General features: G+C 68.4%; 94 protein-coding genes. 50 read left to right on the top strand and 44 right to left on the bottom strand.

From position 1 onward, the window contains the following. Positions 1-28: 28 nt before the first annotated feature. The 8 genes from RT323_RS00470 to RT323_RS00435 form a co-directional block, all read right to left on the bottom strand. Positions 29-625, bottom strand: a complete 597-nt coding sequence (locus tag RT323_RS00470) for an NlpC/P60 family protein (RefSeq protein WP_313404060.1) — start codon at positions 623-625, stop codon at positions 29-31. Positions 626-955: 330 nt separating this feature from the next. Then, positions 956-1,927, bottom strand: coding sequence for a DUF1731 domain-containing protein (locus tag RT323_RS00465; RefSeq protein ID WP_313404058.1), 972 nt, complete (start codon positions 1,925-1,927; stop codon positions 956-958). 10 nt (positions 1,928-1,937) lie between these two features. After that, positions 1,938-2,471 carry a metallophosphoesterase gene (locus RT323_RS00460; protein WP_313404056.1) on the bottom strand — a complete coding sequence of 178 codons (534 nt, stop codon included), beginning with the start codon at positions 2,469-2,471 and terminating at the stop codon, positions 1,938-1,940. A gap of 1 nt (position 2,472) precedes the next feature. Beyond that, on the bottom strand, positions 2,473-2,991 hold the full coding sequence (locus RT323_RS00455; protein ID WP_313404054.1) for a macro domain-containing protein: 519 nt from the start codon (positions 2,989-2,991) through the stop codon (positions 2,473-2,475). A 131-nt stretch (positions 2,992-3,122) separates the two neighbouring features. Next, a complete protein-coding gene (locus RT323_RS00450; RefSeq protein ID WP_313404052.1) occupies positions 3,123-3,341 on the bottom strand; it encodes a DUF6458 family protein in 219 nt (72 codons plus the stop codon). Positions 3,342-3,431: 90 nt separating this feature from the next. Beyond that, positions 3,432-3,935, bottom strand: a complete 504-nt coding sequence (locus RT323_RS00445) for a hypothetical protein (RefSeq protein ID WP_313404051.1) — start codon at positions 3,933-3,935, stop codon at positions 3,432-3,434. Between the two features lie 13 nt (positions 3,936-3,948). After that, positions 3,949-5,346 (bottom strand): VWA domain-containing protein, encoded by a 1,398-nt coding sequence (locus tag RT323_RS00440; protein ID WP_313404049.1) that lies wholly within the window; start codon positions 5,344-5,346, stop codon positions 3,949-3,951. Beyond that, positions 5,343-6,227, bottom strand: a complete 885-nt coding sequence (locus tag RT323_RS00435; protein WP_313404047.1) for a MoxR family ATPase — start codon at positions 6,225-6,227, stop codon at positions 5,343-5,345. The genes RT323_RS00440 and RT323_RS00435 overlap by 4 nt, the downstream gene beginning before the upstream one ends. Before the next feature lie 22 nt (positions 6,228-6,249). On the opposite strand from RT323_RS00435, the gene RT323_RS00430 reads away from it, so the two are divergent. From RT323_RS00430 to RT323_RS00405, 6 genes are all read left to right on the top strand, one after another. Further along, the gene (locus tag RT323_RS00430) at positions 6,250-6,639 is read left to right on the top strand and encodes an SRPBCC family protein (RefSeq protein WP_313404045.1); all 390 of its coding nucleotides are present in this window, start codon (positions 6,250-6,252) and stop codon (positions 6,637-6,639) included. A gap of 13 nt (positions 6,640-6,652) precedes the next feature. After that, complete coding sequence (locus tag RT323_RS00425; RefSeq protein WP_313404043.1) at positions 6,653-7,942, top strand: M20/M25/M40 family metallo-hydrolase; 1,290 nt, start codon at positions 6,653-6,655, stop codon at positions 7,940-7,942. A gap of 67 nt (positions 7,943-8,009) precedes the next feature. Further along, positions 8,010-8,354, top strand: a complete 345-nt coding sequence (locus RT323_RS00420) for a hypothetical protein (RefSeq protein WP_313404042.1) — start codon at positions 8,010-8,012, stop codon at positions 8,352-8,354. Beyond that, positions 8,351-8,752 (top strand): phage holin family protein, encoded by a 402-nt coding sequence (locus tag RT323_RS00415; RefSeq protein ID WP_313404041.1) that lies wholly within the window; start codon positions 8,351-8,353, stop codon positions 8,750-8,752. Before RT323_RS00420 ends, RT323_RS00415 begins: the two co-directional genes overlap by 4 nt. 12 nt (positions 8,753-8,764) lie before the next feature. After that, entirely contained in the window at positions 8,765-9,067 is a 303-nt protein-coding gene (locus RT323_RS00410) for a DUF3618 domain-containing protein (RefSeq protein ID WP_313404040.1), read from the top strand. Next, a complete protein-coding gene (locus RT323_RS00405) occupies positions 9,067-10,107 on the top strand; it encodes a YihY/virulence factor BrkB family protein (protein WP_313404039.1) in 1,041 nt (346 codons plus the stop codon). The genes RT323_RS00410 and RT323_RS00405 overlap by 1 nt, the downstream gene beginning before the upstream one ends. A 1-nt stretch (position 10,108) precedes the next feature. Here the strand turns inward: RT323_RS00405 and RT323_RS00400 are convergent, their stop codons facing one another. Continuing rightward, complete coding sequence (locus RT323_RS00400) at positions 10,109-10,294, bottom strand: DUF5703 family protein (RefSeq protein WP_313404038.1); 186 nt, start codon at positions 10,292-10,294, stop codon at positions 10,109-10,111. Continuing rightward, a complete protein-coding gene (locus RT323_RS00395; RefSeq protein WP_313404036.1) occupies positions 10,291-11,244 on the bottom strand; it encodes an aldo/keto reductase in 954 nt (317 codons plus the stop codon). The genes RT323_RS00400 and RT323_RS00395 overlap by 4 nt, the downstream gene beginning before the upstream one ends. Positions 11,245-11,292: 48 nt before the next feature. Here RT323_RS00395 and RT323_RS00390 point away from each other — a divergent pair, with 48 nt between their 5' ends. Beyond that, positions 11,293-12,126, top strand: coding sequence for an undecaprenyl-diphosphate phosphatase (locus RT323_RS00390; RefSeq protein WP_313404034.1), 834 nt, complete (start codon positions 11,293-11,295; stop codon positions 12,124-12,126). A 67-nt stretch (positions 12,127-12,193) separates the two neighbouring features. Here the strand turns inward: RT323_RS00390 and corA are convergent, their stop codons facing one another. Continuing rightward, entirely contained in the window at positions 12,194-13,150 is a 957-nt protein-coding gene (corA, locus tag RT323_RS00385) for a magnesium/cobalt transporter CorA (RefSeq protein ID WP_313404130.1), read from the bottom strand. A 44-nt stretch (positions 13,151-13,194) separates the two neighbouring features. Here corA and mshC point away from each other — a divergent pair, with 44 nt between their 5' ends. Further along, positions 13,195-14,418 carry a cysteine--1-D-myo-inosityl 2-amino-2-deoxy-alpha-D-glucopyranoside ligase gene (gene mshC / locus RT323_RS00380; protein WP_313404032.1) on the top strand — a complete coding sequence of 408 codons (1,224 nt, stop codon included), beginning with the start codon at positions 13,195-13,197 and terminating at the stop codon, positions 14,416-14,418. Positions 14,419-14,458: 40 nt separating this feature from the next. Here the strand turns inward: mshC and RT323_RS00375 are convergent, their stop codons facing one another. The 3 genes from RT323_RS00375 to RT323_RS00365 form a co-directional block, all read right to left on the bottom strand. Further along, positions 14,459-15,304, bottom strand: a complete 846-nt coding sequence (locus RT323_RS00375) for a PAC2 family protein (protein ID WP_313404031.1) — start codon at positions 15,302-15,304, stop codon at positions 14,459-14,461. A 9-nt stretch (positions 15,305-15,313) separates the two neighbouring features. Next, complete coding sequence (gene metH, locus RT323_RS00370) at positions 15,314-19,042, bottom strand: methionine synthase (RefSeq protein ID WP_313404030.1); 3,729 nt, start codon at positions 19,040-19,042, stop codon at positions 15,314-15,316. Between the two features lie 207 nt (positions 19,043-19,249). Beyond that, positions 19,250-20,728, bottom strand: coding sequence for an MDR family MFS transporter (locus RT323_RS00365; RefSeq protein WP_313404029.1), 1,479 nt, complete (start codon positions 20,726-20,728; stop codon positions 19,250-19,252). Positions 20,729-20,808: 80 nt separating this feature from the next. Between RT323_RS00365 and RT323_RS00360 the strand changes: the two genes are divergently transcribed. Beyond that, positions 20,809-21,546: a CoA pyrophosphatase gene (locus RT323_RS00360; RefSeq protein ID WP_313404027.1), complete on the top strand. Its 738-nt coding sequence runs from the start codon at positions 20,809-20,811 to the stop codon at positions 21,544-21,546. Positions 21,547-21,562: 16 nt separating this feature from the next. Here the strand turns inward: RT323_RS00360 and RT323_RS00355 are convergent, their stop codons facing one another. The 3 genes from RT323_RS00355 to RT323_RS00345 all read right to left on the bottom strand — a co-directional run bounded on the left by RT323_RS00355 (position 21,563) and on the right by RT323_RS00345 (position 25,895). Continuing rightward, positions 21,563-22,450: a sulfite exporter TauE/SafE family protein gene (locus tag RT323_RS00355; RefSeq protein ID WP_313404026.1), complete on the bottom strand. Its 888-nt coding sequence runs from the start codon at positions 22,448-22,450 to the stop codon at positions 21,563-21,565. A 153-nt stretch (positions 22,451-22,603) separates the two neighbouring features. Then, positions 22,604-24,022, bottom strand: a complete 1,419-nt coding sequence (locus RT323_RS00350) for an NAD-dependent malic enzyme (RefSeq protein ID WP_313404025.1) — start codon at positions 24,020-24,022, stop codon at positions 22,604-22,606. 481 nt (positions 24,023-24,503) lie between these two features. After that, entirely contained in the window at positions 24,504-25,895 is a 1,392-nt protein-coding gene (locus tag RT323_RS00345; protein WP_313404024.1) for an APC family permease, read from the bottom strand. Positions 25,896-26,101: 206 nt separating this feature from the next. Between RT323_RS00345 and RT323_RS00340 the strand changes: the two genes are divergently transcribed. From RT323_RS00340 to RT323_RS00310, 7 genes are read left to right on the top strand one after another with little or no spacing between them, the layout of a single operon-like run. Next, on the top strand, positions 26,102-28,873 hold the full coding sequence (locus tag RT323_RS00340) for an HAD-IC family P-type ATPase (protein WP_313404023.1): 2,772 nt from the start codon (positions 26,102-26,104) through the stop codon (positions 28,871-28,873). Between the two features lie 13 nt (positions 28,874-28,886). Further along, complete coding sequence (gene argF, locus RT323_RS00335; protein WP_313404022.1) at positions 28,887-29,888, top strand: ornithine carbamoyltransferase; 1,002 nt, start codon at positions 28,887-28,889, stop codon at positions 29,886-29,888. 11 nt (positions 29,889-29,899) lie between these two features. Beyond that, positions 29,900-30,814, top strand: coding sequence for a carbamate kinase (arcC, locus tag RT323_RS00330; protein WP_313404020.1), 915 nt, complete (start codon positions 29,900-29,902; stop codon positions 30,812-30,814). 26 nt (positions 30,815-30,840) lie between these two features. Then, entirely contained in the window at positions 30,841-32,103 is a 1,263-nt protein-coding gene (locus RT323_RS00325; RefSeq protein ID WP_313404019.1) for an arginine deiminase, read from the top strand. 9 nt (positions 32,104-32,112) lie between these two features. After that, positions 32,113-32,256: a hypothetical protein gene (locus RT323_RS00320; RefSeq protein ID WP_313404017.1), complete on the top strand. Its 144-nt coding sequence runs from the start codon at positions 32,113-32,115 to the stop codon at positions 32,254-32,256. A 1-nt stretch (position 32,257) separates the two neighbouring features. After that, positions 32,258-33,772 carry a Na+/H+ antiporter NhaC gene (gene nhaC / locus RT323_RS00315; RefSeq protein ID WP_313404015.1) on the top strand — a complete coding sequence of 505 codons (1,515 nt, stop codon included), beginning with the start codon at positions 32,258-32,260 and terminating at the stop codon, positions 33,770-33,772. 15 nt (positions 33,773-33,787) lie between these two features. After that, positions 33,788-35,281 (top strand): YfcC family protein, encoded by a 1,494-nt coding sequence (locus tag RT323_RS00310; protein WP_313404014.1) that lies wholly within the window; start codon positions 33,788-33,790, stop codon positions 35,279-35,281. A gap of 309 nt (positions 35,282-35,590) precedes the next feature. Here the strand turns inward: RT323_RS00310 and RT323_RS00305 are convergent, their stop codons facing one another. Further along, positions 35,591-35,956, bottom strand: a complete 366-nt coding sequence (locus RT323_RS00305) for a hypothetical protein (RefSeq protein WP_313404012.1) — start codon at positions 35,954-35,956, stop codon at positions 35,591-35,593. Between the two features lie 175 nt (positions 35,957-36,131). Here RT323_RS00305 and RT323_RS00300 point away from each other — a divergent pair, with 175 nt between their 5' ends. After that, positions 36,132-36,698, top strand: coding sequence for a DUF1269 domain-containing protein (locus tag RT323_RS00300; RefSeq protein ID WP_313404011.1), 567 nt, complete (start codon positions 36,132-36,134; stop codon positions 36,696-36,698). 227 nt (positions 36,699-36,925) lie between these two features. Here the strand turns inward: RT323_RS00300 and RT323_RS00295 are convergent, their stop codons facing one another. Next, positions 36,926-38,311, bottom strand: a complete 1,386-nt coding sequence (locus tag RT323_RS00295) for a hypothetical protein (protein WP_313404010.1) — start codon at positions 38,309-38,311, stop codon at positions 36,926-36,928. A 110-nt stretch (positions 38,312-38,421) separates the two neighbouring features. Between RT323_RS00295 and RT323_RS00290 the strand changes: the two genes are divergently transcribed. Beyond that, positions 38,422-38,691: a CRISPR-associated protein Cas2 gene (locus RT323_RS00290; protein WP_313404008.1), complete on the top strand. Its 270-nt coding sequence runs from the start codon at positions 38,422-38,424 to the stop codon at positions 38,689-38,691. Positions 38,692-39,223: 532 nt separating this feature from the next. Here the strand turns inward: RT323_RS00290 and RT323_RS00285 are convergent. After that, on the bottom strand, positions 39,224-39,985 hold the full coding sequence (locus RT323_RS00285) for a hypothetical protein (protein ID WP_313404007.1): 762 nt from the start codon (positions 39,983-39,985) through the stop codon (positions 39,224-39,226). A gap of 173 nt (positions 39,986-40,158) precedes the next feature. On the opposite strand from RT323_RS00285, the gene RT323_RS00280 reads away from it, so the two are divergent. The 5 genes from RT323_RS00280 (at position 40,159) to RT323_RS00260 (ending at position 43,651) form a co-directional block, all read left to right on the top strand. Beyond that, the gene (locus tag RT323_RS00280; protein WP_313404006.1) at positions 40,159-40,575 is read left to right on the top strand and encodes a single-stranded DNA-binding protein; all 417 of its coding nucleotides are present in this window, start codon (positions 40,159-40,161) and stop codon (positions 40,573-40,575) included. A gap of 14 nt (positions 40,576-40,589) precedes the next feature. Then, positions 40,590-41,144 carry a hypothetical protein gene (locus tag RT323_RS00275; protein ID WP_313404004.1) on the top strand — a complete coding sequence of 185 codons (555 nt, stop codon included), beginning with the start codon at positions 40,590-40,592 and terminating at the stop codon, positions 41,142-41,144. A gap of 108 nt (positions 41,145-41,252) precedes the next feature. Next, a complete protein-coding gene (locus RT323_RS00270; protein WP_313404003.1) occupies positions 41,253-41,549 on the top strand; it encodes a hypothetical protein in 297 nt (98 codons plus the stop codon). Positions 41,550-41,641: 92 nt separating this feature from the next. After that, a complete protein-coding gene (locus RT323_RS00265; protein ID WP_313404001.1) occupies positions 41,642-42,853 on the top strand; it encodes a hypothetical protein in 1,212 nt (403 codons plus the stop codon). Between the two features lie 123 nt (positions 42,854-42,976). Then, on the top strand, positions 42,977-43,651 hold the full coding sequence (locus RT323_RS00260; protein ID WP_313403999.1) for a hypothetical protein: 675 nt from the start codon (positions 42,977-42,979) through the stop codon (positions 43,649-43,651). Positions 43,652-43,928: 277 nt separating this feature from the next. Here the strand turns inward: RT323_RS00260 and RT323_RS00255 are convergent, their stop codons facing one another. The 3 genes from RT323_RS00255 to RT323_RS00245 all read right to left on the bottom strand — a co-directional run bounded on the left by RT323_RS00255 (position 43,929) and on the right by RT323_RS00245 (position 47,070). Further along, positions 43,929-44,666, bottom strand: coding sequence for a hypothetical protein (locus tag RT323_RS00255; RefSeq protein ID WP_313403997.1), 738 nt, complete (start codon positions 44,664-44,666; stop codon positions 43,929-43,931). A 346-nt stretch (positions 44,667-45,012) separates the two neighbouring features. After that, a complete protein-coding gene (locus tag RT323_RS00250; RefSeq protein ID WP_313403995.1) occupies positions 45,013-45,237 on the bottom strand; it encodes a hypothetical protein in 225 nt (74 codons plus the stop codon). A gap of 828 nt (positions 45,238-46,065) precedes the next feature. After that, positions 46,066-47,070 (bottom strand): DUF4192 domain-containing protein, encoded by a 1,005-nt coding sequence (locus RT323_RS00245; protein WP_313403993.1) that lies wholly within the window; start codon positions 47,068-47,070, stop codon positions 46,066-46,068. 199 nt (positions 47,071-47,269) lie between these two features. On the opposite strand from RT323_RS00245, the gene RT323_RS00240 reads away from it, so the two are divergent. After that, positions 47,270-47,470 (top strand): helix-turn-helix domain-containing protein, encoded by a 201-nt coding sequence (locus tag RT323_RS00240; protein ID WP_313403991.1) that lies wholly within the window; start codon positions 47,270-47,272, stop codon positions 47,468-47,470. A gap of 168 nt (positions 47,471-47,638) precedes the next feature. On the opposite strand, the gene RT323_RS00235 is transcribed toward RT323_RS00240, so the two are convergent. From RT323_RS00235 to RT323_RS00210, 6 genes are all read right to left on the bottom strand, one after another. Then, a complete protein-coding gene (locus RT323_RS00235) occupies positions 47,639-48,148 on the bottom strand; it encodes a hypothetical protein (protein ID WP_313403989.1) in 510 nt (169 codons plus the stop codon). Positions 48,149-48,238: 90 nt separating this feature from the next. Continuing rightward, positions 48,239-48,742, bottom strand: coding sequence for a hypothetical protein (locus RT323_RS00230; protein ID WP_313403987.1), 504 nt, complete (start codon positions 48,740-48,742; stop codon positions 48,239-48,241). Positions 48,743-48,973: 231 nt separating this feature from the next. Continuing rightward, on the bottom strand, positions 48,974-49,201 hold the full coding sequence (locus tag RT323_RS00225; protein WP_313403986.1) for a hypothetical protein: 228 nt from the start codon (positions 49,199-49,201) through the stop codon (positions 48,974-48,976). A 76-nt stretch (positions 49,202-49,277) separates the two neighbouring features. Further along, complete coding sequence (locus RT323_RS00220) at positions 49,278-49,544, bottom strand: hypothetical protein (protein ID WP_313403985.1); 267 nt, start codon at positions 49,542-49,544, stop codon at positions 49,278-49,280. 67 nt (positions 49,545-49,611) lie between these two features. Further along, entirely contained in the window at positions 49,612-50,079 is a 468-nt protein-coding gene (locus RT323_RS00215; RefSeq protein ID WP_313404129.1) for a tyrosine-type recombinase/integrase, read from the bottom strand. A gap of 843 nt (positions 50,080-50,922) precedes the next feature. Continuing rightward, positions 50,923-51,171, bottom strand: a complete 249-nt coding sequence (locus RT323_RS00210) for a helix-turn-helix domain-containing protein (protein ID WP_313403983.1) — start codon at positions 51,169-51,171, stop codon at positions 50,923-50,925. Between the two features lie 187 nt (positions 51,172-51,358). On the opposite strand from RT323_RS00210, the gene RT323_RS00205 reads away from it, so the two are divergent. Then, positions 51,359-52,024 (top strand): HAD family phosphatase, encoded by a 666-nt coding sequence (locus RT323_RS00205; protein WP_313403982.1) that lies wholly within the window; start codon positions 51,359-51,361, stop codon positions 52,022-52,024. A 3-nt stretch (positions 52,025-52,027) separates the two neighbouring features. On the opposite strand, the gene RT323_RS00200 is transcribed toward RT323_RS00205, so the two are convergent. Further along, positions 52,028-52,519, bottom strand: a complete 492-nt coding sequence (locus RT323_RS00200) for a hypothetical protein (RefSeq protein ID WP_313403981.1) — start codon at positions 52,517-52,519, stop codon at positions 52,028-52,030. 43 nt (positions 52,520-52,562) lie between these two features. Between RT323_RS00200 and RT323_RS00195 the strand changes: the two genes are divergently transcribed. Together RT323_RS00195 and RT323_RS00190 are read left to right on the top strand one after the other, a co-directional pair. Next, positions 52,563-53,477, top strand: coding sequence for a M50 family metallopeptidase (locus RT323_RS00195; protein WP_313403980.1), 915 nt, complete (start codon positions 52,563-52,565; stop codon positions 53,475-53,477). Beyond that, entirely contained in the window at positions 53,474-54,358 is an 885-nt protein-coding gene (locus RT323_RS00190) for a tRNA (adenine-N1)-methyltransferase (protein WP_313403978.1), read from the top strand. Before RT323_RS00195 ends, RT323_RS00190 begins: the two co-directional genes overlap by 4 nt. Here RT323_RS00190 and RT323_RS00185 read toward each other — a convergent pair whose 3' ends face one another. Both RT323_RS00185 and RT323_RS00180 read right to left on the bottom strand, forming a co-directional pair. Beyond that, positions 54,359-55,240 (bottom strand): hypothetical protein, encoded by an 882-nt coding sequence (locus RT323_RS00185; protein ID WP_313403976.1) that lies wholly within the window; start codon positions 55,238-55,240, stop codon positions 54,359-54,361. It lies immediately after the preceding gene. Continuing rightward, positions 55,237-55,776 (bottom strand): hypothetical protein, encoded by a 540-nt coding sequence (locus RT323_RS00180; RefSeq protein WP_313403974.1) that lies wholly within the window; start codon positions 55,774-55,776, stop codon positions 55,237-55,239. The genes RT323_RS00185 and RT323_RS00180 overlap by 4 nt, the downstream gene beginning before the upstream one ends. Positions 55,777-55,914: 138 nt before the next feature. On the opposite strand from RT323_RS00180, the gene arc reads away from it, so the two are divergent. From arc to prcA, 7 genes are read left to right on the top strand one after another with little or no spacing between them, the layout of a single operon-like run. Beyond that, positions 55,915-57,564, top strand: coding sequence for a proteasome ATPase (gene arc, locus RT323_RS00175; protein ID WP_313403972.1), 1,650 nt, complete (start codon positions 55,915-55,917; stop codon positions 57,562-57,564). Positions 57,565-57,578: 14 nt separating this feature from the next. Continuing rightward, entirely contained in the window at positions 57,579-58,031 is a 453-nt protein-coding gene (locus RT323_RS00170; RefSeq protein ID WP_313403970.1) for a GNAT family N-acetyltransferase, read from the top strand. 57 nt (positions 58,032-58,088) lie between these two features. Beyond that, complete coding sequence (locus RT323_RS00165; protein WP_313403968.1) at positions 58,089-58,508, top strand: VOC family protein; 420 nt, start codon at positions 58,089-58,091, stop codon at positions 58,506-58,508. Positions 58,509-58,546: 38 nt separating this feature from the next. Next, positions 58,547-60,049, top strand: coding sequence for a depupylase/deamidase Dop (dop, locus tag RT323_RS00160; RefSeq protein ID WP_313403966.1), 1,503 nt, complete (start codon positions 58,547-58,549; stop codon positions 60,047-60,049). A gap of 17 nt (positions 60,050-60,066) precedes the next feature. Further along, entirely contained in the window at positions 60,067-60,261 is a 195-nt protein-coding gene (locus RT323_RS00155; protein WP_313403964.1) for a ubiquitin-like protein Pup, read from the top strand. After that, positions 60,261-61,073 carry a proteasome subunit beta gene (gene prcB, locus RT323_RS00150; protein WP_313404128.1) on the top strand — a complete coding sequence of 271 codons (813 nt, stop codon included), beginning with the start codon at positions 60,261-60,263 and terminating at the stop codon, positions 61,071-61,073. The genes RT323_RS00155 and prcB overlap by 1 nt, the downstream gene beginning before the upstream one ends. A gap of 7 nt (positions 61,074-61,080) precedes the next feature. After that, entirely contained in the window at positions 61,081-61,773 is a 693-nt protein-coding gene (prcA, locus tag RT323_RS00145; RefSeq protein ID WP_313403963.1) for a proteasome subunit alpha, read from the top strand. On the opposite strand, the gene RT323_RS00140 is transcribed toward prcA, so the two are convergent. Next, complete coding sequence (locus RT323_RS00140; RefSeq protein ID WP_313403961.1) at positions 61,758-64,622, bottom strand: immune inhibitor A domain-containing protein; 2,865 nt, start codon at positions 64,620-64,622, stop codon at positions 61,758-61,760. The two genes, prcA and RT323_RS00140, sit on opposite strands and share 16 nt — an antisense overlap. A gap of 316 nt (positions 64,623-64,938) precedes the next feature. Between RT323_RS00140 and pafA the strand changes: the two genes are divergently transcribed. From pafA to RT323_RS00105, 7 genes are all read left to right on the top strand, one after another. Beyond that, positions 64,939-66,300, top strand: a complete 1,362-nt coding sequence (gene pafA / locus RT323_RS00135; protein WP_313403960.1) for a Pup--protein ligase — start codon at positions 64,939-64,941, stop codon at positions 66,298-66,300. A gap of 69 nt (positions 66,301-66,369) precedes the next feature. Continuing rightward, positions 66,370-67,278, top strand: a complete 909-nt coding sequence (locus tag RT323_RS00130; RefSeq protein ID WP_313403959.1) for an FKBP-type peptidyl-prolyl cis-trans isomerase — start codon at positions 66,370-66,372, stop codon at positions 67,276-67,278. Between the two features lie 10 nt (positions 67,279-67,288). After that, on the top strand, positions 67,289-68,245 hold the full coding sequence (locus RT323_RS00125) for a WYL domain-containing protein (RefSeq protein ID WP_313403957.1): 957 nt from the start codon (positions 67,289-67,291) through the stop codon (positions 68,243-68,245). Next, entirely contained in the window at positions 68,242-69,213 is a 972-nt protein-coding gene (locus tag RT323_RS00120; protein ID WP_313403955.1) for a WYL domain-containing protein, read from the top strand. The genes RT323_RS00125 and RT323_RS00120 overlap by 4 nt, the downstream gene beginning before the upstream one ends. A gap of 1 nt (position 69,214) precedes the next feature. Beyond that, positions 69,215-69,439: a twin-arginine translocase TatA/TatE family subunit gene (gene tatA / locus RT323_RS00115; protein WP_313403953.1), complete on the top strand. Its 225-nt coding sequence runs from the start codon at positions 69,215-69,217 to the stop codon at positions 69,437-69,439. Between the two features lie 5 nt (positions 69,440-69,444). After that, entirely contained in the window at positions 69,445-70,284 is an 840-nt protein-coding gene (gene tatC / locus RT323_RS00110) for a twin-arginine translocase subunit TatC (protein ID WP_313403951.1), read from the top strand. A 19-nt stretch (positions 70,285-70,303) separates the two neighbouring features. Further along, positions 70,304-73,024: a DEAD/DEAH box helicase gene (locus tag RT323_RS00105; RefSeq protein WP_313403950.1), complete on the top strand. Its 2,721-nt coding sequence runs from the start codon at positions 70,304-70,306 to the stop codon at positions 73,022-73,024. Here the strand turns inward: RT323_RS00105 and RT323_RS00100 are convergent. Both RT323_RS00100 and RT323_RS00095 read right to left on the bottom strand, forming a co-directional pair. After that, positions 73,014-73,913, bottom strand: coding sequence for a 5'-3' exonuclease (locus RT323_RS00100; protein ID WP_313403948.1), 900 nt, complete (start codon positions 73,911-73,913; stop codon positions 73,014-73,016). The genes RT323_RS00105 and RT323_RS00100 overlap by 11 nt on opposite strands. Before the next feature lie 87 nt (positions 73,914-74,000). Beyond that, on the bottom strand, positions 74,001-75,572 hold the full coding sequence (locus tag RT323_RS00095; RefSeq protein WP_313403947.1) for a M28 family metallopeptidase: 1,572 nt from the start codon (positions 75,570-75,572) through the stop codon (positions 74,001-74,003). 98 nt (positions 75,573-75,670) lie between these two features. Here RT323_RS00095 and RT323_RS00090 point away from each other — a divergent pair, with 98 nt between their 5' ends. Genes RT323_RS00090 through RT323_RS00080 form a run of 3 tightly spaced genes read left to right on the top strand, consistent with a single transcriptional unit; the run spans position 75,671 to position 78,920 of the window. Next, positions 75,671-76,750: a Xaa-Pro peptidase family protein gene (locus RT323_RS00090; protein ID WP_313403945.1), complete on the top strand. Its 1,080-nt coding sequence runs from the start codon at positions 75,671-75,673 to the stop codon at positions 76,748-76,750. Further along, entirely contained in the window at positions 76,747-78,204 is a 1,458-nt protein-coding gene (gene lnt, locus RT323_RS00085; RefSeq protein WP_313403943.1) for an apolipoprotein N-acyltransferase, read from the top strand. The genes RT323_RS00090 and lnt overlap by 4 nt, the downstream gene beginning before the upstream one ends. Further along, positions 78,201-78,920: a polyprenol monophosphomannose synthase gene (locus RT323_RS00080; RefSeq protein ID WP_313403941.1), complete on the top strand. Its 720-nt coding sequence runs from the start codon at positions 78,201-78,203 to the stop codon at positions 78,918-78,920. The genes lnt and RT323_RS00080 overlap by 4 nt, the downstream gene beginning before the upstream one ends. Here RT323_RS00080 and RT323_RS00075 read toward each other — a convergent pair. The 5 genes from RT323_RS00075 to RT323_RS00055 form a co-directional block, all read right to left on the bottom strand. Continuing rightward, the gene (locus RT323_RS00075; protein WP_313403940.1) at positions 78,910-79,299 is read right to left on the bottom strand and encodes an RNA polymerase-binding protein RbpA; all 390 of its coding nucleotides are present in this window, start codon (positions 79,297-79,299) and stop codon (positions 78,910-78,912) included. The genes RT323_RS00080 and RT323_RS00075 overlap by 11 nt on opposite strands. A gap of 83 nt (positions 79,300-79,382) precedes the next feature. After that, positions 79,383-80,729, bottom strand: a complete 1,347-nt coding sequence (locus RT323_RS00070; protein ID WP_313403938.1) for an MFS transporter — start codon at positions 80,727-80,729, stop codon at positions 79,383-79,385. Then, positions 80,726-81,487 (bottom strand): glycerophosphodiester phosphodiesterase family protein, encoded by a 762-nt coding sequence (locus tag RT323_RS00065; RefSeq protein ID WP_313403936.1) that lies wholly within the window; start codon positions 81,485-81,487, stop codon positions 80,726-80,728. Before RT323_RS00065 ends, RT323_RS00070 begins: the two co-directional genes overlap by 4 nt. Positions 81,488-81,530: 43 nt before the next feature. Next, the gene (locus RT323_RS00060; RefSeq protein ID WP_313403935.1) at positions 81,531-83,069 is read right to left on the bottom strand and encodes a UDP-N-acetylglucosamine 1-carboxyvinyltransferase; all 1,539 of its coding nucleotides are present in this window, start codon (positions 83,067-83,069) and stop codon (positions 81,531-81,533) included. Positions 83,070-83,109: 40 nt separating this feature from the next. Then, positions 83,110-83,751, bottom strand: a complete 642-nt coding sequence (locus RT323_RS00055; RefSeq protein ID WP_313403933.1) for an MBL fold metallo-hydrolase — start codon at positions 83,749-83,751, stop codon at positions 83,110-83,112. Positions 83,752-83,827: 76 nt separating this feature from the next. Here RT323_RS00055 and RT323_RS00050 point away from each other — a divergent pair, with 76 nt between their 5' ends. Together RT323_RS00050 and RT323_RS00045 are read left to right on the top strand one after the other, a co-directional pair. Then, complete coding sequence (locus tag RT323_RS00050; protein ID WP_313403932.1) at positions 83,828-84,973, top strand: serine hydrolase domain-containing protein; 1,146 nt, start codon at positions 83,828-83,830, stop codon at positions 84,971-84,973. A 54-nt stretch (positions 84,974-85,027) separates the two neighbouring features. After that, entirely contained in the window at positions 85,028-85,648 is a 621-nt protein-coding gene (locus RT323_RS00045) for an alpha-ketoglutarate-dependent dioxygenase AlkB (protein WP_313403930.1), read from the top strand. Here RT323_RS00045 and RT323_RS00040 read toward each other — a convergent pair. Then, on the bottom strand, positions 85,614-86,024 hold the full coding sequence (locus tag RT323_RS00040; protein ID WP_313403928.1) for a MauE/DoxX family redox-associated membrane protein: 411 nt from the start codon (positions 86,022-86,024) through the stop codon (positions 85,614-85,616). The genes RT323_RS00045 and RT323_RS00040 overlap by 35 nt on opposite strands. A 15-nt stretch (positions 86,025-86,039) precedes the next feature. Next, positions 86,040-86,558 (bottom strand): GNAT family protein, encoded by a 519-nt coding sequence (locus tag RT323_RS00035; RefSeq protein WP_313403926.1) that lies wholly within the window; start codon positions 86,556-86,558, stop codon positions 86,040-86,042. 103 nt (positions 86,559-86,661) lie between these two features. Here RT323_RS00035 and RT323_RS00030 point away from each other — a divergent pair, with 103 nt between their 5' ends. From RT323_RS00030 to RT323_RS00020, 3 genes are read left to right on the top strand one after another with little or no spacing between them, the layout of a single operon-like run. After that, positions 86,662-87,270, top strand: coding sequence for a DUF2975 domain-containing protein (locus RT323_RS00030; protein WP_313403924.1), 609 nt, complete (start codon positions 86,662-86,664; stop codon positions 87,268-87,270). Further along, a complete protein-coding gene (locus RT323_RS00025; protein ID WP_313403923.1) occupies positions 87,270-87,494 on the top strand; it encodes a helix-turn-helix transcriptional regulator in 225 nt (74 codons plus the stop codon). The genes RT323_RS00030 and RT323_RS00025 overlap by 1 nt, the downstream gene beginning before the upstream one ends. Before the next feature lie 27 nt (positions 87,495-87,521). Then, positions 87,522-88,541 carry an LLM class flavin-dependent oxidoreductase gene (locus tag RT323_RS00020; RefSeq protein ID WP_313403921.1) on the top strand — a complete coding sequence of 340 codons (1,020 nt, stop codon included), beginning with the start codon at positions 87,522-87,524 and terminating at the stop codon, positions 88,539-88,541. Here the strand turns inward: RT323_RS00020 and RT323_RS00015 are convergent. Beyond that, positions 88,538-89,098 carry a dihydrofolate reductase family protein gene (locus RT323_RS00015; RefSeq protein ID WP_313403919.1) on the bottom strand — a complete coding sequence of 187 codons (561 nt, stop codon included), beginning with the start codon at positions 89,096-89,098 and terminating at the stop codon, positions 88,538-88,540. The two genes, RT323_RS00020 and RT323_RS00015, sit on opposite strands and share 4 nt — an antisense overlap. 102 nt (positions 89,099-89,200) lie before the next feature. Between RT323_RS00015 and RT323_RS00010 the strand changes: the two genes are divergently transcribed. Further along, a complete protein-coding gene (locus RT323_RS00010; RefSeq protein WP_313403917.1) occupies positions 89,201-89,854 on the top strand; it encodes a 4a-hydroxytetrahydrobiopterin dehydratase in 654 nt (217 codons plus the stop codon). A gap of 6 nt (positions 89,855-89,860) precedes the next feature. On the opposite strand, the gene RT323_RS00005 is transcribed toward RT323_RS00010, so the two are convergent. After that, the coding region (locus tag RT323_RS00005; protein ID WP_313403915.1) for a DUF6596 domain-containing protein at positions 89,861-90,439 on the bottom strand (579 nt) is incomplete at its 5' end.

Below are 90,439 nucleotides of genomic sequence, written 5' to 3'. Positions count from 1 at the left end.
TGACTCGCCCCTCGTGCGTGGTCGAGGCTCAGACCCGGCGCACCTTGTAGGAGCCCGTCCAGATCTTGACCTTCTCGACGGACCTGCCCGGACGCGGCGCGTGCCAGATCTTGCCGTTCCCGGCGTAGATGGCGATGTGGTAGTAACCCGAGCCGTTGCTGAAGCCGATCAGGTCGCCCTTCTTCTTCTTGCTCTTGGAGACCGACTTGCCCTTCTTCATCTGGTCGCCGGCGATGCGGGGCATCTTCTTCTTGACGGACTTCTTCAGGACGTACTGGACGTAGCCCGAGCAGTCGAAGCCGGACGGGCTGCTGCCGCCCCAGCTGTACCGCGTGCCCTTGTACTTCGCGGCGACGCGGACGATCTTCTTGCCACGAACGGCGGCACGCTTCTTCGCGAGGCGCTTCTTCTTCGCGATCAGCGCGCGCTTCTTCGCGAGGGCGGCGCGCTTCTTGGCGAGGCGCTCCTGGCGCGTCTGCTGAGGGGTCTGGACCGCCGGGTCGGACGAGGCCGCGGCCGCGGCCGGGCTCGGATTGGCCACGGGCGCGGCCTGGGCGGCCGGAGCGCTGACGGACAGGACGGACACTGCCACGGAGGCAGCGAGCATGCTTGCGACGTGTCGCATGGGTTCTCCTTCGGCGCCTACGAAGAGTTACCTGTCGGGCTGGCACTGAAGGTGTGCCCCACGCATGGTGGTGAGCCCCGGAGTCGCAGTGAAGCGACGGACTGCCTGGTGTCCCCGGCTCGCCGATGAAGTGATCTTGACTGTCCCGTGAACCTCGGCGAGTTGAGCGGGCTCACGACCCGGCCCGTTGATGGGCCCCAAGGACGATAGGCAGACGATCGAGGCGAAGACGAACCCGGCGCATGGACGATCCCGGACCGTCATGGTCGTTCTGCGCTGGAATCCCGGCGAGAAGGCTCGCTCACCCGCGAAGGGCGGGCGTGAGGCAAATCACGTCCCCACGGTGTCCCGAAGCGCAGGACGGATGTCGGGCCACGCGAACTCGAAGCCGGCGGACTCCAGCCGCTCCGGCAGCACCCAGCGGCTCTTGAGCAGCAGCTCGGACTCGTTGCGCAGGACCCACATGGCCGGCTCGAGCATCCAGCGCGTCGCCGGCAGGCCCACCGGCATGCCGACGACCCGGCGCAGCTCGGCCATCAGCGTCCGGTCGTCACTCGGGTTCGGCGCGGACAGGTTCACCGCCCCCTCCAGCTCGGGATGCTCCTGGATGAAGCGCATCGAGGAGAGGACGTCGTCGATGTGGATCCACGAAAACCGCTGGCGTCCATGCGAGTGGTGGATCGGCACCGGTCCGCCTGTCGGGTGCGCGCCGATGCCGCGGTATCGACGGTGCTGGAACCACCAGCCGTCGCGGTGGGAGCCGCCCAGGCCGAGTCGCGCGACGCGGGCGAGCAGGTCGGACGCGGGACCGCCGAGCACGATGGCCATGCGCAGCGCCACGCGTCGCGTCCCGGGAAGGTCGCCGGCGAAGAGCTCGTCCTCCCACGACCGGGCGACATCGACGGAGAAGCCCTCGCCCAGCTCGCCGTCGGACTCGGTCTGCGGCCGGTCCAGGGCGTAGCGGTAGATCGTGGCGGTGCTGGCGTTCATCCACAGTGGTGGCGGGGCCGTGGCCGCGGCGATCGCCTCGCGCAGCTGACGGGTCGTGTCGACCCGCGAGCGCAGGATCTCGTCGCGGTTCCGATCGGTGTACCGGCAGCCGACGCTCTTCCCGGCCAGGTTGACGACGAGGTCGGCGCCATCGACGAGGCGCATGATCGAGGCGGGATCGGACCACGTGCCGTCGGGTCCGGTGCGCCCGACCCGCGCGACGTCGTACCCGCGAGCGGTCAGGTCCTCGACCAGTCGGTGGCCGATGAAGCCGTTCCAGCCCGCGATGACGGCACGCCTTCGTTCGGTCATGGGCGAAACCCTAGCGCGAGCGTGCGCTGCGGTCCGGGGTTCGCGGCGGCAGCCGGTGCAGCGTCACGTCGCGCAGCTCTCCGGTGTCGGCCACGGCCGTCATGTAGGTGCAGTACGGCTGGCGACGCCGATCGGTGGGGGAGCCGGGGTTCAACAGTCGCAGGCCGGTCTCGGCCGTCGTGTCCCACGGGATGTGGCTGTGCCCGAAGACCAGGACGTCGGCATCGTCGTACTCGGCGGCACAGCGTTCCTCGCGGCCCTTGGCAGCACCCGTCTCGTGGACCACGGCGAACCGGACGCCTTCGATCTCGGCGCGCGCCACGAGTGGCAGCCGCTCGCGGAGCTCACCGTGGTCGTTGTTGCCGAACACCGCCACCAGTCGTCTCGACCGCGCTTCAAGGTCGTCCAGGTGGTCGACCGAGACCCAGTCGCCCGCATGGAACACGACGTCCGCGGCGTCCACCTCGTCCCAGACCTGGGCAGGCAGGACCTTGGCCCGCTTGGGCAGGTGGGTGTCCGCGATCAGGAGGAGCTTTGTCGACAAGTCAATCCCCGGAGAGGTCGGCCTCGACCAGGGCGGCCTCGATCTGCTCGTGGGTCGGCACGTCGTAGCCGACGAGGGTGACCGTCTCGACGCGGCTGGCCGTCGACTGGACCGCTTCCAGCGCCGACGCGATCGAGTCGGCCTTGGACCATCCGTAGATGCCCGCACCGACCAACGGGAACGCGATCGTCCGGACACCGAGCTCGTCGGCGACCTCGAGCGACCTCCGGTAGCAGGACACGAGCAGCGCACGATCGGTCTGCCCGGCCCGCCTGTTCGGCCCCACCGTGTGGATGATCCATTGCGCCGGCAGCCGGCCCGCCGTGGTCCATCCGGCGTCGCCGGTGGGGAGTCCGTCGGGGAATCGCGCGATGCAGTCCTGCAGCACCTCCGGACCCGCGGCCGCATGGATCCGGCCGTCGACCCCGCCACCTCCGCGCATCGCGCTGTTCGCGGCATTCACGATGGCGTCGACCCGCAGGGTCGTGATGTCGGCGTAGACCGCACGGAGACGTGGCACCTCGTGATCGTATGCCCAATGGAGTGCATCTGCTCGGCGCCGGAACGACGAATCGCCGGCCCCAGGGGGCCGGCGATCGGTGTGCGGTGTTCCAGGTGCGCCGGGCCGAGCCCGAGGACACCGTCAGTCGCTCAACGCGGGGGAACGTCACCTCGGTAGTCGCCACGCACGTCGTCGCGGGCCGTTCGGGCACGGGCCGTCATCAGCAGGGACAGCACGATGCCCAGGACGCCGACCGCCATCAGGATGTAGCCGGTCGTGACCAGGTCCACTCCGTTGAATGAGTCCTGGACGGCGAAGGACAGGATCGCGCCGAGGGCCAGCAGGAACAGTGATCCGCCGATGTACATGGAGCCTCCTTGGTTGGGACAACTCGTCGTTGCCCTCTTTCGACGGTGGCACAGCCACGGCGCGCTCGCATGTCGAGCGCAGGAGGATCCTCAGTCGCGGGGCTCGACCCACGCCTGGGCGCCGGGCTCGACGGTGTCGATCCGGACGGTGCCCAGATCGCCCAGGACGAACGTCACCGGCTTGCTGAGATCGACGCCGCTGGGCAGGAAGAAGGCGGAGGTCGTCGGGACGAAGTCCATCGTGGCGGGACGGTCGGGGACGTCGCTGACGTCGACCGTGATGTCCTGGCCGTCGGCGATCGCGCCACGGACGATCGCCGGGTTCGAGCTGCTGCCGTAGGTCACGATATGGATGAGCCCGTCCTCGCCGACGACCACGCCGGCGGGGGACTCGAAACCCTCCCCGGCCCCGTCGGGCAGCCCACGGAACGGCTCGGGCGTCTCGACGGGCTCGGGAGCGGTGGCGTCCTCGGAGCTGCTCTCGGAGACGGGTGCGCCGGGAGCCGTGGTGGGCTCGTCGTCGGGCGAGGCGCACGCGCCCAGCACCACGAGCGCCATGAAGGGCGCCAGGACGAGGCGGGGAAGGACGCGCACGATGACTCCTTGGTCAGACTGGCAGCAATCGTGTCACGAAATGGGTCAGCTGATCCACGTTGGCGCACTCGTACATCGGCACGATGTCGGAGTAGGCCATCGCCTCGGAGTCGCCCAGCCCCCAGCGCGTGTGGTGCTCGGGGTTGAGCCAGTACGTCCGGCGCGAGCGCATCGCGATCTCGTGCAGCGCGTCGAACCGCGGATTCTGGTTGTTGTTGCGCGCATCGCCCAGGATCAGCACCGCCGTGCGCGGTCCCACCGCGTCGAGGAAGAACTCGCGGAAGTCCAGGAACGCCTCGCCGTAGTCGCTGCTGGTGTGCCACTTCGTGATGCGGGCCTCCTCGCGGATCCGCGGCTCGATGTCGCCGCCACCGCCGACCGCGCCGTCCTTCACGATGTCAGTCACCTCCGCCATCGCATTGACGAACGCGAACACCCGCACCTTGCTGAACTGGGCGCTCAGCGCCTGCACGAGCAGCATCGTGAAGTTCGAGAACCCCGCGACCGACCCGGACACGTCGCAGATCAGCACGAGCTCGGGACGGTTGGGCCGCGGCTTCTCGTAGACGGGGCGCATGGGCACGCCGCCGGTCCCCATCGCGCGACGCAGGGTGCGACGCATGTCGATCTTGCCGCGTCGGCGACGACGTCGACGGGCGGACAGCCGGGTCGCCAGCACACGGGCGAGCGGCTTGACGGAGCGGCGCAGCTCCTCGAGCTGCTGGCGGTTCGCGCTCAGGAAGTCGACGCGGTCACGGGAGGACCGCACCGCATGTTTGGCAACCAGCTCGCGGCCCCTGAGCTCGGACGAGCGACGACGCGCCTCGCCCTGCACCATCTCGCGAAACGCCTCGACGCCCTGGCGGACCTCGTCGCGGGCGAGCCGGTCGGTGAACTGCGTGCCGAGGCCCTGACCGCCCTGGCCCGAGCCGCCGCCGGGGCGCATCGCCATCGCCGCGGCGATGAGCGTCTGCGGCTGGAGGCGGTCGATCGTCTGGTAGGCCGACCAGCCGGCGGTGTCCGTACCGGGCTGACCGACCTCGCCGAGCGTGTCGACGGCGATCTCGGCGATCTGGGCCAGCGTGCGGGGATCCCGCTCGAGCAGTGCCATCAGCAGCAGCTCGCGGATCTGCTGGACGTCCATGTCCTCGGCGGCGTCGCGAGCCGCCTCGGGACGGCCCACCCCGACGGGGAAGTAGAGGTCGAAGGTCTGGTCGAAGACGTCGCGCTGGCCGCCGCGGCGCACGAGGGACGCGGCCAGCCCCTCACGCAACAGCTCGCGGTTCTCCATGCCGAGCACGCGCATGACGTCGGCCGCGTCGATCGACTCGCTCGGTCCCGCGTTGACGCCCTTGGCGCGCAGCGCCTCGACGAACTCGACCAGTCGCGTCGCGACCTGGGGCTCGGTCATGACAGGACGGAGTCGAGGTCCAGCTTGGTGCGCGCCTTGCCGATGTCGTCCTGGTGCTTGAGCACGACGCCGAGGCTCTCCGAGACGATCTCGTCGGTCAGCGAGTCGGCACCGAGCGCGACCAGGGTGCGCGCCCAGTCGAGCGTCTCGGACACCGACGGCGCCTTGCGCAACGGCATCGCCCGCAAGGCGTTGACGACGCGCACGAGGGAGTCGGCCAGCGCGGCATCCAGTCCGGGCACCTTGAGGTGGACGATGTCGCGCTCGAGCTCGGCGTCGGGGAACTCGATGTGCAGGAAGAGGCAGCGGCGGCGCAGTGCCTCGGACAGCTCGCGGGTGGCGTTCGAGGTCAGCACGACGAACGGCCGCTGCGTCGCGTGGACCGTGCCCAGCTCGGGGATCGTGATCTGGAAGTCGCCCAGCACCTCGAGCAGCAGGCCCTCGATCTCGACGTCGGCCTTGTCGGTCTCGTCGATCAGCAGCACCGTGGGACCGTCGTTGCGGATCGCGGTCAGCAGCGGGCGGGGGAGCAGGAACTCCTCGGAGAAGATGTCCGACTTCGCCTCGCTCCACGTCTCGTCGTGGCCGGCGGAGATGCGCAGCAGCTGCTTCGCGTGGTTCCACTCGTAGATCGCGCGCGACTCGTCGACGCCCTCGTAGCACTGCAGGCGCACCAGCTCGGCGCCGCAGGACTGGGCGATGGCCCGCGAGAGCTCGGTCTTGCCGACGCCGGCGGGACCCTCGACGAGCAGCGGCTTGCCCAGCTCGCTGGCGAGGTAGACGGTCGTCGCGACGGCGTCCGAGGCCAGGTAGCCGGCGGTCGCCAGCCGCGCCTTGACGTCGTCGACGGAGGAGAACGGCATCGTGCCGGAACTGAACATGGATTCAATCTACTCTGTGGACATGGCCATGAGTCGTGTGACCCACCTGACACCCCTGTCCCCGTCCGCGGCGTTCGACACGGTGACGGACTGGCGACGGCACCGGGTGCCGTTCACGCGGATCGTCGTGACGCCGAACGGATTCACCGCGAGGACCGGGTTCGGGCCGCTCGGTTTCGACGATCCGATGGAGGTCACGCTGTGGGACCCACCGCGTCGCGTGGTGCTGCGCAAGCTGGGCCGGGTCGTGCGCGGAGACGCCACCATCACCGTCACGCAGACCCCCTCGGGCAGTGCCGTGACATGGGACGAGGACGTCAGTGTCATCGGCGTCCCCCGTGTGTTCGACCCGGTCCTGCGGCGGGCCCTGGGCGCGATGATCTCGCTGGTCCTGCGTCGTCTGCTGCCCTGACTAGGGTGGGCACATGACCGCCGCCGAGTCCGAGGTCGTCGACCTCTGCCGTGACCTGATCCGCATCGACACGTCCAACTTCGGCGACTCGTCCGGTCCGGGCGAGCGCGCCGCGGCGGAGTACGTGGCCGCCAGCCTGGCCGAGGTCGGGATCGAGTCCACGATCCTCGAGTCCGAGTCGGGTCGCGCCAGTGTGCTGGCCCGTTGGGGCAACCAGGACTCGTCCCGGCCCGGTCTCGTCGTCCACGGTCACCTCGACGTCGTCCCCGCACAGGCCTCGGACTGGTCCGTCGACCCGTTCGCGGCCGAGATCGTCGACGATTACGTCGTGGGTCGCGGGGCGGTCGACATGAAGGACTTCGACGCGATCATGCTGGCCGTCGTTCGCGACCGCCAGCGGTCCGGCCGGATCCCCGACCGGCCGATCCTGCTCGTGTTCACTGCCGACGAGGAGGCCGGCGGCCAGCTGGGCGCCCACTGGCTCGTCGAGCACCACCGCGAGTGGTTCGAGGGATGCACCGAGGCGGTCGGCGAGGTCGGCGGGTTCTCGACCCAGGTCGCGGGCCAGCGCCTCTACCTCATCGAGTCGGGCGAGAAGGGCATCGCGTGGCTGCGGCTCACCGCCAAGGGCACGGCCGGCCACGGCTCGATGCGCAACCACGACAACGCCGTCACCCACCTCGCGCGCGCCCTGGTCAGGCTCGGCGAGCACGAGTGGCCGGCCGAGCCGGGCCCCTCCATGCAGAGGCTGCTCGAGAAGGTCCGCCAGCTGAGCGGCACCGACGGGACGCCCGACGAGCTGTTCGAGCAGTTCGGTCCGGCGGCCCGGATGATCGGCTCGGGCCTGCGCAACTCGACGAACGCGACCATGGCGCAGGCTGGGTACAAGCACAACGTCGTCCCCGGCGAGGCCGTGGCCTATGTCGACGGCCGTCCCCTGCCCGGGCACCACGACGACTTCGTCGAGCGAGTCCAGCAGATCGCCGGCGACACGGTGCGCGTCGAGTCGTACCACCGCGACATCCCGCTGGAGTACGCGTTCGAGGGCGATCTCGTGGACGCGATGACGGTGTCGCTGCTCAAGCACGACCCCGAGGCGCACGTAGCGCCCTTCCTGATGTCGGCCGGGACCGACGCGAAGGCCTGGCACAAGCTCGGCATGACCTCGTACGGGTTCGTCCCGTTGCGGCTTCCGGCCGACCTCGACTTCACCGCTCTGTTCCACGGCGTCGACGAGCGGGTGCCGATCGATGCCCTTCAGTTCGGCACGCGGGTGTTCGACGAGTTCCTCGATCTGGCGTAGCGACGCATGGTCCCCCGGGGCGTGGGTACGCCAGCGTCACAGTCGTCTAGTGATGGGGGTGGCCACCATGGCCGGAAAGCTCAAGTTCATCATCGGTCTCGGCGCCGGGTACGTGCTCGGCACGCGCCAGGGTCGCGAGCAGTACGACAAGATCGTCGACAAGGCCCAGACCCTGTGGCGCAACCCGAAGGTCCAGGACGCCGCTGACAAGGTCCAGCACGTCGCCGAGGAGAAGGTCGGCGGCTCCAGCGGCAGCGGCGGCTCCAGCAGTGGCGGCTCGAGCAGCACCGCGAGCGCCGGCAGCAGTGACTTCGGGAGCTCCGGCTCGGGCGGCTCCAGCGGCAGCGGTTCCAGTGGCAGCAGCGACTTCGGCTCGAGCACGGGAGGCTCCACGACGGGCGGCCCCGCATGAGCCAGACGTCGAGCGGTGAGCCCAGCACGGGCGAGCTGATCTCCCGGCTCTCCACCGACCTGTCCACACTCGTCCGTGACGAGCTGCGGCTCGCCACGGTCGAGATGTCGGGCAAGGCCAAGAAGGCCGGCATGGGTGCTGGGATGTTCGGCGCCGCCGGCGTGCTGGCCCTGTACGGCGGTGGCGTCCTGCTGGCCGCGATCGTCGCGGCGCTCGACCTCGCCATGCCGCTGTGGCTCGCCGCGCTGATCGTCGCCGTCGTGCTGTTCATCGCCGCCGGCATCGCCGCACTGATGGGCAAGAACAAGGTGAGCGAAGTCGGCAGCCCGATGCCCGAGAAGACGGTCGAGAGCGTGAAGGCCGACGTCGACGCCGTCAAGCACGCTCGCGACCACTGACCAGGAGGACCGATGAGCAACACCGAGAACCCGAGCCCGGAGCAACTGCGCGAGGAGGTCGAGCGCACGCGTGAGGATCTCGCCGACACAGTCGACGAGCTCGCGGCACGACTCGACGTGAAGTCGCGCGTGCGCGAGTCAGTTCACGACACCACCGAGCGCGTCCGCGAGTCCGCCACGGATGCCGGGTACCGCGTCCGTGAGGCCGTGACCGAGCCCGACGGGTCGCCCCGTCCCGCAGCACTGGCCGTGGTCGGTGCCGTGGCGGCGTTCATCGTCGCGGCACTCGTCGTCAAGCACTGGCGGAGTCGCTGATGGGCGCGCCCGCCGAGAAGAGCGGTCCTGACGGGCCGACCGACCTCACGAAGCCGTCGTGGACCAACGTGCTTCGCAGGACGGTTCGCGAGTTCTCGGCCGACCAGTGCACGGACCTCGCCGCCGCGCTCACGTACTACGCCGTGCTGGCGCTGTTCCCGGCCGCGGTCGCGGTGCTGTCACTGGTCGGTCTCGTCGGGCAGGGTGACGAGATCATCGACCAGCTGCTGTCGATCCTGCGTGACGTCGGCGCCGGGAACGCCGCCGAGACGCTCGAGCCGACGCTGCGTCAGCTGGCCGACAGCCAGAGCTCGGGCTTCGCGCTCGTCTTCGGTCTGCTGGCGGCGCTGTGGTCCGCGTCGGCCTACGTCAACGGCTTCAGCCGCGGCATGAACCGGATCTACGAGATCGAGGAGGGGCGCCCGATCTGGAAGCTGCGCCCCATCATGCTGGCGCTGACGGTCGTGACGGTGGTCCTGGCCGCGCTGGTCGGCGTGGCGCTCGTCCTCACCGGGCCGGCGGCGGAGGCCGTCGGCAACGCCATCGGGCTCGGGAGCACGGCGACGACCGTCTGGTCGATCGCCAAGTGGCCGGTCCTGCTGTTCGTGGTGATCCTGATCGTCGCCCTGCTGTACTACGTGACGCCGAACGTGAAGCAGCCGAAGTTCCGCTGGATCAGCATCGGCGCGGTCGTGGCGATCCTCGCCTGGATCCTGGCCTCGGCCGGGTTCGGGCTCTACGTCGCGAACTTCTCGAACTACAACAAGACGTACGGGTCGCTGGCCGGCGTCATCGTGTTCCTGCTCTGGCTGTGGATCACCAACCTGGCGCTGCTGTTCGGTGCCGAGCTGGATGCCGAGCTCGAGCGAGGGCGTGAGCTGCAGGCCGGCCTGCCGGCCGAGGAGGAGATCCAGCTGCCCGCGCGCGACACCACGAAGATCGAGAAGGACCGCAAGAAGTATGAGAAGGACGTCCGCCGAGGTCGTCAGCTGCGCAAGACGCGCGGCGACGCCGGTGCGGACCCCGCGAAGGACGAGTGAGTCAGACCGTCGCGCGCATGCGGATGATCTTGCGGCGCAGGCGGACGGTCCGGTGACCCGTCGGGTCGCGATGCAGGCGGTCGAGTTCCCATCCCTGGAACTCGGCCGCCTGCGTCAACCACTGGCAGACGGCGTTGCGCGACTTCGTGCGCGAGATGGAGACGTCCCAGAACTCGTACTCGATCATCGGACTCCTTCGGACACATCGCTGAGTGCGGCAGTGATCTCGGTCGGGAGCTCCAGCTCCTCCGACCCGAGTGATTCCAGCAACTGGGCCGTCGTGCGGGCTCCGACGATCGCGGAGGCCACGGCGGGCTGGTCGCGCAACCAGGCCAGGGCCACGTGCGAGATCGAGGCGCCGAGTCCTTCCGCGGCGGCCGCGAGGGCGTCGACGACGCGGATCTTCGACGGGGTCAGGTGCGGCGTCACGAACGCCTCCCAGCGTGCATCGGCAGCCCGTGAGTCGGCCGGCACCCCGCCGCGGTACTTGCCGGTGAGCACGCCTCGACCCAGCGGCGACCACGCGAGGATGCCCAGGCCGGCGTGCCGCGCGGCCGGGAGCACCTCGATCTCGGGGGAGCGGTGGATGAGCGAGTACTCGATCTGCGTGCTGACGAGCGGCACGCCGCCACCGAGCCGCGAGAACGCGTGCTGGGCGGCGACGGTCTGCCAGCCCGCGAAGTTGCTGATGCCCGCGTAGCGGACCTTGCCCGAGCGGACGGCCTGGTCGAGCGCGGCCATCGTCTCGTCGACCGGGACGGTGTCGTCCCACCGGTGGACCTGCCACAGGTCGAGGTGGTCGGTGCCGAGGTCGGCCAGGGAGCGGTCGAGCTGCTGCAGCAGTGAGCGCAGCGAGCCGTCGGTGACGACGCGGCCGTTGCGGCGCACGACGCCGGCCTTGCCGGCCAGGACGATCCGGTCGCGGACCCCATGCTTGGCCACGAGCGAGCCGATCACCTGCTCGCAGGCGCCGTCCCCGTAGATCGGGGCCGTGTCGAGCAGCGTGCCGCCCGCGTCGAGGAAGGCCTTGAGTTGTTCGTCGGCCACGTACTCGTCGACGGCCGCACCCCAGGACATCGTCCCGAGCGCGAGTCGCGACACCTCGAGTCCCGAACCACCGAGCCGGCTCAGTTGCATGGCACGAGATTAGTGGGTGCGCCCAGAGGCGGTGTGTAGGCTCGCACGGTGGATCTGCTGCGTTCCGTGCTGCTGGGCATCGTCCAGGGCCTCACCGAGTTCCTGCCCATCTCCAGCAGTGCGCACCTCGCGATCGTGCCCCAGCTGCTCGGGTGGGAGGATCCCGGCTCCGCCTACACCGCCGTCGTCCAGATCGGCACCGAGCTGGCCGTGGTGCTCTACTTCTGGCGCGACATCTGGACAATCGGATCTGGTTGGGTCCGCGGCGTCTTCAGCGCGCAGGCCCGCCAGGCGCCCGAGTGGCGCATGGGCTGGTTCATCATCGTCGGCTCGCTGCCGATCGTCCTGCTCGGACTGCTGCTCGAGGACCTGATCGATCGCGAGTTCCGCAACCTGTGGTTCATCGGCGCGACGCTGATCGGGTTCGGCCTCGTGCTGGGTCTGGCGGAGCGATTCGGCCGCAAGTCCAAGCCCATCGCGGAACTCTCGGCACGCGACGCCATCCTGCTCGGCTTCGCGCAGGCGTGTGCCCTCGTGCCGGGCGTCTCCCGCTCGGGCGCGACGATCTCGATGGGACTGTTCCTGGGCTACGAGCGCCAGGCCGCCACCCGCTACGCCTTCCTGCTGGCGATCCCCGCCGTGGTCGGGGCGGGCGTCTACAAGCTCAAGGACATCCCCGGCGGCGAGAACGCCTACGGCACGGTGCCGACGATCGTCGGCACCGCCGTTGCGTTCGTCGTCGGCCTCGCCGTCATCCACTGGCTGCTGCAGTACGTCAGCAAGCACTCGTACGCGCCGTTCGTGATCTACCGCGTCGTCCTGGGATCCCTCGTGCTGTGCCTGCTGTGGGCCGGCGTCCTGACGGGCGCCGTCGCGGCCTGAGCGCTGTCGGTCCCGATCTTGTGCTGGGTGAGCCCGTATAGGGGCTCAATCGGTACAAGTTCGCGAGTCAGAGCCAGCCGGAGCGCTTGAAGCGTCGGTAGATCAGGACGCAGGCCACGCCCATGGCGGCCAGGCACGCGGGGTAGCCGTAGGTCCAGGTCAGCTCGGGCATGTGCTCGAAGTTCATGCCGTAGATGCCGGCGACCGCCGTCGGGACGGCGAACAGCGTGGCGCCCGCGGCGAGCTTGCGCATGTCCTCGTTCTGCTGGACGCTCAGCTGCGCCAGGTGGGCGTTGAGGGCGTTCGACAGCAGCGAGTCGATCGAGTCGATCGCGTCCACGGCGCGCTGCAGGTGGTCGGCGATGTCGCGGAAGTACGGGCGCAGCTCGCTGGGCTCGGCCACCTGCGCGAAGCGTCCGATCGGGTCGCGCAGGGGAGCGACGGCGTGCCGGAACTCGAGCGTCTCGCGCTTGAGCCGGTAGATGCGGTGTGAGTCCTCGGTGCGGTCGGGGGAGAAGACCGAGGCCTCGACCTCGCCGACATCGGTCTCCAGCTCGGCGGCCACGTCCTCGTAATGGTCCACGAGCGAGTCGACCACGGCGTGCAGGGCGGCGATCGGCCCCTGGCGCAACCGGTCCGTCGCCATCTCGGCACGATGACGGGCGTCGACGAGGGACGGGCCGCCGTGCCGGACCGTCAGCAGGTAGTTGGCCCCGAGGCACAGGTTGACCTCGTTGGTGGTGATGTCGTCGTCGTCGTACGAGACGCTGCGCATCGAGATGAAGACGTGGTCGCTGTAGCGCTCGACCTTGGCGCGCTGGTGCGCGCCGATCGTGTCCTCGACCGCGAGCGGGTGCATCCCCAGCGCCGCGCCGATGTGCTCCATCTCCTCGTGCGCCGGGTCGTTGACGCCGACCCACAGGAAGTCGTTGCCGGTCAGTGAGGCGAGGGTCGTGTCCAGCGTGTCAGGGTCGTGGTCGGTGTCGCGACGCACGCCGTCGACATAGACCGCGCAGTCGATCATCACCTGCTCATTGTGGCCTTCGCCCTCCCGATAGGCTCGACGACATGCAGAGTTGGCCCCGCCCGTCGATCCCTCGCCTCGTGGACGCCGGCCTCGGCACCGGACCTGTCGTCCGGGTGCACGACACCGCCCGCGGCGAGGTCGTCCCCACCGACCCACAGGGCGCGGCCCGCCTCTACGTCTGTGGCATCACGCCGTACGACGCGACGCACCTGGGACACGCCAACACGTACCTGACGTTCGACCTGCTGCAGCGCGCGTGGCTCGACCACGGGGTCGACGTCCACTACACGCAGAACGTCACCGACGTCGACGACCCGCTGCTGGAGCGGGCCACCGCCACCGGCATGGACTGGGTCGAGCTGGCCGAGCGCGAGACCCAGCTGTTCCGCGAGGACATGACCGCGCTGCGCATCCTGCCGCCCGAGGACTACATCGGCGCGGTCGAGTCGATTCCGCTGGTGGTCGACCTGATCGGCAGGCTTGAGTCGACCGGGGCCGTCTACCGCGTCGACGACGACCTCTACTTCGAGGTCCGCTCCGCCGAGCGCTTCGGCCAGGTCTCGGGCTGGGACGACGAGACGATGTCGCGGATCTTCGGCGAGCGCGGCGGAGACCCCGAGCGCGCGGGCAAGCGCGATCCCCTCGACTGTCTGCTGTGGCAGGCCGAGCGTCCCGGTGAGCCCGCGTGGGACACCGAGCTCGGCCGTGGCCGCCCGGGCTGGCACATCGAGTGTGCTGCCATCGCGCTGCACCATCTCGGCACGGCCTTCGACGTCCAGGGTGGCGGCTCCGACCTCGTCTTCCCGCACCACGAGATGTCGGCTGCCGAGGCCGAGCGCGCCACCGGCGAGGCCTTCGCCCGCTCCTACGTCCACGCCGGCATGGTCGGCTACGAGGGCGAGAAGATGAGCAAGTCCAAGGGGAACCTCGTCCTCGTGTCGCGGCTGCGCGCCGAGGGCCGCGATCCCATGGCGATCCGGCTCGCCCTGCTGGCCCACCACTACCGCGAGGACTGGGAGTGGTTCGGCGACGAGATCGAGGCGGCGCAGGAGCGACTCGCCCGCTGGCGCTCCGCGTTCGCGCGCCCGTCGGCGTCGCCCGCGAAGGCCGTCATCGACCGCCTGCGCGGCGCGTTGGCGAACGACCTCGATGCCCCGGCCGCACTGGCCGCCGTCGACGAGTGGTGTGCCGCCGAGGGCGACGATGTCGACGCCCCGGGTCAGGTCGCCCTGGCCGTCGACGCCCTGATCGGCGTCACCGCCTGAGTCCCGCCGCCGGCGGGGCCGGATCCCGGACCCGCCCGGGTCAGCTCTCCTCGGTGGGGCGGCGGCGCAGGTAGCGCTCGAACTCGCGCGCGATCGCGTCGCCGGACGCCTCGGGGAGGTCGCCTGCGTCGCGCTCGGTCTCGAGCGAGTGGATGTACTCCGCCAGGTCCTCGTCCTGCTCCATGAGGTCGTCGGCGCCACGCTGCCAGGCCTCGGACATCTCGCGCAGGACCCCTTGCGGCAGGGGCACCCCGATCGCGTCCTCGATCGCGCCGAGGAGCGCGAGGGTGGCCTTGTAGCAGGGAGGCTCCGCGGCGTAGTGCGGCACGGCCGCCCAGATGCTGGCGGTGGCGAGGCCCTCGCGGGCCGCCACATCGCTGAGCACCGAGGTGATGCCGATCGGGCCGGTGTAGCGCGCCTGCTCGAGCGAGAGCCGCTCCATCAGGACCGGGTCGTTCGTCGTCCCCGAGACGGGCACGGGACGCGTGTGCGGCGAGTCGGCCAGCAGCGCGCCGAGGGTGATGAGCTCGTGGACGCCGGCGGCCCGGGCGACCTCGATGACGGACGCGCAGAACGTCTGCCAGCGGTAGCTCGGCTCGACCGCGCGCAGCAGCAGCACGTCACGATCCTGGTTCGGTGGGTGCGCGACGTAGAGCGTGGGCGTCGGCCACACGATCTCACGGACACCGGACTCGGACTGCGTGAGCACGGGGCGCACGGCCTGGAAGTCGTAGAACTCCTCGGGATCGAGCTCGGCGAACATCTCGGCGTCCCACTGCTCCAGCAGGTGGTCAACGGTGCTGGTGGCCGCGTCGGCCGCATCGTTCCACCCCTCGAAGGCGGCGATCATCCACGGGTCACGCAGGCTCAGGAGGGGCTCGGTCACCCCGCCAGCCTACTCATCCTCGGTTCGATAGCCGAGGTTCGGCGACAGCCACCGCTCGGCCTCGTCGATCGACCAGCCCTTGCGCTCGGCGTAGTCCTGGACCTGGTCGCGCCCGATGCGCCCCAGCACGAAGTACTGGGACTGCGGATGCGAGAGGTACAGGCCGCTGACGGAGGCGCCGGGCCACATCGCCATGCTCTCGGTCAGCTCGATCCCGGTGCGCGCGTGGACGTCCAGCAGGTTCCAGATCGTCTGCTTCTCGGTGTGCTCGGGGCACGCCGGGTAGCCCGGGGCGGGGCGGATCCCGTCGTACTTCTCCTTGATCAGCTCGGAGTTGCTGAGCTTCTCGTCGGGGGAGTAGCCCCACAGCTCGGTCCGGACACGCTCGTGCAGGCGCTCGGCGAACGCCTCGGCGAGCCGGTCCGCCAGGGCCTCGACCATGATCGCGGAGTAGTCGTCCAGGGCCTCCTTGAAGGCCATGACGCGCTCGGTGCTGCCCAGGCCGGCGGTGACGGCGAACGCCCCCACGTAGTCCGGGCGACCCGAGTCCAGTGGGGCCACGAAGTCGGCGAGCGAGCGGTGCGGGACACCGGGGCGGTGCTCGGTCTGCTGGCGCAGGTGGTGGAACCGGGTCAGCTCGGTCGTGCGCGACTCGTCGGCGTAGACGATCGTGCTGTCGCCGTCGCGCGCCGCGGGGAACAGCCCGGCGACGCCGCGCGCCGTGAGCCAGTCCTCGGCGATGATGCGGTCGAGCATCTCGTTGGCCTCGTCGTACAGCTTGCGCGCGGTCTCACCCGTCGTGGGGGAGTTGAGGATGTCCGGGAACGAGCCCTTCATCTCCCACGCGTTGAAGAACGGCTGCCAGTCGATGTACTCGCGCAGTTCGCCGAGCGCGTACGGGCCGAACTCGTGGATGCCGAGCTTCGCCGGGACCGGAGGCGTGTAGTCGGACCAGTCGATCGCGGTCTGACCGGCACGGGCCGCCTCGAGCGGCAGGATCGTGCGGGCGTCGCCACGGGAGGCGTGCCGCTCGCGCAGCGCGTCGTAGTCGGCCTTGACGTCGGCCATGAGCGCGGGACGGCGCTCGGGGGACAGCAGGTTGGCGACCACCGGGACGGAGCGGGAGGCGTCCTTGACCCACACGACCGGGCCGTCGTACTTGCGGTCGACCTTCACCGCCGTGTGTGCGCGAGATGTCGTGGCGCCACCGATCAGCAGCGGGATCTCGAGCCCCTGGCGCTGCATCTCGGCCGCGAAGTTCACCATCTCGTCGAGTGACGGCGTGATGAGGCCGGACAGGCCGATCACGTCGGCGTCGTGCTCACGCGCCGCGTCGAGGATCTTCTGCGCGGGCACCATGACACCGAGGTCGATCACGTCGTAGTTGTTGCACTGCAGCACGACGCCGACGATGTTCTTGCCGATGTCGTGCACGTCGCCCTTGACCGTGGCCATGACGACGGTGCCGTTGCTGGTCTCGGCGTCGCCGGGCTGCTTCTCGGCCTCGATGAAGGGGATCAGGTAGGCGACGGCCTTCTTCATGACGCGCGCCGACTTCACGACCTGGGGCAGGAACATCTTGCCGGCGCCGAACAGGTCGCCGACGACGTTCATGCCGTCCATCAGCGGACCCTCGATGACCTCGATGGGACGACCACCGCGCCCGGAGATCTGCAGGCGCAGCTCCTCGGTGTCGGACTCGACGTGCGCGTCGATGCCCTTCACCAGGGCGTGCGTGATGCGCTCGCCGACGGGCAGGTCACGCCATTCCTCGGTCGCCGCCTCGGCCTTCTCGGTGCTGCCGGCGTACTCGGAGGCGATCTCGAGCAGCCGCTCGGCCGCGTCGTCACGGCGATTGAGGATGACGTCCTCGATGCGTTCGCGCAGCTCGGCCGGCACGGTGTCGTAGGGGACCAGGGCGCCCGCGTTGACGATGCCCATGTCCATGCCGGCCTCGATGGCGTGGAAGAGGAAGACGGCGTGGATCGCCTCGCGCACCGTGTTGTTGCCGCGGAACGAGAACGAGACGTTCGAGACGCCGCCGGAGACGAGCGCGCTCGGCAGGTTCTGCTTGATCCAGCGCGTGGCCTCGATGAAGTCCAGGCCGTAGGCCGCGTGCTCCTCGATGCCCGTGGCGACGGCGAAGACGTTGGGGTCGAAGATGATGTCCTCGGCCGGGAAGCCGACCTCCTCGGTCAGGATCCGGTACGCGCGCTGGCTGATCTCCTTGCGGCGCTCGAGGTTGTCGGCCTGGCCCTCCTCGTCGAAGCCCATCACGACGATCGCCGCACCGTACTTGCGGCACAGGCGGGCGTGCTCGACGAACTTCTCCTCGCCCTCCTTCATGGAGATCGAGTTGACGATGCACTTGCCCTGGATCGCCTTGAGGCCCATCTCGATGACCTCGAACTTCGAGGAGTCGACCATCACGGGGACCCGGCTGATGTCTGGCTCGCCGGCGATCAGCTTGCAGAAGCGATCCATGGCGGCGACGCCGTCGATCATGCCCTCGTCCATGTTGATGTCGATGACCTGCGCGCCGTTCTCGACCTGCTGCAGCGCGACGGCGAGGGCGGCGGGATAGTCCTCGGCCTTGATGAGGTTCCGGAAGCGTGCCGAGCCGGTGATGTTGGTGCGCTCGCCGACGTTGACGAACAGGGAGTCCTCGGTGACCGTCAGCGGCTCGAGGCCCGAGAGGCGCAACGCGGGCGCGATCTCCGGGACCGTCCGCGGGGCCAGGTCCTCGACCGCCCCGGCGATGTGAGCGATGTGCGCCGGCGTGGTGCCGCAGCAGCCGCCGACGACGTTGATGAAGCCGGTCTCGGCGAACTCGCGCAGGATGGCCGCCGTCTGGTCGGGCGCCTCGTCGTACTCGCCGAAGGCGTTCGGCAGGCCCGCGTTCGGGTAACAGGAGATGTGGCAGTCGGCCAGTCGCGAGAGCTCGGCGAGGTACGGCCGCATGTCATCGGCGCCCAGCGCGCAGTTGAGGCCCACCAGCAGGGGCTTCACGTGGCGGATCGAGTGCCAGAACGCCTCGACGGTCTGGCCCGAGAGCGTGCGCCCGGAGGCGTCCGTGATCGTGCCCGAGATGACGACCGGCCAGCGGCGACCGGTCTGCTCGAAGAGCGTCTCGACGGCGAAGATGGCCGCCTTGGCGTTGAGGGTGTCGAAGATCGTCTCGATCATCAGCAGGTCGGCGCCGCCGTCGACGAGGCCGCGTGCGGCCGTGAGGTAGGCGTCGACCAGCTCGTCCCAGGTGACGTTGCGGGCACCCGGGTCGTTGACGTCGGGGGAGATGGAGGCGGTGCGCGTCGTCGGGCCGAGGGCGCCGGCGACGTAACGGGGGCGGTCCGCGGTGCCGACGGCGTCCGCCGCCTCACGCGCGAGCTGCGCGGCGGCGTAGTTCAGCTCGTACGCGAGGTCGGCCATCTCGTAGTCGCGCAGCGAGATCGCGTTCGCGTTGAACGTGTTGGTCTCGATGATGTCCGCGCCGGACTCGAGGTACTCGCGATGGATGCCCTCGATGATCTCGGGCTGCGTCAGCGTCAGCAGGTCGTTGTTGCCCTGGACGTCGCACGTCCATTGGGCGAACCGCTCACCGCGGTACCCCGCCTCGTCCGGTCGGTCCCGCTGGATCGCGGTGCCCATCGCCCCGTCGAGCACGAGGATCCGCCGCGACATCGCCTCGGTGAGGGCGTCGGTCGCGTCGGGACGGAAATGGGATTCGAACTCGGTCATGGGTGGAAATCTCCAGCGGTACATCGTCGGGGTGCTGGGATCTTCCAGCCGCGCGGCGGGCTCGCCTGGGCCTCGGGAAGTATCCGAACGGTCGTGTCGAGCATACGACAGCGACGATGTCCTGACCGGTGACCGCCGGAGCGTGGGACGCGTGGGTCAGGCGAGATGCCCACGACAAGCGGCGAGTCGCCTGCCCGACCGAAGAACTCAGTGCGAGGCGGGAACCGCCACCTGCACCGCGTCCGCGGAGTCCGCCGCGTCCGCGGCCGTCGGGCGCCGGACGAACAGCGCGACCACGACCGCGATCGCCGAGATCACGCCGCCGTAGAAGAGGGCGGCGTGCACACCGGCGGCGGTCGCGTCGACCACCGTCGCCCCCGCCTCGATGTCGGCGACGGAACGGCGCGTCATCACGGTGACGAACAGCGCGGTGCCGGCTGCGCCGGCGACCTGCTGCAGCGTGGAGACGGTCGCGCTGCCGTGCGAGTACAGGTGATGCGGCAGCGAACCCAGCGCCGAGGTCAGCAGCGGCGTGAACATCAGCGCCAGGCCGATGCTCATCACGACGTGGACCGCGACCACCAGGCCCTGGCCGGTGTCGGTGTCGAACATCGACATGGACCACAGGGCGACCGACGTGACGGCGGCGCCGGGCGCGACGAGCGGTCGCGGGCCGTACTGGTCGAACAGGCGGCCCACGAACGGCGCGAGCAGGCCCATGGTCAGTCCGCCCGGCAACAGGACCAGGCCGGTGTCGAGCGTGCTCAGTCCGAGCACCGTCTGCAGGTAGATCGGCAGCAGGATCAGCGTGCCGAACAGCGCCATCATGCTGACCGCGACGAGGCCGGCGGCGATCGTGAAGGTCCGGTGCGCGAACGTGCGCAGGTCCAGCAGTGCTCGCTCCCGCAGCGACAGCTGACGCGCGACGAACACCGCCAGCGCGATCGCACCCACGAGGATCGGGATCCACGGCTGGACCGCGACCTCGCCGGCCGCCGCCTCGCCGATGCTGCTCAGGCCGTAGATCAGGCCGCCGAACGCCAGCGCCGACAGGACGACGGACGCGACGTCGATCGGCACGTCGACGGGTTCGGTCACGTTGCGGACCCACGCGGCGCCCAGGCCCAGCGAGAGCAGGGCGATCGGCAGCACGAGCCAGAACATCCAGCGCCAGTCGAGCTGGTCGAGGATGATGCCCGAGATCGTCGGGCCGATCGCCGGCGCGACCGAGATGACGATCGAGACGGTGCCCATCATCCGACCCCGACGATCAGCCGGGACGAGGTTCAGGATCGTCGTGATCAGCAGCGGCATCATCAGGGCCGTGCCGACGGCCTGGACGGCGCGCGCACCGACCAGCACCGCGAAGCTGGGCGCGATCGCGGCTAGCAGGGTGCCCGCGGTGAACGAGATCATCGCGGCCATGAAGACCCGGCGCAGCGGGAAGCGTGTCAGCAGGAAGCCGGTGATCGGGATGACCACCGCCATCGTCAGGAGGAACGCGGTCGTGAGCCACTGTGCCGTGGACGCGGGGACGTCGAACTCACGCATCAGCTCGGGCAGCGCGACGCTCATGATCGTCTCGTTGAGGATCACGACGAAGGCGGAGCCCACCAGGAGCGCGATCAACCGGCCGGCGCGGTCGGTGGTCGGGTGGGATGGTGCCGATGAGGCGGTAGTGGTCACGGGAGGGTGCAACGCCGCGGTCCGGACCGTTTGTTCCCCTGCGGGACGTACGTGATGACGGTCACGCCACAATGAGTGGCATGAGTCCCGCGGTCCCGGCGCCCCTGACCTACGACTCGGCCCTGCGGCAGCGGATCAGCGAGAACCTGGCCCAGCACGAGCGCCGGGTCGTGGACACCGAGGGCAGGCGGCACGCGGCCGTCGCAGTCGTCCTCGTCGACTCGGAGGCGGGGGAGGGCCGCATCGATCCCGACCCGGCCACGCCGGGCGAGCCGCTCTCCGCGGACGCTCACGAGCTCGAGGGCCGCATGGTCGACGTCTCGGGCGGCGCGGCCTTCCTGCTCAGCCGCCGTTCGGGCAGGCTCCGCGCCCACTCCGGTCAGTGGGCACTGCCGGGCGGACGGATCGACGAGGGCGAGGACGCGATCACCGCAGCGATCCGCGAGACGGACGAGGAGCTCGGCGTGCGGCTGGACCCCGAGGACGTGATCGGGCTCCTGGACGACTACCCGACCCGGTCCGGCTACGTGATCACGCCGGTCGTGCTCTGGGGCGGGGGACCACTGGAGCTGCGGCCGTCGCCGGACGAGGTCCTGGCTGCGTACCGCGTCGGGCTGCACCAGTTGCTGCGCTCGGACTCGCCACGGTTCCTGGACATCCCCGAGAGCGACCGGCCGGTCGTCCAGATCCCCCTCGGCGACACGGATCGCGTGCATGCGCCGACGGGCGCCGTCCTGCTCCAGCTCCGGCGGCTCGGCCTCGAGGGCGACTCGACCCGGGTGGACGACCTCGAGCAGCCGACCTTCGCCTGGCGTTGAGGTCGCGCTGGTCGTCCTAGGCGGACACCACCAGCGCGGCTGCGCGCTCGTCCCTCTCGCGGCGCCAGGCCCGGCCGGCGACGACGCCGGTGACCGCGACCGCGAGCACGATCAACACGACGTCGAGCCAGCTCGGCAGTCCGCCGAGTGCGGCGACGATCGTGACGCCGTTGACGAGGACCACCAGGCCGCCGACCATCGTGCCCATCGGTGCATGGGGGAGCCGGCCGGCCAGTCGTGCCGCGATCGGGGCCATGATGGCGCCACCGAGGGCGAGCCCGATGACAGGCAGCCACGGGATCCCGTGTTGCGCGGCACCGGTGAGGAAGCCGGAGGAGACGGACACGGCGACCAGGAACTCAGCGGCGTTCACGGTGCCCACGACCTTGCGCGGCTCGTGGCGGGTGACGGTCATCAGGCTGGGCGTGACGACCGGGCCCCAGCCGCCTCCGCCGGTGGCGTCGACGAAGCCGCCGAGCAGGCCGATCGGGGAGAGCCACCGCGACGTGTGGCCGTTCTTGGGGGTCGGGATCAGCTTCGTTCCGAGGCCGAACCGAGCGAAGATCACCAGGCCGAAGAAGACCAGCAGGCCCGACATCCAGCCCTTCGCCGAGGCGAGGCTGATGTTGGTGAGCACGACGGCGCCCAGGAAGCCGCCCACGGCCCCGGGCAGCGCGACGCGGACCAGTACTCCGCGGTCGATGTTGCCCTCACGCCAGTGTGACAACCCGCTGATCAGGGTCGTCGGCAGCTTCGCCGCGTGGGTGGCGGCGCTCGCCGTGACCGGCGCGATGCCCATGAACAGGAGCACGGTGGCCGAGGTGACACCGAAGCCCATGCCCAAGGTGCCGTCGACGAGCTGGGCGAGTCCCCCCGCCAGCGCGAAGGCTCCAATGATCCACATGACGACCGCCTCGGTGTGTCCGATAGTGATTGAACACTAGTAGATTACTCGACTTAGACACCAATCTTCACACGACGAGCCCCGGCGCGGCGTGCACCCGGTTCGACTGGTGGCCGTGACGTCGAGTTCGCGCGGCTCACAGCGGGGCGCTGGTCACCAGCTGTCGCCGAACTCCGTGAAGGTGAACGTCGAGTCGGCAGCATCCTGGACGGCCTTGGCGACCGCATGGTGCACGCCAGGGTGGAACACGTTCGGGATGATGTAGTTCGCGTTGAGCTCGCCGGGCGTGACGGCATCGGCGATCGCCTCGGCGGCGGCCACGAGTGCACCAGCCGGGATGTCGCGACTCTGGGCGTCGAGCAGGCCACGGAACGTGCCCGGGAAGGCAAGGACGTTGTTGATCTGGTTCGGGTAGTCCGAGCGGCCGGTGGCGACCACGCGGGCGGTCCGCCGGGCGATGGCCGGGTCGATCTCCGGCGTCGGGTTCGCCAGGGCGAAGACGATCGCATCCTCGCCCATGGCCGCGACGTCGTCGCCGTCGAGGATGTTCGGGGCGCTCACCCCGATGAACACGTCGGCGCCCGGCAGGGCCCCCGTGAGCGTCCCGGTCATGCTGTCGGGATTCGTGTTCTCGGCGATCCACCGCAGCGACTCGTGATCGCCGTCCCGGCCGCGATGCACCACGCCGTCGATGTCGCAGACCACCACGTTGCGCGCGCCGGCAGTCAGCAGCAGCTTGAGGATCGCCGTTCCTGCGGCGCCCGCTCCCGAGAGCACGATGCGCACGTCGGAGAGCGACTTGTCGACCACTCGCAGGGCGTTCGTGAGGGCTGCAAGGACCACGATCGCGGTGCCGTGCTGATCGTCGTGGAAGACCGGGATGTCCAGCCGCTCGCGCAGGAGCCGCTCGACCTCGAAGCATCGCGGCGCGGAGATGTCCTCGAGGTTGATGCCGGCGAAGCCCGGCGCGATCGCGGCGACCGTCTCGACGATCTGGTCGACGTCCTGCGTGTCCAGCACGATCGGCCACGCGTCGATGCCGGCGAACGACTTGAACAGCGCCGCCTTGCCCTCCATGACGGGCAGGGCCGCCAGCGGGCCGATGTTGCCCAGGCCGAGGACCGCGGACCCGTCGCTGACCACGGCGACGCTGTTGCGCTTCACCGTGAGCCGGCGCGCGTCCTCCGGGTCGGCCGCGATCGCGTTGCAGATCCGGGCCACTCCAGGGGTGTAGACCATCGAGAGGTCGTCACGGTTGCGCAGGGGGTGCTTGGAGGCCGTCTCGATGACGCCGCCCAGGTGCATGAGGAAGGTCCGGTCAGAGACCTTGAGGATCTCGACGTCTTCGAGGTCGCGCAGCGCCGCGACGACCCGGTCCGCGGCTCCGTCTCCCTCGGAGGCGGCGCAGGTGAGGTCGATCTGCAGCACGTCGACGCCTGAGCCGGTGACGTCGAGGGCGGTGACGAGTCCGCCGGCTGCCTCGACCGAGGCGCTCAGGGCACTGACGCCTGACCCGCCCGCTGGGACGGTGAGACGGACGGTGATCGAGTTGGACACTCCGGGCGAGTTCACGACAGCGTTTTTACCTCCAACGATCGGTTACTCGCGAGTCGGCCGACGGGTTCGGACCCATGCGATCGCTGCGAGAAGCCGCCCGGTCCGTCCGCTCGTGCAGCCTGAGCGCGCCGACTCATGCTCGTGGACGGAGGGCGTGCCCGATCGACCCGCGAGCACGTGAGCGCGCCCAGTCCGGGATAGTTGCTGAGGTGGTCACGTCGAACGCACACCTGCCCGCCGCGGTCCTGTGGGACATGGACGACCAGCGCGTCTTGAACTGAGCCATCCGAGTACTTCCAGATCCACGTTAGCGCAGGTCAGAGTCGGTGTGGCCGCGCACTGTGACCTTGAAGCGGCATAGGGAACCATCACGGTTCGTGGCGGTGCGCTGCGGATAGTCGCAGCGATAGTCGCATGGACTCCTAGTGAGCTTGAGGGCAGCGAGGAAGGCGGCGGCTGCCGCTGCCATCGGTCACCAGATCGTTCTGAGTCGCGCTCACGGATTCACAGGCCCGGACGTCGTGGGGTTGGTCGATCCTTGTCGACGCTTCCAGACCAGATCCAGAACGACGCTCAACAGGACGATCACCACCAGTGCGACCGCGGTGCCTGGCTCCGCGATCAGGGTCGTGGCGGCGAACGCCACCAGCACGACGATCGTCGTGAGATCAGCGACGATCAGGAGCCACGCCTGGGCGCCTGTCTCGTGTCGGATGCGGAAGTGGCCGAAGGTCACCAGCGTGAACACCACCAGCGCCACAGCGCTACCGATGGATGCGATCGCATTCAGGTCGAAGAAGAGCGCCAGGATGATTGCCGCTGCCGCTGTCACGACGATGCCCATCGGGGCTCGCCCTCCGAGCCGGCTCTTCATCATGGGCGGGAATTGGCCCGCTCTGGCCATCTCGTCCCCGAGCCCGGCAGCCGGGTAGAGGCCTGAGTTGGTCGCACCAGCGGTGGCGAAGAGCGCGGTCACCGTCATCAGCCAGTAGCCGGCGGAGCCAAGGACTGGCTCAGCGGCGACGGCCAGCGCGGTGCCGCCGGAGTCGATGACCTCCTCGACCGTCAGGGTGCCGAACACCCCGAGAGCCACCGCGACATAGACCACCGTGGCGATGCCCAGGGCGAGGTAGACAGCCCGAGGAAGCTGACGGCGGGGGTCGCGAAGGTCCTTGGCAGTGAACGTGATGACGCCGAAGCCGAGGAACGCGAAGAAGGTCAGGGCCACACTGGAGACGATTTCCCGCAACGACGGATAGCCGGAGAAGACCAGCAGGTCAGGGTCGATGTTGGACAGGGTCGCGACGGAGAAGACCGTCAGGATTCCGACGACGACAACGACGACGAGTGTCTGGGCCTTGGCGACGGCGTTCGAGCCAAGGACGTTCAGCGCGGCCATGACCAGCAGGATGAGGACGGCGAACGGAGCGACCCAGTCGGCGTTGTCGGCGACCGCTGAGCTGGCGTAGCTCCCGAACGAGACCGCGACCATCGCTGTGATGATCGCGTTCACGGCAAGCAGCATCCAGGCGATCACTCCCGTGAAGTGCCCTTGTCCCCACCCGCGGATGACGTATTCGAGGAACCCGCCGCTCGAGGGGTACCGGGCGCCCAACTTGGCGAAGGAGTATCCCTGCAGCGCCGCGACTCCCGCCGCCAGGAGGAAGGAGACCCAGACTGCTGAGCCGGCCACTTCGCCCGCCGCGCCCAGCAGCGCGAAGATCCCGGCACCGACCATCGAACCGACTCCGATGAATGCCGCTTGGCGCACCGTCAGCGTTCGTCCTGTCTGAGCGCTGGCCTGCGGCTCCGGTGTCTCCCCGTCAATCGTCATCTGGGGCCCTCGATCCTCCGGCCAGGTTGCGCCTTGTCGCCGCACATCGATCATGGCGCCGGCCCGGGGGCACACGGCTCATCCGGAACGGATGATGGCACCGCGCGTCACCGTGGTCGCGGATCGTTTCAGGCTGGCTTGTACGAGAATCGAGTTGCTCCGCGTGCCGGACTTCGTTGGTCGACTACCCCAGCGGGGATGACGCGCCTCCACCCGCGCGATGAACACACTGAGACTCCTGACCACTGGGGAGGAACTCGATGACCAGTGTGGACGTCTCCCGCGACGAGGAACGCAGCATGTCGGATCCCGTGTCCGCGACTGTCGAGCAAGTTGCGCGCGACCTCGGTGTCCAGCCTGACCAAGGCTTGGCGGCCGCGGAAGCACGGTCGAGGCTGGAAATCTACGGCGCGAACAAATTGGTCGGCGGGAAGAAGGAGTCGCCTCTGCGCGCCTTCCTGCGTCAGTACGAGGACTTCATGCAGATCGTGCTGCTGGTCGCGGCGGTGGTGAACCTCTTCGCGACCCAAGATGTCGGCACGTCGCTGGTCCTGGCCGGGCTCACCGTGTTCAACGCAGTGATCGGACTGCGTCAGGAGTCGAAGGCAGAGGAGAGCGTCAAGGCCCTCGCTCAGATGATGAAGACCGTGGCACGTGTCCGCCGGGACGGGCAGGCGCTCGAGGTGGACGCGGCCGAACTCGTGCCGGGCGACGTGGTGCTGGTCGAGGCGGGCAACCTCGTTCCCGCCGACGCCCGTGTCTGTCTGGCCGCGACCCTCGAGATCGAGGAGGCCGCGCTGACTGGCGAGAGCCTTCCGGTCGGCAAGTCGACGGCACCGGTGAAGGGTGAGAACGTCCCGCTGGGTGACCGCGTGTGCATGGCCTACATGAACACTTCGGTCACACGAGGCCGCGGCGAGCTGATCGTCACTGCGACGGGAATGCAGACGGAGATCGGCCACATCGCCGACATGCTCTCCAACACCGAGACGGACAAGACGCCGTTGCAGAAGCAACTCGACGGCCTGTCCAAGGTGATCGCGACGATCGCCGGCATCGCCCTCGTGCTGGTGGTCGTCTTCGGGCTGCTCCGCGGTGAGTCCTTCAACACCCTGTTCATCACCGGCATCGCGCTCGCGGTCGCCGCCATCCCGACAGGTCTGCCGGCCGTGGTGACAGCGCTGTTGTCGATGGGCACCCGGGAAATCGCTCAGCGCAACGCGATCGTCAAGAGGTTGCCAGCGGTGGAGACCCTGGGCTCGACCTCGGCGATCTGTTCGGACAAGACCGGCACGCTGACGTTGAACAAGATGACCGCGCGCGAGCTGGTGATCCCCGGGCAGAACCGGTACTCGGTCTCCGGGGAGGGCTACGGCCTCGTCGGTGAGATCAAGCACGCGGGTGGGGCCAACATCGACCTCGCCCCGTACCTACTGCCGATGGTGCTGTGTGCCGACGCGGTCCTGGACGGTGAAGGCCTGATCGGCGATCCCACCGAGGGTGCTCTGATCGTGCTCGGGGGGAAGGGCGGCCTGGACATCGACGCGACGCGGGCCACCTACCCCCGTGTCGCGGAGGTGCCGTTCGACTCCGAGTACAAGTTCATGGCGACCTTCCACGAGATGGTCGGCTCCAGCGGGGCGCCGGTCGTTCGCTGCTATGTCAAGGGGGCACCGGACGTCCTCGTCTCTCGCGGCGCCGCCTACCGAGCGCCGGACGGCGCACGCGTCCCGATCAGCGATGACAACCGGCACCTGGCTCTCGAGGCCAACGACCGGATGGCGGAGTCGGGCGAGCGGGTGATGGTGGTGGCCGAGCGAGACTTCGACCCGTCGGAGTTCCGGGCCACGCTGGCGGCTGGCGGTGACTTGATCGAGTTGGTGGACGACCTCACCCTGCTCGCCATGGTCGGCATCGTGGACCCGCCCCGGGCGGAGGCCAGGGCCGCGATCGCTGAGTGCCACGCCGCCGGGATCCAGGTGCGGATGATCACCGGCGACCACGCCACGACAGCAGGCGCCATCGCCCGAGAGCTCGGGATCGAGGGCCGCGCGATCACCGGCGCCACCTTCGCGGCGATGACTGATGACGAGCTGCTCGAGCAGTTGCCGGAGATCGGCGTCGTCGCTCGTGTAGCGCCTGAGGACAAGATCCGCCTCGTCCAGATGTTGAAGCGGATGGGCCACGTGGTGTCGATGACGGGCGATGGTGTCAACGATGCGCCCGCGCTGAAGGCGGCGGACATCGGTGTCGCTATGGGGATCACCGGTACCGAAGTCTCGAAAGAGGCCGCGGTCATGATCTTGACCGACGACAACTTCGCGACGATCGTCAGCGCCGTCGCCTACGGTCGCACCCTCTACGACAACCTGGTCAAGTACCTGCGCTTCCAGATGTCGACCCTGGTCGCGTACATCGCGATCTTCCTCGCTGCCGGTGCGCTCGACATCGCCGGGGGAGTGCCTCTGAACCCCCTGCAGATCCTGTGGCTGAACATGGTCATCGACATCCCGATCGCGATCGCGCTCGGTTTCGACCAGCCGACCAAGGGTCTGATGGCGCGGGCGCCCCGCCCTGCAGGTGCCCCTGTCCTGGCGCGCAGCGATTGGGTGCGGCTCTGCATCCAGGGCGCCGTGATGACGGTCGGCGCCCTGGTCGCCTTCCAGATCGGCGACGATCTCGGCGGTGATCTCGTCGGCGCCACCATGTTGCTGACGACCCTGTCGCTGTTCCACGTCGTTGCGGGTTTCCTGTCCCGCGACCAGCGCAACACCATCTTCGACAGGGACGCCATCCCCGGGGTCGCGCAACTGCGTCGTTACGGCGTCTCGCTCGTGGCCATCGTGGCGATCACGGGACTCGACTTCCTCAACCGCATTTTCGACACCTCCGGGCTCTCGTTCAACCAGTGGCTGATCTGCATCGGCCTCGCGCTGTCCCTGCTCGTCGTCGAGGAACTGGTCAAGGCCGTTCTTCGTCGACGTGAACATTCGACGCCTGCGGTTTCAGGCGCTCGGCCCATGGCCAACTAAGGAGAAGACCGTCATGTCGTTCAACCTGCGCAACCGCAGCTTCCTCAAGGAACTCGACTTCACCCCTGCCGAACTCAAGTACATGCTGAGGCTTGCAGCCGACCTGAAGGCCGCCAAATACGGCGGCTACGAACGGCCTCACCTGACCGGCAAGAACATTGCGCTGATCTTCGAGAAGTCGTCGACGCGGACGCGCACCGCCTTCGAGGTGGCGGCCAAGGACCAGGGGGCCCACGTCACGTACCTCGAGCCCAGCGGTTCGCAGATCGGACACAAGGAGTCGATGAAAGACACGGCGCGTGTCCTGGGACGCACCTTCGACGCCATCGAGTACCGCGGCTCCGGCCAGGAGAATGTGCAGATCCTCGCCGAATTCGCCGGGGTACCGGTGTGGAACGGGCTCACCGACGAGTTCCATCCCACGCAGATTCTGGCCGACATGCTCACCATGACCGAGTCGAGTGAGAAGCACCTGTCCGACATCTCCTACTGCTACGTGGGTGACGCACGCAACAACATGGGCAACTCGCTGATGGTGGGTGGCTGCAAGTTGGGGATGGACGTCCGGTTGTGTGCGCCCGCGAGCCTGTGGCCGTCGGACGACCTGGTGAAGACCTGTCGCGAGATCGCGGAGCAGACCGGAGCCCGACTGACGTTGACCGAGGACGTGGGCGAGGGTGTCGACGGGGTGGATTTCCTCTACACGGACGTGTGGGTCTCGATGGGGGAGGAGAAAGCCGTCTGGCAGGAGCGCATCGATCTGCTCAAGCCCTATCAGGTGAACATGGACCTCGTCCGTCGTACGGGCAATCCCCAGGTGCGCTTCCTGCACTGCCTGCCGGCTTTCCACAACCGGTCCACCACCGTGGGGGAGGAGATCTTCCAGACCTATGGTCTTGACGGGCTGGAGGTCACCGACGAGGTATTCGAGTCGAAGTACTCCATTGTCTTCGACCAGGCCGAGAACCGGTTGCACACCATCAAGGCGGTCATGGTCGCCACGCTCGGCAGTTGAGAGGACCGATCATGCGTGCTGTCGTGGCTCTGGGTGGGAATGCGCTGCTCAAGCGAGGCGAACCGATGACCGCTGACCGCCAGCGCGCCAACGTGCGCCTCGCGGCGCCGGCGCTTGCCGATCTGGCCCGTTCCCATGAGCTCGTGCTCGCCCATGGCAACGGCCCCCAGGTCGGCCTGCTCGCGCTGCAGGCAGCGGCGTACACCGAGGTCGAGCCCTACCCTCTCGACCTCCTGGGAGCCCAGACCCAAGGAATGATCGGGTATCTGCTGGAGCAGGAACTCGGCAACCTTCTCGATGCGGATCAGCCGCTGGCAACCCTTCTGACGATGATCGAGGTGGACCCCGATGACCCCGCGTTCCAGAACCCGAAGAAGTTCGTGGGTCCGGTGTACACGCAGGCGGAGGCCGACAAGCTGGCAGGCGAGAAACCTTGGGCGTTCAAGCAGGACGGCGAGTACTGGCGCAGGGTGGTTCCCTCGCCCGAGCCCGTCAGGATCTTCGAGATCCTGTCCATCAAGGGGCTGCTGAACCACGGTGTCCTCGTGATCTGCGCCGGCGGCGGAGGAGTGCCGGTCATGTTCGACCCGCAGTCCGAGCACACGCTCGTCGGTGTCGAGGCGGTGATCGACAAGGACCTGGCCAGCGAGTTGCTCGCCACCAACGTGGACGCCGACCTCTTGGTCCTGGCCACCGACGTCGACGCTGTGTACCGCGGGTGGGGAACGCCGCAGCAGGCGCGCATCGACCGCATCACGGTGAACGAGCTGCGTGAGCTCGACTTCGCCGCAGGGTCGATGGGGCCCAAGGTCGAGGCCGCGGCGCGGTTCGTCGAGGCCACCGGCAAACGCGCCGCCATCGGTGCCCTCGACCACATCGGCGCCATCGTCGACGGAACGTCCGGAACACACGTGGTGGTGGGCTGACGCCCCTGCCGAAGGAGGGAATGATCATGGTCGAATTCGGGGTTCACTCGGAGGTCGGGAAGCTGCGCAAGGTGATGGTCCACAGGCCGGAACTGAGCCTCAAGCGCCTGACCCCGACCACTCACGACGGCCTGCTCTTCGACGACGTGCTGTGGGTCGAGCGGGCGCAATACGAGCACGATCAGTTCGTGGCGAGGCTGCGCGAGCGAGGGGTCGAGGTCCACCTGCTCCAGGACCTCCTCACGGAGGCGCTGGCGGCGAGTGACAAAGGCAGGGAACGGCTGATCGAGGTGGCCGTTTCGGAGTGGACCGTCGGTCTCTCGCTCGTCGACGATGTGCGAGCCGCGCTGGGGGACATGACGCCGGACCAGCTCGCCACCCATCTCATCGGCGGTCTGACCGTGGCGGAGTCGGGGCTCGACCTCGGACGGCTTCGCTCCACCTCCCTGCCTGGCGCCGCCATCGACGACACCAACATGTTCGTGCTCCCTCCGCTGCCGAACACCCTGTTCACGCGCGACTCCTCGTGCTGGATCTTCGGGGGAGTGTCCATCAACCCGATGTACTGGCCGGCCAGACGGTTGGAGGCCTACAACGTCGCCGCGATCTACCGCTACCACCCGATGTTCGTCGAGGCGGACTTCGAGTACTGGTACCCACCGATGGGAGATGACGGGCGGTTCAACGCCCTGGACTTCGGCAAGTCCTCCCTCGAGGGCGGCGACGTGCAACCCATCGGCAACGGCACGGTGCTGATCGGGATGAGTGAGCGCTCCCAGGCACGGATGATCGAGCAGATCGCACACCAGTTGTTCAACTCGGGCGGGGCGGAACGGGTCATCGCCGTCGTGATGACGAAGGACCGCGCCCACATGCACCTGGACACCGTGTTCACGATGCTCGACCGCGACAAGGTCACCCTCTACCCCAAGGTCGTCGACAACGTGCGCGCCATCAGCCTGCGCCCCGGGACGTCAGGCGCGAAGTTCCACGTCACCGAGGAGAAGGACTTCCTCGCGGCGGTCGCCGACGCCATGGGCGTGGACAAGATGACGGTGGTCGAGACCGGTGGAGACGCCTACCAGCAGGAGCGCGAACAGTGGGACGACGGCAACAACGTCGTGGCCGTCGAGCCCGGTGTCGTCGTGGCCTACGAACGCAACACCCACACCATCGAGAAGATGCGGGCGGCGGGAGTCGAGGTGATCACGATCGAGGGCTTCGAACTCGGCAAAGGCCGTGGTGGTGGTCACTGCATGACCTGCCCGATCGTGCGCGACCCGATCTAGGGAGGCGACATGAGCGACATGCGTGCGTGGATCGTGGTCCCGATCGTCGTGGTGCTGCTCGTCGTGCTGCTCGCGTACGCACGTGGGCCCGAGCACCACCGGGGCAATGAAGTCGGCGCTCACTCGTCCGTAGATGTGACGATCGGGCAGTGATATGGCCACCGCGACGGAGTCACCGCCGGAGTCCGTTCCTCGCCGGCCGACGCTTCTGGATGCACTGCTGCCGATCGTCGTCCTGATCGGACTGCTCGCGCTGACCATCGTGCTGTTCGGGGTGAGCGCGACCGACGGGCCGCTCCAGGTGGCGCTCCTGCTGAGTGCGGCGTTCGCCAGCCTGATCGCCTTCAAGAACGGCTTCACCGTCGCGACGGTGGCCGAGGCGGCCGTCGGCGGCGTGACAGCCGCGATGAGCGCCGTGTTCATCCTGCTGGCCGTCGGCGCTCTCATCGGTACCTGGAACATGGCCGGCACCATTCCCACCGTCGTCGACTACGGGATCCGATTGGTGAGTCCCCAGTGGTTCTACGTCACCGCCGCCATCGTGTGCGCACTCGTCGGCATGGTGACAGGTAGTTCGTGGACGACGGCCGGCACGCTCGGTGTCGCCTTCGTCGGGATGAGCTCCGTGCTCGGACTCGACCAGGGCATCGCTGCGGGCGCCGTGATCTGCGGCGCCTACTTCGGCGACAAGATGACGCCGCTCTCGGAGACCACCGTCCTCGTGCCCAAGCTCGTAGGGGGCGGACTCACTGTCGCGCAGCACGTCCGGAACATGATCTGGACCGCCGGTCCGGCCCTGGGCATCAGCTTGGTGTTGTTCTTCTTCCTCGGGCGCGCCGCCGACCCGGACGCGGCGGTCAGCACCGACAAGGCCCGGGACGCACTGGCGAACGCCTTCAGCATCAGCGCCTGGAACCTTCTGCCCTTGTTGTTGCTGATCGTCTTCGCCGTGCTCAAGATGCCGCCGTTCCTCTCCATCCTCGGCTCCGCGTTGTTCGCGGCGATCCTGGCCCCGTTCCTGCAATGGGACGCGGTCGTCCAGTTCGTGGATGACCCCGAGATCGGCAAGGTTGCCACGGGAATCGAGGCTGGGTACGCCGCCATGGCCACCGGGTTCGTGAGCAACTCGGGTGTCGAGCAGATCGATGACCTGTTCTCCCGCGGGGGCATGGCGAGCATGCTCACGACAATCTGGCTGGTCCTCGGCGCACTGTCCTTCGCGGCCGTCATGGAGCGCGCCGGCTTCCTCGAGCGGCTGCTCGAACCCATCGTCCGGCGGGCCCGGAGTCGCGGGACGCTCATCACGTCCGTCATCGGCAGCGGCGTCGGTCTCAACATCATCGCCGGGGACCAGTACGTGGCGGACGTCCTGCCGGCACGCATGTTCCGTGGGGAGTTCGCTCGGCGTGGACTGGCGCCCCAGGTCCTGTCGAGGTCGGTGGAGGACTCCGGCACGGTGACCTCGGTGCTGGTGCCCTGGAACACCTGCGGTGCCTACATCTCGGGCGTACTGGGGGTCTCGACCGCGGCCTACTTCCCGTTCTGCTTCTTCAACCTGCTCAGCCCCCTGCTCGACATCCTGTACGGCTACATCGGCTTCAAGGTCCCCGAGGCCACCGAGGACTGGCAGGACGATCCCGCCACGCCCGTGCCATCACCACCGCCGTGACCCGAGGAGACGCTCATGCCCGAAAACGAAGCCACGGCCCAGGTCGAGGAGCAACGCCACTTCACGCTGCCGTCCGCGTACACGATCCTCTTCGGTCTCATCGTCGTGATGGCGGTGGCGACATGGCTCATCCCGGCTGGCGTCTACGAGCTGGACGAGGAAGGTGCGCCCGTCCCCGGTACGTACCACTCCGTCGAGTCACACCCGGCGAAGATCGTGACCGACTCGCTGACCGCGCCCATCAACGGGCTCTACGGCATCGAGGACGACCAGGGGAACATCAGCTACTACAACAGCGGTGCCCTCTTCGGCGCCATCGACGTGGCGTTGTTCATCATCGTCATCGGCGGGTTCCTCGGAGTCACCATGCGGACCGGCGCGATCCAGGCCGGCATCGGCCGTCTGGTCAGTCGTCTCAAGGGACGCGAGCGGTGGATGATCCCCATCCTGATGTCGGTCTTCGCCCTCGGCGGTTCCACCTACGGCATGGCGGAGGAGAGCCTCGCGTTCTACGCCCTGGTCATCGCCGTGATGATCGCCGCCGGCTACGACGCCCTCACCGGGGCCGCCGTGGTGATGCTCGGGTGCGGGTTGGGCACATACGGGTCGACGATCAACCCGTTCGCGACCGGGATCGCGTCGGGCTTCGCGGGCACGTCGATCAGCGAGGGCCTGGTACTGCGACTGGTCATGCTGGTTGTCGCACTCGTCATCGGCATCTTCTTCGTCCTGCGGTACGCCGACCGGGTGAAGAAGGATCCGAGCCGATCGGTCGTGTTCGACATGCGCGAGGACAACGAGGCCCACTTCAGCGTCGGCGGCGATGGTGGCGGCGCCGTCATGACCGGTCGCCACAAGGCCATCCTCGCCGTGTTCGGGCTTGCCTTCGCGGTGATGATGTACGGCGTCATCCCGTGGGAGGACCTCGGTCTGGGCGTGCCGACGCTGTGGTGGTGGTTCCCCGAGATGACGGCGTCATTCATCCTGTTCAGCATCATCATCGGCGTGATCGGGCGGATGCGCGAGGTCGAGCTGACGAACGCATTCGTCGATGGCGCACGTGACCTGCTGGGTGTCGCCCTGATCATCGGTATCGCGCGTGGCATCACCGTGGTGATGAACAACGGTCAGATCACCGACACGGTCCTGAACTGGGCGGAGCAGGCACTCGGTGACGTCGGAGCCGCTGGATTCGCGATCGTCATGTTCGGGCTCTTCCTCCCGCTCTCGTTCCTGATCCCGTCCTCCTCGGGCCTGGCGACGGTTGCGATGCCCATCATGAGTCCGCTTGCGGCGTTCGCGAACGTTCCCGCCGACCTCGTGGTCACCGCGTACCAGAGCGCCTCGGGGATCATGAACCTGTTCATTCCAACGTCTGCAGTGGTCATGGGTGGGCTCGCGATCGCCCGGGTGCCCTATGGCACCTACTTGAAATGGGTGTGGCCGCTGCTCGCCATGCTGGTGGTGCTGAGCGTGCTGGCCTTGGGGGCGGGGGCGTTGCTCGAGTGAGCCGTCCGGCCTAGGTGGTCCTGCGCCTGCCGACCGGACCGCACCCGGAAGAAGAGGGTCCCGTTCGGGTCGTCGGCGACGAGCAGATCACCGTCGTCGATGGTCACGCGCCCTTGGGCCGGCTCCAGATGCGTTGCGGATCCAGGCGAAACCGGTCAGGAGTTTTCATGCCCGTGGCCCGTCCGTTGCCCCTGAGACACCTACGACCTTGCGTCCCGTCCGATGCTGCCCCGGCATGAGCACCGTGCCCCTCGGTGGAGCTTCTCTGGGTGACCATGTCGGTGGGTCCGTACGTCATGTCGTGGATGCCTAACAGGTGCCGCGGACCGTATCGTCGAGAGCCTCGACCGCGGCCCCCAGAGCCTGGATCGCCTGGCCCACGTCGGCGACGCCGGCAGCTGACGGCGCGGCGACGGCGGTCTCGACACTCGTGGCCACCGATGACGCAGCTTGTGCGACGGCGTCGAACTCGGTGGCGTACTCGTTCTGGGCCTCACCGCTCACCGCCTTCACGTTCGTCCGCACTTCGCTGAGGTCGTCCCGCAGGGTGGTCAGTGAGTCGATGTCGAAGTCGCGGTCGGTCAGCGCATCTACCGACACCTTGAGCGTGTCGACGTCCGAACAGATGGCCGGGCTCTTCTCGGCACCGCACCCTGTCAGCGCGACCGCGAGCACGAGGGATCCGAAAGGGAGGCATCGGAGTAGTGAGTTGCACGTCATCGGCCCACAGTGCGCCGAACGTCCATGGCACGGGCTCACGCACAGCGGGTGATTCGCAGGACGACATGTTCTGGCACGTTCGGATGACGAGAGGCCCGACCGGCGCCGATCGGACGAGCAAGGAGTGACAATGTCGGAGAACGTGATTCCCACCGGCCCGGCCGACGACGCGATCGTCGGCGCCGTGACGGACGGTGCGTACACCCTCGTCGTCGCAGACTTCGCGGACACGGAGGCCGCGTGGGCGGCCTACAAGACCTTGACCTCCCTGGAGGACGGGCTCACGGTCGACATCGAGGGTGTCGTGGTGGTCAAGAGGGGAGACGACGGCAAGGTCGAGGTGCAGGAGGTCACCGACCACAGCACACGTTCGGGGTTGAAGTGGGGTGTCGTCGGAGGGATCGCCTTGGGAGTGCTCTTCCCGCCTTCCCTCTTGGGGAGCACAGCAGTCCTGGGAGCCGCCGGGGCTGGTATCGGGAGGTTGCGCGAGCGGCATCATCGCCAGGATATCGCCACTGAGTTGGAGAGTTCGATCGCGGTCGGGCACTCGGGCATCGTCGCGCTGGTCTCCGACCCCCGTGAGGTAAAGATCGCCAAGGCCCTGGCCGCAGCCAACTTCATTGTCCAACGTGCCGTCGAGGATGCCGTGGCAGCTGACATCAAGGCCGCGGCGAAGGACTCGCCAAGCAGCGATTGAATCAGGCGGGGCCGGGCTTCGCACGTGACGTGACAACGAGCCTTCCGGCGCGCGTACGGCGTGGAGGTGTCGTGGCCGACGGACTGCCTGCGCGAAGGTTGGCACCTCATCATGGAGCAAGTCCGGCCCGATTTCAGAGATTCGAGTCCGTTTGCGAACTTGACTCGCTGCGACCTATTCGCGTCGAGCCTGGGATCACGGCGGTGACGTTTCCGGCGGAACCCGGTCTAATCGAGTTTCATGCGATGATGAGCGCGAGTTCCGAGGAATTGCTGCAGGTTGGCCTCAGAGGACTGTGGCGGAGCAGGCATGGTCGGTGGCTCGTGTAACGGATTGGCCACAGCTAGGTGCGACTGTAACCACGTGAGCCACTCCAGTGCTTCGGGCTCGGGGTTGCTCTCTTGCCCAATTCGGGTCTCAACGGCTCTTGCGTAGTCCTGAAGTCGTGTGTACTCCGCCCATTCCTCAGCCCGGGCGTGTAGCTGAGTGACTCTGTCAGCTTGAACCATCCTCTTCTCGGCTGCGGCTACCGTGCGTTCGTGTTCTTGAAAGCGTGCTTCCGCAGCTCGCTCCCGGTCCTTGACAACTTGGTCCTGTTCAAGCGCGCGGACCTCGAGTTCCCAGAACAGGTCACCGATCTGACTATCAAGGGTCGCACGCGTTCCATCAGCAAACTTCTCCCTGCGCCCGGTCCGAGATGACCAGTCGACGATCGCGATGCTGAGCTTGCCGGTCGATACGAAGACCGTGTTTCGAGGCTCGTGCCAACGCGCCTTCGACCGGGCCTCAAGGAAATTCGCTCTCTGTCCACCACCAGCAGAAAGCTCGGTCAAGCGGAGTGAGAACAGATGGCCGTCTACATCTAGGACGAACTGGCCAGCGGAGAGACTTGATCGAAACGCGTTGTAATCGCGCCCAGGGCTGGCCGTGAACGAAAGCGAGTGCCCGCGCCGCTCTGCCTCGACAGCGATGGCGTGCACGATACGACAGGCCCTCGAGAGATGGGACTTCGTGACTTCATGGCGGTCGGGGTCCTCGCGGTAGGCAGCAGCCGCGGGATGAAGCCGGGTGATTCGAGCAGGCACATGGACGTCTGTCCGCTCTACGTCGTCCGCTGGATCGTGCTCGAATCGAGCGACATATCGGCGGTCCGCCCAAGTGCCGGTAGCCGTGAGCACGAGTTTCTTGCCGGCCGGGCGCCACGGCGAGCGGACTGCGGCCTTCTCGACCTCGCTGGGATTGAAGAATGAGCTGGCGTGAGTGAACTCGAACGACGTGCCATCGCAAGCCTCCAATTCAAGCAAGATCGCGGAGGCGTATTCGGCTGCCGAGACCGCAAGGTGACTGCCCGTCCGGGGTGCCAGAGCACGCGCTTGGAGTTCCTCCAAGGAGGAGCCCGGGTAGCGCCCGTGTTCGAGGTAGTAGGAACCGGCGTCGGTCAGTTCGGCGCTCCAGGATGTGGGCCGACGGTCGACCTCGGCGAGGCCGCGGTCGGCGAGCGCGTAGCAAGTGGTCTTGTAGCCGAAGTCGTGCCAATACCCCGGCGGGCATCCGTCGCCGATCCAGTTGAGGGCCTGGAGCTGGCGATCATTAAGCGGGCGTCGTGAGGTCACCCTGTTGATTCTCCCTCCGCCTATTCGCAGACCAGGAGAAAGCTCTCGAATGTCGGTGGACTCCATCAGGATGGGTTGAGCGGACGATGACAAGTTTGGAGACCGTAGTGATGAAAACGCTGATGGTCGGATACGACCTAAACAAATCCGGGCAGAACTACGACCAATTAATCGAGGCGCTGAGGGCCTACGGGACCTACTGGCACCACCTCGACTCAACGTGGTTGATCAGGACCTCGAAGACGTGCGTGCAGGTACGCGACGAGCTGGTGAAACTCATCGACAACAATGACGAATTGCTGGTTGCCGAACTCACTGGGGTTGCGGCTTGGTACGGCATCAACGAGCGAGGTTCGAAGTGGCTGAAAGAGCACCTCTAACCTCGACTTCCTCTGGCGCAGTCTCCGTAGGTGCCCGTGCTTGCCTCGGAAAACACCGTTGACGACTCGAAGCCGGGGCTGGGTAGTCGGACCGCGCGGGGTTCGTGGAAGTGACGACTGTTGGAGGCAGTCGCCGTCCGCTGCACCGAGACGCTCGCTATTGAGTCGCTCGTGACCGCACGAAGACGAAGGCTCCGCTCGCCAGCTGTCGAAGTACGGCCATTAGGCCCGCAGCGCTGAGTCTGATCGCGTTCCAACAGAAGAGCAGTACGAGGAGGTGCATCCATCCGGGGCCGCCGCCCTGGACGATTTCGGCACTTGCGTAGGACGCAAACAAGTAGCCGAGGCCGGCGACCAACGTGGCGGTTGGCATCCACTGTGGCCGGGAAGATCCTCGCACGGCGTGCAAGAGCTTGTTGGCAGGCGCGTGGCGTTGAAGCACCGTGTGGGCCGCGAGGACGAGTCCGAAGCAGAGGTGGATCATGAGGAACTCCTTCGCCGTTTGACAACTGGTACGTGGCCGCTCCCCGGATCACCAGTGAGTCGCCGAAACTGTGGATATGTCGGCCAGAACGTCTGACGCTGGGGATCTACGAGAAAGCCGTGACCCGGACGCGGGAGTGCTTTCGGCTATTGGTCTTGCAGTGTCTGCGACGGCACGGGCTTGACGTATCGCTTGAGACGCGCGGGCCGTTTCGAGCCGCTGAAGGTCGCTGCCCGCCCGACCGGTCACCATGGAGCCGTCGACATGCCACCGGTCCCGGTATGCGGCGACGGTCGCGGCAGCGGTGAGCCACTTCGTGCGTTCCGGCGGTCCTTCGGGTGGGCTCCCGAGCTTCGTCAGCCACGGTTCGCGGGCTTCCATGGCGGATTGGACCAAGGCGCGAGACCGGGCCGCGATGAGGTGTGCGCGATCGTCCAAAGCTTCGCGCATGTCGGCGTCCATCGGGCCACGTGCGGCCGGGATCAACCCGGCGACCAAGTCGGGTGCCGCGCGGTGGCCGGAACTGTCGGTGACGGTATGGCGGAGCCGGCTGACGAGGACAGCTCCGACGTCGGCGGCGTCGCCGAGCGTACGGCAGCGAATGAGCCGGGGCAGGAGGACTTCGACGTCGAAGTGATGCGCATCTGCGCGTCGCAGCTCGGCGGTCAACGGGCCGAAGGACTCTGACCGGATCACGGTCTGTGCCTGGGCTTCGGTGAGACCGCTGCGAAGGGTCAGGTTGATCCACCGGTCCCGCTGGGCGGCGGCGGCGATGGTCGGGACCAGATGCCGGTGGCGGCGCACCAGCACCAACCGGACGGACCGATACGGCGGCCACCTGTCCCGCCGTCCTGGATTCGCGCCCACATGCCCAGCGTAAGCCGGTCTCGAACATGTGTTCCCATCGGTCTGGGCGGTGTGCCGTCGACACCTGAGCAGTAGATGCGAGTCCGCCCAGGTCTCGCCCGGACTCAGGAGTGATCATGACGATCCCTACCCAGTTGAGTTTGCACGGGTTCATCGCCACGGCGCCGGAACTGAACCTGACCGACACCGGCGTGGCCCGGTTCCACGCGCGGGCCGGCATCGAACAGTTCCGCAAGGAGACAGACGGCTCGTTCACCAAGCTCGATCCCGTCTTCGTGGATCTGGTGATGTTCAACAAGACGGCCGAACGCGCGTACGCCCGGTTCAAGGTCGGCGACCAGTTCGTCGCGTCGGGCTACGTCCACGCGTACGAGACCGGCTCGGGGGAGCGCGAGCAGTTCGTGGCCCGCCGGGTCGGTCACGACTGCGCTCGCACGCGGTACGCAATCGACCGGAGCCCGTCGCATCAACCGGACCCGCCCACCGACCAGATGTCCGTGGTGAACGCCCCGGCGAACGTGGTCGGGCTCTGAGGCCGGTGACGACGATGGCAACCACATGGCAGCAGTCGATCCTGGGCGGGACGGACCCCGATGATCTCGGAGCACCCGAGGACTTCCGGACACCCTTCGATGACCGCCTGTTGCGGCCGGTGAACTGGAACATCCTGACCTGTGACGAGGCGGAGGCCGAGTGGCTCGACCTGAATGCGTGGGTCGAGTGGCTACGCCACGCGTTCGGTCTGCCGCCGACTGTCGTGCCGCCCTACTGGCACCGACACGACGAGCTCGTGTGGGAACTGTCCGCCCTGCACACGCACTGGCTGAACTCCTACGACCCGGACGCATCCGCCTCGGCGCCGTGCGCGTGGATGCGCGACTTTGCCGATGTCCGGAACCGGCTGCGCGAGTGGGTGTCGACCTGTGGCACGAAGCTCGACCGCGACCGCCCCACCCGCCAGACCGCCTGGCCCGGCGAACCACCTGCGGTTGCCTCGCTCGAGGCCGTCATCGAGGACCGAACCGCCGACTTCGTCCAGTTCGTCATCGAGGACGTCGAAGCTCGACAACGGATCGAAGGCCAGTACGCCGCCACCGCCTGATCCACAGACGACGCCGGGAACCCCAGCCCGTCCACAGGATCAGCCGACGTCGACGCCAGCGGGGCTGTTGGCGCCACGGTGGCACCAGCACCCGTCCGAGGAGGTCTGATGTTTCTCGCGCACGCGCTTGCCTTGGCTGAGGCCCGCTCTGCCGTCGCCGCCCTCGCTGACGCAGCGCACACTGAGGCCGCCTCGATCGAGTACGAACGAGTACTGCTCCAGCTCGACTGGCTCCACCACGGCATCGCCCCAGGCATCACCCCGCCACCCCAGGAGGCCCGTGACGTGCTGTTCGGGATCGCGGAGACCGCGATCGAGACGCTCGGCGGCTTCGGTGTTGACCTTCTGGAGCTCGAACTCGTCCACGACATGCTGCTCGCGGCACGGGAGAGCGACCGGTCCTGATGTATGGGCCGAACAGCGACGCGCTGCGAGCCGAACTCGCAGCCCTCCTGCGTCACCACCGCATCCAGCACCGGCTGGGTGGCCCAATCGGGATGACGCCCGAGACCAGCACCGCGGATGAGCGGGAGGCGATGGGCCGGCAGATCCGCCGTTACCGACGGTCAGTGCTGGTCTGGTGTCGCCAAGCCGTCACCGCTACCACCCGCGATGCACTCGCCGGTGGAGTCCGTGATCAAGACCGGGACGTGGCCGAGGAGTTACGGCACCGACTCCGCGCCACGCTCGCGGCAATGCGCGATGGTCTGCCGAGCTTGGATGAGATCGCCGACCCAGTGGGGAACGCACTGGTCGACACGTGGCGCAGGGCCGCCCGAGCGGCGACCTTGGGCGAGCATGACTTCGGTGCCGGCATCGATTACGGCCACCTGACAGACGCCCAGTGCGCCACCGTCATTCAAGATGCCGCCGCCGTCGTGAGAGCGGTGGTGTCGCTGGACCAGAGGTACGGCAACGTGCCCGGCTGGGAGCCCCTCGCCTCACCCGGCCGGCTTCTCCTCGCTGCGGAGGACTGCGCACTGCTCCGCCTCGAGTACGACCTGGACGACTCGGTCGACTCGGAGGGCTGGCGACCGTCGCCTCGATTGGTTCCTGGACCGCTGCCACCTGGACTCGCCGGCGTCATCCAAGGGAGCCGGAACCTGCTGGCCGCACTGAACGAGATCCCGAGCATCCGGAACTTCCGGATCGTGCTCGAGTCACAACGAATCGTGTCCACCGCTGCTGCGGCGGCCGTCGCCTCCACGGATCCTTCACTCGCTGCCGCCTGGCGTGAACGGGCACAAACCTTCAGGAGCTTGGTCGTCCGGACGCGTGACATCGGTGGCAACCTCGGCGACGGCCGAAGTGCCGCGTCTCACGCCGCGGTCTTGGCTCGCCACATCCAGCGCCTCGGACCAAGCCTCCCGGCTTGGGTAGATGCCCACATGCTCGACGACCTGTTCGTCCAGATGGAAGACCGGCTCGCTGGTCTGTTCGTGCGAGCCACCCACGAGAAGTTCTACTTCTTACGGGTGCCGCAACCACGCCTCGACGAGACGAAGGCGGGTCTGATCAAGCAGCGCGAGGATGCCTTCGTGCCGCTAACCACCTCGATGGGTCACGACGTCGTCGAGAACTTCCGTACGACTCTCTGTCATCCCTCCCCGGTGATGCCGCGCCGAACCAGCGTGCCGACGACACGGCTTCAGCTAGGAATGGCACTTGACGCCCCGAGCGGCATGCGTCCCGACATGATCAGCTTTTGAGTGGCGCAATCACGCCTCGCGTGTCTCTTGGTAAGCAATCGGTCATGCGTCCAAGGCGGCGAAGTGACGCAGATTGACGCCGTTGAAAGTAGACGAAGTTAGGCAACATGGTAGGTAGACTGCGTGACCGAACACGACAGCACAAGTGATCTGAACTGGCCCGCGACCCTAGGTATCGTCGATATTCCTTCGGCTCAGAAGCGCGCCTCCGAGGGCAGGGAGTTGATCCTCGCCGCTGCTCGCAACGTGACGCGCGCCGGCGACTTCACCCTGATGGACATGGTTCTTTGGGGCATGGTGACCAGACTTCAGTCATTCCACGAGGCCGCTGTGAGCGCTTGCGAAGCGACCAATCCCCACGCCGCTTACACGCTGATTCGAGCTTACGCCGAACAGTGCGCAGCACTGATCTACGCGATCGATCACCCAGACAAGGCAGAACGTTTGTGGCGTGATCCAGATGGTCACGGCGTGCCCATCGGGAAGATGACGAGCTACGCCGACCGGAATGATCGCATTGGCAACTTCCGCCTCCTCTACGACCGGCTCAGCAAGTACGCGCATCCCAGCCAGCTTGCGCACTATGCCGGCATGCGCGTTGAGGATGATCGAGAGAGGGCGATGTCATGGCAATCCTCGCCGAGGTTCAAAAGCGACGACGAAGTACTTATTGCCTACGGCTGGATCTACGAGCTCGCTGAAGCTGGTGCGAAACTCGTCGTCGAGTTTGCGTTGATCCATGGGCTGCGCCCTCGGTCTGACTTGAGCCAACGCGCACATCGCACCGCAAACGAGTGAGTCGGTGTTCGCGGATAGCCAAACGCGGCGGAATGACGCGGGTCTGCGACCCAGTCGCATCGCGGCAGATTCGGAATGCAGCGCCGCGCTAATCGCGGCGTCGAGACACTGCCTCGGTCCGTCGCCGCTGACGTAACCGGTCCTAAAGAGATTGGTGAGGGCGCGCCGTGAAGAAGCGGCACCACCGCGAGGCGAGGCCGAGGGTGTGACGTGGCGCCTTTTCGTATGTGCGGCCCGTGCGCGGTTTCCTAACGCCCTGGGCAGGGCAGCAGCCGGGCTACCCCGGCTGAGTGAATACGCCGTCGGTGACCAGTCTGTGGGCAGCGCCGAGCCAGAACTTCATCGCCAGCTCAGCTTGCTGGCCGTCCTGTTCGTCCCAGGCGGACTCGTAGAGCCGCAGCAGCTCGCGGCAGACCTCGCTCAGAAGCCAGACATGAACGGTGTAGAGCTCGACCGCGGCCTCTTTGACGAAGGCAGGGATCGGTCCGATCGCCGCGTGCTCGTCACTGAGTGGTTTGCGCTCGAGGAGTAGGTTGATGAGGTCTGGGCGCGCCACGTGGGCGACGGCGTTCAGATCGCCGTAGATGCGCCCCGCTCCTGCGGGCGCGAACTTGACGTTCGGAACGTGCTTGGTGCCTTTGTGCTGGGCGTCCTCACGGATCTCGCCTAGCCGGGCAAGCATTTCCAGGTCTTGCTTTAGCGAAGCCGCCGCCTTGATGTACTGGCCTTCCGAGATGAGAGTCTCGGTCGCAAATGTGCCTTGGCTGAATGCTGCGATGAGGCCGAGGGCTTCGCTCTCCCCGGCACCCGGCTGGAGACCCGCGGTCGGGCCGAGTTTGAGCAGGACGTTGAGCACGCTCATCATGGCGAGCCGACCATCGAGCAGCGCTTCACCGAAGGCGACCTTCGACTTTTCGCGAACTCGGGTGCCGGCTTCGAGGATTCGGCTCTCCAGGTCGATGCCGCCTCGCAAGAACTGCTCGAGTTCGGACGGCACCAGGGGATAGTCAGTCACGACGAGAACTCTGCCGTACTCCGAACCTGGCCGTCACCGCGGAGCACCGCCTCAGCTGGCCCCTCGGCGGCGTCAGCGCGTCATCGATGCGCTGCGCTGCAATGAGGCCGGTGCGACAGCGTCCCCTCGACCGCCGTGCTGACCACACGGGCGCCCACTCCCTACACGGCTCGACAGGTCCGTGCGTCCGACTCGCGGCGGTACGACGCCCGCCGGATCGCTGTTGGAGGTGAAATGACTCAAGCCGCTCGACCGCGGTCCCAGCATGCCCATGCATGGTCAAACATGAAGGGATAGCCGCTGCTAGAGGATCCCACAAGGAAGCTGTGGTCAGCTCACTTCACGCTCACGGCAGCTGAGAGGGGGGTCGGACGGCCTGACCCATGAGCCACGTCTGCGCGATGAAGAGCATCGCGAGACCGCTCATGCCAGGCAGGAGAAACCATCCGTCCCGCTCGCCCTCGATCAGCCAGCCTGCAGCTCCGCCGATCAGACACACGCCTACCGAGATGAGTACCGCGAACCCGAACTCGCGGCGAAGGCCGCCCTCCATCTGATCGATCGTCCTCAACCGGGGAGGGTCTAGGTCTTCGCCGATGAGAAACTGGCGGACTATTCGTTGCCGCTCGAGAAAGACACGGATGCCGCGCCTCGCGGGTACTGCAACGGCGAATGGGAATGCAAGTAAGAGCCACCGCGACTCCCCTGAAGGAACGAACAGCGCGGCGAGCGCCGGGCCCAATGCGACCCAGAGTGCAGCCTCAGCGAAGTAGCGGGCAGGGACGTATGTCCCTCCCACGAGACGAGCCGCGGCCCATAGCCGGATAGCGGTGAGTGTTTCCGCGCGTGACCCGGGAGGCAATCCATCGCCCGCCTCCCGTGCCCATTGCTCAAGTCGTCGAAGGCGCGTCGGGAGTGTGAATTGGTTGACAGCCACTGCCGCTCCCAAGAGCGAGGCAACGGCAGCAGTCAACGCTCCAATGGTCTCGGTGTTGATGGTCACCTGAATCCTCGTCATAGCCCGCGGGGGTTCGCGCTTCTGAGAAATGGTGGACCACAGTGGTCGCTCCATCCCGGCGACACGCTACATACGGAAAGGCCAACGCTCGCGGCGCCAACGAGCGCGGACTACAGTCACGCGCGGCCCCAGGTCCTGTGCGTCCTAAGTGTCCGGAAGGACCCACGCCGCCGGATCACAGGGACTAAGGAGTCGTACGTACCTGGGGGAGCCGCTCGCTTCATCTTCCCTGCGCGGGATCGAGTTCGACCTTGGATTCGACGATGTCAACCCGCGTTGATGCGGATCTGCATGGTCGCGCGGTGACGAGTCGGGCGAGGCGGCGCTCGAGAGCGCTCTGGGGGCTGTGACGGCGGTAGGACTGGTTGATGGGCATTCGGATCACATCTCGGGCGCTGGACGGTTGAGCGGCCCTTGAGGTGTCTGCAGTGTGCGCGCCAGGCTTCGGGCCAGCTCGTTGATGTCGTGCAGATGGGCGGCCTGCACCTCCCACTCGCTCGGGTTGACGCCGGCGGTCAGTGCGGCGGACATGAGTCGGGCCATCGGGTACCCCTGCGCGTTCGGGACCTGGTCCAGAGCGCACCATGCCTTGGCTCCGTCGCCGCCAATCCAGCTTGCGAAGCTCAGCAGCGTCGCGGGTGCCGCTCGCACGTCATCGGGTGCCCGCCTGGTGAGGTTGGTCCACAACGCCACATGCGACTGCGCCGTTCGGCCACTGATGTTCTCCCAGACGTTGTCGCGGACCGGGACCGAAGTCACCGCCAGCAGTATCCGGGCCGCGTCAAGATCATCGAGCGCGTTGCCGTCGGCATGGAACCGGTGCAAGCGCTCCATCGTCCATGCGTGCTCGGCCGGAGGATCGCTCGCCGCGGACGCCGTCCGTGCCGCGGGCATGAGTCGCGCGATCGGCTCTCGGTCACCGACGAGTGAGGCAGCCATGGCGCTGCGGCTGGCGATCGGTAGCGCGTGCCCGGCGGCGACCATCTGTGCATCGATCCGCGTGCGCGCTGCTCCGGTGCGCTGGCCGGACTCGTGACTGTCGAGGTCGCACCACTGGTTGTCATCGGCCCACAGCCGCAACGGGGACGCCACATGTATGGACTCCAGCCGGCTGCGCAGGTCCTCACTCGCGCGCTCGGCGTTGAACCGATCCGTGGTCAGGCAGATGATCGCGACCGTGGCACCCGGCCTCGCGTGACGTCCGAAGGGGACCTCCAGGGACTCCCACACGTCGCCGCGTGCCGTCTGCGACGTCGGCAGGTCGACGCGCACCCGAGGCAGCCCCGGCGCGAACGGATACAGCACGAGCGATTCGTGCGGCGTGAACCCGAACATGTGCGGCACTGCCGCCAACAGCTCGTCGTGCGAGCGCACCGAGATCTTCATGGCTTGCCTCCTGCTCGACCGGAGACGGACGTCTCGTGTCGAACAGGTGTGTTCGCGCAGTCCAGGCGGGCAGGCAATGCGTCCGGGGGAGCACCTCACAGAGGAGAACTCGCGAGGCCAAGTCCGGTCAGCAAGTGACCAAGGACACGCACTCGGCTGATGCGAGATCGCGCGATCCACGACATGGAGGAGTCCGACGATGACCACGACGAAGAAGAAGCTGCCGGTGTACGTGAGCTTGGAGGAAGCCGCGGAGATTCTCTCGGTCTCCACGAAGACCGTCCGCAGGCGGATCAGTGACGGAACGATCCCGGCCTATCACTGCGGCCGGCGCCCGATCAGGATCCGTCTGGAAGACCTCGAAGGCGCCCTCCGACGCATCCCCGCGATCGACTGGTGACGGTCAGAATCGGCCAAAATCGGACAGGTCCTGCCCCACGTGTGCCCCACGGAGCCAAAATGAAACCCCCTGAAATCACTGGGATTTCAGGGGTGTTCGTGGGTGGGCGATACTGGGTTTGAACCAGTGATCCTTACCCGTGAGTGGTGAGAAGCCCGATCTGCGGGGCTATGCCTTGGCGAAATGGCGACTGCGCCAAGGGACGGCGCGTTTCGGTCGCCGAGCCCTGTCGACCGCCTTCGATATCTCGTCCGCGTGCGTCCACCACTGATCGGCAGCTCTGTTGGGATCATCGGTGGCTACGTCCCGGTATACGTCGGGCCTCGCTAGGGAGAGCAGCTTCGACCGGTCGTCCGGCTGGAGCCAAGACACGTAAGGCAGCGCCGCGCGGCGAGCTTCTGCTATAGCCGCCAAAGTGCTGTCCTCGATCGTTCCGAATTGAATGCTGTGGCGTTCTTCGATCCAGATTGCGTGGGCTTTGACTGTGTCGGCGTACCCGTACAGAGCGTCCAAAGCCGCGTTCGACGAGTCGCGAGACTCTCGGTAGGTACTTATCAGTTGGTTGAAGACCGTCGCGGCGAGGCCGCCAGCAGCGCCGATTAACAGTTCGGTCCACACAGCCCGGCTCCTCTCGCTGGTAGTTGAGACTGTAACGGTCAGTGCGTGTACTGCCTTCATGCGAACGTCGCGTGCAAATGCAGCCGGAAATGCATCCGGCTTGGCCCGGCTCTTTCGCGACTATCGTGCCACTTTCTCCGGACGAACTAATCACGCACGTTCTGCTTGGAGTGAGCCGGACTCATCGCGAAGCCACGGGGCATTTCCGGCATCGAGGAAGCGCACGGGGACGATGACATCCTCAACCTTCGCGTTCTCGCCCGCAGCGCTGGTCGCGAAGATGAGTTCCACAGCGGATACGTCGGCGGTACGCTCCTCCCCTGCGTGGATGACACGGAAACTGGTACCGAGCGACCGCATCTCGTGACTTTCGGCGTCGACCATGAGGTACGGGTGCACGTCGAAGATGGGTCCGTCGGATTGGTTCATGACGACGACTTCCGGTCGGCCATTCACTTCCCTCGCCAACGCCCACACACGGGACGCTTGACGAGCGTGCTGGCGTTCGAGTTCACGTTCCCATTGGATTCCGGCGAGTGCCGAGGCCTCCTTCTGGGACCTCCAGGCGGCACCAGCGAAAATCGCTGCAACGACGGCCGCCCCAAGTGCGCCGAGGGTGCTGTAAGCCGTGATGGCGTCGTAGTTGGTCCACACGCAGGTCACGGTAGTCCGAGGCGCGCCTCCCCGCGGGGAAACGCCGTCGTCTCGGATCGCATGAGACAACGTCTTCAATAGGCACATCGGGCCTCAAGTATGCGGTCGTGAGTACGTGGTCATGGACGTGAGCAGCAATCCACCTCGGGGTCAGTGCCGCTGAGTAGGTCTTCCAATGGGGACACGGTGTTCCGCGAGAAACAAGTAGACCAACGTCGAGCTTGCCGTGGCTCAGGCAGAGATGGCGCGACGACGCACTTCGAGGACGTCGCGTTCCAGCCGGTCGAGCGCGCTGATCAGGTCCCCACCACGGCTGTCGGCAAGTCCGTCGAGGATGAACCCCCGAACCAGCGTGGACGCAGGCACGTCCAGTCGCGTCGCGAGCGCGTTCAACTTGTCGATCACGTCATTGGGGAGTCGGACCGAGTAGACCGACGAGGCTTCGCGGTTCTTGCGCACTCCTCGGTTTCCGGCGGGCGGGGGAGTGTCGCCGAACGCCTCGGACTCTTCGATCGCCTCGCGGATAGCGTCCTGGCTACTCATCCTGCTGTGCCTCTCGGTAGATCCTTCGGTACGTCGCGTTGGCGGGCCACCCGTTGACGCCCTCGTAGCCGGCGTCACCGCGCAGGAGGATCATGCAGAGCACCTCGCGCCGCGTGTGGCTGTATCCGACGACTCTCGTCGACAGACCGGAACGGCTTGCTGGGTCGGGCTCGAACCAGACGGCATCGATATCGCTGATCGCCTCATCTGCTTCCTCAATGGTCACGTGGTGCGCCTCCCACATATGGGTGGCGGCCACGTCGGACCACATCACGAGGCCCGCCTCCCGAGCGTATTACGTCCGTCATACGTAGGCAAGGGTAGTGTCATCCCCGTGCTCCGCTGTCTGAGCCGGCGCTTCCGCTCAACAGGTCTTCCAGAGCTGTCGCCGCGCGGCTCTGCGCGTCATGGAGCAGATGCGCGTACGTGTTCAAGGTGACCTGTGCGCTGGCGTGGCCCAGTCGTTCCTGGACGACCTTCACTGATTGGCCGGCCTCGAACAGCAGCGACGCATGCGTGTGGCGCAACTCGTGCACGTTCAACTTCGGCAGGTCATGCGTCGGGTGAGCTTCCCGATAGAGCTTCTGGACTCTCAGGAAGCTCGAGTGCAAACCCGACTGTGTCGCCGCGCGTCCCGGGCGGGACGGGAACACCGGGTGACCGCTGCGAAGACCGTGCAGGGGTGTCACGTTGCCGTCGCCGGTGAGCAGGCCGGGCAGCTCGCGGCGCCAGGCTTGGAGCAGGTGCTCGCACGTGGCATCGAAGGTGATCGTGCGAGGCCGGCCGCCCTTCACCGGGCCAATGACGTAACGCTCGCCGGTGGGCAGGGTTTCGTCGTAGTGCAGGGCGCGCTCGATTCGCAGCTGCCGCCTGGGGGAAGTCGATGTCTCCCCACCGCAGACCGAGCAGCTCACCCGATCGCATCCCGGTCCGTGCGAGGAGCACCCACTCGGTGGCGCGAGGTTCGTCCTCGGCCAGTGCCCAGTCGCAGAAGCGTGTCAGCTGCTCGACGTTCCAGATCACGAACGGCTTGACGCGTTTGGCTGTCTCGCCCTTGGGACGTCCCGCGTGTTTGGAGTTCGCAGGATTCTTGACGATCAGTCCTTCGTCGAGCGCCGCCAGAAAGATCGTGTTGACCCAGTTCGCGTACCTCGCGACCGTCGAGGTGGCCAAGCCCTTGCGGGGGCGTTTCGGTGAGGGCGGTTGCTTCGTTCCGCGCTCCAGGCCGCGGTAGGCCGCTGCAAGATCGGTCGGGCGGATGTCGGTCAGCTGCAGGTGGCCGATGTAGGGATCGATCGCGTCGATGACCCGCTGGATGTACATGCGGGTGCCATTGCCGACGGAGTGCCCGTCGAGCCACCGTCGCGCATACGGGGTGAAGGTGTCACGGCCGACGGCCTGCGGGATCTTGCGGATCACGTCGGCGCGGACCAAGGTGAGGGCCTCGTCGGCGTCCTCGTAGCTGGCGAACCCGGCGCAGGTGTGGGTGCGGGTGCCGGCCTCGGGGTGGCCCGGCTCGACGGGAACCTGGATCTCATAGCGCCACCGCGGACCGGACTTGGTCGGGTACGTGCTGATGGAGCCGGTGCCCTTCTCGCGTCGAGCGCGAGCGGGGGTCGGCTTGGCGCGCGGGCTCATCAGGAGACGTCCGAAGGTGGTCGGCTGGTCGCGTCGACGCCGAAGGCGGCGAGGAAGGGGCGCCGGGGGATGAGGAGCCGACGGCCGAGGCGGACGACGGTGATCGTGCCGTCCTCGATGGCGCGGTCGATTGTGCGCGGGTCGACGTCGAGCAAGGTGGCGACCTCGGTGCGGTTCAGCACCTCGCGGTCGGTGTCCAGGAGTTCGGCCCAGGTGCGGATGGGGGCGGCGATGGTGTGGTTCGTCATACCCGACAGGTGCGCGCCGGGACCCCTCCTGCGGTGCTGAAAGCACCAGGACGCGGGACGGGCGCCACGCCGGATTTCTATGCCGTGGGCCCCCGATCTAGGGTGGATAGTCGCATGGATAGTCGCATCAGAGGCTTTTGAGGCCATGGTGAGTGCCGCCAACTCTCGAGAAACTGCAGGTCAGAGCATGAATGCGCCCTGGAAGCACCCGAAAGCCGTCCTATGGGACATGGACGGCACCCTCGTCGACACCGAGCCGCTCTGGATCGAGGGGGAGAACACCCTGGCGGCCGAGCACGACGCCGTGTGGACCGAGGAGGACTCGCTCCACCTCGTCGGCAGTGACCTGCTGCAGGCCGCGGCGTACATCAAGGAGCGCATCGGCGGGGACATGACGCCGGAGGACATCGTCGCGTACCTCGGCGACCGGGTCGCCGCGTCGCTGCGCGAGCGCCAGGACTGGCGACCGGGTGCGCGTGAGTTGTTCGAGGAGTACCGCGCCGCCGGTGTGCCCCAGGCGCTCGTCACGATGTCGTACGGCTACATCGCCGAGCCCGTCGTCGAGGTCCTCGGGTTCGACGCGGTCGTCACCGGAGACTCGGTGACGCACGGCAAGCCGCACCCGGAGCCTTACCTGACCGCCGCCGAGAAGCTCGGTGTCGACCCGGCCGACTGCGTCGCTCTGGAGGACTCGCGCACCGGAGCCGCCTCCGCGAACGCGGCCGGATGCTTCGTGATCGCCGTGCCGCACGCCGTCTCGGTCCACGAGGCCCCGCGCCGTGCGGTCATCCGTGGCCTCGACGGAGTGGACGCAGCGGCGATACAGCGCTTGGTCGACGCCGGTCAGGCCTGAGCATCAGCACGAGTCGCTCGAGCTCGCGGGGGAGTAGTCGCTCACGAGCCATTCCCCGTTGACCTTCGTGAGCTCGCGCCCCAGCATCCGCCACCCGTCATCGGGCTTGCGAGTCTCGCCGTCGGGAAGCTCGAACGCCCAGTCGTCCTCGTTGATGCACGCGATGACGACGGCCTCGTCGCGGTCCACGGTCGCGCGGTGGTCCTTCCACGCGGGAGCCCCGGTGCGTGTGACCCCGTCCTGCGCCTCCCGCGTGGCGCGGGCGATCTCGTCCCTGCGCAGCCGTTCGGTCGTCGTCGTCACGAACGCGTTCTGGGCAACGTGTCCGGCGTTCGCGATCGCGACCACCTCGTCCCAGTAGCGGCTGAAGGCGGCGATGGCGGCCCAGGACTCGACATCCGTGGCCACGCGCGGCCCGCCGTCGTCGGCTCGGCACGCGGCCAGCAGCGCGATCGTCAGTGTCCCCGCCAGCCACGCCCGCCGCCGACGATTCATCGGACCAGGGTAGGAGGAGGGTGGCCGCCAGTAGGTTGTACCCATGAGTGGTTGGCGCGTCGCGCGCATCGCCGGGGCGGACATCATCGTCCGGCCGTCGCTGGTCCTGATCGGCATCGTGCTGGTGATCGTCTTCGCGCCCCAGTTCGAGTCCCTCGGGGCCGGCCCGAACCCGTACGTGACCTCGGTCGTCTTCGTCCTGAGCCTCTTCCTGTCGGTGTTCCTGCACGAGCTGGCCCACCTGGCCGCAGCCCGCTGGTTCGGCATGACCGTGCCGTCCGTCGAGCTGCACCTGCTCGGCGGCGAGACCCGCATCGAGGGCGACTCGCGTCACCCGTGGCAGGAGCTGGTCACCGCGATCGTCGGGCCGCTGTGCTCGTTGATCCTCGGCCTCATCGCACTGTGGTTCGCAGCCGCGACCGACGGCGTGACGCACTCGGTGCTGTGGTCGGTCGGCTTCATCAACGTGCTGATCGCGATCTTCAACATGCTTCCCGGCCTGCCGCTCGACGGCGGGCGCGTGCTGCGCGCGCTGATCTGGGCGGTCACCGGCAGCGAGGCCAAGGGCGTGCGGGTCGCGGGCTGGATCGGGCGACTCGCGGCGCTGGCCCTCGTCGCCATCGCGATCGCGATGATGCTCGGGGACGACGTGTTCGCGCTCGGCCGCGCCCTGCTGGTGCTGGCCGTGGCCCTGTTCCTGTGGCAGGGCGCCAGCTACGCGCTCCGCCACGGCGTCGCGATCGCCAGGATCGGCGCCCTCGACGCGCGCGACCTCATGCGGGACGAGCCGCCGCCGCCGGAGTCCGTCCCGATCTCCGTCGACCTGTCCGGGCGCGAGCTGCTCGTCGCGCTGGCCGAGAACCCGGCGAATTCGTACGCCCTCATCGACGACGAGGGACGTGTGGTGGGGACCCTCTTCTCGGCGTCGGTCGACCGCGCCTATCGTGAGGCCGGATGAGTCTCCAGCGCACCGGTCCCTTCGTCGAGGGCGAGTGGATCCGCCTGTCCGACCCCAAGGGCCGCAAACACAACATCCAGCTCGTGGCGGGCAAGGAGTTCAGCACCAAGAAGGGCCAGATCCGTCACGACGACATCATCGGGCGCCCCGAGGGCATCGTCGTCGAGACGTCGCTGGAGTTCCCGTACCAGGTGTTCCGTCCCCTGCTGTTCGAGTACGTCGTCTCGATGCCGCGCGGTGCCGCGATCATCTATCCCAAGGACGCGGCACAGATCCTCGTCCAGGCCGACATCTTCCCGGGCGCCCGGGTCATCGAGGCGGGTGCCGGCTCCGGCAGCCTGACCTCGTACCTGCTGCGTGCCATCGGGCCCGAGGGGCACCTCGAGTCCCACGAGCTGCGCGAGGAGTTCGCCGAGACCGCCCGCAAGAACGTCGAGCAAGCGCTCGGCGGGGCGCCCGACACGTGGTCACTCACCGTGGGGGACCTGCGCGACGCGGCCGACGGCCCCGAGGTCGACCGCATCATCCTCGACATGGTCGACCCCTGGACGTGCATTCCTCTCGCCATCGAGCGCCTCGTGCCCGGCGGGATCGTGTGCGGCTACGTCGCCACGACCACGCAGCTGTCGCGCTTCGTCGAGACGCTGCGCGAGTCCGCCGGATTCACCGAGCCGCACGCGTTCGAGACGCTCGTGCGCGACTGGCACCTCGAGGGACTGGCCGTGCGCCCGAACCACAAGATGAACGGGCACACGGCATTCCTCGTCACCGCCCGGCGACTCGCTCCGGGCCAGCGGCCGATGCCCAAGACGCGGCGCCCTGCGCCCGGTGCCTACGGGCCCGACTACGTGGGCCCGCGGCCGGCCGACCTGAACGGCTAGTTAGTCCAGCTCGGTCACGAGCGACTGCACCTCGATCACCGGCACCGAGACGGTGTCGGACGACTCCATCGTCAGGAACTCCTCGTTCCCGGCGGGGACCGTGAACGGGGAGCCGTCCAGCTCGAAGCGGATGTCGTACGTGATGCGCATGGTGGCGGTGTGTGCGCCGGCCCGGCGGAAGATCATCGTGCACTCGTCCGACCGCGAGGTCACGACCGGGCACGTGATCGTCTGGCCGGCGGCCGTGACGACCATCTCGCGCGGCTCGGCGATCGCGACCAGTCCCAGCGCCTCGGAGCCGACGACAGGCGTGGCGGATGCACCCTGGGCCCACCACCACGTCTCGAGGTTCACCAACGTGCGGGCCGGCGGATTGAACACGGGGGTCACGTCGGGCAGCGTGAGGGCACCGTACGCCGCGACCAGACGGTCGCGGACCGAGACGGTCTCGAACTCGGTGTCCCAGTACCAGTTCCGGTACTCGGTGTCGTCGGGGCCGATGCATCCGACGTAGATGACGTGGTCCGCATCTTCGGGCTTGTCCGAGATGGTGTCGCCGTTCTCGCGGATCTTCTCCAGGTCCTGGATCGCGGCGGGGTCGTTCATGAAGCACGCACGGTCGCCCATGCAGAAGTCGTTGTAGATGGTCTCGCGGAAGGTGCAGCTCGGGGTGGTGTCGCCACCGCCACCGGAGCCGCCACCGGAGTCACCCGGTGTCCCGGCGGACCACTCGATGCATCCGTAGACCATGGAGCCGTCCGGTTGCTGGACCAGGCCTTCGCGGAGGCACTCCCGGTCGGCCTGAGCCGGTGCGATGGCCAGGAAGGCGCCGACCAGCACGAGCGCGAGCACGGCGCCCACTCGGCGCGTCACCGTCCTCATGCCGCGCAGTCCTTGGCCGGCAGGCGGTCCTGGCTGATCGACTCGCCCACGAGCCACCGGTCATCGATCCGCACGATCGTCATCCCGCGCGGACCCCAGCCCTGCTCGGGGTAGTCGACCTCGGCGCCCTTCGGCTTGAAGCCCCACCCGTCCTCGTTCTCGCAGACCAGCAGCGTTGCGCTGTCCGCGGTGAGGTCGACGACCTCGGCGTCCTTGACCTCGGACTGGCCGACCCGCACGAGTCCGGACTCCGCGTAACCCCTGGCGATGGCGCGCTCCTTCTCGATGCGGTCCGGGGCGAGCGTCGTCGCATAGGCATCCGCCGGCACCTTCCCGGAGTTCTCGATCGCTCGCTTCTCGGCCAGGAAGGCGGTGTAGGCCGCGACCACCGCCGTCTCCTCGGCGTCGGCCGTTGCGGACGCGGAGGTCGTGGGAGTGGTCGCCGGATCAGCGGCGTCGTCGTCCCCGCCGCAGCCGGCGAGGGTCGCGCCCATGATCAGGGCGCACGTCAGCGTCAGAAGGGTCCCTCGAGTCATGGGTCCAGCGTAGTAGGAACCGCCGGGTGCCCTCGACCATCCTTTGCGCGACACGATCGCAACACGGCCGTCTCGCGATGGGGTGGTACGGGCGTCCTCGACGGGTAGGGTCGTGACATCACCCTCCAGGAGGTGCACATGAACGGCAACGAGCACACCGACCGCTACCTCGAGGCGCGCCTCGCAGACGTGGAGTCCCGGCTCGCGAACACGTCCGCGCAGAACGAGCGGTTGACCTCCACGCTGCGTGAGGCACGTGACCAGATCGTCGCCCTCAAGGAGGAGGTGGACCGGCTCGCCCAGCCGCCCACCGGGTTCGGCACCTTCCTGCAGCTCAACGAGGACGACTCGGTCGACGTGATCACCGGCGGCCGCAAGCTGCGCGTCACCGTCAGCCCCGCGGTCGACAAGCAGCGCCTGCGCAAGGGCCAGGAGGTCATCCTCAACGAGGCCATGAACGTCGTCGCCGCGCTGGACTTCGAGCAGATCGGCGAGGTCGTGATGCTCAAGGAGCTGATGGCCGACGGCGAGCGCGCGCTCGTGCTGGGCAACGCCGACGAGGAGCGTGTCGTGCGCCTGGCCGACACGCTGATCGGCTCCAAGGTCCGCGCCGGCGACTCCCTGCTGCTCGACAGCCGCGCGGGGTACGTCTACGAGCGCATCCCCAAGTCCGAGGTCGAGGAGCTGGTCCTCGAAGAGGTCCCCGACATCGACTACACGAGCATCGGCGGGCTGGGCAACCAGGTCGAGATCATCAAGGACGCGGTCGAGCTGCCGTACCTGCACCCCGAGGTCTTCATCGAGCACGAGCTCAAGCCGCCGAAGGGGATCCTGCTGTACGGCCCGCCCGGCTGCGGCAAGACGATGATCGCCAAGGCGGTCGCCGCCAGCCTGGCCAAGAAGGTCAGTGAGCGGACGGGTGAGGAGGGTCGCTCCTACTTCCTGAACATCAAGGGTCCCGAGCTGCTCAACAAGTACGTCGGCGAGACCGAGCGGCACATCCGCCTGGTGTTCCAGCGGGCGCGCGAGAAGGCCACCGAGGGCACCCCGGTCATCGTCTTCTTCGACGAGATGGACTCGTTGTTCCGCACGCGCGGCTCGGGCGTCTCGTCCGACGTCGAGAACACGATCGTCCCGCAGCTGCTCAGCGAGATCGACGGTGTCGAGGGACTCGAGAACGTGCTGGTCATCGGCGCATCGAACCGCGAGGACATGATCGACCCGGCGATCCTGCGACCCGGCCGACTCGACGTGAAGATCAAGATCGAGCGGCCCGACGCCGAAGGCGCCCGCGACATCTTCAGCAAGTACCTGACCGGTTCACTGCCGCTGCACGAGGACGACCTGCGCGAGTGGGGCGGCGACCGCGAGGCGTGCGTCCACGGGATGATCCAGCGCACCGTCGAGCGGATGTACACCGAGAGCGAGGAGAACCAGTTCCTCGAGGTCACGTACGCCGGCGGCGACAAGGAGATCTTGTACTTCAAGGACTTCAACTCCGGCGCGATGATCCAGAACATCGTCGACCGCGCGAAGAAGATGGCGATCAAGGACTTCCTCGACCTGGGCAGCAAGGGCATCCGGGTGCAGCACATGCTGCAGGCGTGCGTCGACGAGTTCAAGGAGAACGAGGACCTGCCCAACACGACCAACCCCGATGACTGGGCGCGGATCTCGGGCAAGAAGGGTGAGCGGATCGTCTTCATCCGCACGCTCATCACCGGCAAGGGCGGCAACGAGCCGGGTCGATCGATCGACACGGTCGCGAACACGGGACAGTACCTCTGACACTCGAACTGCGCGTGGTCCGCTACGACCACCCGGACGCCGTGAAGCTGACCGAGCTGGTCCAGGCCGAGTACGTCCGGCGCTACGCCACCGAGGTGGGCGACGCCTCGCCGATGGACCCTGGCCAGTTCGACCACCCGAACGGCATCTTCTTCATCGGGTACGTCGACGAGATCCCGGTGGCGATGGGCGGTTGGCGCCGTGGCGGGCCGCGAGGCGACCTGGACGGTGAGATCAAGCGCATGTTCGTGCTGGACTCCCACCGTGGCCAGGGACTGTCACGGCAGGTGCTCGAGGAGCTCGAGCGCAGCGCCGCGCGCCAGGGGATCAGCCGACTCGTCCTCGAGACCGGCGACGAGCAGCCCGAGGCGATCAGCCTCTACCGCTCCGCGGGCTACGTCGACATCGAGCCGTTCGGCTTCTACGCGGACTACGACGACGCCGTCCACCTGGGCAAGGACCTGTGAACTGTCGGACGACGGGTGCATGCTGAGGTCATCAGCACTCATCGACGGGGGTTCGGCATGGCATTCAACACGTACTTGTTCTTCAGCGGCGGCCAGTGCGCGGAGGCGTTCGAGCGCTACCACGAGGTCTTCGGCGGCGACCTCTCGATCATGCGCATGAGCGAGGTGCCGCAGGAGGCACGCATGCCGGGGACCGAGCCCGACTCGGTGATGCACGCGTCCCTGCGCCATGGCGACGCCTTCCTGATGGGCTCGGACGACCCGACGGGCGACGGTGGGCCGAAGCTCGGCTTCAGCGTCTCCTGGTCCGCGCCCGATGCCGACACCGCCCGTCGCGTCTTCGAGGCGCTGGCCGAGGGCGGCCAGGTCACGATGCCGCTCGAGCCGGTTTTCTGGTCGGCGGCCTTCGGCACCTGCACCGACCGCTTCGGCACACCGTGGATGATCGACGTCGTGGGGGAGCCGCCCAGCGCGTAGCCCGGGCACGGCTCGCGCGACGACGTAGGCTGACCAGCGTGAGCGTCCACCGCATCCAGGGGTCCGAGGTCGAGTACGGCATCGCCGTGCAGGGCCAGCCGCAGGCCAACCCGATGGTCGCGTCCACGCACGTCGTGAACTCCTATGCCGCGGCCAACGGACTGACTCGCCGGGCGCGCTGGGACTACGAGGAGGAGAGCCCGCTGCGCGACGCGCGCGGGTTCGACCTCGGTCGCGACGTCGCCGACCCGTCGCAGCTCACCGACGAGGACATGGGGCTGGCGAACATCATCCTCACGAACGGTGCGCGGCTGTACGTCGACCATGCGCACCCGGAGTACTCCAGCCCCGAGGTGACCAACCCGCTCGACGTCGTCCGTTGGGAGAAGGCCGGCGAGCACGTCATGCTGCGCGGCGCCCAGCTGGCGAACCGCGTCCCGGGGGTCGGGCCGATCGTGCTCTACAAGAACAACGTCGACAACAAGGGCGCCGCCTACGGCTCGCACGAGAACTACCTCATGCGCCGCGACGTGCCCTTCCTGTCGATCGTCCAGCAGTTCACGCCGTTCCTGGTGAGCCGCCAGGTCATCACCGGGGCCGGACGCGTGGGCCAGCGCCAGGACGGCAGCGTCCACGCCTTCCAGATCAGCCAGCGTTCGGACTACTTCGAGGTCGAGGTCGGGCTCGAGACCACGCTCAAGCGCCCGATCATCAACACGCGCGACGAGCCGCACGCAGACCCGAAGAAGTACCGGCGACTGCACGTCATCATCGGCGACGCGAACATGTCCGAGACCTCGATCTACCTCAAGCACGGCACGGCATCGCTGGTGCTCGCGATGATCGAGGCCGATGCGCTGCCGCCGCCGCTCGCCCTGGCCGACCCGGTGCGGGCACTGCACACGATCTCGTACGACCACGGCCTCACCGCTGCGGTCCCGCTGCAGGACGGGCGCACGATCACCGCGCTGGAGCTGCAGGGCCACTACCTCGAGCACGCGAAGAAGTTCGTCGAGACCGAGGGAGGCGACGAGCAGACCCACGACGTGCTCGAGCGTTGGGAGTCGGTGCTGACGCGGCTCGCGGACGACCCGATGGGCCTCGTGCGCGAGCTCGACTGGGTCGCCAAGCTCGCGCTGCTCGAGCGGTACCGCGAGCGCGACGGCCTCGACTGGGACGACGCCAAGCTGCACCTGATCGACCTGCAGTACCACGACATCCGTCCCGAGCGCGGGCTCTACCATCGCCTGCTCGCGGGCGGGCGGATGGAGCGGCTGCTCCAGGACGACGTGATCGGCGAGGCGGTCACCGAGCCGCCGCACGACACGCGTGCCTACTTCCGGGGCCGCTGCCTGCAGCGGTTCTCCGAGGACATCGCGGCGGCGTCGTGGGACTCGGTGATCTTCGACCTGCCGGGCTACGACTCCCTGCAGCGGGTGCCGACGATGGAGCCGCTCAAGGGCACCGCCGAGCACGTCGATGCGCTGCTCGGACGCGTCGAGACGGCCAGCGATCTCTTCCGGGCCATCACGGGCCGCTAGTGGATAGGGTGGGGAACATGGCCGAGCAACAGCACAGGACGCCGCGCAAGAGCGATGTCGACGAGGAGCAGGTCGAGACGACCGAGGTCGACGCCGAACGCAAGGAGAAGCTCGACGACGACGTCGACTCGATCCTCGACGAGATCGACGACGTGCTCGAGGAGAACGCCGAGGAGTTCGTCCGCAGCTTCGTCCAGAAGGGCGGGCAGTGATGCTCGATGGAGGCTTCCGCGCCGTCGGATCCTCCTCGTTCGCCGAGTTCCTCGCCACCCAGGCACCCGACCTGCTGCCGAACGCCTCCGGAGGGTCCGTGACCGGTCTCGACGTGACGCACGGGACGACGATCGTCGCCGCGACGTTCGACGGCGGAGTCGTCATGGGCGGCGACCGCCGCGCCACGATGGGCAACGTCATCGCCCAGCGTGACATCCAGAAGGTCTTCCCGACCGACGAGTTCAGCTGCGTCGGCATCGCGGGCACGGCCGGCATCGCCGTCGAGATGACGCGCCTGTTCCAGGTCGAGCTCGAGCACTACGAGAAGATCGAGGGCACCACGCTGTCGACCGACGGCAAGGCCAACCGGCTCGCGACCCTCATCCGCGGCAACCTCGGCATGGCGATGCAGGGCCTCGCGGTGGTGCCGCTGTTCGCCGCCTACGACCTCCACGCCGAGTGCGGGCGCATCTTCGCCTTCGACGTCACCGGCAACAAGAACGAGGAGCGCACGTTCCACTCCGTCGGCTCCGGCTCGACGTTCGCTCGCGGCTCGCTCAAGAAGCTCTACCGCGCCGGCATGAGCGAGTCCGACGCCGTCACCGCGGTGATCCAGGCGCTCTACGACGCTGCCGACGACGACACCGCCACCGGCGGACCCGACCTGACCCGACGGATCTTCCCGCTCATCTCGGTCATCACCCGTGACGGGTACCGCGCGTGGGACGAGTCCGCGACCGCCGAGATCGCCGACGCCGTGATCGGTGGCCGCATGCAGTCGCCCGACGGCCCGTCCGCCCCGCTGACCTAGGAGCCCCATGACCACCCCCTTCTACGTCTCGCCCGAACAGCTGATGAAGGACCGGGCGGACTTCGCCCGCAAGGGCATCGCCCGGGGCCGCTCCGTCGCGGTGGTCCGGTACGCCGACGGCATCATCTTCGTCGCCGAGAATCCGTCGCGTGCGCTGCACAAGATCAGCGAGATCTACGACCGCATCGGCTTCGCCGCGGTCGGGCGCTACAACGAGTTCGAGAACCTGCGCATCGCGGGCGTGCGACTGGCCGACATGCGCGGGTACTCCTATGCCCGCAGCGACGTCACGGGCCGGGGCCTGGCCAACGCCTACGCGCAGACCCTCGGCACGATCTTCTCCAGCGGCGGCGAGAAGCCGTACGAGGTCGAGATCTTCGTGGCCGAGGTGGGCTCGTCCGCCGAGTCCGACCAGATCTACCGACTGACGTACGACGGCTCCGTTGCCGATGTGCCGCTGTACGGCGTCATGGGCGGACAGAGCGACAAGGTCGAGGAGTACCTCAGCACGCACTTCACGGCGGGGCTGCCGTTGGCCGAGGCGCTGCGCCTCGCACTGACCGCACTGGGCAACGACGCCGAGCCCGCCCGGACGATCCCCCCGGACGACCTCGAGGTCGCGGTCCTCGACCGCACCCGGACCCAGCCGCGCAAGTTCAAGCGGCTGGGCCAGGCACAGGTCGCTCAGCTCCTGGGCTGAGTCCGCGGAGGCACCACCCGGATCTGCGCCGACTGGTTGCCGCGGTACGACTTCGAGACGCGCACCTGAGTGCCGTACCCGACCTCGTCGTCCTCGGGATCACCGGAGCCCAGGGGAGTGGCCAGCCCGATGTCCTCACCGAAGAGGTCGGGCAGGAGCCGGCCGTTCTGGTCGACGACCCGCGTGCTGTACGGCGCGTTGCCCACCGAAGGCACCACGGTCGAGGCGTCGGCGTCGCGGTAGAACAGGTCGTCGCCACGCACCTCGATGCCGGGGTACCAGCCCTGGTCGTCCGTGAAGGACCGGACGGGCCGCTGGTGACCGAAGGTGTTGCACGCCTCGCCGGTGAAGTCCGGCTGGGTCGTGCACTCACGGAAGCGGTACGTCCCGAACAGGTTGAACGCGGCGTTCGAGGACTGCGGCCTCGACGGCAGGTTCTTGAGCGTGCTCGCGTCGTTCGCCGCGTTCGCCCCGGTCCGCCGGAGCGGATCGAAGTGGCTGTCGACGATCAGCAGGCCGCCCTTGGCCCCCTCGCTGGGCAGTGAGGTGAGGTTGTTGAGCACGTAGTTGGCCTCGCCGTACGACGCGTCGCGGTACCAGACCAGCGCACCGGGAGCGTTGTACTTGATCTTCTCGACCTTCCACGCACCGTCCTCGCCCAAGCGCTGGTACGTCGTGTCGTACGCGTACTTCAGGCCCTTGTCGAAGCCGTCCAGGTTGCGCCACTCCACGAGGTAGAACTGCGCGTTCGACGACGTGCCGCTGTCGATGACCCAGCCCGCGCCGGGAGCCTCGCCCGCGACCCAGCTGTCGATCGTCGCGGTCCAGCCGTTCGGGCCGCTCTCGACGTCGTCGGTGAACGTGGTGGCACCGCCGCCGGTCACGGAGAAGTCGTCGGCGAACCAGCCACGCTCGGTGAACGCCGCGTCGGTCGACTGCATCAGCCTGACCTGGATGGTCTGCCCGGCCCACGAGCTGAGGTCGATGTAGTCGTGACGCCAGCCGCCGCTCGAGCCCGTCAGGCCGTACCGGCGGTTCCCGAAGGCCGCGAGGTTGCCGTTGGGGTCCGGGTAGCCGTCGGGTGTCGTGACCTCGGTGCCGTCCTCACTGAACACCTTCTGGGGCGTCCACGTCGTGCCACCGTCGGTCGAGACCTCGACGAAGCCGAAGTCCCAGTCCTGCTCGATGACGTAGTTGTTCCACATCCAGAACCGCGCATCCGCGGCATTCGGCACGTCGATCGACCTGGACAGGGAGTTCATCGCCCAGTTCTGGTCGCTGTTGCCCCACCACATGTTCTCGCCGCTGTGGGTCTCGGCCCGCGTGACGACCTTGTCGGGCAGGTTGATCTTGATCCCGTCGGCCGTGCCCCTCGGGGTGCGGCTGGTCTGCCCGACGCGCACGTTCCTGGTCCGCGAGTTCGGGTTGATCTCGACCGGGTCGGCCCAGCCGAGCACCCACTTGTCCCACAGGCCCATGTGTGTCGGCATCGACTGGAAGATCGGGCCGGAGTGCGAGCCGGAGGCCATCAGGTCCCAGAAGTCCACGTCCGAGTCGCCACCGCTGGCGGCGTCGTACAGGTCCGGGAGGCCCAGGTCGTGGCCGTACTCGTGCGCGAAGACGCCGACGCCGGAGTCCTCGGGTTGGACGATGTAGTTCGACAGTCGCAGGTCGGTCCCCGGGACCGCTGCGCCGCCGGGAACAGCCGAGGAGTGCGCCCAGATCGCGTAGGGGCCTTCGGCGCCACCGCCGCCGGACTTGTCCTCACCGGCGTGGACGAGGACGACGTGGTCGATCACGCCGTCGGGCTCGAACAGGTTGCCGTCGCCGTCGGCGTCACCCTGGTCCTCGATGTCGTAGTCGGCCCACGGGAAGTCGGGCTCGGCCTGCGCGAGCGCCGCGACCGCGTCGATCGGCAACTGGCCGGGACCGCGCGGGTTGTCGGGGTGGCCCTGCATGTCCTGGATCGCGTCGTAGGTCCACTCGCCGTTCTCGTCCTGGTGGCACACGGTCGCGCCGTAGTACCCCTCGGAGTGCTCGACCGTCACCCACGGCGTCGCGGTGCCGCCGACGGTGTACGCGCCCTTGGACATCTCCTCGTACATGTTCTTCATCGTGTAGCCGGAGATGTCGATGCCGCGGCGACCGTCGGGGCCGCGCAGGTCGGGACGGACGCGCTTCGTGATGCCCCTCTTGCTGTAGAGCATCGCGTTGAAGTGGGCGGGGGAGAAGTCCTTCACCCACATCGAGTTGTTGTCGGCGAGGTCGCTCTCGGCGGGGTTCGGGATCTGGTTGTGCGTCGGGCCGTTCTGGACGTCGCCCGGGACGCAGGTGTCGGAGCTGAAGCCGTCAGGCACCATCGATCCGCTGAAGTCGTCGTTCGCCTGCTCGTTGAACTCGACCAGGATCGTCAGGAGCTTGGCCTCCTGCGTCGACTTCGCCCTCTTGAAGCGGCGATCCCAGACGTCGCGCGGACTGCGACCGGTGCGCAGCGACTCGGCCTCGACGCGTGCGAGCTGTCGAGCCGCCACCGGGTTGCCCTGGCTGTGCTTGCGATCGACCTGCTTGGCCTTGACCAGCGCCTCCTGCAGGCGGTCGGTGCTGCGCTTCGAGACGCGCTTGCCGTTGCGTTCGATGGCCTGGTCCGGCGAGTACGGGCGCTCGACCTGCGGCGCCACGTAGTTGATGTACCCGCGGTGCTGGGCCGCGTTCGTGGACGAGCTCGGCGGTGCGTCCGCCGGAGCGGCGGCCACCGAGTTCGTGGCGAGCGACAACCCGCCCGCCGTCAGTGCCAGCACAGGCACACTGAGGAACCACAGTCCTCGTGCCTGCGGAGATCGTTTCGTCATTGAAGCTCCTCCCCGAACGGGGCCGGGCCCCGTCGTCCGTGCCCCCGTGGACGGACTCCCGCTCATCGTGCGCCTCGAATCGCGTCTTGGGAAGACCCTTCGTGGGCCGCCACCGCTGGTCCCTCGGCGCGCGCCGTCCGGTTTGCTTGGTCCGCCCGCCCCGGCGCGCACTCCGACTTTTGGAACGAGATTCCGGCTCCCGGGCCATTCGGGAGGTAAAAGTGCTCCAAAAGTCGGGGCGGGGCCGGACCGGCGCCCAGCCCGCCCGACCAGCGAGATCCCGTGCGCCTGCCGACAGCGGGTCTAGGCTGGCCGCATGGACCGGCGGATCTTCGGAATCGAGAACGAGTACGGCGTGACCTGCTCGTTCCATGGCCAGCGCCGGCTGTCGCCCGACGAGGTCGCTCGGTACCTGTTCCGGCGCGTCGTGTCGTGGGGTCGCAGCAGCAATGTCTTCCTGAAGAACGGCGCCCGGCTGTACCTCGACGTGGGCAGCCATCCCGAGTACGCGACGCCCGAGTGCGATGACGTCATCGACCTCGTGACGCACGACAGGGCGGGGGAGCGGATCCTCGAGGGGCTCATGCTCGACGCCCAGCAGCGCCTGGCCGAGGACGGCGTCGAGGGCGACATCTACCTGTTCAAGAACAACACCGACTCCGCGGGCAACTCGTACGGCTGCCACGAGAACTACCTCGTCGGCCGCAGCGGCGAGTTCAGCCGCTTGGCGGACGTGCTGATCCCGTTCCTCGTCTCGCGCCAGATCATCGTCGGCGCGGGCAAGGTGCAGCAGACGCCGCGCGGCACGGTCTTCAGCGTGAGCCAGCGCGCCGAGCACATCTGGGAAGGCGTCTCGAGCGCCACCACGCGCTCGCGGCCCATCATCAACACCCGCGACGAGCCCCACGCGGACGCCGAGCGGTTCCGCCGCCTGCACGTCATCGTGGGCGACTCGAACATGAGCGAGACCACGACGATGCTCAAGGTCGCCACGACCGACCTCGTCCTGCGGATGATCGAGGGCGGCGTCACGATGCGCGATCTCACGCTCGAGAACCCGATCCGGGCGATCCGCGAGATCTCGCACGACATGACCGGTCGCCGCAAGGTCCAGCTGGCCAACGGGCGCGAGCTGTCGGCGCTCGAGATCCAGTACGAGTACTTCTCGAAGGCGGCCGACTTCGTCGACAGCAACGGGCTGCACACGCCGACGATCGATCGCGCCATGGACCTGTGGGAGCGCACGCTCAAGGCGGTCGAGAGCGAGGACCTCAGCCTCGTGGAGCGCGAGATCGACTGGGTCATAAAGTACCGGCTGCTCGACCGATACCGCCAGCAGCGCGACCTGGCGTGGTCGGACCCGCGCATCGCTCAACTCGACCTGGCGTACCACGACATCCGCCGCGACCGCGGGTTGTTCTACCTGCTCGAGGCCAAGGGAGCGGTCGCCCGCGTGACGAAGGACCTCGACGTCTTCACCGCGAAGTCGGTGCCGCCGCAGACCACGCGAGCCCGGCTGCGCGGCGACTTCATCGCCCGGGCGCAGGAGCGCCGGCGCGACTTCACGGTCGATTGGGTGCACCTGAAGCTCAACGACCAGGCCCAGCGCACGGTGCTGTGCAAGGACCCGTTCCGCTCCCAGGACGACCGCGTCCAGCGCCTGATCGACTCCATGTGAGCTCTCAGTCGTTCCTTGGGATCGGCGGTTAGTGTGGGCACGGCATCGATCCCCAGGAGGAACCTCATCGTGCGTCGTACTGCTCTCGTGACCGCCGTGGTCACCGCTTCCTTCGTCCTCACCGGCTGTGGAGGCGGCACCGACCTCGAGGGGATCGAGGTGACGAAGGGCAGCTCGCCCAAGGTCACGGTGGAGAAGGACTTCGAGACCGAGAAGACGCAGACGCGGGTGGTCAACGACGGCGGCGGCGAGAAGGTCGGCGACGGCGACACCGTCAAGATCAACTACATCGCGGTCAACGGTCGCACCGGCAAGGAGTTCGACAACTCCTACAAGAACGAGTCGCCGATGACGCTGACGCTCAACGAGAAGACGGCGCTGCCGGGCTTCTACAAGGGCCTGGTCGGCAAGCAGATCGGCTCGCGCGTGCTGGTGTCCGTCCCGTCCGAGGACGGTGCCTCGCTGCTGCAGAGCGCCGAGTCGCTCGGCCTCGAGAAGGGCGACACGATGGTCTTCCTGTTCGACCTCGTCGCCAAGGTGCCCACCGCCGCGTCCGGCAAGCCGCAGAAGGCCCCCGCGACGTCACCGAAGCTGACGTACAACGACAAGAAGCAGCCGGCGAAGTTCGTCAAGACGAAGAAGACGAAGGCCAAGGTCACCGAGTCCAGCGCGTACGTCCTCATCAAGGGCGAGGGCGAGAAGGTCGTCAAGGACTCCACCGTGAGCGTCCAGTACGTCGGCCAGAAGTACCCGGCCGGCGACGTGTTCGACGAGTCGTGGTCCACCGGCCCGCGCCAGCTGCCGCTCACCGAGGGCAACATCCTCGACTGCTGGCGTGATCTGCTGTCCGGCCAGACGCTCGGCAGCCGGGTCGTCGTCACGTGCTCCGCGGCAGATGCGTACGGCAAGGACGCGAAGAAGAAGGGACAGCCCGACGGGCCGTTGATCTTCGTCGTCGACCTGCTCGACGCCAGCTAGTCTTTCGCTCATGGCCCAACGGAAGACCGAGAGGTTGATGAACCTCGTCTTCACCCTCCTGGCCACCCAGCAGTACCTGACGAAGGACCAGATCCGCGCCTCGATCGCGGAGTACCGCGAGGACTCCGACGTGGCCTTCGAGCGCAAGTTCGAGCGCGACAAGCAGGAGCTGCGGGACCTCGGCCTCGAGATCGAGACCGGCACGCACGACGCCCTCGGCGGCGTCACCGGCTACCGGCTGCTGCGGACCGAGGTCGAGCTGCCGCAGATCGACCTCACCGTCGAGGAGGCCGCCGTCATCGGGCTGGCGGGCCAGCTGTGGGACCACGCCGGCATGGCGGCCGAGACCACGACCGCACTGGCGAAGCTCAAGGCGATCGGCAACGACTTCGATCCGTCCGTGCTGCGCATGACCGAGGCGCGACTGACGGCCCAGGAGCCGACCTTCGACGTCGTCTTCGACGCCACCAGCCGCCGGATGCCGATCGCGTTCGAGTACAGCCGTCCCCAGGGCGAGCCGACCCTGCGCCACCTCGAGCCGTGGGGCATGACGTCCTTCCGTGAACGCTGGTACGTCGGCGGGTACGACCGCGACCGGGGCGAGCCACGACTCTTCCGGCTCTCGCGCATCGTCGGCGCCGTCCTGCCCGACGGCGAGCCGGGCGAGTACGAGGTGCCCGAGGACGCCGACCTGAAGCAGGTGGCGCGCGCCCTGCACCCGCCCGAGCCTGACACGTCGGCCGTCCTGCGGGTCACGGCCGGCCGGGCCCAGTCGCTGCGCCGTCACGCCGTGCGGATCGACCGCATCGACGAGCGCACGGACGAGGTCGAGGTGGCCTACGCGGTACGCTCCGACATCGCCGACGACATCGTGTCCTACGGCCCGGACGTCCTGGTGGTGTCCCCGGCCGAGTTGCGCGACGCCGTGGTCGATCGGCTCCGAGCACTCGCGCAGGTGTCCGCATGAACCCGTCCCTCAAGCAGGTCGTGCGGATGCTCGCGATGGTGCCTTACCTGCAGAGCAACCAGGGCATCCCCCTGGTCGACCTGGCCCGCGAGTTCAAGATCCGTCCCGCGCAGGCCCAGCGGGAGCTCGAGATGATGATGCTGACCGGATGGGGCGAGTTCCACGGCCAGCTGATCGACTTCGACGTCTCGGCCCTCGAGGACGACGGTGTCGTGCACATCCGCGACGCCGAGTTCATGCCGCGCCCGCTGCGCGTCTCGCGCAGCGAGGCCGCCGCGCTGATGGTCGCCCTGCGCACGCTGCGCCAGTCGGCGGCGGGGGACCAGGCCGAGATCATCGACTCGGCGCTGGCGAAGCTGGCCGAGGCCGCCGGCACCGACCTCGACCCGTCGGTCGACGTGCTGCTGCCCGCGGTCGACCCGGCGGTCCAGGCCGCGGTGGCCGAGGCGCTGGCGCGCAAGCGCCGGCTGCACATGGTCTACGCCAACGACACGCGCGACGAGCAGAGCGAGCGCACCGTCGATCCGCACCGCGCCTTCACGCAGGACGGCCACCGCTACCTGTCGGCGTGGTGCCACAAGGTCGAGGCCGACCGGTTGTTCCGCGTCGACCGCATCGTGGCGGCGACGGTGCTCGACGAGCCGGCCACGACGGGCACGTCCACGCGCACCAGGCTCGAGGACCTGTTCCCGCGCGGCGCCCACCTGCCGTCGATCGTCGTCGAGGGCGACCCGCAGGCCGAGTGGATGATCGAGCAGTACCGGATGGAGGTGCTCGAGCGGCATGAGGACGGCTCGTTCCGCGCCCGCCAGTCCGGCAGCGACCCGGCCTGGCTGCGCCGGATCGTGATGCGTGCGGGCGGGCACCTGAGGGTCGTCGAGCCGGCCGACTTCGCCCGAGAAGTACGAGATTCGGCCCGGGCTGCGTTGGCCGCGTACGATGGAGCCATCCCCGAACAAGGAGCCTGACATGTTTTCCGGCATCGGTGCCACTGAGATCCTCATCATCCTGGGGATCGTCATTCTGCTGTTCGGCGGTCGCAAGCTTCCCGAACTCGCCCGCGGCTCTGGCCGCGCCTTGCGCATCTTCAAGTCCGAGATCCGCGAGAGCGAGCACGAGGAGAAGCAGGCCGACCCGGCCAAGCGCGCGATCGACCCGGCGGTCACCGACCGTCGCGACGACCCCCTCGCCTGACCCGGGTGGCCCTGGGACGCGGTCGTGACCGCAAGCCCGGTCCGGGCGGCGAGATGCCGCTCCTCGACCACCTCACCGAACTACGCGGGCGACTGTTCAAGGCGCTCCTCGCGATCGCCGTCGGCGTCGTGGTCGCCTGGTACTTCTATCCCGAGATTCTCGACTGGCTGACGGCTCCCTACGAGCAGGTGCGACCGGCACTCGAGGCCGAGGGCATCGACACCGAGCTGATCGTCAGCGGCATCGGCGGTGCCTTCCAGTTCCAGCTGAAGACCAGCATCATCGCCGGACTCGTCCTGTCCAGCCCGGTGTGGATTTGGCAGCTGTGGGCGTTCGTGCTGCCTGCGCTGCACCGCCACGAGAAGCGCGCCGCGGTGCTGCTCACGGCGACGTGCCTGCCGCTGTTCCTCGGCGGCGCCTGGCTGGGCTACTGGACCTTCCCCAAGGCGATCGAGCTGCTCGTCGGCTTCGCGCCCGAGGGCTGGACGAACCTGCTGAACGGCGCCGACTACCTGTCGTTCGCCACCAGGATGATCCTGCTGTTCGGCGTCGGCGCCCAGATCCCCGTCGTCGTGGTGGTGCTCAACCGGATCAACGCCGTGAGCGGTGCCCAGCTGGTCCGAGCGCGGCCGTGGATCATCATCGGCATCTTCGTCTTCGCCGCGATCGCGACGCCGACCGTCGACCCGGTCACGTTCCTGTTCCTGGCCATTCCGATGAGTGCGATGCACCTGTTCGCGGAGGCGATCGCGCGCCTCACCGATCGGCGCCGTGGGCGCGCCGGGAGCACCTGGGACGACGACCAGGCCTCGCCACTGGACGCTCCTGAGGGCCTGAACGACTGATCCTCCGTACGCTGGAGACATGTCCACCCCGGCCGAGCAGTACGCCCGCTTCCGCAAGGACCGCCAGCACCCCCACGTGGCCGCGTTCCGCGACCTCTACCCCTTCGGCCTGGACGAGTTCCAGCTGGAGGCGTGCAAGGCGCTCGAGGAGGGCCACGGCGTGCTCGTCGCCGCGCCGACCGGATCAGGCAAGACCCTCGTCGGCGAGTTCGCCGTGCACCTCTCGCTGGAGACCGGCCGCAAGTGCTTCTACACGACGCCCATCAAGGCGCTGTCGAACCAGAAGTTCAGCGACTTCTCCGAGCGCTACGGCGCCGAGAACGTCGGCCTGCTGACGGGTGACAACACGATCAACGGCGAGGCGCCGATCGTCGTCATGACGACCGAGGTCCTGCGCAACATGATCTACGCCGGCTCGTCGACGCTGCGCGGACTCGGGCACGTGGTGATGGACGAGGTCCACTACCTCGCCGACCGATTCCGCGGTGCCGTCTGGGAGGAGGTCATCATCGGCCTGCCGCCCTCGGTCTCGGTGGTGTCGCTGTCGGCCACCGTCTCGAACGTGGAGGAGTTCGGTGCCTGGCTCACCGAGGTGCGGGGCGACACCGTCACGATCGTCGAGGAGCGTCGTCCCGTCCCGCTGCACCAGCACGTGCTCGTCGGCCGCAAGATGTTCGACCTGTTCGAGCCCGGCACCACCGAGGTGAACCGCACGCTCGAGCAGATGGCCCGCGACGACGCGCAGTGGAACCGCGCGTTCTCCAAGAACCGGTCCCGTCGCCCCGAGAAGGGGGGCCGGCGCCCGCGCAGCCGCCACCGGACGCCCGACCGCATCGACATCGTCCTGAAGCTGGAGTCCGAAGGCCTGCTGCCCGCGATCGTCTTCATCTTCAGTCGCGCGGGCTGTGCGACCGCGGTCGAGCAGTGCCTCGCCGCCCGGCTCAACCTCACGTCACAGGAGGAGCGACTCGCGATCGAGGCCCACGTCGACGCGGCGTGCGCGCACCTGCCGGACGAGGACCTGCAAGTCCTGGGCTTCCACGAGTTCCGCCAGGGGATCGCGCGCGGCATCGCGGCGCACCACGCCGGCATGCTGCCGACCTTCAAGGAGTGCGTGGAGGACCTGTTCAGCGAGGGTCTCGTGAAGGTCGTCTTCGCCACCGAGACGCTCGCGCTGGGCATCAACATGCCCGCACGCTCCGTCGTGATCGACCGCCTGACGAAGTGGAACGGCGAGAACCATGTCGACGTGACGCCGGGGGAGTACACCCAGCTGACGGGTCGCGCGGGACGGCGTGGCATCGACGTCGAGGGCCACGGCGTCGTGCTGTGGCAGCCCGGCCTGGACGCGCGTCACGTCGCAGGCCTGGCCTCGACCCGCACGTACCCGCTCAACTCGTCGTTCCGGCCGTCCTACAACATGGCGGTCAACCTCGTGCACCAGGTCGGTCGCGGTCGCGCGCGTGAGCTGCTGGAGCAGTCGTTCGCGCAGTTCCAGGCCGACCGGGCCGTCGTCGGTCTGGCCCGGCAGGTCCGCAAGGCCGACGAGGCGATCGAGGGCTACCGTGAGTCCGCCACGTGCGAGCGTGGCGACTTCATGGAGTACATGCGCCTGCGGCGCGCGCTGAGCGACCTGGAGTCCGCGGGCTCGAAGGCTCGTCGGGCCGCGCGTCGCGAGGAGGCACTGGACTCGCTGATGAACCTGCGCCGTGGCGACGTGATCAACGTGCCGGCCGGCAAGTTCTCGGGCCTTGCGGTCGTGCTGGACCCTGACACAGGCAACCGCGAGGGCCCGCGCCCCATGGTGCTGACGGCCAACCGGCATGCGCGGCGCCTCGCCGCGGTCGACTTCCCGACGGCCGTCGAGCCGCTCATGAACATGCGCATCCCGAAGTCGTTCAACCCGCGCGACGCCCAGTCCCGGCGCGACCTGGCCTCGACCCTGCGCAATCGAGCCGGCCACCTCGGCGAGTACCCCACGGCGTACCGCGACGGCGGTGCCGTCGAGGACCCGCGGATCGCCGAGCTGCGCCGCGAGATGCGCGACCATCCGTGCCACGGCTGCCCCGATCGCGAGTCCCACGCGCGCTGGGCCGAGCGGATGATCAAGCTCGACCGCGAGACCGAGAACACGCGCCGACGCGTGAAGGACCGCACCAACAGCGTCGCGCGACAGTTCGACCGCGTCTGCGAGGTCCTCGATTCGCTGGGGTACCTCAACGGCGATGACGTGACGGCCGAGGGCAAGCGTCTCCAGCGGATCTACGGGGAGTCCGACCTGGTGGTCAGCGAGTCGCTGCGCCACGACGTCTGGGGTGGCCTGTCCCCGGCCGAGCTGGCCGCCGTCGCGTCCGGCCTGACGTACACGGCGCGCAACTCCGAGGACGCCCCTCCGCCGCGGTACCCGACGAAGGCAGTCGCGGAGGCGGCCGAGTCGATGGGACTGCTGTGGTTGCAGCTGGACCAGCTCGAGCGCGAGCACCGCCTGCGGTTCCTGCGCCGACCGGACTTCGGCTTCGCCCATGCCGTGTGGCTGTGGTGCGAGGGGACCAGCCTCGACATCGTGCTGGGCGCGGCCGAGATGGCCGCGGGCGACTTCGTGCGTGCGATGAAGCAGCTGATCGACACCGTCGCCCAGATCTCGGACGCCTCCGGACCGGGGCCGCTGCGCGACACCGCACGCGCGGCGCTGGACGAGCTGCGCACCGGCGTGGTGGCGTACTCCAGCGTCAGCTCGTGACCGAGGCCAGCAGCCGATCGACGGGTCCTGCGACGTTCCACCGCTCGCCGAACGCGGTCAGTGCCTCGGCGTCGGCGATGCCGGCGACAGGGTCGGCCAGGTCGAGGTCGGGCAGGACCGTGACGACCTTGACCGCCGCGTCGATGTAGTCGGCGGAGTCGAGCAGTGACTGGCGCACGCGCGGCTTGAGGGAGGAGCCGGGATCGGACGCCGCGGCGCGGATCGCGCTCAGGTCCGAGAACTCGCGCAGCAGTGTGGCGGCCGTCTTGTCGCCGATGCCCGCGACCCCGGGCAGCCCGTCGGACGCATCGCCGCGCATGACGGCGAAGTCGACGTACTGGTGCGGTTCGATGCCGTACTTCTCGCGCACCCACGCCGCGTTCACGACGTCGTGCTTGCCCACACCGCGTGCCGTGTAGAGCACGCGGACGTCGCGTTCGTCGTCCACGAGCTGGAAGAGGTCACGGTCACCGGTGACGACGTCGACGCCCGTGGGCCAGCGGTGGACCAGCGTGCCGATGACGTCGTCGGCCTCGGCGTCCGGCGCACCCACCACCGTGACGCCCGCCAGCGCGAGGGCCTCCGCGATGAGCGGCACCTGAGACGCCAGCAGGTCCGGCGTCTCCTCGACGCCTGCCGCGGGGTCGGCCACCCGATGCGCCTTGTAGCTCTCGAGCAGGTCTACGCGCCACTGCGGGCGCCAGTCGTCGTCCCACGCCGCGACGACGGCCTCGGGCTCGTAGCGGGCCTGCAGCGTGGCCAGGAAGTCGAGCATCCCGCGCACGGCGTTGACGGGGGTGCCGTCCTCGGCGCGGATCGAGTCCGGGATGCCGTAGAAGGCGCGGAAGTAGAGGCTGGCCGTGTCGAGCAGGAGGAGTCGCGAGGACATGCCGCCATGATGGCACGCGTCGGCCGCCGCCCGGACGAACTCGTCCCCGCCACCGCTGGGCGCGGTGACGGGGACGAGAACGAGGGGTCAGCGGCTGGCGCCGGCGTGACCGTGACGGTGACCGAGGGCCTTGCCCTGGGCCTTCTTGGCGTTCTTCTTCATCATGCGGCTGCCGTCGGGGTACAGGCCCGACTTCGACAGGCCGAGCGTCGCCACGGCGAAGGCTGCGGCGTCGCCCATCTCGTTGAGAGCGTTGACGTTGATGTTCGTCATGTCGTCGCACGCCTGGTGGTAGCACCTGTCGTACGCGACGCCGGCGGTCCCGCCGTACAGCGCGACCTGCTCCTCGGTCTTGACGCCCTCGGCGCCGGTGAACAGGCCACCTGCCGGGATGCCGACCGCGATGAACGGACCGTAGTCGGAGCGTCCGTCGAACGCCGTCGGCTCGTGGGCCAGGTTCTTCTTGTCGAAGTAGCCCGTGAAGACCTGCTCGATCTCACCCGAGCCGGCCGGACCCGCCGTGGCGTCCTCGTCGGCCGAGCCGTCGCCGTCGTACACGAACCGCGCGTAGTTCGGCGAGCCGATCATGTCGAAGTTGAGGTTCGCGTAGATCTCGGACAGCTCGTCGTCGCTGAGGTTCGCGACGTAGTGCTCAGAGCCCAGCAGGCCCAGCTCCTCGGCGCCCCAGAAGGCGAAGCGGACGGGACGCTGCAGCTTCTTGTCCAGCTTCGTGGCGCTGAGCTGCTTGGCGATCTCCAAGATGCCCGCCGAGCCGGAGCCGTTGTCGTTGATGCCCGGCCCCTCCGCGACGGAGTCGAGGTGGGCTCCCACGACGACGACCTGGTCCTTGTTCTTGATCTTCTTGAGCTTCTTCTGCGGCAGGTCCGCGATGACGTTCCACGTCACGCGGTTGGGATCGGCCTCGACCTCGGTCACGAGCGTGCCGGTGGGCGTGCCCGCCTCGACGAACGCGACGCCCTGCTCGTACGTGATACCGGTGACCGGGACGTCCTTCGGGGTGCCGAGCGTGCCGGCGACCGCGTCGGTGCGACCGGGCTGGCCCTCGTTGAACACGATGACGGCGTCGTAGCCCGCCGCGACGGCGTTGTCGACCTTGACCGCGAAGTCGCATGCGCCGCGCTGGACCAGCGCTATCGCGTCGGTGTCGCCCGGCGCGGGCTCGAAGTCCGCCGGCTCACAGCCGGAGTCCGTCGTGCCGGCTTCGGCGGGTGGCGGGATCTGGACGTCGTTCGTCGGGACGATCGGTCCGGTCACGTTGCCGCTGCCGGAGTAGGTGAAGATCGAGCTTGCGACCTCCTCGCCCCCGACGGTCAGCGTCGTCGGGCTCAGCTCCTGGAAGAACGGGAACTGGAACGGCTGCTTCGTGACCTCGTAGCCGGACTTCTCCAGCTCGCGGGTCACGTAGTTGACGGACGCCTCGTAGCCGGGCAGGCCGGACGCACGGTTGCCGTCGTTCCGATTGGCAATGGCCTGGAACTGGCGCAGGTGCTTGAGGATTCCGTTGACGGTGACGGCCTTGGTCAGCTTGGTGGTCTGGCCTTGCGGTGCCGCCGGGCCGGGCTTCGCCTGCGCGGGTGACGCGGAGACGAGACCGACGGTGAGGACTGCCGCGGAAGCGGCAATGACTGCTTTCTTCATGGACCCCCCGATCCTGGGAATTCGAATGGTGTGCCGTGGGTCACAGCACGGCTCTACGGTCACACAGGTTCGACGGATGCGCCAGATAGCCTGTGCAGGTGACTGAACGACTCGACCGTGCCCGCATCCTCGCCGGACAGCACGGCATTGACGCCCTGCTCGTGACTCCCGGTGCCGACCTGCGCTACCTGACCGGTTACGCCGCCAAGCCGCTCGAGCGGTTGACGTGCCTCGTCGTGACGCAGCTGCGGGTGCAGCTGGTCGTCCCCGAGCTCGAGCGGGCCGCGGCCGAGGCAGCCGGCGTCGACATGGAGATCGTGACCTTCGGCGAGACGGACGACCCCTTCGCGCTGGTGGCGGACCTGGTCGGCAACGCCGAGATCGTGGCGGTCGACGACCACATGTGGGCGTCGCGCGTGTTCGCGTTGCAGGAGGCCATGCCCGAGGCGGGATTCGTCCTGGGCGGCCAGCTGGTCTCCGACCTGCGTGTGGTCAAGGAGCAGTCGGAGGTCGACGCCCTGCGCGCGGCCGGCGCGGCGATCGATCGCGTGCACGCGCGGATGGGGGAGTGGCTGCGCCCGGGGCGCACCGAGCGCGAGGTCGGCGCCGACATCGCCCGCGCGATCATCGACGAGGGCCACGAGCAGGTCGATTTCGTGATCGTGGGCTCCGGGCCCAACGGCGCCTCGCCGCACCACGAGGTCTCCGACCGCGTCATCCAGGCCGGTGAGCCGGTGGTCGTCGACATCGGCGGCACGACGCCCGCCGGGTACTGCTCGGACTCCACCCGCAACTACGTCGCCGGTGGCGAGCCCGACCCGGGCTACGTCGCGATGCTCGAGGTGCTCAAGCAGGCCCAGCACGCGCAGCGCGAGTACGCGCGACCGGGCGTCACGGCCGAGTCGGTCGACGCTGTCGGCCGGCGGATCATCGCCGAGGCGGGCTACGGCGACCGGTTCATCCACCGCACGGGTCACGGCATCGGTCAGGAGACGCACGAGGAGCCCTACATCGTCGAGGGCAACGGCACCGAGCTCGAGCCCGGGATGGCGTTCTCGATCGAGCCCGGGATCTACGTGGCCGGCCAGTGGGGCGCCCGGATCGAGGACATCGTGGTCTGCACCGAGGACGGCATCGAGGTGCTGAACAACACGCCTCGCGATCTCGTGCGCTTGTGAGACGGCTCCTCGCGGCCGCGCTGCTCGGCGCCGCGTCGGCCGCCGCGTTCGAGCCGCTGGCGGTCCCGGGCCTGATGGTCCTGACCGTCGCCGCGTACTTCGCGCTCGTGCGGACCCTGCGGGACGCATCCGTCCGCTTCGTCCTGCTGACGGGCCTGGTGTTCGGGCTCGCGTTCATGGGTCCGCTCATCTGGTGGATGAACGCGGTCGACCCCTGGGCATGGGTCGCCCTGGTCGCCATCGAGGCGCTCTTCCTCGCCGTCATCACGTGGCTCCTGCGGGTCGCCGTCCAGGCGCCGTGGTGGCCCGTGTGGGCCGCGGCGGTGTGGACCACCGGCGAGCAGGTCCGCGGCGCCGTCCCGCTCAGCGGCTTCCCGTGGGGGCGGCTCGGCCACACCGCCATCGACACGCCCCTCGAGGGCTGGGTCCGGCTCGTCGCGCTGCCCGCCACGACCTTCCTGATGGCGCTGGTGGCCGGGCTGCTGGTCGTGGCCGTCACGGACCGCCGCTGGACGGCGCTGGCCGGAGCCGCGGCGATCCCGCTCGTCGGACTGGTGCTTCCGATGGGGATCGCCGACGGGGGAGGGACCCGCACGATCGCCGTGGTGCAGGGCAACACGCCGGGTCCGTTCCTGGACTGGCCTCGTGCCGAGATCTTCCGCCTGCACGTCGCTGCGACCGAGCGGATCGACCAGCCGGTCGACGTCGTGCTGTGGCCCGAGAACGGCTCGGACCTGGACGTCCTCGACAACGCCTACGCGCGCGACGAGGTGACCCGGCTCTCGCAGCAGGTCGGCGCGCCCATCCTGGTCGGCGCGATCCTCGACGGACCCACCACGGACTCGGCGTACAACGCCTCGGTCCTGGTGGACGAGGACGGTCCGCACGAGGACGTCTATCTGAAGCAGAACATCGTCCCCTACGGCGAGTACGTGCCCTTCCGCCGCCAGCTGGGGGCGCTCGTGCCGCGCTTCGACCGCGACATCCCGCGCGACATCCTCGCGGGCGACGAGCCCGGAGCCATGGACGTCGGCGGGGTGACCATGGGACTGACGATCTGCTGGGACATCGCCTACGACGGCGCCGTCCACGGTGCGATCGATCGCGGTGCCGAGGTCCTCGCCGTCCAGACCAGCAACGCCAGCTTCATGGACTTCGGCCGCGGGGTGCAGCCGCAGCAGCAATGGGCGATCTCGCGACTGCGCGCGATCGAGACCGGGCGCTGGCTCGCCGTCGCCTCGACGAACGGCATCTCCGGCTTCGCCGACCCGTCCGGCCGCGTCGTGCAGCGCGCTCCCGAGAAGGAGTCCGCGACGCTCGTGCAGGAGGTGCAGCTGGCGCAGGGCACGACTCCCGCCACACGCTGGGGATCCGGACTGACTCTGGTGATCCACGTCATGTCCGTGGCAGGATGGGTCCTCGGTAAACGCCGGTTACGAATGGAGCCTCGATGAAGACGCTGGTCATCATTCCGACCTACAACGAGGCTGACAACGTCAGTTGGATCTGCGAGAGCGTCCTGGAGCAGCAGCCCGAGGTCGAGATCCTCGTGGCCGACGACAACTCGCCGGACGGGACGGGCGAGATCGCCGACAAGCTCGCCGAGGCTGACCCGCGGATCCACGTCCTGCACCGTCAGGGCAAGGAGGGCCTCGGCGCCGCGTACCGTGCGGGCTTCGCGTGGGGCCTCGAGCGCGACTACGACGTCCTCGTCGAGATGGACGCCGACGGCTCGCACCGGCCCGAGGACCTGGGCAAGCTGCTCGACTCCGCGCGCGCCGGCGCACCGCTGACCCTCGGGTCGCGGTGGGTGCCGGGCGGCTCGGTGGTCAACTGGCCCAAGCGTCGGGAGGCGCTCTCCCGCGGGGCCTCGCTGTACGCCCGGATCATGCTGGACCTCGGGGTCAAGGACGCCACGGCCGGCTTCCGCGCGTTCCGGCGCGAGACGCTCGAGGCGATCGACCTCGACGCCGTCGAGTCGCAGGGGTACTGCTTCCAGATCGACATGACGCGCCAGACGCGGCTCGCGGGGCTCGCCGTGGCCGAGGTCCCCGTCACGTTCGTCGAGCGCGTCCACGGTCAGTCGAAGATGAGCTTCGACATCGTGAAAGAGGCCCTCACACGGGTCACCGTGTGGGGCCTCCAGCGGATGAATCCGTTCAGGCGCTGACGGACTTCTTCCGGGTCTTGCTCTTGCGGTGCAGGTGTGGCGGGCCGATCTCGCCGCCGCGCAGCAGGTCGAGCCGCTCCGCGAGGATCTCTTCCAGCTCCTCCTCGGAGCGACGCTCCAGGAGCATGTCCCAGTGGGTGCGGACGTGCTTCTCGTCCTTCTGCTCGGGCTCGGCACCGCCGACCCGACGACCCATCTGGCCCGTCTTGGGATCTTCCCACTCGGCCGGAACCTCGGCCTCGTCCGACATCGTCACCGTGAAGGTGTGCCCGTCGGCGCACACGTACTCGATCTGCTGACGCGGTGCCATCTCGACTCCGCGCTCGTCCTCGAAGCTCTGGGCTCCCAGCCGCGCTCCGCGCAAGGCTCGTTCTGCCATGTCGGTCCCCCTTCTGAAGGTCTCCGTACAGTCCAACGTACGACAGATGCGTGAGATTCCCCTGAGAAGGAAGTTCGTCCCCGTCAGTGCGTGAGACGTCGGGCACGGTCGTCGACGTGCGCGGGCACCCGCAGCAACAGGACCAGGCCGACGCCCAGAATCACCATGATCCCGGCGATTCCCCAGCGGTCCGTGTCCTGACCGGTGAGCAGGTTGCCGGCCCAGATGAACACCGCGAACAGCAGCGGCGCCATGAACGAGACTGCTCTGCCCGTCATCGCGTACAGACCGAAGTTCTGGCCCTCGCGGCCCGGGTCGGTGATCCGCGTCAGGTAGGTCCGTGACGCCGACTGGGCGGGACCGACGAACAGGCACAGCCCGAGCCCGAAGATCCAGAACATGCCCGGTCCCGACACGACGAGCAGGACCAGTCCGCACACCAGCATCGACGTCAGCGAGAACACGATCACCGCGCGCGGCCCGATGCGGTCGTCCCACCGCCCGGCCAGCAGCGCCCCGGCCGCCGAGATGACGTTCGCGGCGACGCCGAACAGGATCACGTCGTCCTCGTTGATCGAGTAGACCGACACGGCCAGCACGGCACCGTAGGCGAAGACGCCCGCGAGGCCGTCGCGGAAGAAGGCGCTGGCGATCAGGAACCTGAGCGTGTCGCGGTCCTCGCGCCACATCGTCGTGATGTCGTTCCAGATGCCGCGGTACGAGGCGGCGACGCTGACCTTCGGCGCGTCGGCGTTGGCCGTCGCGGGCAGCTCGGGGACCTTGAGGAACAGCGGGATCGCGAAGACCGCGAACCACACGGCCGCGAGCAGCGCGATGAGCCGGATGTTCATCCCGCCCTCGGTGGGAACGCCCAGGAACCCGCGGGTGTCACCGTCGCCGGCGACGAAGCCGAAGTAGCAGATCAGCAGCAGCACGATGCCGCCGAAGTAGCCCATGGCCCAGCCGAAGCCCGAGACCCGGCCGACGTTGTCGGGCGTGGACACCTGGCGCAGCATGGCGAAGTAGGGCACCGAGGCGAGCTCGAAGATCACGCCGCCGGCCGCCATCAGGACCAGGCCGAGCCACAGGTGGTGCCAGTCGTCCTCGACGAAGAACAGCGCAGCCGTGATCACCAGGACGGCCGTCGTGAGCCAGAACAGGCTCTTCTTGCGGGCGCCCGCGGCGTCCGTGCGCCGCCCGAGGGCAGGCGCGGCGATCGCGATGAGCACGGCGCCGGCCGCGCTCGACAGTCCGAGCCAGGTGGCAGCGCGGAAGGGGCCGGGGACGTCGTCGCCGACGCCCTCGACGAGGTAGACCGAGAAGATGAACGTCACGATCACGGCGTTGTAGGCGGCCGAGCCCCAGTCCCACAGCCCCCAGGCCACCACGCGTCCGCGATCGGCGCGGGTCGCGACGACGTCGTCGGTCATGCAGGGTCCTTCCATAGGCCGCGCTCGGTCAGCACCTGCTTGAGCAGGTCGGTGCGGTCGGTCATGATCCCGTCGACCCCCAGGTCGGCCAGGCGGTGCATCTCGGCGGGCTCGTCGACGGTCCAGACGTGCACGAACTTCCCCGCGCGGTGGGCGCGCTGCAGGAAGCGGGGCGTCATCACGCGGGCCCGCCCGTGCCGGACGGGGACCTGGAGGATCGACGGCGCCTTCGGCACCCGCCCGGTGAGCACCATCTGGGCGACCTCGCGACTGGAGGCCGAGGTCACGACCTCGGGCAGGCGGGCGCGCATCGCCACGAGCCGGCGGTGCGAGAACGAGGCCAGGCAGATGCGGTCGAGGATGCCCATCCGCTCGACCAGGTCGGTGGTGGGGACGACGCCGTCGTCGGACTTCACGTCGATGTTCCACCGAGCCCCGGGCAGCGCCTCGACGAGGTGCTCGAGTCGCACGATCGGCTCGCGGTTGCCCAGCAGCGCCTCATCGATCTCGGCGGAGTCCAGGTCGACGATCTCGACCTCGCGCCCGAGCAGGCGGTCCAGCTTGGCGTCGTGGCACGCGTAGACCACGCCGTCGCGGCTGACCCGCACGTCGGTCTCCATGTACCGGTAGCCCAGCTGGTAGGCGTGGGTGAAGGCGGCGAGCGAGTTCTCGATGCCCCGGTTGGGCTCGACCTCCGCCCCGCCTCGATGCGCGAACGCGATCGGGGGAGCGGGCTCGAGGTACGGCGGTGTCCTCACGCGCACCAACCTAGGGCACGTGGGACGCCGACGAGGGCAACCCTCAGATGTCGCGGAAGGTCTCGATCTCGGCGCCGAGGGCGTTGAGGCGCAGCGCCAGGTCCTCGTAGCCGCGGTTGATGACGTAGACGTTCCGCAGCACCGAGGTGCCCTTGGCGGCCAGCATCGCGATGAGGATGACGACGGCGGGACGCAGGGCCGGGGGACAGACCAGCTCGACGCCGCTCCAGTGGGTCGGGCCCTCGATCAGGACGCGATGCGGGTCGAGCAGCTTGACCTGCGCGCCGAGCTTGTTGAGCTCGGTCAGGTAGATCGCGCGGTTCTCGTAGACCCAGTCGTGCAGCATCGTCTGGCCCTCGGCCTGCGCCGCGATCACGGCGAAGAACGGCAGGTTGTCGATGTTGAGGCCCGGGAACGGCATCGGGTGGATCTTGTCGATCGGTGCGCGCAGCTTCGACGGGTGCGTCGTGATGTCGACCAGGCGCGTGTGCTCGTTCTCGGCGAGGTACTCGGGGGAGCGGTCGTAGCGGAAGCCCATCTCCTCGAGCAGCGCGAGCTCGATCTCCATGAACTCGATCGGCACGCGGCGGACCGTGATGTTCGAGCTGGTGACGATGGCCGCCGTGATGAGGCTCATCGCCTCGATCGGGTCCTCGCTGGGGGCGTAGTCGACGTCGCCGCGGATCTCGCGCTTGCCGGTGACGCGCAGGGTCGTCGTGCCGATGCCCTCGATGCCCACGCCGAGCTTCTCGAGGAAGAAGCACAGGTCCTGGACCATGTAGTTCGGGCTGGCGTTGCGGATGACGGTGACGCCGTCGTGGCGGGCCGCGGCCAGCAGCGCGTTCTCGGTGACGGTGTCGCCGCGCTCGGTCAGGACGATGGGACGCTCGGGCGAGACGCCGCGGGCGGCGGAGGCGTGGTAGCTGCCGTCGGTCGCGAGCACCTTGAGGCCGAACGGCCGCAGGGCCGTCATGTGCGGCTCGACGGTGCGGGTGCCGAGGTCGCAGCCGCCGGCGTACGGCAGCTCGAACTCGTCGATCCGGTGCATGAGCGGGCCGAGGAACATGATGATGCTGCGGGTCCGCCGGGCGGCCGCTGCGTCCATCGAGCGCAGGTCGAGGTTCTCGGGGACGACGAGCTCGAGGTCGTTCTGGTCGTTGAGCCACGTCGTGCGGACGCCGATCGACTCCAGCACCTCGAGCAGGCGGTTGACCTCCTCGATCCGGGCGACCTTGCGCAGGGTCGTGGTGCCGGTGTTCAGCAGTGCGGCACACAGCAGCGCGACGCCGGCGTTCTTGCTGGACTTGACGTCGATGCTGCCCGACAGCGTCGTGCCGCCCTTGACGCGCAGGTGGCTGGGGCCGGTCGTGGTGCCGACGCTCACGAGCTCGGAGTCCAGGGCCGAGCCGATCCGCGCGAGCATGTCCAGCGTCAGGTTCTGCTGGCCCTTCTCGATGCGGTTGATGGCGCTCTGACTCGTGCGCAGCTCACTGGCGAGCTGGGCCTGCGTGAGGCCGGAGTGCTGGCGGGCGTCCCGGATGAGGGTGCCGATCCGGCCCAGGTAGTCGTCGCTGTCGGTCATTCCTCAAGCGTATATCAGTTGTGAGATAAACCAAGTCGCGTCATGGCGTGGCGAGGGCGTCCGCCTGGCCCAGCCGCTGGAGGTCGTCGACGCCGCCATGGTTCTCGACGTGCATCCAGTAGATCCCGTACGCGGCCTCGGCGACGGTGCAGTCGTGGATCGGGAACGCCGTACGGGGCGCGACGGCACGCAGGAAGCCCACCGTCTCAGCGATCTTCGCCCACGGGGCCGACAGCGGGAGGGCGAGGATGTCGACGTTCTCGGGACGGTACTCGTAGGTGTCCCCGGGGTGGAAGAAGGTCGGCTCGGCATCGGCCGTGACCAGGATCCCGACGTTCCCGACCCGGGGGAGTGTGGGCAGGATCTCGGCATGGCGGGACCCCACGCCCGTCAGTGTCACGCCCCCGATGGCGAACGCGACGCCGTCGCCGGTCGCGTCCCAGCCGGTGAGGCTCTCGGCGGTCTCGGGCTCGGCCAGCAGGCGAGCCTGCGGGTTCGCAGCGACGAGCGCGCCGATGCGGTCGTGGTCGAGGTGGTCGGGGTGCTGGTGGGTCACGACGATCGCGTCGAGACCGGTCAGCTCGAAGGTGGCCGGCCTGCTGAAGGTGCCGGGATCGAACAGGATCCGCGCCCCGGCGGCCTCGACGAGTACGGCGGCATGTCCGAAGCGCGTGACGTCCATGGGCGCCATCGTGCCACGATGTGGCCATGGACGAGCGCGAGATCCCGGCCCAGCAGCCCCGGACCCGGGACGCCTGATGGCCCGGGAGCGCGTCGGTCCGGTCATGCGCGAGGTCGTGGCGCAAATGGACGTCCCCGGTGCGACCTGGGCCGTCGTCTCGGGGCCGCGGCAGCAACTGGAGGTGGGAGCGGCGGGACCCCTGCACCGCGACACGATCTTCCGCATCGCCTCGGTCACCAAGCCGATCATCGCCGTGCTGACCCTCGCGCTGGTCGACGACGGGCTGTTCGGCCTCGACGATCCCGTCGACCGCTGGGTGCCCGAGCTCGCCGACCGGCGTGTGCTGCGTGATCGTGCCGGCGCGCTGGACGACACCGTTCCCGCGGCGAGGCCGACCACGGTGCGCGACCTGCTGCAGATGGGTCTCGGGCTCGGCTGGGACATGACGACCCCCGAGACCGCGCCGCTGCCGTCGGCCGTGGCCCGGGCCGAGATCCCCTCGGCCTGGCAGCCGCCGCCACTGCGGCCCGACCGCTGGGCCGCGCTCGTGGGCGAGCTGCCGATGGCCCACCAGCCCGGGGAGGGCTGGCTGTACCAGTTCTCGTTCGACGCGCTCTCCGTGCTGATCGAGCGCGTGACGCGACGGCGGCTCGACCTCGTCCTGCGTGATCGCCTGCTGGACCGCCTCGACATGCACGACACGGGCTACGCCGTCGCGATGAAGGACGTCGACCGTGTCTCGTCCGCGTGGTTCCCCAACCGTGGCGGGAGGTTCGTCGAGGTCGCACCATGGGGCGATCCGCGACTCATGACGGTCCCGCCGTTCCGGTCGGGGGCGACAGGGCTGCTCTCGACCGCCGATGACCTCGGCCGGTTCGTCCAGATGCTGCTGCGCGGCGGAGACGGTCCGCGTGGCCGGCTCCTGTCCGCGTCGTCGTTCGCCGCCCTGACCGCGGCCGACCTCCCGGCGCCCGCAGAAGTGATGGCTCGCGAGTTCCTCGAGCCGTCGGTCGGCTGGGGCCTGGGTGTCGGCGTGGACCTGGTCGGACGGTTCCCCGGATCCCATCGCGGGAGGTTCGGTTGGGACGGCGGCACGGGGACGAGCCTGTGGGTCGACCCCGCGGCCGGTGTCGGGGGAGTCCTGCTGACCCGCCAGGGCATGGGGTCGCCGACCCCGCCCGCCTACCTGGATGCGTTCTGGCAGGCCGTTCACGCGCCGTGACACGCCGGGAGGAACTTCGAACAGTCGTTCTATTCGTCGGCGTACAGTACTGGTATGTGGTTCCAGGGATCGCTCCTCGACGGTGACGCCGGAGTACGCGTCGGACCGCTGGACGGCGTCGAGCGCCACCCGCTTTCCGCGGGGGCGTGGGTGGACACGCTGTCCGGGTGGGTCAGCGGCGCCGACGAGCTGTTCGAGACCTTGCGCAGCGAGGTGCCGTGGCGCGGTGAGCGACGCGAGATGTACGACCGCGTCGTCGACGTGCCGCGGCTGCTGTGCTTCTACGGGGCCGACCGACCCCTCCCGCATCCGGCACTGGATCAGGCGCGCGACGCCCTGTCGGAGTACTACGCGGCCGAGCTCGGTGAGCCGTTCGTGACCGCCGGCCTGTGCTACTACCGCGACGGCAACGACTCGGTGGCCTGGCACGGTGACCGCATCGGCAAGAGCCGGACGCAGGACACGATGGTCGCGATCCTGTCGCTGGGCGAGCACCGCCGGCTGAGCCTGCGGCCCGCGGGCGGTGGGCCGCAGACGGCCTTCAGCCTCGGCCATGGCGACCTGTCGGTCATGGGCGGCAGCTGCCAGCGCACGTGGGAGCACGCGATCCTCAAGACCGCGCGGGCCGTCGGGCCGCGGATCAGCGTGCAGTTCCGCGTCGCAGGCGTTCGCTGACGACCTGGAGCGCGTCGGTCGACCACAGCGCCCACAGCACCAGCACGGGCTGGAAGAACAGCCGGCCGAAGCGCGCCCGGTCGGTGTCGAGCCCGAACCCGTCCGCGTGGTTGAGGTACTGGGCGATGTTGCCGGGGAACACCGCCACGAAGAACGCGGCGACCACCAGGCCGACGATGCGCCGGTGGCGGGGCAGTGCCATCAGGGCGGCACCGAGGGCGATCTCGACGATGCCCGACGCGACGACCGTGAAGTCCTCGTCGATGGGGATGCTCCGGGGCACCTGCGCCTGGAACTCGTCGCGGGCGAAGGTCAGGTGACTGACCCCGGCGAAGGCCAGGATCCCTCCGAGCAGGAGGCGGGCGATCGTCTTCATGGCGACGACGCTAGGTCAATCACCGTCGATGCGCTCGTAGAGCACGTGGTCGCGCCAGCCGCCACCGACGCGCAGGTAGTCCTTCGCCACGCCGAAGCGCGTGAAGCCGTTCCGCTCCAGGACACGCTGACTGGCACCGTTGTCCAGGCGCGTCGCCGCCTCGATGCGGTGCAGGCCCAGCCGGCCGAAGGCGAGGGCGACGATCTCGGCGACCGACTCGGTCGCCAGGCCGCGGCCTTGGGCCTCGGCGTCGAGGTAGTAGCCGAGCACGCCCCGGCGTGCGGGACCCAGGGCGATCTCGTTCAGGTTCACCCGCCCGACCACGGAGTCGTCCGGCGCCAGGATGACGCGAGGGAACGACAGCCCGTCGGCGTACCGGCGCAAGGCGTCCTGGATGATCGCGCGCTGGCCCTTGGCCGTGAAGTAGGCGGGCGGTCGCTGGGGTTCGATCGACGACATCGCCTCGCGATTGCGCCGCAGGACGTCCGCCAGCGCTTCCGCGTCCGTGGCTGCGACGAGGCGGGTGACGGCCATGGGCCCAGTCTGGCAGGCGGCGACGTGGGCAGGGGAGTGGATTGACGATCGCGGCATATCGTGTTTCGATAACATCGACATTCGATATGAGATGGAGATCGACATGAAGGCACCCTTCGGCACGGCCACCCGCGCGGACGTCTGGTTCACCGTCGCCCTGGCCGTCGTCGCGATCGTGGCCACCGTGGTCGACGCGGTCACGCGCCTGGTCGACGTGGTGCCGAACCGCGACGTGCCGGTCGAGGTCCAGCTGTCGACGTCGCAGCAGTCGATCGCGATCGACGGCGTGGGCGAGGCCGTCCCGGCCGAGCTGGACCGGTTCACGGTGCACGTCTCGGACCTGCCGTTCGCCAGCTACGTGTCGGTGATCGCCACCGTCGTGGTGCCGGCGCTCACCGTCGTCGCCGTCCTGGTCTGCCTGACCTGGCTGTTGCGCAACATCGGCGCGGGGCAGTTCTTCAGTCGCACGAACACCCGCCTGGTCACGACGGCCGCGCTCGTGGGCGTCCTCGGCTGGGTGCTGACGGTCGCCTTCTCCACCGCCGCCGCCAACGGCGCGCTCGCGCAGCTCACGACGGATCCCGAGGCCGGCTTCGAGATCACGATGAACATCTCGTTCCTGTACCTCTTCGCCGCGATGGTCACCGGGTGCGTCGCGGCCGCGTTCCACACGGGCGAGCGGATGCAGCGTGACTCCGAAGGTCTCGTCTGATGCCGGCCGAGGACGACCAGCACCGCGTCCACTGCCGCCTCGACGAGCTGCTCGCCGAACGCGGCATGACGCTGACCCGGCTCGCCGAGCTGGTGGGTGTCACGGTGGTGAACCTGTCCGTGCTCAAGAACGACCGGGCGAAGGCGATCCGGTTCACGACGCTCACGGCGATCTGCGACGCCCTGCACTGCACCGTGGGCGACCTGCTGGTGGTGACGGAATGATCCCGCGCGCCAGACGTTGACCCAGACATGAAGAACATCGGGTTCCTGTCCTTCGGCCACTGGTCCGAGTCGCCCCACTCGGGCACGCAGTCGGCGTCCGACGCCCTGCTGCAGTCGATCGACCTGGCTGTCGCTGCCGAGGAGCTGGGAGCCGATGGCGCTTACTTCCGCGTGCACCACTTCGCCCGGCAGCTGGCCTCGCCGTTCCCGTTGCTCGCCGCGATCGGCGCGAGGACGTCCCGCATCGAGATCGGCACCGGCGTCATCGACATGCGGTACGAGAACCCGCTGTACTTCGCCGAGGACGCCGGGGCGGCCGACCTCATCGCAGGTGGACGCCTCCAGCTCGGCATCAGCCGCGGATCACCGGAGCAGGTCGTCGAGGGCTTCCGCTACTTCGGCCACGTGCCCCAGGACGGAGAGACGGACGCCGACATGGCCCGCCAGCACACCGAGGTCCTGTTGAAGGTCCTCGAGGGGCAGGGATTCGCCCAGCCGAACCCCCGCCCGATGTTCCCGAACCCGCCGGGCCTGCTGCGCCTCGAGCCGCACTCCGAGGGCTTGCGCGACCGACTGTGGTGGGGCGCCGGATCGCGCGCCACCGCCGAGTGGACGGCCCGGATGGGGATGAACCTGATGAGCTCGACCCTGCTGACCGAGGACACGGGCGTGCCGTTCCACGAGCTGCAGGCCGAGCAGATCCAGTGCTTCCGGGACGCGTGGCGCGAGGCGGGGCATCAGCGCGAGCCGCGCGTGTCCGTGAGTCGCAGCATCATGGCTCTGGTGAGCGACCTGGACCGCCGGTACTTCGGGCTCGAGACCCGCAGCACCGACCAGGTCGGGATGCTCGAGGGCGGCCCGGCGCGGTTCGGCAAGACGTACGCCGCGGAGCCCGACGTGCTGGTCGAGCAGCTCGCGCAGGACTCGGCGATCGCCGCGGCGGACACGTTGCTCATCACCGTGCCGAACCAGCTCGGCGTCGACTACAACGCCCACCTGATCGAGAGCCTGTTGACGCACGTGGCGCCGGGGCTGGGCTGGCGCTAGCGGCGGACGCAGTAGCGCAGGAAGACGCTGCCGCTCGCGAACGGGCGCGTCTCGATGAGCTCGAGGTCGACGTGCTTGTCGTCGTGCGCGAAGTACGGCAGGCCGCCGCCGACCAGGACCGGGCAGATCCGGATCTGGTACTCGTCGATGAGGTCGAGCGCCGCAGCCTCGGCGGCGAGGGTGGCCCCGCCGATCGCGACGTCGCCGGGACCGGGCTCGGCGCGAAGTCGCTCGATCTCGGTCCGCAGGTCGCCCTGCGCGAGCCTGGCCGCGCCGTGCACCTCGGAAAGGGTGCTCGAGAAGACCACCTTGGGCAGCGCGTTCCACATGTCCGCCCATGCGCGCTGCGGCGCGTCGAGCGTCTCGCGGTCGACGGTCTCCCAGTAGAGCATCGCCTCGTGCAGGTTCCGGCCCAGCACGTGGACGCCCACGCTGCGGAGCTGGTCCATGAAGAAGCCGAAGATCTCCTCGTCCGGATCGCCCCAGTCGAACGAGCCGTCGGGGCCCACCACGTAGCCGTCGAGCGACATGCTCATCTCGTACGTCACCTTGCGCATGTGGCCTCCCTCGGACGGAACGCCAGTCTGGCAACCCGGCACGGCCGGACACAAGACCCGTCGCGGCTGGCGCGAATCCGGAACCCGCAGGATGCTGGAGCCATGACGAAGGCCGACCTGACGACGATCCTCGACGCCGACCTGGAGGACTGGCGCCCTCTCGTGCACAGCCTGCACGGCCGATTCCGCACCGGGGACTTCGCGACGGGACTGGAGTTCGTGGTCGACATCGGAGCCGCCGCGGAGGCGGCCAACCACCACCCCGACGTGAAGCTGGGGTACACGCACGTGGACATCGAGTTGACCAGCCACGACACCGGCGCCGTCACGGATCGCGACCTCGACCTGGCTCGCACGATCAGCTCGTTGGCGGCCGAGCGCGGCTTCGAGGCCGAGCCCTCGGTCCTCACCCGTGTGGAGATCGCGCTCAACGCGGCGAACGCCGTCGAGCTCGGCCCGTTCTGGGCCGCCGTCCTCACGGGGGACGCCGAGAACTTCGACGGGGAGCAGGTGACCGACCCCACGAGCCAGGTCCCCCTGCTGTGGTTCCAGCCCACCGAGGAGCGCGGCGAGGTGCCGCCCATGTGCTTCCACCTCGACGTCTGGATCCCGGCCGGCCAGCTCCCGGCGCGGATCGAGTCCGCCGTCGCCGCCGGAGGCGAGGTCTTCGACGACTCGGAGTCTCCGTCCTTCGTCGTGCTCGAGGACGCCGAGGGCAACAAGGCCTGCCTGTGCACCGTGATGGACCGCGACTGACCCCGCTCAGTCCTGCGTGACGGAGCCGGCGCGCTGCTCCAGCCAGGCACGCTCCCGCTCGTTCGTGGCCAGTGACGCGGCCGCGAGGAACCGCTGCCGCGCCTCGTCGAGACGCCCCGTGCGCTGCAGCAGCTCCGCGTGGACGCTGGCCAGCAGGTGGCTGCGGGGGAGTGCACCCGAGGCGGACAGCTCCTCGACCTCGGCCAGGGCCTGCTCCGTGCCGCCGCTGGTCATCGAGATCGCGGCGGCCCGGTTGAGCCGGACGACGGGTCCGGGCGCCAGCTGACCGAGCGCGTCGTAGAGCACGACGATCCGCTCCCAGTCCGTCTCCTCGAATGTCGGCGCGACCGCGTGGCATGCGGCGATCGCCGCCTGCAGGGCGTACGGCCCGCGGCCTCGACCGAGCGCATCGACCCGGGCCAACGCCGCGAGTCCCCGGCCGATCTGGGCGCGGTCCCAGCGTCGCCGGTCCTGGTCGGCCAGCACGACGGGCGATCCGGTCGCGTCGACGCGCGCGGCGAACCGGGCCGCCTGCAGCTCCATCAGGGCGACGAGGCCGTGCACCTCGGGCTCACGCGGCAGCTG

Origin of the sequence: Aeromicrobium sp. (assembly GCF_032084975.1) — a bacterium.
Taxonomy (GTDB): Bacteria; Actinomycetota; Actinomycetes; order Propionibacteriales; family Nocardioidaceae; genus Aeromicrobium.
This window is presented reverse-complemented; position numbering and strand designations above follow the sequence as displayed.

Excerpts from the sequence above, each read along its gene's own strand:
- RT323_RS00405 (WP_313404039.1), top strand. The coding sequence starts at position 9,067 with ATGGGCGCGCCCGCCGAGAAGAGCGGTCCTGACGGGCCGACCGACCTC.
- RT323_RS00020 (WP_313403921.1), top strand. The coding sequence starts at position 87,522 with ATGAAGAACATCGGGTTCCTGTCCTTCGGCCACTGGTCCGAGTCGCCC.
- RT323_RS00470 (WP_313404060.1), bottom strand. The coding sequence starts at position 625 with ATGCGACACGTCGCAAGCATGCTCGCTGCCTCCGTGGCAGTGTCCGTC.
- RT323_RS00060 (WP_313403935.1), bottom strand. The coding sequence starts at position 83,069 with ATGACCGACAGCGACGACTACCTGGGCCGGATCGGCACCCTCATCCGG.
- RT323_RS00300 (WP_313404011.1), top strand. The coding sequence starts at position 36,132 with ATGTCGGAGAACGTGATTCCCACCGGCCCGGCCGACGACGCGATCGTC.
- RT323_RS00045 (WP_313403930.1), top strand. The coding sequence starts at position 85,028 with ATGTGGTTCCAGGGATCGCTCCTCGACGGTGACGCCGGAGTACGCGTC.
- arc (WP_313403972.1), top strand. The coding sequence starts at position 55,915 with ATGAACGGCAACGAGCACACCGACCGCTACCTCGAGGCGCGCCTCGCA.
- pafA (WP_313403960.1), top strand. The coding sequence starts at position 64,939 with ATGGACCGGCGGATCTTCGGAATCGAGAACGAGTACGGCGTGACCTGC.
- RT323_RS00180 (WP_313403974.1), bottom strand. The coding sequence starts at position 55,776 with ATGACTCGAGGGACCCTTCTGACGCTGACGTGCGCCCTGATCATGGGC.
- RT323_RS00280 (WP_313404006.1), top strand. The coding sequence starts at position 40,159 with ATGACGATCCCTACCCAGTTGAGTTTGCACGGGTTCATCGCCACGGCG.
- RT323_RS00465 (WP_313404058.1), bottom strand. The coding sequence starts at position 1,927 with ATGACCGAACGAAGGCGTGCCGTCATCGCGGGCTGGAACGGCTTCATC.
- RT323_RS00040 (WP_313403928.1), bottom strand. The coding sequence starts at position 86,024 with ATGAAGACGATCGCCCGCCTCCTGCTCGGAGGGATCCTGGCCTTCGCC.
- RT323_RS00325 (WP_313404019.1), top strand. The coding sequence starts at position 30,841 with ATGGTCGAATTCGGGGTTCACTCGGAGGTCGGGAAGCTGCGCAAGGTG.
- RT323_RS00070 (WP_313403938.1), bottom strand. The coding sequence starts at position 80,729 with ATGACCGACGACGTCGTCGCGACCCGCGCCGATCGCGGACGCGTGGTG.
- RT323_RS00025 (WP_313403923.1), top strand. The coding sequence starts at position 87,270 with ATGCCGGCCGAGGACGACCAGCACCGCGTCCACTGCCGCCTCGACGAG.
- metH (WP_313404030.1), bottom strand. The coding sequence starts at position 19,042 with ATGACCGAGTTCGAATCCCATTTCCGTCCCGACGCGACCGACGCCCTC.
- RT323_RS00105 (WP_313403950.1), top strand. The coding sequence starts at position 70,304 with ATGTCCACCCCGGCCGAGCAGTACGCCCGCTTCCGCAAGGACCGCCAG.
- RT323_RS00270 (WP_313404003.1), top strand. The coding sequence starts at position 41,253 with ATGTTTCTCGCGCACGCGCTTGCCTTGGCTGAGGCCCGCTCTGCCGTC.
- RT323_RS00190 (WP_313403978.1), top strand. The coding sequence starts at position 53,474 with ATGAGTCTCCAGCGCACCGGTCCCTTCGTCGAGGGCGAGTGGATCCGC.
- RT323_RS00345 (WP_313404024.1), bottom strand. The coding sequence starts at position 25,895 with ATGATCGATGTGCGGCGACAAGGCGCAACCTGGCCGGAGGATCGAGGG.
- RT323_RS00095 (WP_313403947.1), bottom strand. The coding sequence starts at position 75,572 with ATGAAGAAAGCAGTCATTGCCGCTTCCGCGGCAGTCCTCACCGTCGGT.
- RT323_RS00075 (WP_313403940.1), bottom strand. The coding sequence starts at position 79,299 with ATGGCAGAACGAGCCTTGCGCGGAGCGCGGCTGGGAGCCCAGAGCTTC.
- RT323_RS00320 (WP_313404017.1), top strand. The coding sequence starts at position 32,113 with ATGAGCGACATGCGTGCGTGGATCGTGGTCCCGATCGTCGTGGTGCTG.
- RT323_RS00420 (WP_313404042.1), top strand. The coding sequence starts at position 8,010 with ATGGCCGGAAAGCTCAAGTTCATCATCGGTCTCGGCGCCGGGTACGTG.
- RT323_RS00240 (WP_313403991.1), top strand. The coding sequence starts at position 47,270 with ATGACCACGACGAAGAAGAAGCTGCCGGTGTACGTGAGCTTGGAGGAA.
- RT323_RS00125 (WP_313403957.1), top strand. The coding sequence starts at position 67,289 with ATGGCCCAACGGAAGACCGAGAGGTTGATGAACCTCGTCTTCACCCTC.
- RT323_RS00210 (WP_313403983.1), bottom strand. The coding sequence starts at position 51,171 with ATGACGAACCACACCATCGCCGCCCCCATCCGCACCTGGGCCGAACTC.
- RT323_RS00010 (WP_313403917.1), top strand. The coding sequence starts at position 89,201 with ATGACGAAGGCCGACCTGACGACGATCCTCGACGCCGACCTGGAGGAC.
- RT323_RS00395 (WP_313404036.1), bottom strand. The coding sequence starts at position 11,244 with ATGCAACTGAGCCGGCTCGGTGGTTCGGGACTCGAGGTGTCGCGACTC.
- RT323_RS00275 (WP_313404004.1), top strand. The coding sequence starts at position 40,590 with ATGGCAACCACATGGCAGCAGTCGATCCTGGGCGGGACGGACCCCGAT.
- RT323_RS00355 (WP_313404026.1), bottom strand. The coding sequence starts at position 22,450 with ATGTGGATCATTGGAGCCTTCGCGCTGGCGGGGGGACTCGCCCAGCTC.
- RT323_RS00290 (WP_313404008.1), top strand. The coding sequence starts at position 38,422 with ATGAAAACGCTGATGGTCGGATACGACCTAAACAAATCCGGGCAGAAC.
- RT323_RS00410 (WP_313404040.1), top strand. The coding sequence starts at position 8,765 with ATGAGCAACACCGAGAACCCGAGCCCGGAGCAACTGCGCGAGGAGGTC.
- RT323_RS00200 (WP_313403981.1), bottom strand. The coding sequence starts at position 52,519 with ATGAATCGTCGGCGGCGGGCGTGGCTGGCGGGGACACTGACGATCGCG.
- nhaC (WP_313404015.1), top strand. The coding sequence starts at position 32,258 with ATGGCCACCGCGACGGAGTCACCGCCGGAGTCCGTTCCTCGCCGGCCG.
- RT323_RS00400 (WP_313404038.1), bottom strand. The coding sequence starts at position 10,294 with ATGATCGAGTACGAGTTCTGGGACGTCTCCATCTCGCGCACGAAGTCG.
- mshC (WP_313404032.1), top strand. The coding sequence starts at position 13,195 with ATGCAGAGTTGGCCCCGCCCGTCGATCCCTCGCCTCGTGGACGCCGGC.
- RT323_RS00310 (WP_313404014.1), top strand. The coding sequence starts at position 33,788 with ATGCCCGAAAACGAAGCCACGGCCCAGGTCGAGGAGCAACGCCACTTC.
- RT323_RS00425 (WP_313404043.1), top strand. The coding sequence starts at position 6,653 with ATGACCGCCGCCGAGTCCGAGGTCGTCGACCTCTGCCGTGACCTGATC.
- RT323_RS00120 (WP_313403955.1), top strand. The coding sequence starts at position 68,242 with ATGAACCCGTCCCTCAAGCAGGTCGTGCGGATGCTCGCGATGGTGCCT.
- RT323_RS00430 (WP_313404045.1), top strand. The coding sequence starts at position 6,250 with ATGGCCATGAGTCGTGTGACCCACCTGACACCCCTGTCCCCGTCCGCG.
- RT323_RS00440 (WP_313404049.1), bottom strand. The coding sequence starts at position 5,346 with ATGACCGAGCCCCAGGTCGCGACGCGACTGGTCGAGTTCGTCGAGGCG.
- RT323_RS00450 (WP_313404052.1), bottom strand. The coding sequence starts at position 3,341 with ATGTACATCGGCGGATCACTGTTCCTGCTGGCCCTCGGCGCGATCCTG.
- RT323_RS00340 (WP_313404023.1), top strand. The coding sequence starts at position 26,102 with ATGACCAGTGTGGACGTCTCCCGCGACGAGGAACGCAGCATGTCGGAT.
- RT323_RS00015 (WP_313403919.1), bottom strand. The coding sequence starts at position 89,098 with ATGCGCAAGGTGACGTACGAGATGAGCATGTCGCTCGACGGCTACGTG.
- RT323_RS00360 (WP_313404027.1), top strand. The coding sequence starts at position 20,809 with ATGAGTCCCGCGGTCCCGGCGCCCCTGACCTACGACTCGGCCCTGCGG.
- RT323_RS00155 (WP_313403964.1), top strand. The coding sequence starts at position 60,067 with ATGGCCGAGCAACAGCACAGGACGCCGCGCAAGAGCGATGTCGACGAG.
- RT323_RS00165 (WP_313403968.1), top strand. The coding sequence starts at position 58,089 with ATGGCATTCAACACGTACTTGTTCTTCAGCGGCGGCCAGTGCGCGGAG.
- prcB (WP_313404128.1), top strand. The coding sequence starts at position 60,261 with ATGCTCGATGGAGGCTTCCGCGCCGTCGGATCCTCCTCGTTCGCCGAG.
- RT323_RS00435 (WP_313404047.1), bottom strand. The coding sequence starts at position 6,227 with ATGTTCAGTTCCGGCACGATGCCGTTCTCCTCCGTCGACGACGTCAAG.
- RT323_RS00055 (WP_313403933.1), bottom strand. The coding sequence starts at position 83,751 with ATGGACGTCACGCGCTTCGGACATGCCGCCGTACTCGTCGAGGCCGCC.
- RT323_RS00415 (WP_313404041.1), top strand. The coding sequence starts at position 8,351 with ATGAGCCAGACGTCGAGCGGTGAGCCCAGCACGGGCGAGCTGATCTCC.
- RT323_RS00140 (WP_313403961.1), bottom strand. The coding sequence starts at position 64,622 with ATGACGAAACGATCTCCGCAGGCACGAGGACTGTGGTTCCTCAGTGTG.
- RT323_RS00100 (WP_313403948.1), bottom strand. The coding sequence starts at position 73,913 with ATGTCCTCGCGACTCCTCCTGCTCGACACGGCCAGCCTCTACTTCCGC.
- RT323_RS00205 (WP_313403982.1), top strand. The coding sequence starts at position 51,359 with ATGAATGCGCCCTGGAAGCACCCGAAAGCCGTCCTATGGGACATGGAC.
- prcA (WP_313403963.1), top strand. The coding sequence starts at position 61,081 with ATGACCACCCCCTTCTACGTCTCGCCCGAACAGCTGATGAAGGACCGG.
- arcC (WP_313404020.1), top strand. The coding sequence starts at position 29,900 with ATGCGTGCTGTCGTGGCTCTGGGTGGGAATGCGCTGCTCAAGCGAGGC.
- argF (WP_313404022.1), top strand. The coding sequence starts at position 28,887 with ATGTCGTTCAACCTGCGCAACCGCAGCTTCCTCAAGGAACTCGACTTC.
- RT323_RS00265 (WP_313404001.1), top strand. The coding sequence starts at position 41,642 with ATGACGCCCGAGACCAGCACCGCGGATGAGCGGGAGGCGATGGGCCGG.
- RT323_RS00080 (WP_313403941.1), top strand. The coding sequence starts at position 78,201 with ATGAAGACGCTGGTCATCATTCCGACCTACAACGAGGCTGACAACGTC.
- RT323_RS00050 (WP_313403932.1), top strand. The coding sequence starts at position 83,828 with ATGGCCCGGGAGCGCGTCGGTCCGGTCATGCGCGAGGTCGTGGCGCAA.
- RT323_RS00235 (WP_313403989.1), bottom strand. The coding sequence starts at position 48,148 with ATGAAGGCAGTACACGCACTGACCGTTACAGTCTCAACTACCAGCGAG.
- RT323_RS00035 (WP_313403926.1), bottom strand. The coding sequence starts at position 86,558 with ATGGCCGTCACCCGCCTCGTCGCAGCCACGGACGCGGAAGCGCTGGCG.
- tatA (WP_313403953.1), top strand. The coding sequence starts at position 69,215 with ATGTTTTCCGGCATCGGTGCCACTGAGATCCTCATCATCCTGGGGATC.
- RT323_RS00245 (WP_313403993.1), bottom strand. The coding sequence starts at position 47,070 with ATGAAGATCTCGGTGCGCTCGCACGACGAGCTGTTGGCGGCAGTGCCG.
- RT323_RS00185 (WP_313403976.1), bottom strand. The coding sequence starts at position 55,240 with ATGAGGACGGTGACGCGCCGAGTGGGCGCCGTGCTCGCGCTCGTGCTG.
- RT323_RS00030 (WP_313403924.1), top strand. The coding sequence starts at position 86,662 with ATGAAGGCACCCTTCGGCACGGCCACCCGCGCGGACGTCTGGTTCACC.
- corA (WP_313404130.1), bottom strand. The coding sequence starts at position 13,150 with ATGATCGACTGCGCGGTCTATGTCGACGGCGTGCGTCGCGACACCGAC.
- RT323_RS00195 (WP_313403980.1), top strand. The coding sequence starts at position 52,563 with ATGAGTGGTTGGCGCGTCGCGCGCATCGCCGGGGCGGACATCATCGTC.